The 115,343-nt window shown below is 55.2% G+C and carries 89 protein-coding genes (2 of these 89 cut by a window edge); 46 read left to right on the top strand and 43 right to left on the bottom strand.

Annotated features, from left to right (window positions below; genetic code table 11):
* Together Pla22_RS15855 and Pla22_RS15850 are read right to left on the bottom strand one after the other, a co-directional pair.
* Positions 1-839: the 5' portion of a sulfatase family protein gene (locus Pla22_RS15855; protein WP_146515809.1), read on the bottom strand. 544 nt of this gene lie to the left of the window's left edge; the window shows 839 of its 1,383 coding nt (coding positions 1-839); the start codon lies at positions 837-839; the stop codon falls past the left edge of the window.
* Between the two features lie 522 nt (positions 840-1,361).
* Entirely contained in the window at positions 1,362-2,651 is a 1,290-nt protein-coding gene (locus Pla22_RS15850; RefSeq protein WP_165440705.1) for an outer membrane protein assembly factor BamB family protein, read from the bottom strand.
* Positions 2,652-2,913: 262 nt separating this feature from the next.
* Here Pla22_RS15850 and Pla22_RS15845 point away from each other — a divergent pair, with 262 nt between their 5' ends.
* Entirely contained in the window at positions 2,914-4,128 is a 1,215-nt protein-coding gene (locus Pla22_RS15845) for a GNAT family N-acetyltransferase (protein WP_146515807.1), read from the top strand.
* Between the two features lie 263 nt (positions 4,129-4,391).
* On the opposite strand, the gene Pla22_RS15840 is transcribed toward Pla22_RS15845, so the two are convergent.
* The gene (locus Pla22_RS15840) at positions 4,392-5,963 is read right to left on the bottom strand and encodes a hypothetical protein (protein ID WP_146515806.1); all 1,572 of its coding nucleotides are present in this window, start codon (positions 5,961-5,963) and stop codon (positions 4,392-4,394) included.
* 247 nt (positions 5,964-6,210) lie between these two features.
* Here Pla22_RS15840 and Pla22_RS15835 point away from each other — a divergent pair, with 247 nt between their 5' ends.
* Complete coding sequence (locus Pla22_RS15835; RefSeq protein WP_242632091.1) at positions 6,211-7,239, top strand: sugar phosphate isomerase/epimerase family protein; 1,029 nt, start codon at positions 6,211-6,213, stop codon at positions 7,237-7,239.
* The gene (gene rsmH, locus Pla22_RS15830; RefSeq protein ID WP_146515805.1) at positions 7,214-8,116 is read left to right on the top strand and encodes a 16S rRNA (cytosine(1402)-N(4))-methyltransferase RsmH; all 903 of its coding nucleotides are present in this window, start codon (positions 7,214-7,216) and stop codon (positions 8,114-8,116) included. Before Pla22_RS15835 ends, rsmH begins: the two co-directional genes overlap by 26 nt.
* A gap of 280 nt (positions 8,117-8,396) precedes the next feature.
* Here the strand turns inward: rsmH and Pla22_RS15825 are convergent, their stop codons facing one another.
* A complete protein-coding gene (locus Pla22_RS15825; RefSeq protein ID WP_146515804.1) occupies positions 8,397-11,219 on the bottom strand; it encodes a hypothetical protein in 2,823 nt (940 codons plus the stop codon).
* 393 nt (positions 11,220-11,612) lie between these two features.
* Between Pla22_RS15825 and Pla22_RS15820 the strand changes: the two genes are divergently transcribed.
* Together Pla22_RS15820 and gmd are read left to right on the top strand one after the other, a co-directional pair.
* Entirely contained in the window at positions 11,613-12,566 is a 954-nt protein-coding gene (locus Pla22_RS15820; RefSeq protein WP_146515803.1) for a GDP-L-fucose synthase family protein, read from the top strand.
* Positions 12,567-12,609: 43 nt separating this feature from the next.
* A complete protein-coding gene (gene gmd / locus Pla22_RS15815) occupies positions 12,610-13,626 on the top strand; it encodes a GDP-mannose 4,6-dehydratase (protein ID WP_146515802.1) in 1,017 nt (338 codons plus the stop codon).
* A gap of 201 nt (positions 13,627-13,827) precedes the next feature.
* Here gmd and Pla22_RS15810 read toward each other — a convergent pair whose 3' ends face one another.
* The 3 genes from Pla22_RS15810 to lexA form a co-directional block, all read right to left on the bottom strand.
* The gene (locus Pla22_RS15810) at positions 13,828-16,584 is read right to left on the bottom strand and encodes a VWA domain-containing protein (protein WP_146515801.1); all 2,757 of its coding nucleotides are present in this window, start codon (positions 16,582-16,584) and stop codon (positions 13,828-13,830) included.
* The gene (locus tag Pla22_RS15805; RefSeq protein WP_146515800.1) at positions 16,581-19,103 is read right to left on the bottom strand and encodes a BatA domain-containing protein; all 2,523 of its coding nucleotides are present in this window, start codon (positions 19,101-19,103) and stop codon (positions 16,581-16,583) included. The genes Pla22_RS15810 and Pla22_RS15805 overlap by 4 nt, the downstream gene beginning before the upstream one ends.
* A gap of 521 nt (positions 19,104-19,624) precedes the next feature.
* On the bottom strand, positions 19,625-20,224 hold the full coding sequence (lexA, locus tag Pla22_RS15800; RefSeq protein WP_146515799.1) for a transcriptional repressor LexA: 600 nt from the start codon (positions 20,222-20,224) through the stop codon (positions 19,625-19,627).
* Between the two features lie 435 nt (positions 20,225-20,659).
* On the opposite strand from lexA, the gene Pla22_RS15795 reads away from it, so the two are divergent.
* From Pla22_RS15795 to Pla22_RS15780, 4 genes are all read left to right on the top strand, one after another.
* A complete protein-coding gene (locus Pla22_RS15795) occupies positions 20,660-21,499 on the top strand; it encodes an amidohydrolase family protein (protein WP_146515798.1) in 840 nt (279 codons plus the stop codon).
* Positions 21,500-21,636: 137 nt separating this feature from the next.
* Positions 21,637-22,662 carry a zinc-binding alcohol dehydrogenase family protein gene (locus tag Pla22_RS15790; RefSeq protein WP_146515797.1) on the top strand — a complete coding sequence of 342 codons (1,026 nt, stop codon included), beginning with the start codon at positions 21,637-21,639 and terminating at the stop codon, positions 22,660-22,662.
* Positions 22,663-22,854: 192 nt separating this feature from the next.
* A complete protein-coding gene (locus tag Pla22_RS15785) occupies positions 22,855-24,123 on the top strand; it encodes a tagaturonate epimerase family protein (RefSeq protein WP_207310394.1) in 1,269 nt (422 codons plus the stop codon).
* A 393-nt stretch (positions 24,124-24,516) separates the two neighbouring features.
* A complete protein-coding gene (locus tag Pla22_RS15780; RefSeq protein WP_146515796.1) occupies positions 24,517-25,671 on the top strand; it encodes a GIY-YIG nuclease family protein in 1,155 nt (384 codons plus the stop codon).
* Between the two features lie 219 nt (positions 25,672-25,890).
* Here the strand turns inward: Pla22_RS15780 and Pla22_RS15775 are convergent, their stop codons facing one another.
* The 3 genes from Pla22_RS15775 to Pla22_RS15765 form a co-directional block, all read right to left on the bottom strand.
* Positions 25,891-26,889, bottom strand: coding sequence for a hypothetical protein (locus tag Pla22_RS15775; protein WP_242632090.1), 999 nt, complete (start codon positions 26,887-26,889; stop codon positions 25,891-25,893).
* Positions 26,890-27,234: 345 nt separating this feature from the next.
* Positions 27,235-27,534, bottom strand: a complete 300-nt coding sequence (locus Pla22_RS15770) for a hypothetical protein (protein WP_146515794.1) — start codon at positions 27,532-27,534, stop codon at positions 27,235-27,237.
* Between the two features lie 372 nt (positions 27,535-27,906).
* Positions 27,907-28,731 (bottom strand): sugar phosphate isomerase/epimerase family protein, encoded by an 825-nt coding sequence (locus tag Pla22_RS15765; RefSeq protein ID WP_146516547.1) that lies wholly within the window; start codon positions 28,729-28,731, stop codon positions 27,907-27,909.
* 282 nt (positions 28,732-29,013) lie between these two features.
* Between Pla22_RS15765 and Pla22_RS15760 the strand changes: the two genes are divergently transcribed.
* Together Pla22_RS15760 and Pla22_RS15755 are read left to right on the top strand one after the other, a co-directional pair.
* Entirely contained in the window at positions 29,014-31,554 is a 2,541-nt protein-coding gene (locus Pla22_RS15760; RefSeq protein WP_146515793.1) for a secretin N-terminal domain-containing protein, read from the top strand.
* Entirely contained in the window at positions 31,551-33,431 is a 1,881-nt protein-coding gene (locus tag Pla22_RS15755) for a proprotein convertase P-domain-containing protein (RefSeq protein ID WP_146515792.1), read from the top strand. The genes Pla22_RS15760 and Pla22_RS15755 overlap by 4 nt, the downstream gene beginning before the upstream one ends.
* Before the next feature lie 115 nt (positions 33,432-33,546).
* Here the strand turns inward: Pla22_RS15755 and Pla22_RS15750 are convergent, their stop codons facing one another.
* Entirely contained in the window at positions 33,547-34,473 is a 927-nt protein-coding gene (locus tag Pla22_RS15750; RefSeq protein ID WP_165440704.1) for an alpha/beta hydrolase, read from the bottom strand.
* Positions 34,474-34,656: 183 nt separating this feature from the next.
* On the opposite strand from Pla22_RS15750, the gene Pla22_RS15745 reads away from it, so the two are divergent.
* Positions 34,657-35,139 carry a hypothetical protein gene (locus Pla22_RS15745; RefSeq protein WP_146515790.1) on the top strand — a complete coding sequence of 161 codons (483 nt, stop codon included), beginning with the start codon at positions 34,657-34,659 and terminating at the stop codon, positions 35,137-35,139.
* Here Pla22_RS15745 and Pla22_RS15740 read toward each other — a convergent pair.
* Positions 35,122-35,442: a Rieske (2Fe-2S) protein gene (locus Pla22_RS15740; RefSeq protein WP_146515789.1), complete on the bottom strand. Its 321-nt coding sequence runs from the start codon at positions 35,440-35,442 to the stop codon at positions 35,122-35,124. The two genes, Pla22_RS15745 and Pla22_RS15740, sit on opposite strands and share 18 nt — an antisense overlap.
* 153 nt (positions 35,443-35,595) lie before the next feature.
* On the opposite strand from Pla22_RS15740, the gene Pla22_RS15735 reads away from it, so the two are divergent.
* The 5 genes from Pla22_RS15735 (at position 35,596) to Pla22_RS15715 (ending at position 41,386) form a co-directional block, all read left to right on the top strand.
* On the top strand, positions 35,596-38,493 hold the full coding sequence (locus Pla22_RS15735; protein WP_242632089.1) for a M16 family metallopeptidase: 2,898 nt from the start codon (positions 35,596-35,598) through the stop codon (positions 38,491-38,493).
* Positions 38,494-38,734: 241 nt separating this feature from the next.
* A complete protein-coding gene (locus tag Pla22_RS15730; RefSeq protein WP_146515787.1) occupies positions 38,735-39,274 on the top strand; it encodes a hypothetical protein in 540 nt (179 codons plus the stop codon).
* A 186-nt stretch (positions 39,275-39,460) separates the two neighbouring features.
* Positions 39,461-39,883: a hypothetical protein gene (locus tag Pla22_RS15725; RefSeq protein WP_146515786.1), complete on the top strand. Its 423-nt coding sequence runs from the start codon at positions 39,461-39,463 to the stop codon at positions 39,881-39,883.
* A 167-nt stretch (positions 39,884-40,050) separates the two neighbouring features.
* A complete protein-coding gene (locus tag Pla22_RS15720; RefSeq protein WP_146515785.1) occupies positions 40,051-40,500 on the top strand; it encodes a GNAT family N-acetyltransferase in 450 nt (149 codons plus the stop codon).
* Positions 40,501-40,699: 199 nt separating this feature from the next.
* Positions 40,700-41,386, top strand: a complete 687-nt coding sequence (locus tag Pla22_RS15715; protein WP_146515784.1) for an alpha/beta fold hydrolase — start codon at positions 40,700-40,702, stop codon at positions 41,384-41,386.
* Between the two features lie 189 nt (positions 41,387-41,575).
* On the opposite strand, the gene Pla22_RS15710 is transcribed toward Pla22_RS15715, so the two are convergent.
* On the bottom strand, positions 41,576-43,714 hold the full coding sequence (locus Pla22_RS15710) for an alpha/beta hydrolase family protein (protein WP_242632088.1): 2,139 nt from the start codon (positions 43,712-43,714) through the stop codon (positions 41,576-41,578).
* Positions 43,715-43,807: 93 nt separating this feature from the next.
* On the opposite strand from Pla22_RS15710, the gene Pla22_RS25720 reads away from it, so the two are divergent.
* Together Pla22_RS25720 and Pla22_RS15705 are read left to right on the top strand one after the other, a co-directional pair.
* The gene (locus Pla22_RS25720) at positions 43,808-44,110 is read left to right on the top strand and encodes a hypothetical protein (protein WP_242632087.1); all 303 of its coding nucleotides are present in this window, start codon (positions 43,808-43,810) and stop codon (positions 44,108-44,110) included.
* A 17-nt stretch (positions 44,111-44,127) separates the two neighbouring features.
* Positions 44,128-44,526 carry a tyrosine-type recombinase/integrase gene (locus tag Pla22_RS15705; protein WP_146515782.1) on the top strand — a complete coding sequence of 133 codons (399 nt, stop codon included), beginning with the start codon at positions 44,128-44,130 and terminating at the stop codon, positions 44,524-44,526.
* On the opposite strand, the gene Pla22_RS15700 is transcribed toward Pla22_RS15705, so the two are convergent.
* The 3 genes from Pla22_RS15700 to Pla22_RS25965 form a co-directional block, all read right to left on the bottom strand.
* A complete protein-coding gene (locus tag Pla22_RS15700) occupies positions 44,523-45,416 on the bottom strand; it encodes a hypothetical protein (protein ID WP_146515781.1) in 894 nt (297 codons plus the stop codon). The genes Pla22_RS15705 and Pla22_RS15700 overlap by 4 nt on opposite strands.
* A 545-nt stretch (positions 45,417-45,961) precedes the next feature.
* Positions 45,962-46,594 carry a hypothetical protein gene (locus Pla22_RS15695; protein WP_146515780.1) on the bottom strand — a complete coding sequence of 211 codons (633 nt, stop codon included), beginning with the start codon at positions 46,592-46,594 and terminating at the stop codon, positions 45,962-45,964.
* On the bottom strand, positions 46,545-46,859 hold the full coding sequence (locus tag Pla22_RS25965) for a hypothetical protein (RefSeq protein ID WP_390620292.1): 315 nt from the start codon (positions 46,857-46,859) through the stop codon (positions 46,545-46,547). Before Pla22_RS25965 ends, Pla22_RS15695 begins: the two co-directional genes overlap by 50 nt.
* On the opposite strand from Pla22_RS25965, the gene Pla22_RS25715 reads away from it, so the two are divergent.
* Together Pla22_RS25715 and Pla22_RS15685 are read left to right on the top strand one after the other, a co-directional pair.
* Positions 46,791-46,970 carry a hypothetical protein gene (locus tag Pla22_RS25715; protein WP_242632085.1) on the top strand — a complete coding sequence of 60 codons (180 nt, stop codon included), beginning with the start codon at positions 46,791-46,793 and terminating at the stop codon, positions 46,968-46,970. The two genes, Pla22_RS25965 and Pla22_RS25715, sit on opposite strands and share 69 nt — an antisense overlap.
* A gap of 605 nt (positions 46,971-47,575) precedes the next feature.
* Positions 47,576-49,624, top strand: a complete 2,049-nt coding sequence (locus Pla22_RS15685; protein ID WP_146515778.1) for an alpha/beta hydrolase domain-containing protein — start codon at positions 47,576-47,578, stop codon at positions 49,622-49,624.
* Positions 49,625-49,638: 14 nt separating this feature from the next.
* Here Pla22_RS15685 and Pla22_RS15680 read toward each other — a convergent pair whose 3' ends face one another.
* Positions 49,639-51,513 carry a phosphoenolpyruvate carboxykinase (GTP) gene (locus Pla22_RS15680; protein WP_146515777.1) on the bottom strand — a complete coding sequence of 625 codons (1,875 nt, stop codon included), beginning with the start codon at positions 51,511-51,513 and terminating at the stop codon, positions 49,639-49,641.
* A 212-nt stretch (positions 51,514-51,725) separates the two neighbouring features.
* Between Pla22_RS15680 and Pla22_RS15675 the strand changes: the two genes are divergently transcribed.
* From Pla22_RS15675 to Pla22_RS15665, 3 genes are all read left to right on the top strand, one after another.
* Positions 51,726-52,106, top strand: coding sequence for a hypothetical protein (locus Pla22_RS15675; RefSeq protein WP_146515776.1), 381 nt, complete (start codon positions 51,726-51,728; stop codon positions 52,104-52,106).
* Between the two features lie 239 nt (positions 52,107-52,345).
* The gene (locus Pla22_RS15670; RefSeq protein ID WP_146515775.1) at positions 52,346-52,828 is read left to right on the top strand and encodes a hypothetical protein; all 483 of its coding nucleotides are present in this window, start codon (positions 52,346-52,348) and stop codon (positions 52,826-52,828) included.
* Between the two features lie 220 nt (positions 52,829-53,048).
* A complete protein-coding gene (locus tag Pla22_RS15665) occupies positions 53,049-54,497 on the top strand; it encodes an L-serine ammonia-lyase (RefSeq protein ID WP_242632084.1) in 1,449 nt (482 codons plus the stop codon).
* Positions 54,498-54,581: 84 nt separating this feature from the next.
* Here the strand turns inward: Pla22_RS15665 and Pla22_RS15660 are convergent, their stop codons facing one another.
* The 7 genes from Pla22_RS15660 to Pla22_RS15630 form a co-directional block, all read right to left on the bottom strand.
* Complete coding sequence (locus tag Pla22_RS15660; RefSeq protein ID WP_146515774.1) at positions 54,582-54,962, bottom strand: response regulator; 381 nt, start codon at positions 54,960-54,962, stop codon at positions 54,582-54,584.
* Positions 54,963-54,995: 33 nt separating this feature from the next.
* Positions 54,996-56,297 (bottom strand): response regulator, encoded by a 1,302-nt coding sequence (locus Pla22_RS15655; protein WP_146515773.1) that lies wholly within the window; start codon positions 56,295-56,297, stop codon positions 54,996-54,998.
* Positions 56,294-57,502: a response regulator gene (locus Pla22_RS15650; protein ID WP_165440702.1), complete on the bottom strand. Its 1,209-nt coding sequence runs from the start codon at positions 57,500-57,502 to the stop codon at positions 56,294-56,296. The genes Pla22_RS15655 and Pla22_RS15650 overlap by 4 nt, the downstream gene beginning before the upstream one ends.
* Positions 57,503-57,613: 111 nt before the next feature.
* The gene (locus Pla22_RS15645; protein WP_165440701.1) at positions 57,614-58,951 is read right to left on the bottom strand and encodes a sensor histidine kinase; all 1,338 of its coding nucleotides are present in this window, start codon (positions 58,949-58,951) and stop codon (positions 57,614-57,616) included.
* Positions 58,932-60,272 carry a two-component system sensor histidine kinase NtrB gene (locus tag Pla22_RS15640; protein ID WP_146515770.1) on the bottom strand — a complete coding sequence of 447 codons (1,341 nt, stop codon included), beginning with the start codon at positions 60,270-60,272 and terminating at the stop codon, positions 58,932-58,934. The genes Pla22_RS15645 and Pla22_RS15640 overlap by 20 nt, the downstream gene beginning before the upstream one ends.
* Positions 60,272-60,916, bottom strand: a complete 645-nt coding sequence (locus Pla22_RS15635; protein WP_207310392.1) for a heme NO-binding domain-containing protein — start codon at positions 60,914-60,916, stop codon at positions 60,272-60,274. The genes Pla22_RS15640 and Pla22_RS15635 overlap by 1 nt, the downstream gene beginning before the upstream one ends.
* Positions 60,917-60,967: 51 nt before the next feature.
* Positions 60,968-61,453, bottom strand: a complete 486-nt coding sequence (locus Pla22_RS15630; RefSeq protein WP_207310391.1) for a BLUF domain-containing protein — start codon at positions 61,451-61,453, stop codon at positions 60,968-60,970.
* A gap of 311 nt (positions 61,454-61,764) precedes the next feature.
* Between Pla22_RS15630 and Pla22_RS15625 the strand changes: the two genes are divergently transcribed.
* From Pla22_RS15625 to Pla22_RS15615, 3 genes are all read left to right on the top strand, one after another.
* On the top strand, positions 61,765-63,384 hold the full coding sequence (locus Pla22_RS15625) for a S1 RNA-binding domain-containing protein (protein WP_146515769.1): 1,620 nt from the start codon (positions 61,765-61,767) through the stop codon (positions 63,382-63,384).
* A gap of 259 nt (positions 63,385-63,643) precedes the next feature.
* The gene (locus Pla22_RS15620; RefSeq protein WP_146515768.1) at positions 63,644-64,450 is read left to right on the top strand and encodes a polysaccharide deacetylase family protein; all 807 of its coding nucleotides are present in this window, start codon (positions 63,644-63,646) and stop codon (positions 64,448-64,450) included.
* A gap of 326 nt (positions 64,451-64,776) precedes the next feature.
* Positions 64,777-69,633, top strand: coding sequence for a dockerin type I domain-containing protein (locus Pla22_RS15615; protein ID WP_165440700.1), 4,857 nt, complete (start codon positions 64,777-64,779; stop codon positions 69,631-69,633).
* Between the two features lie 162 nt (positions 69,634-69,795).
* Here the strand turns inward: Pla22_RS15615 and Pla22_RS15610 are convergent, their stop codons facing one another.
* The 6 genes from Pla22_RS15610 to Pla22_RS15585 form a co-directional block, all read right to left on the bottom strand.
* Entirely contained in the window at positions 69,796-70,344 is a 549-nt protein-coding gene (locus Pla22_RS15610) for a hypothetical protein (protein WP_146515766.1), read from the bottom strand.
* Between the two features lie 65 nt (positions 70,345-70,409).
* On the bottom strand, positions 70,410-71,483 hold the full coding sequence (locus Pla22_RS15605) for a calcium/sodium antiporter (RefSeq protein ID WP_146515765.1): 1,074 nt from the start codon (positions 71,481-71,483) through the stop codon (positions 70,410-70,412).
* Between the two features lie 173 nt (positions 71,484-71,656).
* The gene (locus Pla22_RS15600; protein WP_146515764.1) at positions 71,657-72,538 is read right to left on the bottom strand and encodes an NAD(P)-dependent oxidoreductase; all 882 of its coding nucleotides are present in this window, start codon (positions 72,536-72,538) and stop codon (positions 71,657-71,659) included.
* Positions 72,539-72,625: 87 nt separating this feature from the next.
* Complete coding sequence (locus Pla22_RS15595) at positions 72,626-73,000, bottom strand: hypothetical protein (RefSeq protein WP_146515763.1); 375 nt, start codon at positions 72,998-73,000, stop codon at positions 72,626-72,628.
* 101 nt (positions 73,001-73,101) lie between these two features.
* Positions 73,102-74,856: an ExeA family protein gene (locus Pla22_RS15590; protein ID WP_146515762.1), complete on the bottom strand. Its 1,755-nt coding sequence runs from the start codon at positions 74,854-74,856 to the stop codon at positions 73,102-73,104.
* A 147-nt stretch (positions 74,857-75,003) separates the two neighbouring features.
* Positions 75,004-75,753: a hypothetical protein gene (locus tag Pla22_RS15585; RefSeq protein WP_165440699.1), complete on the bottom strand. Its 750-nt coding sequence runs from the start codon at positions 75,751-75,753 to the stop codon at positions 75,004-75,006.
* Between the two features lie 48 nt (positions 75,754-75,801).
* Here Pla22_RS15585 and Pla22_RS15580 point away from each other — a divergent pair, with 48 nt between their 5' ends.
* Positions 75,802-76,458: a phosphoribosylanthranilate isomerase gene (locus Pla22_RS15580; protein ID WP_146515760.1), complete on the top strand. Its 657-nt coding sequence runs from the start codon at positions 75,802-75,804 to the stop codon at positions 76,456-76,458.
* 73 nt (positions 76,459-76,531) lie between these two features.
* Here the strand turns inward: Pla22_RS15580 and hemP are convergent, their stop codons facing one another.
* A complete protein-coding gene (gene hemP / locus Pla22_RS15575; protein WP_242632083.1) occupies positions 76,532-76,729 on the bottom strand; it encodes a hemin uptake protein HemP in 198 nt (65 codons plus the stop codon).
* A gap of 328 nt (positions 76,730-77,057) precedes the next feature.
* Between hemP and ahcY the strand changes: the two genes are divergently transcribed.
* The 12 genes from ahcY (at position 77,058) to Pla22_RS15520 (ending at position 94,287) form a co-directional block, all read left to right on the top strand.
* Positions 77,058-78,404 (top strand): adenosylhomocysteinase, encoded by a 1,347-nt coding sequence (ahcY, locus tag Pla22_RS15570; RefSeq protein WP_146515759.1) that lies wholly within the window; start codon positions 77,058-77,060, stop codon positions 78,402-78,404.
* 60 nt (positions 78,405-78,464) lie between these two features.
* The gene (locus Pla22_RS25270; protein ID WP_165440698.1) at positions 78,465-78,632 is read left to right on the top strand and encodes a hypothetical protein; all 168 of its coding nucleotides are present in this window, start codon (positions 78,465-78,467) and stop codon (positions 78,630-78,632) included.
* 143 nt (positions 78,633-78,775) lie between these two features.
* Positions 78,776-80,110, top strand: coding sequence for a DUF1015 domain-containing protein (locus tag Pla22_RS15565; protein ID WP_146515758.1), 1,335 nt, complete (start codon positions 78,776-78,778; stop codon positions 80,108-80,110).
* Between the two features lie 739 nt (positions 80,111-80,849).
* Positions 80,850-81,596, top strand: a complete 747-nt coding sequence (locus tag Pla22_RS15560; protein ID WP_146515757.1) for a ParA family protein — start codon at positions 80,850-80,852, stop codon at positions 81,594-81,596.
* Positions 81,589-82,563, top strand: a complete 975-nt coding sequence (locus tag Pla22_RS15555; RefSeq protein ID WP_146515756.1) for a ParB/RepB/Spo0J family partition protein — start codon at positions 81,589-81,591, stop codon at positions 82,561-82,563. Before Pla22_RS15560 ends, Pla22_RS15555 begins: the two co-directional genes overlap by 8 nt.
* A 94-nt stretch (positions 82,564-82,657) precedes the next feature.
* Positions 82,658-83,143, top strand: a complete 486-nt coding sequence (locus Pla22_RS15550) for a hypothetical protein (RefSeq protein WP_146515755.1) — start codon at positions 82,658-82,660, stop codon at positions 83,141-83,143.
* A gap of 865 nt (positions 83,144-84,008) precedes the next feature.
* A complete protein-coding gene (rimI, locus tag Pla22_RS15545; RefSeq protein WP_146516542.1) occupies positions 84,009-84,485 on the top strand; it encodes a ribosomal protein S18-alanine N-acetyltransferase in 477 nt (158 codons plus the stop codon).
* A 518-nt stretch (positions 84,486-85,003) separates the two neighbouring features.
* A complete protein-coding gene (locus Pla22_RS15540; RefSeq protein WP_146515754.1) occupies positions 85,004-85,771 on the top strand; it encodes an ABC transporter ATP-binding protein in 768 nt (255 codons plus the stop codon).
* 118 nt (positions 85,772-85,889) lie between these two features.
* Positions 85,890-88,835: a Gldg family protein gene (locus Pla22_RS15535; protein ID WP_146515753.1), complete on the top strand. Its 2,946-nt coding sequence runs from the start codon at positions 85,890-85,892 to the stop codon at positions 88,833-88,835.
* Between the two features lie 169 nt (positions 88,836-89,004).
* Positions 89,005-91,026: a DUF4340 domain-containing protein gene (locus Pla22_RS15530; RefSeq protein WP_146515752.1), complete on the top strand. Its 2,022-nt coding sequence runs from the start codon at positions 89,005-89,007 to the stop codon at positions 91,024-91,026.
* 191 nt (positions 91,027-91,217) lie between these two features.
* A complete protein-coding gene (locus Pla22_RS15525) occupies positions 91,218-92,756 on the top strand; it encodes a sulfatase family protein (protein WP_146515751.1) in 1,539 nt (512 codons plus the stop codon).
* A gap of 325 nt (positions 92,757-93,081) precedes the next feature.
* The gene (locus Pla22_RS15520; protein WP_146515750.1) at positions 93,082-94,287 is read left to right on the top strand and encodes a GNAT family N-acetyltransferase; all 1,206 of its coding nucleotides are present in this window, start codon (positions 93,082-93,084) and stop codon (positions 94,285-94,287) included.
* A 190-nt stretch (positions 94,288-94,477) separates the two neighbouring features.
* On the opposite strand, the gene Pla22_RS15515 is transcribed toward Pla22_RS15520, so the two are convergent.
* The 12 genes from Pla22_RS15515 to Pla22_RS15460 all read right to left on the bottom strand — a co-directional run bounded on the left by Pla22_RS15515 (position 94,478) and on the right by Pla22_RS15460 (position 106,819).
* Positions 94,478-95,566: a Gfo/Idh/MocA family oxidoreductase gene (locus tag Pla22_RS15515; protein WP_146515749.1), complete on the bottom strand. Its 1,089-nt coding sequence runs from the start codon at positions 95,564-95,566 to the stop codon at positions 94,478-94,480.
* Complete coding sequence (gene lpxA / locus Pla22_RS15510) at positions 95,563-96,372, bottom strand: acyl-ACP--UDP-N-acetylglucosamine O-acyltransferase (protein WP_146515748.1); 810 nt, start codon at positions 96,370-96,372, stop codon at positions 95,563-95,565. Before lpxA ends, Pla22_RS15515 begins: the two co-directional genes overlap by 4 nt.
* Before the next feature lie 59 nt (positions 96,373-96,431).
* Positions 96,432-97,331 carry a UDP-3-O-acyl-N-acetylglucosamine deacetylase gene (gene lpxC / locus Pla22_RS15505; protein ID WP_146515747.1) on the bottom strand — a complete coding sequence of 300 codons (900 nt, stop codon included), beginning with the start codon at positions 97,329-97,331 and terminating at the stop codon, positions 96,432-96,434.
* Positions 97,332-97,547: 216 nt separating this feature from the next.
* Positions 97,548-98,171, bottom strand: a complete 624-nt coding sequence (locus Pla22_RS15500; protein ID WP_242632081.1) for an OmpH family outer membrane protein — start codon at positions 98,169-98,171, stop codon at positions 97,548-97,550.
* Positions 98,172-98,372: 201 nt separating this feature from the next.
* Positions 98,373-100,403, bottom strand: a complete 2,031-nt coding sequence (locus tag Pla22_RS15495) for a M28 family peptidase (protein ID WP_146515746.1) — start codon at positions 100,401-100,403, stop codon at positions 98,373-98,375.
* Between the two features lie 367 nt (positions 100,404-100,770).
* Entirely contained in the window at positions 100,771-101,265 is a 495-nt protein-coding gene (locus Pla22_RS15490) for a hypothetical protein (protein ID WP_146515745.1), read from the bottom strand.
* Positions 101,265-101,615 carry a rod-binding protein gene (locus tag Pla22_RS15485; protein WP_146515744.1) on the bottom strand — a complete coding sequence of 117 codons (351 nt, stop codon included), beginning with the start codon at positions 101,613-101,615 and terminating at the stop codon, positions 101,265-101,267. The genes Pla22_RS15490 and Pla22_RS15485 overlap by 1 nt, the downstream gene beginning before the upstream one ends.
* Before the next feature lie 118 nt (positions 101,616-101,733).
* Positions 101,734-102,831, bottom strand: coding sequence for a flagellar basal body P-ring protein FlgI (locus tag Pla22_RS15480; protein ID WP_315854219.1), 1,098 nt, complete (start codon positions 102,829-102,831; stop codon positions 101,734-101,736).
* Positions 102,832-102,974: 143 nt separating this feature from the next.
* Entirely contained in the window at positions 102,975-103,820 is an 846-nt protein-coding gene (locus Pla22_RS15475) for a flagellar basal body L-ring protein FlgH (protein ID WP_390620270.1), read from the bottom strand.
* 9 nt (positions 103,821-103,829) lie between these two features.
* The gene (flgA, locus tag Pla22_RS15470) at positions 103,830-105,047 is read right to left on the bottom strand and encodes a flagellar basal body P-ring formation chaperone FlgA (RefSeq protein ID WP_165440697.1); all 1,218 of its coding nucleotides are present in this window, start codon (positions 105,045-105,047) and stop codon (positions 103,830-103,832) included.
* 80 nt (positions 105,048-105,127) lie between these two features.
* Entirely contained in the window at positions 105,128-105,934 is an 807-nt protein-coding gene (flgG, locus tag Pla22_RS15465) for a flagellar basal-body rod protein FlgG (RefSeq protein ID WP_146515740.1), read from the bottom strand.
* 132 nt (positions 105,935-106,066) lie between these two features.
* On the bottom strand, positions 106,067-106,819 hold the full coding sequence (locus Pla22_RS15460) for a flagellar hook-basal body protein (protein ID WP_146515739.1): 753 nt from the start codon (positions 106,817-106,819) through the stop codon (positions 106,067-106,069).
* Positions 106,820-107,198: 379 nt separating this feature from the next.
* On the opposite strand from Pla22_RS15460, the gene Pla22_RS15455 reads away from it, so the two are divergent.
* The 6 genes from Pla22_RS15455 to Pla22_RS15430 form a co-directional block, all read left to right on the top strand.
* Positions 107,199-107,762, top strand: coding sequence for a DJ-1/PfpI family protein (locus tag Pla22_RS15455; RefSeq protein WP_146515738.1), 564 nt, complete (start codon positions 107,199-107,201; stop codon positions 107,760-107,762).
* A gap of 246 nt (positions 107,763-108,008) precedes the next feature.
* A complete protein-coding gene (locus Pla22_RS15450; RefSeq protein WP_146516540.1) occupies positions 108,009-109,772 on the top strand; it encodes a GspE/PulE family protein in 1,764 nt (587 codons plus the stop codon).
* 367 nt (positions 109,773-110,139) lie between these two features.
* On the top strand, positions 110,140-111,249 hold the full coding sequence (locus tag Pla22_RS15445) for a type IV pilus twitching motility protein PilT (protein WP_146515737.1): 1,110 nt from the start codon (positions 110,140-110,142) through the stop codon (positions 111,247-111,249).
* Positions 111,250-111,367: 118 nt separating this feature from the next.
* Positions 111,368-113,086, top strand: coding sequence for a GspE/PulE family protein (locus Pla22_RS15440; protein WP_146515736.1), 1,719 nt, complete (start codon positions 111,368-111,370; stop codon positions 113,084-113,086).
* A 174-nt stretch (positions 113,087-113,260) separates the two neighbouring features.
* Entirely contained in the window at positions 113,261-114,700 is a 1,440-nt protein-coding gene (locus tag Pla22_RS15435) for a type II secretion system F family protein (RefSeq protein ID WP_146515735.1), read from the top strand.
* A 194-nt stretch (positions 114,701-114,894) separates the two neighbouring features.
* A protein-coding gene (locus Pla22_RS15430; RefSeq protein WP_146515734.1) for a type II secretion system protein crosses the window boundary here: on the top strand, positions 114,895-115,343 show its start. The gene runs 868 nt beyond the window's last position; the window shows 449 of its 1,317 coding nt (coding positions 1-449); its start codon is at positions 114,895-114,897; its stop codon lies off the right edge, out of view.

Here is a 115,343-nt window from a genome sequence, read left to right as displayed (position 1 = left end):
CTCACCATCGCATCGGTTCGCGATCCAGCCTTGACCTCGCCCGCGCGGGCCACGATCAACGGCACTCGAATCCCCTCGTCATACAGCGTCCATTTCCCAAACGGAAATTGAGCTCCATGATCGCTCGAAAAGACGAACACCTGATCTTTTGAAAGGTACTTGTCCGTCAACTCGCGAAGTTCACTCAAGTAAGCGTCCAGGTCTTTGACCTCCTGCAGGTAACGTGAACGCTGGACTCGGGTACGTGGTGTGTCGAGCAATTGAGGCGGCATGGACATCGTTTCCGGATCCACGGTCGACTCGCGAGGCCACGGAACATGAGGGTTCGAGACACCGACGAACAACGCCAGCGGTCGCGGGTCGTTACGCTTTTCAAGAAACCTCTTCACGCGGATCTGCACATCAGGAATGTCCTGCTTCAAATCAGTCACGTCGAACTTATATCCCGACGCGCAACTTCGGTGAGCAACTTTGCCAAATGCTGCAGTTTGATAACCGAGCTCGCTCAAGACGTATGGCAACCGCAGAACGTCTTCCCGCGGGCAACTGTGGTTTTCTTCAGCGCCGTTTCGAGCTGGCATCAACCCGGTAAGCAACGCCGCCCGGCTAACCGCGCAAGACGGGCTCGCAACGAACGCTCGATCGAACGTCAATCCATCCGCCGCCAGACGATCGATCGCCGGAGTCTCAATCCTCGTTCCGCCATAGATCGAAAGGTCCGCCGCCGACAAATCGTCCGCCAGATAAACAATCACATCCGGCCGTCGCGGTACCTCACCAGCCGCCGACGTGACAACCAGAAAGACACTGCAAAACGCAGCAACCAGGAAACGATTCATAGGATTTCAACGCATGAAAGAAAGCGGCCCCCAACAACGACTCACCCAACCGCAAGCCGCCCGCCCATCCTAAAGCAAATCCCGCAACCGCGTGCTGCTTGTTGGTCCCAAACGAGGAATGTCTTAACCCAGCGATTCGACCTCGCTGGCCGCGGTAATGGCAGCGCAATCCCCGTGCAGCGTCATCGGCCTGAACGCCTTAAGCTTGAACCTCACCGAGCTTTGGGGTAGTGGACAAGGCAACAAGGCCGTCAGCGTTGGCGGAGACAAGGGACTCGTAGCCTCGTCCACGACACCCGGCTGAGATTGAACTGCAAACAGAAAATGAAGCAGTGCTTCGAACCAGATTCGGCTGCCCCTGCCTTGCCGTCATCGGTAGCTACGAACGAATGCTGCGGACAACTATAAGAACGTCGCGGAGCAGCGGTTCGAGTGTATCCGAGTGTTGGTTAGTCACGAGGCAAATGTGTAGCTAGTACGCAACGAATCGGCTGGAGAAACGGGATGAATTTGGCTTATGCCTTACCAGCAATAGAGTTCTTGGCCGGATCGGATGAGGAGGTTGCCTTGGGTGTAGGCGGGGGTGGCGGCGATGGGGGCGTCGAGGCTGTGTTGACCTAGTAACTCGAATCGCTCGCTGGCGGATATCAGGCTGATCGTGCCGTCCAGACTCGTCGTGATCATGGTGTCGCCAACGACGATCGGCGAAGCGCTGTAGTTGCCACCGATCCGCTGTTTCCAAAATACTTCACCGTCACTGGCGCTGACGCATGACGCGATGCCCTTGTCGTCGATCATGAATAACCGTCCTTCCTTCAACACCGGGGTGGGCACATAAGGAGCATTGCGGTCGATTCGGTAGATCTGCTGCGGCGATTCGCCTTCTTGCTTGGGAATCCGAACGGCTACCAACGCATTCCCGCCACCGCCGCTGCCGGTCGTGGCGATTGCGATGTCACCAAACACGATGGGTGTGCTGCAACATCGCTTGTCGAACACTTTCTTATTCCACAGCATCTTGCCGTTAGCCGAGTCGATTCCGAAAATCCCGTCTCCTGTATTGGATCCAATGAGTTGCTGGGTTTGCCCATCGTGAAACGTCGCGGGGGTGCCGTAGCATGATCGCGTGGCGGTGAGCTTGGTGTTCCAGATCGTTTCGCCGCTCGTCGACGACACTGCGACTAAGTTGCTGGTTCCTGGAGTTTGACCGGGATCCATTTCAGCGGCTTGTTGCGACAGCAGGATGACCACTGCCGACGTTCCGTCCGCCTGGGTGATCAAACGGGGTGAGGTGCCGAAGCCGTGCGAGGACACCCAACTGCCGAAATCTCGTTTCCATACCTCATTGCCATCGTGGTCCACGCAGATCAACCAGGTATGTTCGACCGATGCGTAAGCGAAGTAGACGTGTTGATCGTCCACGGCCGGGGTACAGGATCCCAGTGTGTTTCGAGAATGAGTTCGCGAAGGCATTTGGTCGTGCCGAGTGATCCAATTTTGCTGGCCGGTCGCCAGGTCGCGAGATTGCAGCGAAATCGTTTTGGCGGCCGAGTCCGTGCTGAGCAAGTAAACCGAATGCCCGTACACGACGGGCGATCCGACATCGGTGCTGCCTAAGTCGACTCGCCATTTTGGCTTACCGCTGGGAAAGGCCTCGGGCAACGATTCACCGGCGACATAGCCCAAGCCTTCGGGACCATGAAAGCGTGTCCAGGACGAATCGTCAGCATCGACCTTCGACACCATTACCGCCGAAACGGTGGCGACAAGGATGACGATTGAACATCGAAAAGTAACGGGGAAACGCGTCATCGGGATCTCGGGGAAGGCGGCATGAGCGGCCCTTGATTCGCCTCTCACCCGACCGCCAAGCACTTCAGGGGTGCTGCGGGGGCGAACAGACGTCGGGGGCTGCTTCAGGTTGGTGGGAGCGTGAGGGTTGTGCGGGCGATGGGCAGCACGGGGGGCTCGCATTATAGCGGGAAATGAAAGATGACGCGTTACCGTTCTTAGGGCCAAAGTAGGTTTCAGGATGAAGTTCGCTTCCCCGATCGTGTCCCCCTGAAAACACAACATGTTCCAAATTTCGATCACCGATGATCTTGCCGCCCTGCTCGCTGATAAGGTGACCTGGGATCGACTCGCTGGCGGAGTACCGTTTCGGCAGGCTGCTTGGTTGGGTGCTTGGTGGGACACGTTTGGCGAAGATTTGCAAGCCAATGTCGTGGTCGCCCATGATGAAAAGGGCGAACTTCAAGGCATTTTGCCACTCTATCGCACCCCGGATTCCGGAACGGGCACGCTTTCGATGATCGGCGATGGCGAAGCCTGCAGCGACCATGTTTCGGTGTTGGCGTCGGGCCCGCACTGCGAAGCGATCGCCTACCAAATGGGTCTTGAGCTTGCATCGCGAGCGACATGTCCCCAGTTCGGTTGGAGCGTTCTGGATATCGACGGGGTGGTCGAAGGCGACGCGGTCATGTCCGCCTTTGCGAGCGGCTTGAAAGACGGCGGTTCGGCTTTGCACGCAAGTTCACGCATGAGCATCTGGTACAAACCAGCCGATGCATCGTGGGATGAACATCTGAAACATTACGGGAAGACTCAGCGACGAAAGATGCGTCGCTCGATCGAGCTACTTCAACAGAACGACGAGTACGAAAAGCGAGTGGCTTCGAATCCGGCCGAGGTCGAAGTGTTCTTGAATCACGTGATCCGCATGCATCAGCGTCGTTGGAACGAAGCGGGTCAGCCCGGCAGCTTTGCGAACTTGAAGTTTCAAACGTTCATCCACGAAGCGGCTCAAAAGTTTTTTGCCGATGGCCAATTGTACGTTGCCAACCTACGGTACCAGGACACGGTGATCGGTGGTGAACTGAACATCGTTGGCACCAACCGCATCATGTACAGCTACAGCGCTGGTTTCGACACCGACTATGAGGCACAGGAACCAGGCCGGTTGTTGTGTATCGATGCTCTGCACGAGCTTTATCGCCGGGATCTCGTGGGCTTGGATTACCTTCGCGGCGATGAGAAGTACAAGGAACGTTTTGCGACCGAGCAGCGTCGACTGTTCCGCGTGCGTGCCATCGCACCGACCATGTTCCCGCGTTTGAAGCATGCGGTATGGTCGACGGGGTTTGAAGTCAAACAATGGATGCGTCGACGCACTGGCCGGGTCGAGATTGCGGTCCAAGACCCGACTTCTCTCGGGCAAGCCCCTACTCTTGGGCAAGCACCGCCGCTTGAACAAGCACCGCCGCTAGAGCAAGCGAAGACGCCTGGTTGATCGAAGACGACTGGTTGCCTGTATACGCCGGGGTGACTGTATACGCCTGGGTGACTGTAGACGCCTGGGTGATCAGAGACGAATGAGTAATCGCAGACGAATGAGCAGGAGAAGACGCCTGGGCATGCGACGGCGAGAAGTCGATCTTCACTCGCGCTGATGAACGGGCCCCCTGCTTCACGCGCCGATGAACGGGCACCTTGCTTCACGATCAGGCTTCTAACGACATAGCGTGAACGCAAACGCGGTGTTGGCGAATGCGATTAGCGAATGCTCTTTGTCGCTGGCGCGGTTGCGATCTCAACGGTGGGTCCCACGAAAACGACTGGTTGATCGGCTTGCCATGCTTTGGCGATGTCCACGATCTCGGTGAAGTCGAATGGGTTGGCGACGGGATTCGAAAGGGCGTTGATTGGATCGGCGGCCGCTTCCACTGCTTCGGCTCGGGCGAGCAGTTTTTCACCTGCCGATGCGATCTTCTCTTTCTTCGCTTCGACTGGCAGAGATTCGGCGATCGAGATCGCAGCTTGTCCGATCACGGTTTGGCCTTGGTTAACGATCTCAGCCAACCCGCTACCGAGGACGCTCAGGTCCATCGCCGGTGGAACTCGGTTTGCCCAGCGGCTGATCGTTTCAAACGCGAGGGCGATCTTTGCGTCTTCGAGTTGTTGCTCGCTGGTCTTGGGCTCGACAAACGCCTTCGCGTTCACGGGTTGTTGCGGTTCGACGAAGGCTAGGGCATCGACCGGTTCCGCGCCGTTGGGGGCAACGGGCGTTGCGACGTCTTGGCCTTGGTCGCTGAAGACTTCCTTACCAGTCCAAGCGATGTACTGGGACATTGAATCCGCGATGGGCGATTCAACCAGTCGTGATTGTCGATTACAGAAAGGACGCCGCGTGCTGGCAAAGTAGCTCCATAGTTTGCGATCCTGTTGAGTCAGATCGTAGGGCAGATAGTCGTCAGCGATGGTTGCGATCACTGGACCGCCACCCACACGCGGATCAATTCGCACGACCTCAATGCCGACTTCGCCGTCTGCCGGTTGGGATGCGGCGGGCTTGCTCGGTTCGGATGAGGGCGTAACCACGTCAGCGTTTGTCATGACGACGCTGCTTTCTGTCATGACGACGCTGGGTTCTGTCATGACGACGCTGGGCCCGAAGCTGGCTTCAAAGTGGTCGCTCGAACCCACCGGCATTGCCTCGCTGACTTCAACCTCACCACGGTCGACCAAATCCGCAGCAATCGGTTCCACATCGAGTGGTTCCATTGTCGCGATCTGCTTTAATCGCTCGTCGATCGAGCTGACCCATTGGTCGACCAACGGAGTGGACTGCGGTTTCGGCGCCAAGTGCCGCTGCCACCACGACAGGAAACCATCCACGCGAGCGAGCTGAGTCGTGGCGGCGTCCAGGCTGACCTGGGGTTCAATCATCGCGAACGGCTCGACGATCTGTTGCACTCGGATGCCGACTGTGCCCAGCACTGCACTGGCAAACGCCGAGGTCGAGTGATTGGAAATTCGTTCGGCGGCCATCGTTGGCAGCGGACACGAATCATGAGTTCCCCAGCTACACGTATCCCGGAAACTAGGATTGTCGTCGAGACTTACGTCGTTGCTTGGCTGGTCGCGATCGGTGATGCGATCCACGATGCGATCCACGATGTCGTGGCCGTTAAGCATTGGAAAGTCGATGACGGGCGTCATCACTGTGGCAGCGGTCTCTAGACCAGAGACGTCGGCGGCTGAGACAACAGCGTTCAACGGCACGAGTGATAGAACGAGACTGGCAATCTTTGCAGACCAATGCTGGCGAAGCGTGAAACGAGTCATTCGTGATCAATCCTTTGACTCAGTAGCAAGCGACGGCATGTGCGTTGAGCGGTCGCGGTTGCAACTGTGGCAGGTCGGTGTTTTGGCGGGGGTCCCGATCGGCCGTACTCGAACGAGCTTCGTGCTGTTCGAGCGAATGAGTGCGAAACGTTGCCGGTCAGGCAAGTGAAGTCGGCCAGGGGACATAGTTGGCTATCGGCGACAGTTGCGTTTGAGCTTACCTAAGGGCTTAGGAAAGGGCTCGCGAATGACCACGACGGTTGCGATTGTTGCGGTATTGTCGATGATCCCTGCACGCGATTGCGGTGGCGTGTTAAACTGGTTCGGGATCACCTCCATTCCTTCCTTCTACGCTGATGGCACCATGCAAAGTCGACGCTCCTTCCTTCAAGCCGCTGCGATTGGCACTGGTCTTGCCTTTACGCGATCGCACGCGTTTGCCGATCGCACGGAAACACCGTGGTTACGACGCACCCTCAAGATCGGCATGATCGGCGGAAAAGGTAGCCTTGAAGAAAAGTTCACGATCGCACTCGAAGCCGGCTTCGAAGGTGTCGAGATGAACGTTCCGGGCACGGATGTTGAGTCAGCCAATGCGGCGGCGGAAAAGACTGGTCTTATCATTGACGGCACCGTCGGCGGATATCACTGGGAAGTACGACACACCGATCCGGACGACGCGGTTCGCGCTGATGCGCTCACGAAACTTAAAGCCGGTATCCGGGAGACTCGTGCGATGGGTGCTGACACGATGCTGTTGGTTCCCGGTCATGGCAAAGACGGTACCGCCGAAGAAGTCTATTCACGCGCGGTCGCCGCCGTCGAAGCTGCTCTTCCGGTTGCCGAAGAGAACAAAGTAGCGATCCTGATCGAGAACGTTTGGAATCACTTCCTGTACGATCACGATGGCGGTAGCGACCAAACTGCGGAGGATCTTGCCAAGTTCATTGACCACTTTGATTCGCCACTGGTGGGCGTTCAATTCGACATCGGCAACCACTGGAAGTACGGCGATCCGGCCGCGTGGATTCGCACATTGGGCTCACGCATTCAAAAACTCGACATCAAAGGATTCTCGCGAGGAAGCGGTCAGTTCACCAAGATCGGCGAAGGAGACATCGATTGGGCATCCGTCGAAACCGCGCTGCATGACATCCAGTTTCAAGGCTGGTTGGCGGCGGAGGTTCAGGGTGGAGACCTGCAACGTTTGAAGGAAGTGGTGAACAACATGAACGCGGCGTTGCACTGCGATGAGGTTATCGCCAGTGCCCGTTAGTGACTCTGTTCATGTTTCGGTCATGCCAGATGAGATCGTGCACTGGGTCAGCGAGATTGATCCCAAGACGATCGTCGATGGCACTTATGGTGGTGGCGGGCACTCCGACTTACTGCTGAAGAAGTTGCCTGATGACGACGTGCGCATCTTTGGGCTTGACCGTGACCCCGAAGTGAGCGAACGCGTTGATTCGCAACCGCACGATAAGCGATTGACTGTTTTCCTAGGCAGCTACGAAGCAACGCCGAAAGCCATGGCGGCGATGGACGCCGATTCGATCGACGCGATGGTGTTGGACCTGGGACTTTCGAGCGACCAATTGGCGGACCGTTCGCGAGGGTTCAGCTACACCGAGGATGGACCGCTTGATTTGCGTTTCGACCCGGAAAACGGGCATCCCGCGTATGATTGGTTGGCATGGAAGAAAGAAGAAGAGATTGCCAACGCGATCTATCAATTTGGTGAGGAACGCTACAGCCGCCGAATCGCTCGAGAGATCATCGCGCGACGTCGTAAGGAAGATCCAGTCAAGACCGTCGATCAACTTGTTGATGTTTGTCGACGGTGTGTGCCACGAAGCAAGAACCACGACATCCATCCGGCGACTCGAACGTTTCAAGCGCTACGTATCGTGGTCAACGATGAACTCGGAATCCTGACGCGTACGCTTGCGGCGGCGCCGGATTGGCTTCGCCCCGGCGGTCGCATGGTCGTGATCAGCTTTCATTCGCTCGAAGATCGGATCGTCAAGAACGCGTTTCGTGACGACGAACGCTGGAACATTTTGACGAAGAAACCGCTGCGTCCAACCGATGCAGAGGTCGCAGCGAACCCGCGAGCCAGAAGCGCCAAACTGCGAGTCGCCGAGCGAGTTTAACTGCCGGCCAGTCTTCGTCATCAGAACGAAGACCGGCGGCGAAAACTGATGGCGAAGGGCTGACGGTGAATGGTTGGACGCTGACTTCCTGGCCGCCGTTGGCCAACGCTTAGCTTCACCAACATTGCTTCTAGCACTTAGCTGCTAGAACTTAACGGCGATCACTTAGCGTCTAGAACTCAACGTCGATCACTCAGCGTCGATAACTTAGTGTCGACAACCTAGTATCAATGGCATAGCTTCCCATACCAAGCGTCGTTGACCTCGCACGTAGCGTCGGTCACTTGGTCGAGACATCTCGCACCGTGTTCCATGCTACCTTCGGCTCGTTATGCTCGCTGACCGCGATGGCGATCCAACCGTCGCGAAGTTCCATCTGGCTGATCGCGAGACCTTCCATTGACGGATGCTGAACCAGTGCGGGCAGCGTTAACGGTAGCGGTCGGTCAGCCGAAAGCACCTTATTGAAGATTGCTCGCACGGGAAGTCGTTCTCGCATCGACATGTTGGGACCGCTAATTCGCAGATGTCCATCGCGGACCAGCGACGCTTGCAATCCGTTCGCCTCGGGACGATACAGGGCTCGCACGATGAAGTTGGTCAAACGAAGGCTCTCACCTCGCTTCAGCTTGGTCACTCGAAGCGTGATCCACATTTTTCCATCTTCTACTTCGACGGTGATCGGACGAGTCCGAGCGAACTGGATCACCACATCATCGGGGACATCAGCAGGTATCTCAATGGATTGTCCGAACATGTCGGCCGCATGAACCGCCACATCGCTGATCGACATCGGTTCTTCACGAGGAACAAGCTGTTCAAGCGTGTTATTGATGGCGGATTGATGAGCCTGGACACTCATCAAACTAGTACGTGGAGCGCGAGGCCGCGGAGTGAACGCTGCGAGTTGCCAATCTCCGGCAAGGCGATAGCGTGCGACCAATCGCTGCTCGGTCGTTTGCATGTCGATGACTTGGGGATCAAGCTTCATACGACCCAACGGTCCGAGGACCATCTTGCTAAGCTTCTCGCTAGCGATGTCCACCTGTTCGTCCAACTTGGTGTCAACTTCGCTTGCAACTTGGCTACGAATTTGATTGCTAACGATCCGGCTGGATGCGGGTTTCATAGAATCGAACTTGTTGTTCGCATAGCTGCGAACCAATGCACCCACGAGCGGCCAACCATCGTACTGCGAACGAATTCCTCGCAGCTTGGTGCGACCTCGAACATCGACGGCAACATTGCCCAGGGTAACTCCTTCACGAGTCACCAAAATGGGTGCGTTGGCGACAAAGTCACTCGACCCACTGGTTCGAATGGCTACCGGACCGCTCTTTCCCGTCGTCAACGAACTGACGTTGCCCAACGTTTGCAGATTGAGCGACCAGTGTTGGGCTGTTGGATTGAGCGAAACTTGCAGGTCACTTTTGATTTGTGAAATCCCACGTACTTGGCTGCCCAGAACTTGGGTGCGAACCGGAACGGTCTTTGGTTCAACGCTTGGCAATAAGCGATTGAGCATTGCTTCACTCATCGCCAGCCGAACGTTCGCGTTGCGATAGTGCGTGTTGAGTGAACCGGCGACATTGCGAGCGTGGTCGCGATCGGCAAATCGAAGCGTTTGCACACTTCCAGCGATGTCGATGGCGGCCAGGTCGATGGCGTCGGATTCCTGACGTTCGATTTGTCGCAGCAACTCGGCGTAGTCGATCGCTTGCGCAGTCCACGGCCGAATCGCATCGGCGAGACGTTGCACGGACGGACGGCTGAGCCAGAGCAATTGGTCGCTATCAAGGGCGTGCCAATCGAGTCGCGAAAGCACTCGCTGGGCAACCACCGAACGGTCCATCGTGGCATTCAATGCGGCACGGTCGAGGTCTTCCAACAGCAGGTAATCCGCCCACGTTTGACGATCCTCGCTAGCAGCCACGTCGCGACGCACTGCGGCGATCGCTGCGTGAACCGACGATGGGGACGCTTCGCTGCTTTTCCAAACGATACCGTGCCGGTTCGAATCGCTCGCTTGATTAAGTTCGCTAATCGGTTTCCATACGGAAACGCGACGATTCAGGGCGTGTGCGACTCGCAGCATGTTCATCTGCGTGTCGCGATCCTTCACCAATTCCGCAGAACGAAGTCCGTCGAGAGCATAAGTTTCGAGCTGTTCAATCAGTTCAGCCGCGGCAGGATCTCCGAGACGTGTTAGCAACTGCAATGACTCAACCGACGTAACGATGCGATCCGTCCAGCGAGCGATCGCACTGACATCGTCGCCAGCGGTGTACTGAACCGTTTGGCGCAACGTGTCGATCTGTTCCATCAAGCGAGGCGTCTGCGGCCAACCGGCGGGTGAGGTCGCCGTTGGTGTTTCCGATGGGGCGGGTTTGGCGAGCACTTGCACGGACTTGGGCAACATCGACCTACGCGGCGTTGTCGTTTCCAACACCGATTTTTGGTTCCTCACGTTTTGCGGCAACAGCTCAATCACACCTTCAGGAATCTCGGTGTTTAGCGACGCCAGCGTTGCAGGCTCGACGACTAGCGTTGGTTCTCGACGGCGAAGGTGCGCCAAGGCACGAGTGCCAATCGCATTGCTGTTGACCGAAACCTTGCCGGCGCCGACGTTGTCCGAGTGCGATCCGGTCAGATCCAAGAATCCTGCGTGTTGACGCATGGGTGAACCGAACGTGGTTTCACCAATCACTCCGCCGGCCCATTCTTGACCAAGCAAGTTGATCAACAGACGATCGATGGTGGACGCGGACTCGTCATTGACTTGCGTCAACGTGTTCGACGCGAGCGGAGCGTTGACCATTCCGGCGAGTTCGTAGTTCTCGTTCCGTATTGGCGCTAGGATACGATGGTCCGCCCCAATGAAGGTGTCATCATGAGAGCAGGTCTTGTTGGCCGCCCATGCGTTGACCAGCGGTTGGTCGCCCAGCAGATCGCTGCGACGCTGAGCGAGCCATGCCGACAATCCGCTGGTGCCCGCAAACGCACCGATTCGCGGTGTATGGATCTGGATAAAACTGATCGCGGTGATCGAAGCAGACGCTATCAACGGCCAGACCAACAACTTGCGTTTGATTTCCTTACGCATCCTACAACTTCTTCCATGAATATGAGAGGGAATTTGTGCATCCCGAAACAAACGTTCGCCCCCGGAGTGAAGAGGCGTTTGCCCACCGTTCGACGCGGAGAGAGCCAAGGAAAACCGTTCCTGAGCGATGACCACGCGGGTTGCTTTCATAGTGATCGGTCGAACAGCCATCAGTATCGAATGCAGACGATTAGCTTCCCCCGACCGCCAGAAGTTCTTTGATCGCGCGAAGTTCTCTGACCGTTATTACCCGTGCAGCCCGGCGGGGGGCCCGGACCCTTTGGCGTATCCAAGCCGTCACAGATCGCTTGATCGCGTTATTCGCAACAGAACGCTGGTAAAATTGCCAACGCTAGTCTCCCTGAAATCCGTCTGAGTAACTATTCTTCCCCCATGAACTCAGCATTATCAGGAAAGATTTTCGTCGCCGGCCATCGTGGAATGGTTGGATCGGCGCTGTGCCGGCGTCTTGAAGGAATCGACGGCGAAATCGTAACGGCGACCCGAAATGAGCTGGACCTGACGGATCCGGCGGCCACCAGTGCGTTCTTTGCCGATCACAAGTTCGACGCCGTCATTTTCGCCGCAGCCAAAGTTGGCGGAATCGTGGCTAACAACACCTTTCCGGTTGAGTTTTTGGCTGACAACGTGCTGATGTCGGTTTCGGCCATCCGAGCCGCCCACGAAACCGGCGTGAAGCGGTTCTTGTTTCTAGGTAGCACGTGCATCTATCCGCGCGATTGCGCTCAACCAATCGTTGAAGAATCGCTACTGACCGGTCCACTTGAATCCACCAACGAGGCCTACGCGCTGGCGAAAATCTCGGGGCTGAAATTGTGCGAGTACTATCGACGCCAATATGGAGTGTTGTTCCATAGTGCGATGCCGACCAACTTGTACGGTCCCGGTGACAATTATCACCCCGAACACTCACACGTATTACCCGCGTTGATTCGTCGCTTTCATGAAGCCAAGATCAACGGTGACCCCAGCGTGACGATTTGGGGAACCGGATCGCCGCGTCGCGAGTTTTTGTACGTTGACGATTTGGCCGATGCGCTGGTTCACCTTGCATCACTCGATAATCCGCCCAACTGGGTCAACGTCGGCACGGGCGTTGACGTGACAATTCTTGAGGTAGCAAAATTGGTCGCCAAGACGGTTGGCTACGATGGCGCTATCGAGACCGACCCTTCGCGTCCAGACGGTACACCCGTCAAATGCACCGATGCGACGAAACTCCATGCCACCGGGTGGAAACACCAAGTCGCTTTGGAAGAAGGCTTACGTCGGACCTATCAATGTTTCTTGGCTGAAACTCAAGCCGGCGAACTGCGTTCTGTTTAGCGTTGTTCATTTCTTTTCATCTTGCTCCTAAAATCCCAACGACATGTCTAAATCCGCACTCATCACTGGCATCACCGGCCAAGACGGAAGTTACCTCGCCGAGTTACTGCTTTCCAAGGGATACCTTGTCCACGGACTCGTCCGACGTAGCAGCACCTTTGCGACTGAGCGAATCGAGCATATCTACCAAGACGTGCACGAGAAGGGAAACATGATGTTGCACTACGGTGACCTGACTGATGGCCAGGCGCTAAGCAACTTGGTGTTGGACATCGAACCCGATGAAATCTACAACCTCGGTGCCCAAAGCCACGTCCGCGTTTCGTACGACCAACCGGTTTACACTTTGCAAACGGTTGGAGTAGGTGCGTTGAATGTGCTCGAAGCCGCACGCCTGCTGAACAAGAAAAAGCAAACGAAGGTTTACCAGGCCAGTAGTAGTGAGATGTACGGCGACGTTCTTGAAACGCCTCAAAAAGAAACCACGCCGTTCAACCCTCAATCGCCCTACGCGTGTGCCAAGGTTTACGCATTCCACCAAACCGTGAACTACCGACGCGGTTACGACATGTTCGCCAGCAACGGTATTCTGTTCAATCATGAATCAGAGCGTCGTGGTGAAACTTTCGTCACACGAAAAATCACTCGCGCCGCAGGCCGCATCAAGGTCGGCATGCAAAAGAAGCTGTATCTTGGAAATCTTGATGCCAAACGCGATTGGGGTTACGCCAAGGATTACGTCGAAGGCATGTGGCGCATCCTGCAACACAGCGAACCAGACGACTTTGTGCTAGCGACCGGACGCACCGAATCGGTCCGAGATTTTTGTCGGCTCGTGTTCGAACAACTCGATCTTGACTATCAAGACTTTGTCGAAATTGACCCACGATACTTCCGTCCGGCCGAAGTGGATTTGTTGCTCGGCGATGCTTCCAAGGCTAAAGAAAAACTGGGATGGACACCGGCGACCGACCTGGAAGAACTCGCTCGCATCATGACCCAGCACGACCTGGAACTAGCCCAACGCGAAGCTCACGCCAAGAGTTTTGTCCCAAGCTGACCGAAGGCTTGTCTATCGCGCAACGACCGAGCGTTGCATTGGAACGCCAAGCGTAAGGCACCGGTGCAGTGTGCCTAGAATCCCAGCAATGCGTTACTGCAATGCGTTCCAGCAATGCTTCGTCGCCAAGCGTTTCCGCATCGCTTTTTGCAAAGACAACTAGCGCTCGTGATAGTGAGTTGGAAACTCACTTGATCGCTATCACGCCAGTCGGTGCAACCGGCGAGTCACCCATTCCATCGTCAACACCGTGGCGATCAACCACAACAACGCAGCGTTTCGCCGGGTGTTGAAATCCAAGTCCGGAGTGCCGGGCAGGATGGTCGTTTGCGGTTGAGGCCGCAACCAATTGCTGAGTTGCCCAGTCAGCGATTCGTCGGTCACGTCATCGTTAACCGGCAAGTACTCGCCACCAGTGACGTTGGCAAACTGCTGCAACTCGATGTCGTTTCGTCGTGGGCGTTCCAATTCGATGGTCGGCAATCGCACCTGAACGCTTTGCCGCAACACCTGTTCGTCCAAGGCGTCGCCAAGCGTCAAGCGAATTTCGTAGCTGCCAGCCTCGCGTACCAAGAAGCGACCACCATAGGTGCCAGCACGCGGTTCCCCCTTAAGCGGCGTCAGCATCACATCGTCGATTCGACCGCCGGGGCCCAGCACTTTGGCTTGGACTTCTGGCACATCCAACGGCTCAAATTGCTCGTCGGTGAGCACCGCGCGAACCGTAATCGTGTCGCCAACCATCGCTCGCGAGGAGTCGACCAACAACACACCTCGGTTGCTGTCGCGAAGCAAACGCCCCTCACTGACCCACCGAACCAGCTTCGTGTAGTACGAATCGAAGTACGCGTCGCTAACGCCGCGTAGTCGCCACATTTCGCCACTGCCTTGAAAATAAACGCGTCCAGCACCATAGAACTGAGACGCCATATAGATCGGTAGCGACCCGTTGAGTTCGGTGGTCGGATCCGAGAAATAACCGTAGACCTTCGCGCCGGGCTTAGGTGACTTAGCATCGACGAAGTCAAAGACACCGCTGAAATCTTCCCAGACCTCGAAGCTTTCTTCGGGTGAAGGAGCGATCCATAAAAATTCGGCTCTCTGAGATTCCGGCGTTAACTTTATCGGCCACGCATTCTCGCCGCCTTGCCGTCCACCGGAAAGCAGCGGAGATTGAGTCGACAAGCTGACGGGAAAAAAACTTGCGATCTTGGCGACTCGCGGATCGGTTCGTTTGCGAATCCATTGAGGGTGGTACACCGGGCCCGCGACCAAGATTAAACCGCCGGCCTGTTGAGCCAACCAACGTTCAAGCAGATCGAGTTCTTCGATCTTCAAGGCTGACCAATCCGGATCGAACATCGCGATCACGTCGTACTCAAATAGTTCTTCCGCCGTCGCTGGAAACTCAGCAACCAAGGCATCAGCATCCTGACTCATTCCGGGTTGGCCAGTTTGCAGCCACGCACTCAGCTCAATGGATGGATCCCGGTACAACAAGTTTCGAACGAAACGGTACTCTCGAGTGGGTCCACCCGCGATCGCCAAAACACGCAGCTTTCGGGAAACCACTTCATAGCGTGCGCTGCGCTGGTCATCGCGTTGGTTGCGGTCTTCTGCTGGCGCAACCACTCGTATCGACAAACGACGACGGCCAACGGATTCGGGTTCAATCTCGAACCTGACCCCCGACAACGTTCCATCATTGCTAATGGTCACTCGTTGCGAATCGACGACCTTTCCCGATTCGGCATCGTCATTTTCGTCACCCGTGCCCGAATCCAAACCGTCGATCAATTGCACTTCGACATCCAGAGGCTTCGCCCCACTAGCTTGTAACACTCCGGTTACGGCAAATCGGTCGCCCGGGTAAACGCGTCGCGGAGCGTCGAGGTCGACAACCCGAACATTGGTTGGTGCGTCGCTGCTTCCCAATCCGACCGTGTAGATCGCTACCTCACTTCGACGGGCCGCTGCAACCGCCGCCGCTGCATCGCTGCCACCATTGGCCTGGCCATCACTCAGCAATACGATCCCCGCCAAGGTCGCCGGATCGTGATCAGTTAAAATCCCGCGAATGGCGTCACCGATGCGGCTCTGTGGATCCGTAGCCGCGATTGCGTCGGACCAATCATCAACCTGGATCGTTTCCGGCAAAGTCGCGTCGAGGTCTTCTTCGTCCGGTTCGTCCGTCGAGGCGAGCGATGCACCGCCGAAGATTTCGGCTAAGGATTGTTGTGAACGGACCGAGGCTACGCCGCCAAGAATGGTGATTCCGATGATCAGGCAAACGGCTGACCCGAGAATCCACCAACCCAACGTCGAAGCGGCCGGCTGTGAACTCGAACTCGAATTCGAACTTGAACTCTTTGAGACCGCGCCGATTAGCAACGACAAGACGGCCAGGATCACCCCTAAGGCAATTAACGAGGCCGCGAAAATGGCGAGCGAGGATCCTTCGGGCACCGATTCTTCCGTCTGGTCCTGGTCCGTTGTTTGCGAGCCGCCGATAGACTCGATGATGGTCGGTTCCGCTTCACCGCCAAAGGTGTAGATCGACACGCGATGCTGTTCCTTAAGCGTATCGAGCCAATCGGTTTGTGCGAGGATCGTTTCAGCTCGCTCGGCTCGACTCTGGCTGGTCAAGTTGCTTGACGACGGCAGCGACATACTTTGGCTCGTGTCGACCAAAACCGCGACCTCGCTCGGCCGCGTGATCAGTCGTTGGGTGCGTCGCTGCAATTCAAAGAAGAAGAACACCAAAGCCACGATCGTCGTCAAACGCAGCAACAACAATGCTGCGCGAACGGGACGCGACAACTCGCTGACGTCGCGACGATAATAACGCACGCAAACAAACAACAGCGCCGCGAGCGAGCCGACCAACGTTGCCCACAACCACCAACCTTCCAAGGTTGCCGCTCGAGCAAATTCATAAACCACTTGTCGTTCGCTCATAGTGCGGATCCTCGTGTGGAAACCGTAGGTGACGACGCGACAGCAGGCTTGCTGTGATAACTTGCCCAGTACGCCAACGCTTGCTCAGCGGCCAACATTAGGCCTAGCAACCCCAGCAAGAACAGCATTAACGTTGACGATCCGGCGACCTGATTTTCGTCGCTCCAAGCATCACTGCTCACGAACTTGACCTCCGTGGGCAAAAGGCTTTGTGATATCTCAGCGGAACTAGCACGTTTTAAATCGCTTTCGCCAATGCGGATGACACCGACCGTCGGCGATACCTCCGTCGACCCATCGCTGCGGATCAATGACCATTCCGAAATGCCCGGACGCAGCCAGTCGTCGACGTTCGATTCGCCTTCGATGACCATTTCCTCGGGGGCAATTTCAAATCGCAGCGTCGGTTCGGATGCTCCTTCGGACTGCGTTTCAACCGCGTTGATGTCGATCGAAACGCGAGGCGGTTCGTCGGTGGGTGGCACATAGGCAGCGTCGCCGGTGTACTGACGCACCGAAACGACTCTCGTGAGCGGCTCGTCAACGTAGCGGCCTGTCGGAGGTGACGCGCCGCTCCACAACATCGCATTGGTCTGAAGCAGGAAAACAACAAAGGTGGGATCGCCGGGCCAGTTTGTCCATTGTCCATCGAGTCCCGCCAACACCGTGACCACGCGTCCGCGTCCAACGTCGTGTTGAATGACAAACGGCAGCCCGTCGGCACGATCGAGTACTCTACGAATCGGTCCTTTGTTACCTGAGTTACTTGTTCCGCGAGTCCCCGCACTTGCCGAGACGTTCGATTCTTCGTCCGCCGTTGCTTCAGCCGAGTTTTCGAGATTAGTTCCAGCATTCGGGTCGGCATCTAGCTCGGCTTCAAGATCCAAGTCCCACGATTGAGTCAGTCCAACCAACGCGAATGCTGCTTCGCCCGCAGATTGCAACGGTGACAAAAGCGTTTGCGAAGCTTCGCCCAGTTGAAGGTCGGCCTTATTTTTCACCGCCCCGTCATTACCGACAGGAACGATCTCGGTGAGTAAGCCTGGCAACAATGTCCGCTGATCGCCCAGCAATGATTCATTGTACGACGTCGCGCTGACCTCGCTTCCCAAGAACATCGCCAAGCCACCGCCGCGTTGGACGTACCGCTGTAACGCTTCGGCTGTGTTTCGATTGATCTCAGGTAAATCCACTAAGTAGATCGCGCGATAGGCAGCCAACGTTTCCCAGGTGGCGGATCGTAAAAAGGAGGGCGGCTTGACGTCAGGAACGGCGCCGATGCGAACTTGCGACCCAGGATTTAGAACACTGGCAACGTGATAGGCACTACGTCCTTGTAAGTCCCCGCCGGATTCGTTGCTGACGATCAGCACCTTCTCGGCATCGGTGAGCGGCAGGGTACATGAACGCGTATTGTCGATCTTCAACGAATCTTCCGGCAACGATACTTCCACCGCATGCGTGCCGGTTTGCGTAATGAAAACTTGGAAGCTCTTGGTGACTTGACCGCCCGGCGGCAATGATTCGATCATCATCGTCGGCAACGACTCCACCGTGCCGCTGTACTTGCGAGTCGCATCGACGCCGATGACGTCATCACCGTATCGAATCACTCGAGTTTGCAGCGGGACGTTCTTCGCTGGTGACGCCGAAAAGTTCTTGACCGTCGCGTTCACCACCACGGGAACACCGGCCACCCAAACGTCCTGAACTGGCGTAAGGTCGGTGACTGCTAAATTTGCCGATGGGGTCGCAGCACAGTCGATCATTCGTATCGCAACCCCAGCAGGCATTTTTCGCAGCGATGCGGCGAGACGTTCGGCAGATCCCCAATCACGCTCGCGAAAATCGCTGGCGATGTAAAGGTAAGTGGTATCGGCCGGTGTCGACGAAATCAGTTCGCTTGCCAAGTCTAGCGCCGCGCCGATGTCAGTGCGAATCGGCGATACGCTCGTCGACATCACTCGGTTGATCAACTTGCCATCGCCGGAAATGGTCTGGGCTGATAAGTCGGCTGCGGTATCACCCGATTCGCTTCCGGCGCGGACCGTCATCGCCGCCCGACTCGCCCGCATCACCGTCAATTGATGATTGCCTTCGTCTGCCACCAATCGCCGTGTTAGGTCTTGCAAGGCACCCAGCGAACGACCGTAAGCAGTCGCAGCTAAGCCAGTGTTGTCGACCATCGGAGTCGACGCGAAACTTGAATCGCCCATCGAGTAGCTGTCATCGAGAATCACAACGTGATGCGTCGTGGTGCCTCCGAGCATTTGCAGCGCTCGCCCACCACCGGTCCAACCGCACAACATCGCCACCAGGAGGGCCGCAACAGCGATGCGAGACAACAGGAGCAACAGTTGACGCAGACGGATCCATTTTTTTTGCTTGCGATAGCTTTGCAGCAAAAAATCCATCGCCGCCCATTGTCGACGTCGGTGTCGAAGCATGTTGATCAGGTGAACCAACAGCGGCACGGCGACGAACAGGAAGCCGATGGTGAGAGCGGGATAAAGAAACAACGAAGGCCAGCGCGATTTCGAGGACCGATAAGCAGAATGCTACCGCAGTTTATCACCGTCCGCGTGCTGTGTCATAGGCGACTTAGCTGCGCCGCCTCATTCGTTGTCATTGCGACCAACTTCTCGTTGCGAACGAGGTCATTGAGGAACAGTGGGCGAGTCATCGCGGCAAGAGTTGCGACGAGTGATGACCCAGCGGCACAAGAGGATGCCTCGAAACGACGGTTGCTGAAACAATGGTTACTGAAACAACGGTTACTGACACAATGGTTGCTGACACAGTGGTAGATGCGATCCCGTCGCAACGTACACACGTCAGTCGTAGGTTCCCCGGCCCCGATCGGGTGAAGGTCTTGGGTCGAGTCAATGCACTGAATCGGCTACCGGCACTGAATCGGCTAACAGCACTGTGTGACCGACCCGTCGACTATAGGACCGCCCCAACGTGATACCGCGGCGATCGCCCCCGGTAGCAGCCGACGGCTCTCGTTCAGAATACCGCCAGCTCGTTTGCCGCCAGCTCAGATTCCTGAGCGGACGACTCCAACGGCAACGCCGATCACGTGAGCGTTGCGAACGAAGATCGGTTCCATCGTCGAATTAGCCGGTTGCAGGCGAATGTATTCACCTTCGGGGTACCAAAACTTCAACGTCGCTTCACCCTCGTCCGTCTGGGCGACCACCATTTGGCCAACCTCGGCGTGATCTTGCTTTTGAATCACGACATAATCACCGTCGGTGATGTGCGCATCGATCATCGAATCGCCAGAGACTTGCAAGATAAACCGGTCATCCTTGAACAACATTTCACTGAAATCCATCAGTTCATTTTGTTCAAGCGCCAACGTGGTTGGGCCGGCAGCGACGACACCTGCCATTGGCAACGAATGTCCGTTGCGGTCCGCAGCGTGCGTCAACTCAATCGCGCGTGACTTGTTAGGACTGCGGGTAATCAGTCCCTTGCGCTCTAATGCTCGCAAGTGACACATCACACCATTAGGACTTTTAATGCCGAAGTGCTCTCCGATCTCTCGAACGGTAGGTCCATAACCGCGCTTGACGATCAAGCCCCTAATCATGTCGTACACGTTTTGCTGTCGGTCGGTCAGTTGGCTGGACATAGGTTCGTTCCTACGAGTGGGGGGCGGCCATCACCGGTTCGGTGCCGTCGATTGTACCACACGCTAAACACACGTCCATACCCAATTGAGTAGTTTCGTGTATGCAAAGACAGGTGATGTCTCAAAATCCGCACATTCGCAGACAAACTGTTACACAGAAACGTGACATCGCGGCACATAGGTAACAATCATATACAAGTGGATCTAGATAGTACAGTTATGACAGCAAATGTTAACATTCCTGTCATGCACTTTATTAACCTTGGCCGCTGACCGGCGAACGCCTGTCCGAAATAGCTTTTGTTTAGCATCTTGCCTCGTAAAGTCTCCATCGCTAGGCTGTTGAGCCTTCAAATGCATCTGGGAGCTGACGGTATTTAACCCAACGCGTGCCCAAGATGTCCTACATGATGACCTTAACCGGGTAAGCGCTGAATGCTGATTGATTCCCATCACCACCTATGGAAGTACTCCGTCGAAGAATACGGCTGGATTGGCCCGGGCATGGAAGTGCTGCAAAAAGATTTTTTGGCAGCAGAGCTCCGCGAGGTATCAGCCGCCAATGGCGTGACCGGATTTGTTTCGGTTCAAGCTCGCCAAGTCATCGAAGAAACGACCGCACTGATTGAAATCGCAGCCAACGAGCCGTTGATTAAAGGTGTTGTCGGATGGGTTCCGCTTGCCGAAGCAAACGTTGGCGAGGTGCTGGACCGTTTCGCGGATTCGAAGTCGAAGATTCTTAAAGGGGTGCGTCATGTGATCCAAGGCGAACCTGTTGAAGCCCAGTTGCTGAACAAGGACTTCAATCGCGGTGTTGCCCAGTTGGCAGACCGAGGTTTGGTGTACGACGTCTTGATCTTTGCCAACCAACTTCCCGCCACGATCGAGTTTGTTCGCCATCACGCAGGCATTCCCATGGTCCTTGACCATATCGGCAAGCCAACCATTAAGAGCGGCAAGCTCGATACCGAGTGGGAACAAGGCTTTCGCGAGCTCGCCAAGGAACAGCACCTGATGTGCAAGTTCTCGGGTGTGGCAACGGAAGTCAAAGATGCAACCTGGTCGATCGAAACCATCAAACCTTACTTCGCCATCGCGCTTGATGCTTTTGGCATCGATCGCCTCATGTTTGGCAGCGATTGGCCGGTGTGTTTGTTGAAGACCGGCTACGACCGTTGGCTCGCGACCGTCCGCGAGCTTGCGGCGGATCTTTCCGCCGACGAACAACAGAAACTGTTCGCTGGCAACGCCACTCGGGCTTACAACTTAGCTTAAGCTGTATTTGCATTTGACCGCCGGCCAGGGTTTTCGCGCTGGCCCGAGCGTCTGATTTTCCAATCGTCGTTTGCCAACGATTGGCTCGGACTGTCCCTCCTGATTCATCTCACACCTTCAACCTTTAAACGTAACTCATGCGTGCCATCCAAATCTCGGACGTCAAAACTCTCCGGTCCATCGAAATAGACGAGCCCAGTGCTCCCGGCGCTGGCCAGGCGCTAGTGCGAACGCACCGCATGGGCGTGTGCGGAACCGACGTCAGTTGTTACCTCGGCAAGTTCCCGTTCTTTGATTTCCCGCGGATTCCAGGACACGAACTCGGTGTCGAAGTGATTGCCGTGGGCGATGGCGTAACGAATGTGAAAGCCGGCGATAAGTGCAGCGTCGAACCCTACATGAACTGCGGGACGTGTTATGCGTGTCGACGAGGCGCCATCAACTGCTGCCAGAACCTTAAGGTGATCGGTGTGATGACCGATGGTGGTTTGTGCGAGTCGTTTCTGGTCCGTGCAGACAAATTGCATACCTCGACGAAGCTTAACTACGACCAACTCGCTCTCGTCGAGACATTGGCGATCGGATGCCACGCCAACGACCGAGGCAACCCAACCACGGGTGACCACGCGATGATCATCGGAACCGGGCCGATCGGTTTGGCGACATTAGAATTTGCACGTTTGACCGGTGCGTCCATCAGCGTCATGGACATGAATCCCGATCGTTTAGCATTCGTCGAAAAGAACTATGGCATCACCAACACGGTGTTGTTCAAGGGCGACGGCAGCGAAGTCGAGCGGATGAAAGAAATTACCGACGGCGACATGTACCAAGTCATTACAGACGCGACCGGCAACAAACATTCGATGTCGGGAGCCCTCGCCTATCTCGCGCCAACCGGATCACTGGTTTATGTCGGGATCACGACCGAAGAATTGTCGTTCAAGCATCCAGTGATGCACCGTCCAGAAGCTTCGATCTTGGCGTCGCGCAATGCCATGCCGGGTGACTTCACTCGCATCATTGGGCTGATCGAAGACGGCACGATCAACACGGATACCTGGATCACGCATCGCACGAGCTTCACGGATGTGTTGAAGGACTTCGAATCCTTTACCAAACCAGAAACCGGCGTCATCAAGGCCATCATCGAAGTCAGCTAACGGCGCTAACGACGGAATGATCGCCCGCTGGTGGCTGTCCACTGGTGACCATCCACTGGTAACAATCCGCTGCCGCCGACTCGATATTGACCTATCCCTTGCGAACGCGATGCGGTTCCTGCCTCGCTTCATTCGCTTCTTTATCTCGCTTTCACCCTCCCACTCTCCTCTCAGACAAAGAAACCTCTCCTTATGACTAAGAAATGCGTAGCACTGGGAATGCAACCCAGCTTTGGATTCGGCGACCGCACTGGACTGGCAACCCCCGGCCACGTGGCTTCGATGAAGCGTTGTGGCGAAGGCATTGCCGCGATCTATCCTCAACAATCTATCCGCGAGATGACTCGCACCCAGCGCACGCCGACTGAGGTCATGGACGACGCTATGAACGCGGCGGAAGCGGCCGGTTGGACTGGTCCCATCGGCGCCGATGCCGATCACTTGAAGGTCCCCAACGATGTGGACGTTACCGCAGCGGTAGGATTCACCTTTTTCACGATTGACCCGTCCGACGACGTTGACCAAAAGGCGGACGATTACGACGAAGCCACGCTTCGAGAGAAGTTTGCGTCGTCCAAGAGCGATGCCAGTTGGTACGACAAGTACTTGGGCAAGTCGATCAAGCTGGACACCGGCACGGTCATCGACATCAACGAAGAAGCCTGCATGAGAGCGGCCGTGAAGTATGGCAAAGCGATCTCGCGAGCTCTTGAACTGGGCGACTACATCAAGCAAGTGAACGAGAAGGCTGGCAACGATTATGAAATCGAATTGTCGGTCGACGAAACCGATCAGCCCACCACCTTGGCGGAACACTACATCATCGCCGATCAAGTTCTTAGTGGCGGCATGAAGCTGGTTTCGCTGGCGCCTCGTTTCATTGGACACTTCGAAAAGGGTGTCGATTTCAAGGGCGACCTCAACGCACTCGAAGCATCGTTGAACGATCACGCTGCGATCGCAAAGTCGCTCGGACCCTACAAGATCAGCCTGCACAGTGGCAGCGACAAGGTTTCGATGTACGGTTTGTTGGCCAAGGCCACCGGCGGTTGTTTCCACGTCAAGACAGCGGGCACCAGCTACCTTGAAGCCCTTCGAGTGGTGGCTCGCCACGACAGTGCCGCGTTCCGCGAGATCATTGATTTCTCGCGAGAACGTTACGACACCGACAAGGCCACGTACCACGTTTCAGCCACCCTGGCGGACGCTCCGACCACAGACCAAGCCGACGATAAGACGCTTGAATCAGAGTACCTTGAAATGTGGGCTGACGTTCCCGTTGGCAAAGGCTTCACCAAACCCGGTCGTCAGATCTTGCACTGCACGTTCGGTTCCGTCCTGACCCACGACAAGTACGGCAAGATCGTTCACGACTGCTTGAAGGCTCATCCGGATACTTACATCGAAGTTCTGGACGATCACTTCGGCCGCCACCTCGACGCACTCCGCAGCGGAATGTAGCCAGCGGAATGTAGTCAGCGGGCTTCGAACCGGTGGGTTTGGGACCAGTGGGCTTTGGACAAGTGGGCTTCGGACAAGTGGGCTTCGGACAAGTGGGTTCGAATTGAGGAGACACTGGATTGGTGCATGACTGAGAAGTTCGACGCGTAAGACGCATTGCTATCGCCGCGTCGAATGCTCTTTTCTTGCACCGAACACCCCTATTTCGGCACCAACTAGACCGCCGACAAAACCTCCCGTTCGACCCACCTTACCCAGCTCGCCATTGATCACCTTTGATGGCGATGCTTTCACTGGCTCGCTTTTCAAAACGGCGAGTTCTGCAGTTGGGATTTCGCTCACGATCGCGCATATTGGTTGGCTTTCCGTTGACCAATTCAGGGATGGTACAGCATGGACGCGATTCTGCGCGGCGAGCCGATGATCGGCTTCGGCCGAGATCCGCTCAACCCGTATTCGCCCCGGCCTCTCGAAGCCGTGGGAGCGAAGTCGACGCGTCGTTTGAAGGACCGTGTGACCGAATCCTGTCCGCGGGTGCCGGGTGTCTACGGGATGCTCGATCGCAAGGGCGAATTGATCTACGTTGGCAAAAGCAAGTCGCTACGATCGCGATTGCTCAGCTACTTTGCCGAATCCAACAAGAAGGAAAAGGGCGGCCGGATCATCAGCGCCGCTCGCGCGATCCAGTGGGAAACGCAACCCAGCGAGTTCGCATCGTTGTTACGCGAGATGCAATTGATTCGCCAGTTCTCGCCGCGTTGGAACGTGCAGGGTGTGCCTAAACGCCAACGCCCCGTCTATTTATGCTTGGGCCGTTCGCCAGCAACATTCTTCCTGGCACCGTTACCACCGGAAGGCTGCATCGCCGCCGAAGGGCCGTTCTTTGGCGTCGGTCGGATGAAGGTCGCCGTCGATTCGTTGAACAACGTTTTCAAGCTACGTGATTGTGGACAAAAGCAAGTGTTTCGCTTTGCCGAGCAATTGCAGTTGTTCGAACTCGATCATCGCCCGGGTTGTTTGCGAGTCGAGGTGGGAACGTGCTTGGGTCCGTGCGCTGCAGCTTGCACTCACCGCGAATACGACGTTGCCGTAAGCGCCGCCGAAAGCTTCATGGATGGCTTTAACAACGAACCCCTTACGACCTTGCGAGATCAGTTCGACAAAGCGATGAAGAACCGGCAATACGAACTGGCCGGTCGCAATCATACGATGATCGAATCTCTGGAGTACGTCGAACGCAAGCTCACGATGCTCAACAGCGCTCGCCGAAAGTACTCGTTCGTTTATCCGGTCGCCGGTTACGACGGGTGTGGAATCTGGTACTTGATTCACAGCGGCGAGGTGGCGGACGTGATCGCGGCACCTCGCAACGAAGCCGATCGACGCTCGCTGAGACCCACGATGAAACGCTGGGAGAAACTCATGCAGACTCAACTGACTCGCGGCCATGGCCCCTTTGCGCACACCTTACCAGTGGTGGCGTCATGGTTCCGCAAGAACAAGTCCGAGCTAAAAGAAAAAGCCGTCTCACCCGCGAAGGCTTCTTGAAATCGAACCTTCTCAATTCACTGGCATCGGGAACCGAGCGAATCTTGGCGAACGCAGAAAACCGAACGATCGCGAGGGCGGCGGCTTTGGTGTATATCACGCTGAGCTTAATCACGCTGAGCCCAAGTAATGCTGGGCCTCAAGTAACGCCGAGCCTCAATCGCGTTAGACCTCAATCGCGTTGGGGCTCAATCACATCCAGCCAGGTTCAGCGAACCACTATCGCTTGCGAGTCTGACGCGTTGCGACTTTCTGGTTGATAGGCTTCACGACGAACACTTTGGGATCATCGACGATGAACTCGGTGCTCCAGCGGCGACCATCATCCGCACTGCACACGTTGTAGAAGAACGTTCGGAATCGTTCACAGCGATAGTCGTAGGGAAATTGGCTGGTGATGTAATCGTCCTCGGTCAAATCATCCACGCCGGGCGATGCGTAGTAGTGAACCATTCCATCAGGCGTGACACTCATGCCCAACGTCCACCATCCGGTCGTCGTGATTTGAGGGCCACGGAAATCGCCGCCGCGTTGGTTGCTGCGAATTCGCAAGTAGGCGTAGTCAGCATCTTTCTTGGTTTGGCTCTTGCTTTCGAACTCGACGAACATGCCGGGCCAGTAAACTTCGTTGCCCATTTCGCGTTTGGTGCGTTTGAAGATCCCGACGCCAACTTCCTTGTCGACCATTGCAGTGGTTTCAAGTGCAAGTCGGAAACCAAAGTGAGGTCCGCTGCGGTTTTCCCAGGTCTCCACAGGTGGGAAGAAAACGCGAGTCGTCACGCTAGGAACTTCGCTGACGTTGATCGTTCGCTTCAAGCGATATTGAACGTTGGCAACAAAGTCATCCTGTTGCATCTTGTTGCTGATTCGACCGGGTATGCCGGTGTTGAGCGTCTTAAGCAACAGAGCGCCTTCGCTGCCTTCGAGTCCGCCCTTGGGAGTGGGGACGCGTTTAACAACATCGGGGTGACCGCGTTTGATCCCTTCGTACCAGCGACCATTGGTGCTGCGACCAAGCGGGCTACGCTGATTCTCGTCGATCTCTTCGCTGCTCTTGGGGTCGCGAGGGACGTAGGCCCAATTGGGATCCTCGAAGTCATCCGCAACGCCGACAATTTCGGATCCAGTACCGGGCACGACCGGGCGCTGCGCGGATGCGTTCTGGGCTACGGTGGCGGCAATGGTGAGACTGCCTACAACGACGAATATGCTTTTCAACGACCTGCGCATGTTTATCCAATTCCTGTCCAATGAATGTTCAGGAGATCGCAGCGCTGATTCCACCGAGCGCACGCGTCCTCCGCCCTCCAGACGGAATAATCGGCACATTCGCCATCGGCCTTGAGCCGTTCGTGAAAGCGAACGAATTGCGTTGCCGGCTGAGGCTATTTCGGCCTGTACCGGCGACATGCGTTGGGTCGGGAAAAAAGCACCGCTTGGATCATCAAGGCACCCGAGCCACCGGGCCGTTGTGATCGCTTTTCGAGCCAGCTCAGTGAATTCGGGCGATGCCGCAGATACGAATCTATATCGAGATCCGACGCTCTACCGTGATTTCCCTGGCTATGCCGCTGGAGTCATCATCGAGTTGGGGCGAAATGACGTCGGCATGCTTTCGCGGCGAATTCCGTCGCTGCCGTAGAAGATGACCTGCTTTTTATGGAAGTCGCAGATCGCGGTTAGTTTCACGCTTCGAGGTCCATGGACGCAAAAGTAGACTCCCGCAACCTTGCCAGCTCGGATCACTTCTCGCTGAGTCATCGGAAACTGCCCAGAGATCAAAGATCCAATCTCGCACAAACGTTCTTCGATTTGAACGCATAGGGTGGCGAAGTCCATCGACTTTGGCGTCAGACCAATCATAGGTACCGTCAACTGTATGGTTTGTTATGCGACCCAGGACGACTCGCGTTAAGAAAGACCATGAGGGGGGACGTTCCGGTGAGTCCAGCAGGTTGGACTGTGGCAAAAGTGACGTGTGGTTTGTCGCTCGAACCGGTGATGGATCCCTCAGGCTGCTACGGTATCGGCCCGGTCCCACGCCAAAATTAGCACCTGAAAAAAGTCTCAAGCTGCTCTGAACCAATTCGCGGTAAGCCGTACCGTTTGTGCGGCTTGGTCCACGCGAATGGTTTTTGTTCGTCCGCGCAAGGTTTCACATCGACCGATCATGACGATGACGCCGTTGGCAAGGGCGTTACGCCAGCGACTTTGACCAGATCATTTTGACAATTGTCAGCTAATTGCCTTAAGCACCACCGCTTTGGATTTATTCAATCCTTCGGTGGCGACTTCCAACGCGTCGCGTTTCCAATACTCGGGATTGAACAGCTCCAACGAGAACACGCCTTGAAAGCCGTTGTTGACCAATCGCTGGATAATGTTGGGCAAGTCACAAACGCCATCGCCGGGAAACACCCGGTCTTTATCGGCGATCGTATCGAGTCCCGGTTCCGCTGGATAATCGTTGATGTGAAAGCAATGCATCTTGGACGCTTCGATCATGCCTAACGATTCAAAATCGTTTCCGCCTTTGTAGATGTGATAGAAGTCGGGCAGCACACAAGCTTTCGCGTGGGCCGCCGCAGTTGAAACGTAAGCAAGTTCACCCAACGTGTGCAGTGTTGGTGAAAAGCCCCAAAGTTCCAATTGCGGATACACAGCCATCTCGTCGCCCACTTCGCACAAGGCGCGATACCGCTGGGCGATCACCGGCAGCGATGGTTGAGGCAGACCTGGTTGATGGGCGCCGATCGGTGGAGCCGCGATATGGTTCCCCCCAAGCTCTCGCACCAATTGCATATCGCGACGAGCCTCGTCGAGTCCCGCTGCGCGAGCCTTGTCGTCATCCACAATCCAATTCGCAAACCCTATCGCGCTAACCACCTTCAATTTGCGATCATCGAGTTGCTTCTTCAAATCTGAAACCTTGCCACCACCTTCGACGAATCCGCGGACATCACGAATCCACGGTTCGATTCCGTCGTAACCTGCGTCCGCAGCAACATCGATCTGCTCAGGCACCGAAAGTTGCTGGCCACGTAGAGTGCTTGTGTTCAGGGCAAACGTTACAGGGAAAGGCCGCGACGAATCGGCTTCAGCGGTATCGTTCGATAGCAAGGTGGCCGCCGTGGCGGATGCAGCGGTTGCCGTGAAGAAGTTTCGTCGGTTCAACATCGATAGCTTTGTGGGTATGAGAAAACGGAAGGTTTTGCGTCTGGGAAGGTGACAATTTGTAACAAAACAGCTCTGCACACGACTGGCTAATCGATCATACTGTCTGAGCGGTCGTTCGAGGCCGCCCCCGCCATAAATCCCTCCTTCGAATTGGTTCTCGCCGGCATGTCCCTTGGAACCCCCTCGCGATTTCGTCATTTCACGACGCTAACCGCCCTCGCGTTATTCGCTTCACTCGTGTTTTGTTCACCCGCTCGCGCCGACGAACCCGAGATTCGGTTCTCGTTTCAAGGCACCGCTTGGCGAGACGTGATTGAATGGTTGGCTGAACAATCCGGTTCGGCGCTGCACATCAGCGATCTTCCTACTGGCAGCTTCACCTATCAAGACTCGAACGCGTTCACTCCGCAAACCGCGATCGACCGAGTGAACCTGTTTCTCTTGCCCCAAGGCTTCACCATCGTTCGGTCGGGCAAGCTGATGTCGGTTGTGAATCTGGCAGACCCGCGAAGCATGCAACAGCTCGACGCACTCGCCAAGCTGGTTGAACCAGATGAACTCGATTCGCAACCCGATCATGACGTCGTCAAGTGCATTTTCCCGTTGGGAGAACTGAAGCCCGAAGACGCGATCGCTGAACTGACGGCATTGCAATTGATGACGACGCCGGCAGTTTTTGAAAAGACCAAACGCATTCTCATCACTGATTCGGTGGGCAAGCTGAAGAATGTCCGCGCGATCATAGGCGCCTTCCAACCCGATGCGATGGACAACGGAACGATCGTTGCCAGCTTTACGCTCGAGCACGTCGACGCCGAAGACGTCCTTGTCGTCGCGCGTCCGCACCTGGGGCTGGCAACGGGCGAAATGATTGGGATCGACGTCAGCATTTCGGCGGATCCTTTGGGCAAGAACATCTTTGTCACGGGAGTCGAAGACAAGGTAAAGGTCATCGAGCGACTGATCGAAGCGGTTGATACACCGAAAGAAAGTCTTTCCCCCACCGACAGCGACAACATCCTGAAGTCGTACGTTATCGAATCAGGAAACGTCGAAACGGTCTACGGAGTCTTGCAAACGCTAATGGCCGATCGCGTCGTGCGTTTGTCGATGGATGATAAAACCAACGCAATCGTCGCATTGGCGAATGCCCAGGTGCAAGCCGAGATCTCGGAAACGATTTCAAAACTCAAGGCGGATGACGCTGACTTCGAGGTCATCACGCTCACTTGGGTCGATCCTTACTATGCCGTGACATTGATCGAGCAGATGCTTGACTTGCCCGGCCCAATGGATGATGTCGACGAAGACGATTTTGACTTCCTTCCCCCTAAGATCGATGCCGATCCCGAGCGACGACGGTTGTTTGTTCGCGGCAAACGGCACCAGATCGATCAGATCAAGAAGATTGTCGAAGGACTCGACGTCAGCACCAACACCGAAGTGAATTCCGAAATCCGCATGGTGCCACTTCGAGGCGACTTAGCAAAACGTGTGCTTCGCACGGCCGCGAAGTTCTGGTCCGAAGACAACCCCATCGTTTTGTACGAGCCGCTTGTTCCACCAAGCTCTAGCTACCAAGAACGTGTGGTTGGTGAAGATCAATCGATCGGCGACAGCGATTCGCGAACATCCGATGGCGAATTGATGCTCGCGGCAACTTCGACGCTGGCCGGCGATACCGATCAAGTCGTTTGGCTTGCTGGGAATAGCAAGTCACCCTCCGCAACCATTCGTTGCCAATTGACCACGCGAGGATTGTTGTTTCAAAGCTCTGATACAACGGCTCTTGATTCGTTTGAACAACACTTGCAGATGATCGCGGGACCCACGGACACCGCGTCCGCACCGCCAACGGTGTTTTACTTGAAGTACACCAAGGCGCACGACGGGATGCGAATGTTGGCGGAATTGCTCGACGGTGGCGAAACCGCTTCTCGAAGCGACTCGGGCGGTCTGGTCAATGGTTTCGTGTCCTACAGCAGTAATTTTCTTGGCAGCATTCTGATGGCTCGCGATGGGACGATGACGATGACCAACGATTCGCTAACGGTCGTTGCGGATTCGAGGCTCAATCGCTTGATCGCGCAGGGGTCCGCTTCAGACATCCAGCGGATCGAGAACTATCTGAAAATCATCGACCGCGATAGCAGCATCACGTCGGTGGAAACGTATGGCGCGTCGCGAGTGATCGAGCTACAACACACCCGAGCCACCGAGGTTGCCGCCGCGATCACCAGCGCGTTTGCGAATTACATTGGTAAGCCCGAGGATGGCACCGGCGGTCAGTCCAACGACCGGCGACGCGATCGCGGCGATGATGATCGCGACAACGATTCGGATTCTCGAAGCCGTCGTGACCGAGACGACGACCAGGACGAGGATCGGAACGAACCACGCGTGGCTGCGGCCGGTAAAGTACGCGACCTTGAACCACGCTTGATTGTTTCGGTTCACGAACCCAGCAATGCGTTAATCGTCACGGCCCCACCGGCCCTGTTCGAGAAGGTTGAAGCACTTGCTCGCAAGATAGATTCCCAGGCTCAGCAGACGGTGCAGATGATCAGTCCCGTCAATGGTGAGGCAATGGAGGCGTTGTTGAAGCAAATGTTACTGGGCGACCCCAGCGCAACTTCTCGTCCCAATCAAAGTCGCCCGTCGACTCCCGCGCGATCGACCACAAATCGCACCGGAGCGAGACGATGATTCGCGTTTGCTACCGTCATCCCGGCACGACCTCGGGCGACTCATCGGATCGTTGGTTGACGAGGGTGCCCCGGATTGCAATCGTCGCTGCGATCTTTGCGACTGTCGTGTTGTTGAACGTCTCGGCCAACGCTCAATCGGGTCTGCGTCAGTCTCTTGAACGCCTCGACACCGATGAAGATGGCAAGGTATCACCTGAAGAGATCACGCCGTTGGCGAGGCCGTACCTTGAACGTATCACCAAAGCACGACGAATGCGGTTGGATCGTCCCAACGACATCGACAAACTGCAGGAAGCCGCACGAATCTACTACGCTCTGCAAAATGGTGTATCCGGGGAAGATGTCGAACCAAATCTTGATGGTCATGTCGCGTCGCTGATGCCCGATGACGATGACAAACTGATTCCCGCGTTTGGCCTGCGCGAAGTGAAGTACCCGTACACGCAATCCGATTTAGACGAAGCCGCCCGAACACTGCGACGGTACGATCGCAATCGGGATGGTTACATCGATCGTCGCGAGGCCGATCGAGCACGTTGGACGCATCGCGATCCATTCAACGCGGATATGGACAAGGACAACCGGCTTAGCAAGATCGAGTTGTCGCAGCGTTACGCTCGCCGACGAATGATCGCTGATGAGTCCGATGAATTGGTACAACGCGCCAAACGTGTTGGAAACGGCATCGAATCGTCGGATCCCGAACGCGAAGAACGGCGCAATCCGAATGAGTGGTGGCAACGAGGTGGAAAAAGCACTTGGTTAACCGCGACCTTGATGGGCCGATTCGATCGCAATCGAAACGGGCGACTCGAATCGAACGAGACGATCGCGATGGGGTTGCCGATCTCGCAAATGGATCTCGACCGCAATGGCGAGCTGTCCCGCGAAGAACTGCACGCTCACGTTTCGACGATGCAGGATGAACTAGGTGACGAATCGAAGGGGTTGCCGAGTTGGTTCTTTGAGCGAGACCTTAACGGTGATGGACAAGTTTCGATGACGGAGTTCACCGAGGAATGGTCCGACGAAATCATGGCCCAGTTTCTGTCTTGGGACACCAATGAAGACGGGTTGCTGACCGAGACCGAAATGATTGCTTCCAAGGCGATCGTGGGCGGAACCTATTCGAACCGAACTGCCGAAGCACTGCCGCCCGGTCGAACGATCATTTCCGAGATTGAAGTTGCCGAGGACTTTCCGATCGGTGACTTGAATCTTCAACTTTCCTTGTCTCATTCCAACGTCTCGCATCTTGACGCTTACCTGACCGGACCCGATGGCGAACGAATCGAATTGTTCACGGAAGTCGGTGGCGGTGATGACAATTTCCAAGACACGGTCTTTGACGATCAGGCCGAACGTCCAATCGAAAAAGGAAAGCCTCCGTTTGAAGGGTCGTATCGCCCTGAAGGCGCGTCGCGCGGACAAGCTGGACTGAGTGCATTCACGGGTAAAAGCATCAAAGGTGTCTGGCAGCTCGTGATCCGTGGAACTCGCAACGAACGGTTCGGGATGCTTCATCATTGGAGTCTGTTGGTTCGCCCGCAAGAGTTGACCGACAATGGCGACGCGTTGTCGACCGGCAATGCCGCGATGGGAACCGTGTTCGCCAGCGAAGCGAATGAGATGGCAAATTTCAATCGATTCCAACGCGATGGATCTCAGCGTGATTGGCGAGAACGTGGTGACTCCGAGGGAGGCGATTCGCGAAGCCGTGACCGCGATGAACAAAACCGCCGTCGGTTCTACGAACATATGAACCGTGAAATCGAGAGCCAAGTCGCCGCAGGCAAATTGACTCGCGAACAGGCCAACCGCAAATGGGGCGAGATCAAAGCCGCGGAAGAACGCCAACGTCGCGAACGACGTTAAAGCTGGTTCATTCGCACCTTGAAACAGCAGCGTTCTAATTGAGTCCGCGTTGGGCCCCCGTTGATGCCCAGCGTTTGCTTGAACCCACTACAGGGTGCAAACTACAGGGTGCAAACTACTGTGTGCGAGTGGATTGATTGACCCACTGTGCGGCTTGCTTGAGAACCGTCGGACTCAGTGGTTCGTTGTGACCTAGTCCCGGCACCTCGACGAACTCCTTGATGTCGGTTCTCGCAGCAGCGTAGAGCGATCTGGCACGTTCCAACGGTACGATCTTGTCTTGGGTACCATGGATTTGCAGCAACGGCCCTTCGTAAACCGTCAACCTCGCTGCGGAATCGTAGCGGTTCTTCATCAATGACTTGACGGGTAAGAACGGGTACTTCTTTGCGCCCACCGCGTAAAGACTGTCAAAGGTACGTTCGAGGACCAACGCTTTAGCACCGTCGCGACAGGCCAACGCCGCGGCACAGCCTCCTCCGAGCGATTGCCCGTAGACAATGATGTCCGTTGGCTCGATACCGTAGCGATCGCATAAAAAGTTGCGAGCGGCAAAGCAATCCTCGATGACACCTCGCTCGGTTGGCCTGATGTCGTCTTCAAAGCCTCGATACTCGGCGGTCAGCACGTTGGCTCGAAAAGTATCAGACAGCGTTTTGGTCCATTGGTCCAACCAAGCCGCTTTGACTCCGTTTCCATGCAGAAACAAAACCACGTCGCTGGCGTCATCACGTTCGATCAAGCGTGAATGAATCGTGACCTCGCCTGGTGCGATGTACGTCACCGTTTCAATACCCGGCACGGGCGTTACGGATCGGCCGGCCGAGTTCATGTACGCGCCGGGGTACACGATCCGCTCTTCCATCAACACCATTGCGATCAACAAGCCCACGTAAAACATCAATGCCAATTTGGCCATCCCCAGAACAATCCGAACCGGAAGGCTTCGTACGGGCCTGTACTTCTTGCGTTTGACTGACCTCGAAGGTGCCTTGGGCTTCTGGTCGATCGTCATCTGCGGGGACGGCTTAGCGTTAGACATGCTCGTCATCTTAGCGAACCGCTATGCGTCTTGGGGCATCGGTGTTCCAGATCGACGTCAATTGCCCGTCCCATCGACTGCGTCATTGCCTACGACCGGAACAACCCAAACAATTTCAAGCCGCAGCGAAGCCAAAACGCGGCGCCCCACCAATCGGAACGCCGCCGCGTGGTATCTTTGAACATGTTTACCCTCGATCACACCACCGACATCATTGCCGACGCCGACAAGTTACGTCGTTGGCGAAACGGTCGCATTGTGATGGAACACGGCAAGCTCGTCCGCGTTGAAAAACGCCTGATGTGTGGCAATGTCTCGATGGCTCAAGTTTGGTGGCAGGCTCATTACGGACGCACCGACGACGCAATTTGCTGGCTCGACTATCACCAACCTCGCGGATTGCCAGGGTTTCTTACCCTTGATTATGTTCGCAGTGGCTCACAAGCCGGTTACCGTTCGTTCAGCGGTGCCGTTCATGTCTTGCACGAGATCGCCAAGATACGCGGCGCTCAAGCCATCGTTGCTCATGTTTCCAATGGCAAGATTTCCGATCGCTTCCTCGAGCGAATGGGATGGCAACGTCACCTGGAAGATTGGAAAGGTCGACATTGGATTCGACGCTTCTACGATGGTTATCCCGAATCGAATTTAGCTCGGTTCAGCTAGCACTTCGATCATGCCATCACGTTCGCGGACCTCGTAAACTCGCTGCAACGGTTGGCGATTGATGGTCTGGATACCGCTAGCAAGTTCGTATTGCCAGCCGTGCCACGGACAAGTCACGCATCCATGCGCCACCGTACCCTCGGCAATCGGTCCGCCTTGATGAGCACACATGCCATCGAGCGCATACAGGACACCGTCGCTTCGGAAGACCGCGATAATTTGCTGGCCGACCACCACTTCGATCGCGGCGTCATCGCAGACCGCATTGGATTGAGCGACGGGGATCCAGTTTTCATGCGACATTGAACGGTTCGTCCGAAAGCGGTTTGAAGGGAAGGGCGTGAGGTGATAACGAGCTTGCGGGAGCGTTGCGACACCTATCCCACGTCGACACGTCCGGTACAATTCTTGGCAGTGTAACCGACAATTTTCGTGCCACCAACGATGGAGTTTGCTGTGGCTGCTACGCCAATTTTCTCTTGCGATTCTCGACTCGCATTCATTCCCCGCATTCTAGCCTTAGGACTGATCGCCGCTTGGTTGCCGATCATCGCCTTCGCCGACGAACCCACTAAGGAAGACTCCGTGACTGAATCTGCTGCTTCACTTCCAGAGAAGATCACCGAGATCGAGGGAATTTCGGAATACAAGCTCGAGAATGGCGTGCGAGTGTTGTTGTTCCCCGACCCCAGCAAAGAAGTCGTCACGGTCAACATGACTGTGTTTGTCGGTTCTCGTCACGAAGGCTATGGCGAAGCCGGCATGGCTCACCTGCTCGAACACATGTTGTTCAAAGGTACGCCTAGTCACCCCGATATTCCTAAGGTCTTAAAGGATCGCGGTGCTGGTAATTCAATGAATGGCACCACGTGGATGGACCGCACCAACTACTACGAGACCTTGCCGGCTAGCGGCGACAATCTTGAGTTCGCGATCCGCCTGGAAGCTGACCGGTTGGTCAACAGCTTCATCAAGGGCGAAGACCTCGAGAGCGAAATGACCGTGGTTCGCAACGAGTTCGAGAGCGGTGAAAATTCGCCGATCCGTGTCCTGATGCAGCGGATGCAGTCCGCGGCTTTCGATTGGCACAACTACGGCCGTTCGACGATTGGCAACCGCAGCGACATCGAACGCGTGCCTGTGGTTCGGTTGCGTAAGTTCTACAAGAAGTTTTACCGCCCGGATAACGTCATGGTCGTTGTCGCCGGTAAGTTCGAACCGTCCGAAGCACTCAAGCACGTCGAACAATACTTCGGTTCGCTCAAGAAACCCGACACCCCGATCGACGACACTTACACGACCGAACCGGCGCAAGACGGTGAGCGAACCGTGGTGCTGCGACGCGTCGGTGAAGTCCAGTTTGCTGGAACGGCGTACCACATTCCCGCCAGCAGCCACCCTGACTTCGCCGCCGCCAAAGCGCTGATGTACATCATGGGTGACGAACCGAGCGGCCGGCTTTACAAGAACATGGTTGAAACCAAATTGGCATCGAATGTTTACGCGATCGCGTACGCGTTCACCGAACCGGGTTTATTCATGACGATTGCGGAAATCCCAATGGAAAACTCGCTCGAACAGGGACGCCAAACCCTGATCGACATCATGGAACATGGGTTTGAAGAAAACCCGATCACCGAAAAAGAGCTCAACCGTGCCGTGCAACAAATGCTCAAGAGTCGCGAACTCGAATCGGCCGACCCAGGTCGTCTGGCGATCTCGTTAAGCGATTGGGCCGCCCAAGGTGATTGGCGTTTGTACTTCCTGTTTCGCGATGCAATCGAGGCTTTGACAGTCGATGACGTTCAACGGGTTGCCGACCGATACTTTACGCAAAACAACCGAACGGTTGGCCTGTTCATTCCCAGTGAGAAGTCTGATCGAGCGATCATTCCCGAATCACCTGACTTGCAGCAAGTGTTGAAGGACTACAAAGGCCGCGAAGCGATGGCGGCTGGCGAAGTATTTGACCCAACGCCGCTCGCCATCGAAGAACGTACCGAGCGAGGCACGTTGGTAGGCGGGATCGAGTACGCACTGATGCCAAAGAAGACTCGAGGCGAAACGGTCAACCTTCTAATGACGTTGCGATTCGGTACCCCGGAAACTCTGGCGGACAAAGTGGGCCCGATGGAATTGATGGGACTGCTAATGTCCAAGGGCACCGAGAAATTGGACAATACCGAATTGCAAGACGAATTGACGCGGCTGCGTACCGAGTTGTCCATCAACTCCACCACCGGTGTGCTGCAGATGTCAGTGAAAACGAAGCGAGAGTTCTTGCCCGAAGTGATCGAATTGATCGCCGACATTGCACGAAATCCAAAACTTGATGCGGCGGAACTCGATGTGATCAAACGCCAAGTCGTCACGGGCTTGCAGAAGAGCACGGTCGAACCCCAAGCACTTGCACCGCGTGCGGTACGCCGAGCGCTTTCGCCGTACCCCAAGGGCGACGTGCGATACGTGCAAACGTTCGACGAAGAAATCGCAATGTACGAATCCGTTACCGTCGATGAAATCAGATCACTGCACGAGGATTTCCTGAGCAACCAGCAGGGCGAGCTCGCGGTGGTGGGCGACTTCGAAGCCGATCAAGTAAAGTCGCTGCTGAAAGATCGGTTTGCGGATTGGAAGTCTGACATCGAGTTCGTACGTGCGGACCGTGAGGCTCATCCCGAGATCGCTGGCGAAACAATCGCAATCGAGACTCCAGACAAAGCAAATGCGTTGCTCTACAGCAGCCAACAATATTCGCTGTCCGATACCGATCCAGAATACGCGTCGCTAGTTCTGGGCAACTATATCCTTGGCGGTGGATCGCTAAGCAGTAGGCTGGGAAACCGCGTTCGCCAGCAAGAAGGTTTGTCCTACGGTGTCCGTAGCGGTTTGTCATCCAAAGAGCGTGACAAGCGAGTCGACTTTACGCTCTACGCGATCACCAATCCGGGTAACAAAGATCGGTTGCTCGAAGTGATCATGGAAGAGCTCGATCTGATACGTGATCAGGGCGTGACGGAGGAGGAGCTTGCCCAAGCCAAAGTCGCCTATCTGCAAGCGGCCAAGGTTCGTCGAACCAACGATGGGGCGGTGGCGGGCGACCTGCTAAGCACGTTGTTTGATGGCCGGACGATGGCTGCCGCGGCTGAGCACGAATCGCAGATTGAGGCTGCCACGGTGGAGAGCGTTAACAGCGCGATCAAGAAGTACATCGTCCCCGAGAAGCTTGTGATTGCCGTCGCGGGCGACTTTGCAGCGGCCGCGAAGGAAGCCAGCGAGAAGGCAGCCAACGCGAAGGACGACGGTACGAGTGAGTCGTCGGAACAGAAAGCGGCCGCCGCATCGGCCAACTAGGTCAAGCGAATTTCTCGATCTGATCGTCACGCGAGCACCTGAGACTTAAGCACCTGAGACTCGAGCACCTGAGACTTAAGTGCAATGAGTTCGGGTGCTAGCGAGGACATCGGATGCCCGCAGCAACGCTTTTGCAAGCGCTCAGGGAACGAGCTAAGCTAAGTATTCCAGGCAAACACGTTCCCCCACCACCAGTGGGCGTGTCGCCCAAAGTGTGTGTTGGCAGACATAGGCGTTCACGATGACAGCGTCGCAACCGACACCGATTGCATTGCCGCCCGCGGAGAAGCACGCATTCCCGTTTCATATCGCCAACCTGCGGTACGATCTCGGTCTCGCCAAATCGCTCCTTGGCGATCCACCCTACCGCGACTGGGTGGATGGACTCGGCGACGCGGATTACTGGGCATTCGCTTATCCTTGCGGACTCCGCGTCCTGTACGAATTCATCGAACCACTTGGTGCTGGCATGACTGGCATCGCTAACGTGTTCGCCGACTTGCCAGAAATCGAACACGCAATCCGCCATCTGCCTTTTCCGAAAACCATCCAGACTGCGTCCACCCTCGACGCAAACTCACGCGAGATCGAGGCGTTTTCCACGATGGAACCGTGGGCGCATCCGCTTGGGGCGCTAACGTCTTTTCAAGTGTGGCGTCAGGGAGATGATGGCAATGCAATGCCTGTTGGGCACCCGACAACCGAGCGGGACGCGAAATGCTGGGTTGCCGAACTCGAGTCGCACGGCCACAAACAAATATACTGGCACGATCACTCGTAGTTCAATGTCTGCCAACATGGTTTTTACGCTAGGCCCTTCGGGCACACCTTGGCTCTTTGGCAACGGGCCAAAGCCTTGATACAATATCCGGCAGTTCAGGCGTCCCCCGCTTCGTTCAGGGCGGTGTCGTAAAAACCTTCCGTTGTGTGACGCAGGTTCATCGGTATGCAGGCATTTCGATACCCGATGTCGTCATTCAACTTCGTGTTCAGCGACCTCACGAGTGCGACGCACCTTCGCTTTTCCATCCCCGATTCAACGCTTAACTGGCTCTCCACGCTTTCCGGTGACGCGAAACAACACGCAACCACTGGGTTCACGCGCGAAGAAGGACTCCTGCACAAACAAGACCACCGCCGATTGTTCTTCATGCTCTTGCGCATCCTTATGCCGGAGGATGCTCAATCGGTTATTGATGCTGCGGAGCGTTTCGATCGACTCAAATGGAATCACGTTGACAAGTATGGATATGAAGACGCCGCCAGATGCAAGCGTCAACACGACTTGGCGTTTGCGTCACTTGCAAACTTTGTGAATGGTGATTCAACCGTCCTTCCAGATCATCTCCAGCAACTCTTCAAATTGCTTGCAGCCGAATCGGTAGCGTAGCGTCACGCCACCTGGTTAGTGCGCGAGTGCCTTCGGTCCCCAGACGCAGCGCCAAGCCTTTCCCGATTGGCGACGGGCGTGGTGTTGGTAAAATGTTTCGTAGTTCAAGATCGTTCTCTTCGATGGAGAACGGCGACGAGAATATCTTTCCTTAGGTGCACCAGTGAATGATGAGCGTCACTCTCTTTCCTATTCAGGTTGACGGTTCGGCTGAAGACTTTACCGGTGCATTGCCCGGACTGGCAGTCTCGATCACGGAATACACGTCAGCGATGTATGCCAAGTCGGGGTTTGTACGACCATGGATCGGATACTTGGCTGCGCGCAGTTCGACCATCGTCGGCACTTGTGGCTTTAAGTCTCCGCCGGACAATAATTCGGTAGAAATTGCATACTTCACTTTCCCGGGGCATGAAGGTGACGGCGTTGCAACTGCGATGGCGCGGGAACTGGTTCAAATCGCAGCATCTGAAGCTCCTGGTATCCTGATTACTGCTCAAACCTTAGTGCAACGTAATGCATCTCACCGAATTCTTGAGAAACTGGGATTCGTTGCCCACTCCACCACGGATCACCCGGAAGACGGAACCGTTTTGGTTTGGCACCGGAATACCTAGAATCCATTTAGCGTTAGTCACTCCACGCTTAACTTCGCCTGTTTGCGTTCGCGATGATTTCGGTTCACCTACTTCAAGTCACATGTCCGTCGTCACATGTCCGTCGTCACATGTCCGTCGTCACATGTTCGTCGTCACATGTTCGTCGTCACATGTTCGTTTGGGGCGGTGAAGAGATTCTTCCGTTTAGTCGGTCTCGATGAATAGTGTTTCCAGCCCATCCGACGTTCCTCTGATCCTGTTTTCAGGCATGGGTGCCGACGCGTCCGTCTTCCTTCCACAAACCGTCGCATTTCCGAATTTGATTGTTCCCGAGTGGGTGGTCCCCAACGATGGTGATGACTTGCGGTCGTATTGCGTGCGGATTGCTGACGCTCTCGCGGTTGACCGGCCCTGCATCGTCGGTGGAGCATCCTTCGGTGGCATCGTGGCGCTCGAGATGACGCGACATATCAATGCGATGGCTTGCATCCTGATCGGTAGCATTCGCGGGCCGCATCAGCTCCCTCAACGCATTCGAATCCTTCGGCCATTCTCCGCCGCGCTCAATATCACACCACTGACGTTACTGCAGAAATCCGCGGCATTATCTGCAGTTGCTGCCCGCAGTGCTGGTGCAAAACACCTTGCGGGTATTACCCGTCAATTCTCGCGTGCCGATGCTGATGTCCTCCGCTGGTCCGCACGGCAAATTCTTTCATGGGATTCATCCTACGAAGATGTTGACGTGCGCCACATTCACGGTGATCGCGACAACGTTTTTCCCATTTCCTGCGTTGAACCCGACGAAGTGGTTGCCGGTGGTGGGCACGTTATCTCGATGACACACGGATCGCAGGTAAACGAATTTCTCCGCAAACACATCTCGCAAATCACCGGTACCTAGCATGGCTTTTACGCTGGGTCTTTGACACACCTTCGTTGGTGGGCGACGCTTACCGGCATTGGTTCCAGTGGCAGGATTGTCACGTTCCATGAAACCATCGCGTATATTTCTTTGGTGTATTGTTGTCCGTCGTCCTGGTGTCAAATCAGCAATCGACCACACACACGTTTCGCAGATCGATCACTATTTCTATTCGTCGCCGAGGAAGTGCTGAAAGAAAGAGTAGATCACTTCGTTTGAATCTTCGTTGGGTGCGTGGTCGGGTCGATTGGTCATGGCGACTCGATTGCGATGACCTAAGACTCGGTTGACTTCGATGGAAAGATTCAGCGCTTGCCAACGACTTGGCGGATCCACTGCGCCGCCGGAAACCAAGAAGGGCCGAGGGGCCATGAGAACATGCAGTTCATGCAAGTCTCGACCGGCGGCTATTAGTTCGGGATACAGCCCACGTGCTGGATTGTCATTAGTAATCAGCCCGCGTTTGCGCCAGGGTCGGGGATGAGAGCCCAGGTACCACGGTTCCCAATAGTTGACGTCTTCTTGATCTTCGTCAAATACGATGCCCGCGTCCGACCAAGCGGCACACGCATAGTTGGGAAACAGGCAGGCGGCAAACATGGCCCACTTGCCACCATAGGAATGCCCTACGATGCCGATCCGCTTCGAATCCACCTCGGGACGACTCGCCAAAACGTACCAGGCGTTCGCCGCGGCGTAACCGAGCATCGAAAGCGGTTCCACCTGCACGTCATCCAAATCTGGATAATGAATCGAGTAGGTTCTTGCCTGGGTAGACTGCGTCGTACCGATGGATAGCGTCACAAAACCTCGCCGCACCAATTGCAGTGCGAAATCGCGATCAGCTTTCCCCATCCCGATTGCGGTTTCCGGTTCGTAGTACACGGTCACGACGCCTGGATGAGGTCCGGGGCCATCGGGAATCAATAGATAACCCTTGGTAGTTTGGTTAGGCGTCCAGCGAAATTGAATGTGGTGTTGAGTGAAGCTTTCTCGATGACTCGTTTCTAGAAGCGTTACCTCCGGTTGTTTGATCAGAGGAGGCCACTTCCCCATCAAGCCTTCCCACTGGTCAACGATCTCCGCCCGGCGGCGTCGCCAATCGTCTGGCGTGGTCACGCGAGAACCATCCGCGAATTGAAGCGGTGACGTATAAGGACCGGTTTCGCCTTGCCAACGCCGCGGCGGCGTAAAGTAAGGCCCAATGGTGGTGGCGGGAGTTGAATCCACGGCAATATCGTTGGGTCGATTCCACTTCAATTTTGCGATGAACACGCTGTTGTCACTACCGTGCTTTTCGACTCCGTCAGGTTGCATCCACTCGGCAACGGTCACCCATGTTTCATCGGGTGACACGTCAGTGACCCCAAAGTTACCCAGCCTGGCACCGCGTTGAGGAACCAGGATCTTTTCGGTAGAGCGAATGACGTGCAGTTCGTCGGGGTCGACGCGAGCGATATACAAAGGAGCGCGATGTCGAAAGACGTGGCTGTTGTCCTTCGACCGCCTGGTGTAGACCAAGTACAGCCCATCCCGATGCGTTACCCAGTGTTGCTGGGTGTTGTAGTTGCCCAGGTCACTTCCATCATCGAATGTCCAGCGTTGTTGCTTTGCAAAGTGAAGACCATCGTCGCTGACGCTCACGTAGCCGTGATCGTCGTTTCGCATCGTCAAGAAGTAGCGTCCCTGAAAGAACGTCAACGAGGGTTCGTAAAGGCCGCGTTTAATGGGAATGGTCAATTCGTTGCCATGTTCAACATAGTCAAGCGTTCGGCCATCAAATCGGCATCGGCAGACTGTCACGGCGTATTGGTTTTGCGTCGGTTCCTTCATAGAGATCGGAATCAGCACGTCACCGCCCGGCAGATCCACGCGTTGACCGCTCCCTGATCCGGCACACTCGAACTTAGGTTCCATGGGAAGGTCCACGGTGTCCCATGCTGACCACCGTTTACCCAAGGTGTCATACACCGCATACGCGATTCCACGCGGACGCACGGGAAGGACATGGTCGTTGCGATACCAAACCGTATGCCCCAAGCCGAGCAATCGCTGGCTGGCCGCGTGCCAAGCGGGAGTAAAGTCACAGACAGTTGTTTCGTCACCCGCGTGAAGCAGTTCCGGCGCCATCGCGGCACCCGTGGGCAAGCGATCTGAACCCGCGACGACTCTTTGTCTGGCAAAAGAGTCTTGTAACGATGGATCAGTCCATGTTTCTCCCCGGTCGTAAGAATTGGTTTGATGCAATGCGTCGAACAAGTCTGCCCCTAAGTCCGCCCCATGAAGCATCAACGGTTGCATCGTCATGACCACAAGCGGTTGCTGGGACTTATTTCCCGGTTGACCGGCCGGGATCACTCCCGCGCGAGCGTGCACCCAACACCGGGTTCCATCAAACCCATGATGCGCAATCGAGCGTTCAACCGTGAACGCAAGGTCATCCTGGGCGACAGCAACAAGCGGTGTCAGCATCGCAAACGCGAAATAGATCCAGCAGAGGTTCCTCATCGGCAGCCCATCGTTGGTGTTGTTTCGAAGACTTGGTCTCATCGCGATCAAATTGAAAGCGACTGCGGGGGAAAGCTGCTATTGTATGCCGCAGTCGTGCGAAGCGTGGACGCTGGCGGACAGCCATCCGAGGCGGATGCGTTCGAAGCGGAACGTGGCGGCGGAGCACAAACTGGATTGACCTACTTTGGGTGAGCCAGTGTCTTGTTTGAGTGAATTGGTGTCCTGGTGGCGTAATCCCACCCATTCCTGCGTCGGCCGTAAACGCTTGGATTGCACTAGCGGGTCTCGAAGGCAAGCGCAAAGAACCACTGTTTCGACCCACACTTACGCCACGCGGCCAGGGTCGCGACGGCTTTACCGAAGATCGGATGACGGTTCGTTCAATCCAACGCCTCGTTAAGAAGTACTGCGCACAAGTCGGGATAGATGAGGAAGTCAGCGTTCACTCACTTCGCGTGACCGCTGCAACCGAAGCGGACAAAGCGGGCATTCCGTTGATAGACATTCAGCATTGGCTCGGTCACAAGGACCCACGAACCACACTACGTTACATTCGCGGGACGGAGAATTTGGATCGCAGCCCTGCCTATACGATCCGCTATGGCTAGTGTGGTCCTTCTTCAATGAAGTTAGACACATCGCTTGGAGATCGAAGTTCTGGTATCTTGTTGCTTCCTGCTCGCCGAACACGCAACCATTTCAAGTTAAGTGTCTTGACTGCGTCTCCCCGCTCATACGTACCGCCTTTTGCTTCAGGTCGGACCGCTAGTCCCTCAACTGATATGTGACTCGGTACGTCGTGCCCGTCTTTCTCTCCCCACGTGATCGACTGGGTAAAGTACTTTACGAGAGGATAGTCTCCAATCGCTCTCGAAACACTGTATTTAATGGGGACAGCCTTTTCTTTACTGAAGACCCATTCGCGCAAGTCGAATCCACCATTGCTGGCATCCACTCGCACAGAGTAACGCACGTCGCTCCCTTCCGATTCGCGTTTCACGGTAGACGTCTTGGAAAGAATGGCGGAACTCAGAACTGCGAGTTCTTTCTTACCGTCGTCGTAGTAGGGAAATCTTATAACAGGGAAAAAATCCGGTAGCAGTGCGCCAGACTCCAACAATGCTTCCTCAAAGTCCAGAATAGCACCGCCACGGTTCTCAGGAACTATCGGAAACTTCTTTATCTTCTTTTCGGCAATCACAAGGGCATTGATCATGAACCTTCCATGGTCATGACGTTCTGCCGCGTATATAGCAGTCTCACGCTCACGATCGAGTTGAAGCCGAAATTTCATAGCCACGTCGCCATCAGCGCCAGCTTCAAAGACGCGGATGTCTGAAAGTTCACCGACAACATCAAAGGGCGACAGCGATCGCATCAGAGCGACAGATGTTTCAAGTGAGTCGACTAAGTCTGCTGCCGCCCCAGCATCACTTTCGACATGGGGACCAGGATCGGCATTCGCGACAAGCGAACCAAGAACAGCGACTAGCGTCAATTTTACAAATCTAAAGCAAACACCCATTTATGACGCCTTTAATGCTTTTTTATAGACTGGAACTCTCGGTTTCGACTACTGACCTTCCGGCGGGTCCGGTGGACACTCGGGATTCATAATCTTTACATCGAAGCGTTTGCTCGCAAAGTCATCGACCCAAAACGTTCCTCCACATTTCGATTGAGCGTCAGCGCACACTTCATTCGTGTTGCAGAATTGTAATTCTTCGCAGTACTTGAATGAAGCGTCCGTGGTAACGGTTTCACCTCCTGGCCCCTCTGCATGGATCTCGTCCCAAGGCGTAGCAGCCTTAGTTGTTCTACCAGTGCCTCTGAGTCCACTGGTTGCCGTGCATACATAGATTGGAACCGGACCTTGCCCCGGGCCTCCACCGCCTATCAGCGTTACGGTACAGCCCTTAGTCGAACAAGATTCATTAAACTACGGGCATGGTAGATCATAATACATCCAACACTCCTGGGCGATTGCGTACGCCGGAGTAGCAAGACCGACAATGCCCAATAGAAACAGCCGATAGATCGTTTTCATCGCTCAAACTCCTTAAACGTTGCAGAAATATCTCGCGTCAGTGTTTCTTTACCGCACACGACGCGAATGGAAAGGTTTACCGGTGAACCACGATCAGAGTTGCTCTCAAAAAGTGTTTTTTGTTTTTCCTCGGAAATGGAAAAATGTGTTTGCCAAATTCCGCCTGATAAGGATTTGGAATCCACCTTGAATTCGCAGGATTCGCCACTGAGCGTTATGAACGCAGATTTCGGCGACTCACTAGATCCGTCGTCATCACTTTCAACGCGGACAAATGCTCGTGCTTTGTAGTCGCCTCCATCTTCGTCCTGGCTAAATGTCAATAAGCCGGGCATGATACGAATCGCTTGGCTTGGCTGGACGATCAAGTCCGTCGAAGCGAGGTGTCCGGTCTGATCAGAAAACATTGAGATCTTGCCGAATTGACGCTGTGTTTTAAGTGGCTCTTTGAGATCTACGCTCGCATGAACAACGGATGCGTCCGCATCCATTTCAAATGTACCCTGCGCGCCATCGAGACCCTCAAGCGTAAATTCGAAGCTGCCTGGATCAAGGCGCTCTCCAAGAGCAATCGGAACGTCAAACTTGAGTTGCTTGCCCATTTCCTCGCGGTAGGGCACTACAGTCACAGATTCGAGAAAATCGTAGTACGTAGTACGCAGAGTAGTTACACGAAAAGCGAGCACTGACCACTTCACGTCCCTGTTTGATGAATCGTAGGAAGCCAAGCATTTTCGTCTCACGCGGACGGTCAACGCCGTTCAGCTTCAGCGTGAAAGTAAGCTTGCCTCCAACAGGAATAACACCGTTCTTGGGCTCAATCTGTTGGCAAGTACAAGAGGTCCCTACGTCGTCAAAGACAATTTTTTCCGACAGGTTGTTGAAGAGGGTTATCTCGACCTCAATCGCTTTTCCGGTAAGAACTTCACCGACGTCGAAAACAACCTGGGGTACTGGACGGCCGAGCTGCGGATGGATCGAGGCTTGGACGTGCAGCCGCTCTGAGGCGTCACCCGTTCCCTCCGATTCTGCAAACAGCATTTGCGGAAGCGAGATGGCAATCAAAATTGCAATCAGAAAAATGCGTCGATACAGCATTATGCCCCTGCCCCTTGGTTTCGACTAGTTCGACAATCGACCCATCGGGTTTGATTCTTACGGTGCAGCGGCATGTGGTCCAGTGAATTCCCTTTTTGTTTTCCAGCTTTAATATTGTCAACCGTTCCACAACGCCACCACGCTATGCTTCAAACTGGAGATGTTTGATCGCGTTCATTTAGGGCCCTGAGCAAAACAAAGTGTCCTGCGCACAAATGGCTTCGCGAATGAGAGACAAATGCCTTCGAGTGGGATCATCCCGTGCAATCGCACTACCGTTGATAACCAGTCGGGGCTCCAGGGTCCTTCGCTTGCAGCACCTCAACGCGGTTGTAGGCACGCGTGCAAAGCTCGGCTTTGGGTGAACCAGTGTCGTGTCTAAGACGACGGCTACCTGCGAGAGCTTCGTTGCAAGAACGACAGTGCAAGTCGGTGGTATCTTACGCGACCGTTGCGATACTTGTCCTGTACCACGGCTTATTCAACCTGCCGATTATCAACTGGAACCCGTTATGAAGTTGTGTGTATGTGTTGCCACCATCGGCTTGGCATTAGCGAGCTTGCCATCGGCTTACGCCGAGGTCACACGTGTGGAGGTTTCGCAGCGGGTTCCTTTCGCCAACGGACACGTGTTTGGCCGGACGGGTGCTTACGAGTCCGTGTCGGGGCGTCTGTTCTTCGATGTGGATCCTAACGCAGACGCCAACGATCGCGTGTGTGACCTGAAGCTTGCCCCCAAGAATCAGCACGGTCGTGTCGAGTTCTGGGCTGACTTTTTCTTGCTTCGGCCAGCCAATCCCGAAAAGGGCAACGGATGCCTTCTATACGATGTCCATAACCGCGGCAGCAAGCTCGCACTAATGACATTCAACGACGCCGAGATCTCGGTAAACCCGACCTCGCTGGACGACGCGGGCAACGGCTTTCTGATGCGTGAAGGCTATTCCATTCTTTGGACAGGATGGAATGGCGACGTCGTCGATGATGGAACCGGACGCTTGTTAGCAGGGCTTCCGATCGCGAAGAATTCGGATGGATCGCCTATCACGGGTCCCAACTATGTCGAGATCTTGGTGGATGAGCCAACCGACAGCCAAGCGTTTTACTTTAGTCCTTGGGGCACGTCGGCGGGCTATCCAACGGTCGATGCTAACGACGCTTCCGCTAAGTTGACGATGCGATCGAGTCGGTCTGCTGATCCAATCGTGATTCCGCGAAACGAATGGGCGTTTGCAGATTACGTCGATGGCAAGCTGATTGAAAACCCAGCGGCCCTGTATGTCCAAGGGGGGATGAAGCCGGGCTGGATCTACGAGCTCGTCTACACCGCTCGCGATCCTCGAGTTTCAGGCTTGGGATTGGCGGGATTGCGCGATGCAGTTTCTTTTTTCCGCTACCACGAGAACACCAACGATCAAAACCTCTCTAACCCTCTGGCCGGCGCGTGTGATCGCGCAATCGTGTTTGGGATATCTCAATCGGGCCGACTGATTCATCACTTCATGTACGAGGGGTTCAATGTTGACGAACGCGCCCGCACCGTTTTCGACGGCGCAGTGATTCATGTTGCGGGGGCAGGCAAGGGACTCTTTAACAGCCGGTTTGCGATGGCGACGGTCTACGGGACTCAGCTTCGCAACAACCTATCCCCCGCGGACTTCTTTCCCTTCGCAACCTCGCCGCAGGTCGATCCACTAACCGGTGAAAGCGGCGATTCGCTTGCGCGACTGCGTGGCAAGAACGATCTGCCCAAATTGTTTTTCGTGCAAACGTCGACGGAGTATTGGTCGCGAGCGGCATCGCTGCTGCACACGGATGTTGAAGGTACGCGAGACTTGGAACTGGATCCGAACACGCGGATCTATTTGATTGCGGGAGCTCAGCATCTGGGAGCAAGTCCCACCGACCGCGGCATTTGCCGCTACCTACGGAACCCTCTCAAACACCGTGGTCCGGTGCTGCGAGCAATGTTGACGTCCATGGACGACTGGGTTGCCCGCGATACGCTACCGCCGGCGAGTGCTTACCCGAGAATCGATGAGGGCACATTGGTAAGCCTCGACGAATTTCGAGACCAGTTTCCGAGCATCCCGGGAGTGGACGTGCCGACGGTGTGCCACCAACCATTGCGATTGGACTTGGGCCCGCGATGGGCGGATCAGGGCATCGCGGATCACGTGCCACCGAAAATCGGCAAAGCGTATCGAACGCTCGTCCCGACAGTCGACCAAGACGGGAATGAGCGAGCGGGAATAAGATTGCCCGACGTTGCCGCTGCAACCGCCACGTACACCGGCTGGAACCTTCGCGACGAATCGCTTGGCGGTGCCGGTGCCCTGGCTGACTTGCATGGCGGTTACCATCCGTTTCCCGTGGTTGCAACCGAGGGCGATTCTCGAGTACCGCTCAAAGAACGCTACCCAAGCCGATCCGATTACCTGGCCGCCTTTGCCGATTCAGTAGCGTTGCTCCATGGACAACGCTTCTTACTTGCCGAAGACGCATTGATGATGCTGGACATGGCCCGCGGCCGAGACGTACCGACGGACTCACCAAAGTAAGCTTCCCTGAACGATCACAAGCGACAAATCAGCAACTCGCGTTCGTAGACCGTTTCTGGTGGTAGCCGATCGTGCAGGTCGATGAACAGTTTCTCGTGACCAAGGACTTCGTCACGCCACGCGGTGCGATCGACCGTTTGCAGCAGCTCGAATTGCTCGGGTGAAAACTCGAGACCTTTCCAGTGGATGTCCTCGTATAGCGGCACCCAGCCGATCGGTGTTTCCTTGCCGAGCGCTCGTCCGTGGGTACGGTCAACGATCCATTTCAGCACGCGTAAGTTTTCGCTAAATCCGGGCCACAGGAAATTGCCCTCGTCGTCTTTGCGAAACCAGTTGACGTGAAAGATTCGTGGCGTTTCGGAAAGCTCTCGCTGCATCCGAATCCAGTGGCGAAAGTAGTCGCCCATGTGATAGCCGCAAAATGGCAACATCGCCATCGGATCTCTCCTGACCTGACCGATCACGCCCGCCGCCGCGGCCGTCATTTCCGAACCTACGGTGGCACCCATGTAGACGCCGGCGCTCCAATTGAACGCTTGATAAACCAACGGCATCGTTGTGGCTCGGCGGCCGCCGAAGATAATGGCACCGATCGGAACACCGTCAGGATCTTCCCAGGCCGAGTCGATCGTCGGGCATTGCGAGGCGGGAGCGGTGAATCGCGAGTTGGGGTGTGCCGCCTTAGCCCCGGTTTCTTTCGCGATCTCGGGCGACCAAGCGTTCCCCTGCCAATCAATGCACTCGGCGGGCGGCTCGTCCGTCATTCCTTCCCACCAAACCCCACCCTCGGGCGTCAAGGCAACGTTGGTGAAAATCGTGTTCCGAGAGAGCGTCGCCATCGCGTTAGGATTGGTCTTCACGGAGGTACCTGGCGCAACACCGAAGAAGCCGGCCTCGGGATTGATCGCTCTGAGTCGACCTTCATCATCGGGTTTGATCCAAGCAATATCGTCACCCACCGTCCAAACCTTCCATCCCTCGAAGCCCGCGGGTGGTATCAGCATCGCGAAGTTCGTTTTGCCGCAAGCCGATGGGAACGCTGCGGTGACGTAGGTCTTTTCGCCGGCCGGATCTTCGACGCCAAGGATCAACATGTGTTCCGCCATCCAACCTTCGTCGCGCGCGATGTTCGACGCGATTCGCAGGGCGAAACATTTCTTACCCAACAACGCATTACCGCCATAGCCTGAACCGTACGACCAAATTTGGCGTGTTTCAGGAAAGTGGACGATGTACTTGTCGGGATTGCACGGCCAAGGAACATCCTGTTGGCCAGGTTCAAGGGGCGCGCCAACGGTGTGCATGCACGGCACGACCCGTTTTTCGTCTTTTTCGATCTCGGCAATCACCGGCAAGCCGATGCGAGCCATGATTCGCATGTTGGTGACGACATAGGGTGAATCGGTGAGTTGCACACCTAACTGAGACATTGGCGAACCTACCGGGCCCATGCTGAACGGCAAGACGTACATGGTTCGCCCCCGCATCGAACCACTGAATAACCCTTTCAGCTTACGCCGCATCTTGAACGGATCTTCCCAGTTATTGGTTGGTCCCGCTGCTTCCTTGGAAAGCGAACAAATGAACGTGCGGTCTTCCACGCGAGCCACGTCGGTGGGATTGGAACGAGCGAGGTAGCATCCCGGCCAAAGATCTTCGTTAAGCTTTACGAACGTGCCCGATTCCACCATTTGGCCACAAATCGTGTCGTACTCGTCCTGAGTTCCATCGACCCAATGGATCGCATCAGGCTGGGTGAGCCGAGCCATCTTTTCGATCCATCGCAACAAGTGAGCATTCTGGCTCAGCGGCACGGACGGATCTCGGCCTCCCCAAAGACTTGCATTGTTTGCGGCGGTGCTGGAAGCATCAGCAGGCATATTAGCCATGATCTTATCGATTCACAAAAGAGGAACGAGGGGAATCGGCACTCCAACCACGATCACTGTGGGTGACGCAACAAACATACGACAACCAAACGAACCGGAGCCATGCCCGTTAAAAACAACCCGCCTTGAGCCACGATGCAACTGATTCCGCCATCACAGCACGGATGCTTGATCGTTCTTAGAATCGCAGCCTCGACCGTAAGACTATCGCATTGGCAATCGACGAAGCAACCTGCATCACATCGAAATCACTGTTTGCGTTGGGACGCACGTTACGACACGTGCGTCAGTGCACAACGGAGAGAGCGGAACGCACATTTAGCGTTGGCATCTTTAGCGGTGACATCCAGCTCGCCGAATTGGCGAAGGATCGACGCAGTAACAAACACCGGCGAACGTCTGGACAATCCGTCGTCGTGTCGAGCTTCGGTATCAAATGGACTAGTCGCGAGAGTGTCGGTTTCCCTGCCTTCCTAGTCTCGCAAGGGTGCCCAGACGAAACGATCATCACGGATTCGCAAATCAGTCGGACGGACGCAAAGCCACTAACAAAGCCACTGATGTCGAGTGAAATCACCGCAGCAATGGGTTGAGTAGCGGTGCTTGAGTAGCGGTGTGTTAAGTAGCAATTAGTTGAGTAGCGTTGGGCCTAACCTAGGTTGTCTGGGCTACGGATGTTCATGGGACAAAAACTTCCACTTCCTACTTCCCACTTCTCTGCTTGCATGAGGTACGCTGTGCACATCGCAGTGATGCCTTGCCTTTGACGTGTGAACGACCTGAGGTTGTGACACACTTTTGTTCCCCAACGTTTTTGTTTACGAGATCGCCAATGTCCACTACTCCTTCTAAACCTTCCGGCGGCAACGGCGGAAACACTCTTCGGATTGTCCTGTTCGCCGTGCTGGGTTTGCTGCTGATTGGGTTAGCCTATGACTACCTCGTTGCTAGACCAGGCGTGGATGCGGCCTATGACAAAATCGCCGCTCGCAGCGTTGAGCTGAACAAACTGCCTGACACCTACTTCACCAATTCGGACGTCCAGGAATTGCTTGGGAAGCAACCATCGCGAACCTTCGAGGACTCCAATGGCGAACTGGTCGAAGTGTTCAGTTGGCGAAGTGGATTACCGATCAAGACGCATGACCTGTTCGCTGTTTACAAACCAAGCGATGGCAAGATGCTTTTCAATCGTCATGCCAAGTTCGCTTACGAATCGAGCAACGACGTGAGCATTTACGCGGGCGAGACCATAGTCTTGACTGATGAAGGCCCGACCACTCCGCCCGGCATGGGTGGCGGTGGGTCGCGTTAGACGGTATCTCGGAAGCGACACCTCGGTATCGACACCTCGGTATCGACATCTCGGTATTAGAGTCCCGGTAACAGAGTCCCGGCACTGAAGTCATAGCATCGTTGGTTCAGTGTCGACGATGCACCAATCGACGATTCCGCTAGACAACATTTCATTCGCGATTGTTCGCGATCATTCGGGTCGCCCTCGTGGAAGTGAACATTCTTTATGAGTTGCCAACGTGCCAGCGCTTAGTGTCTTCGACATGTTCAAGATCGGGGTTGGCCCGTCGAGCTCGCATACGATGGGGCCATGGAAGGCGGCCCAACGGTTCCTGGCCGAATTGCCCGCCTCGGACTTATCAGAGCTTTCGCGAGTGAAAGTCGAGCTATTTGGTTCGCTGGCCAAAACGGGCAAGGGTCACGGCACGGACATCGCAATCCAAATGGGGCTTTGCGGTCATGATCCTCGCACGGTGGACGTTGACCGAATACCGACCTTGGTGAAACAGATCGCTAAAGGCAAGCGAATCAAATTGCTAGGCCAGCACGAGATTAACTTTGATCCGCCATTGGACATCGTTTTTCATTCCGATCAACAGTTACCCGAGCACCCCAACGGGATTCGCTTCACGGCGTTTGCGAACGAGAAAGAAACCGATCAAGCGGATTTCTATTCGATTGGTGGCGGGTTCATCATCAAGGCCGGCGAAACACCAGGTCCCGTTGCCACTGAGATGCCCTGGAGCATCGAGAATGCCGAAGACCTTCTGCGCCATTGCGATCGCGAAGGGCTGCCGATCAGCAAAGTGGTACTGCACAACGAGCGGTCTCTTCGTAGCGACTCAGAGATTCTATCTGAGATGTCTGCAATCAAAGATGCGATGCTGGCGAGCATTCACCGCGGCTGTCGGACTCAAGGGATCCTTCCCGGTGGGTTGAACGTTCAACGTCGCGCCGCGCACACCTCTACATCGTTGCTCGGTAGTTCAGTTCCCGCCGAGTTCGATGAATTCATGCAGTTGGTCACTCGGCAAACTCATGACTTTTCGCGCGTGCTCGATTGGGTAAGTTGCTTTGCGTTGGCTGTTAACGAAGAGAATGCTGCGTTCGGCCGCGTCGTCACCGCGCCAACCAATGGTGCCGCCGGCGTCATACCGGCTGTGCTGATGTACTACCTGTGTTTTTGTGAAACCAGTGAGCAGGCAGAAACTGGTAATCGTACCGGGCCCGCCGATGTCGCTTGGATGGATTTTCTGGCGAACGCATCGGAGATCGGATGCATCTTTAAAAAGGGCGCCACCATTTCCGCGGCGATGGGCGGTTGCCAAGCCGAGATCGGCGTGTCGTCGGCGATGGCCGCTGCGGCGTTGTGTGAATGCCTCGGTGGTTCACCTCGCCAAGCAACCGAGGCGGCTGAGATTGCGATGGAACATCACCTGGGGATGACCTGTGATCCGGTCGGAGGCTTAGTCCAAATCCCCTGCATCGAACGCAATGCGATGGGAGCGATCAAAGCAATTACCGCGGCGCAAATGTCGCTGCACCGTGACCCCACCGAAGCTCGCGTATCCCTGGACGCGGTCGTTCGAACCATGTGGGAAACAGCGCAGGACATGAACACCAAGTACAAGGAAACGTCCGAAGGCGGCCTCGCCGTCCAAATCACGGTCAATATTAGCGAGTGCTAACGATTGACCGAAAATTCCACGGCGTTTGCTGAACTAGCGGACCTAACCCAGACGGAAATTTGATTCGATCAGTGCATCCGAAGACTAAACCGCACTGGCGAGCTTTGATTCCAGTCCTTCCAAAATCGCCAACGCAATGTCAACGCTATGGCTGGGCTTCGTGAGGAACCGAAACACTTTTCCATTGTTGATCGCGTCCATCATCATGTTCACATCAGCGTGACCGGTGAGCATTAAACGCACCGTGTCAGGAAACTCCTGAGCGATCCACGCGATCAATTCCGCTCCGCTAAGCCCGCTCATCTTTTGATCCACAAGGACCAGATCGAAGGCTTTGCGATGGAACATGTCGATCGCCATCTCTGCCGAATTCGCGGTAAACAAATCGTAGGGCTGGTCGTGCAACGCGCGACGCAATCCGCTCAGCAAATTCACATCGTCATCAACAATCAAAATCGAAAGCATGGATTTTCTCCGGTTGCAAAACTTGGGTTTACGTCACGCACTAGCTAAAAGTGTTTTGGTGGTCGGTGCTGAGCCCGATGAATCATCAGACGGCTCGCGTTTGGAGTTAACTGCTTTGGTGTCGGCAACCGTGGCCACGCCAGCTTTAGCCTGACCAGGATCGACTTGTTCAGCACCGGATTCCGCATGATCGGGCGATTGGGTGCTGACAACGACTCGGACGCGAATCGGTTCGCGAACACCGGCGGCAGAGCGTTTCAGCAACGCGAGCTTTTGAATCATGGCGTCATGGACTTCCGCACCGGTCGCGATCAGAACTCGTCCCATGACATCTTCAACGTTGGATTCAAGGATCATGCCTTCCTTGAGGCCGAAGATCTCGACATCACGGATCTCACAACTGTCCGAGATGATTTCGGCTAACGCATCGACGACGCGAGAGTCGTATCGCGTTGAACCAGCCAATCGTTGCAGTGCGGCAAAGGGCGACGAGGCAGCTTGAAAGCGTTGGTAGTCACCAATGACCTTTAGAATCCTTGCCACGATCGGAGTCTCGTCGACGGCAGGATCATTTTGGGCACGAATGAGCTCGGCAACTGGTTGCAGTCTTGGGATCGCCGAAACGAGGTTGTAACCTAGCTGAGGCGTTTCTTTGACCAATTTAGCCTCATCAGCCGAGAGAGCTTGGTCGGTCAAATACTTGCGAAGCACGTCCGTGGGTAACGATACACAACCGACCCTCATCAACATCGACGCCATTTCGACTTGCCACATGGGACCTATCTCAACAGCCGCCAAGTCAACGCAGCCCACCTGGGACATTCGTTCGGCGACCGCTCGAGCGAGCCGACGAGATTCCTGGGTCATCCCGAACGCTTCCGGCATCGCCAGCGACAACACCTGGGTCAACATCCGAACGCTTCCGGCCAGGGTCTTGTTTAACAGTTCCGCTTCCGCGGTGACCAAACGATAGTGATCCAGGCCAGCATCAATCGCTTGGGCGAGTTTCTCGGGCGAACAAGGTTTGTTTAAGAATCGAAAGATGTTGCCTTCGTTGACCGCGTCCACTGCCGTCTTTTGATCCGCGTTCCCCGTCAACATAATGCGAACGGTGTGTTCATTGATGTCGCGAACCTTACTGAGCAGTTCAACGCCGGACATTTCGGGCATCTGCATGTCGGACACGACGACGGCGAACGGGCCTTGAGTCCGGATGGCTTCGATCGCTTCGTCACCGCCAACGGCAAGCTCGATGTCGTGGCTTTTTCGAAGGTGACGTTGGTAGCCCTTCAACACGTTGGGCTCATCGTCAACGAGTAAGACTTTGGAACTCATGAGAGGACTCCCGAGTCCACCATGATGGACCAACCGTCCAGTTGCCCGGTGGCGTGTATCGCGTTGAGGTAATCGAGGTCCCAGGTGAGACTCGCGGGCGAATCATCGTTGGGATAGTTCGAATCTTGCAGCACATCCGCGACGTGCACAGCGGTAAGCGGAGTGAAGCATGTCGTTTCGGCATCACTGGGTCGATGATGAAACGCAACCGCTTCAATGATCGGATTTGGCAGTCCCCAAAGGCCGAGCAAATGAGCGCCCACTTCCGCGTGCGTGGTTCCAAAGACGTCAAGCTCCGCCTGCCAAAGAGGAACATTTTCGACATTCGCTAAACGCGACGCCTCGCTGTACTTCTCGGGAAGATTCACCGCTAGGATGAGTTTCCCGACATCGTGAAGCATCCCCGCAATGAACGCGTCGTCCACCAAGTGGTTCTGCTGACTTACGCTCTCGGCGATCGATCGGGCGGAGGTTGCGACCGCTAAGCTGTGTTGAATTGACGTTTCAAGCGAAAACCCCTCGACACCAGGATCCTCGTACTGCGAGAACGCGTTCGCGGTCAGCACCAATGGTCGGATGATGTTCAGCCCCAGCATCGAAACCGCGTGGGTGGGGCAAGTCACGTGAGTCGGCAATCCGAAGAAGGACGAGTTCACCAGTTGCAAAACTTTGGCCGTCATCGCGAGGTCGCTACCGATCATCCGTCCAATGCGATCCATCGACGCATCGTTCGATTCAAGTTCGGACACCAATTCGCGATAGATCGTCGGCAAGCTTGGAAGCGTCGTGATTTGCGAAGCGACGTTCTTAAGCGATTCGTCGGACAATTGACTTTGCAGTCCGCAAGCTCGATCGATCGTGCTGATCAAAACATCGGGGTCACAAGGCTTGGACATGAATTGGTGAGCCGGACCGATGGCTCGAAAGATCTTTTCATGTTCGGATTGGCCGCTAAGCACCAGACGTACGGTGTTCGGGTAGAGCTCTGATACTCGCGAAAGGAGTTCGGCACCGTCGATGCCTGGCATTCGCATGTCGCTTACGATCACGTCCACGGGATCCTTGGCAAGTTCTTGCAACGCGTCTTCACCGCCGTTTGCGAATCGCATGTCCCACACCTTTCGCTGTGAACGAAGCATGCGACGCAGGCCCGCGAGTACGTTGGCTTCGTCGTCGACAAACATGACTTTTGTTTTGATTTCCATGGTCCGCTCTATTCTTGTTTTCATTCAGTTCGTGACGACTCGGATGCGAGTCGTAACCCCAGTGCTTGCCCGGCAAGCTAGTGAGGCTGCCAAGCTAGTGAGGCTGCCAAGCTAATGAGGCTGCGAGATGGGGATCGGGATCGTCCCCGCGGCTCGCGAGAGCGCCACCGGCGGTACGCCTGACGTGCCGGCGCTAGCTTGCTTGGCTGGCTGGTTATGCGTGGCTGGCTCGTTAGACCTGGCTGGCTCGTTTTGCAAAGGAATCCGAATCACGAACGTGGTTCCTTGGCCGCGTTCGCTTTCCACATCGATGGATCCACCGTGCTTTTCGACGATGACTGACTGAGCGATCGCCAAGCCTTGTCCCGTTCCCTTGCCAGCACCTTTGGTGGTGAAAAACGGAGTGAAGATGCGTTCCAAGTGGTCTTCTGGAATACCGCTGCCCGTGTCCGTGATGCGGATTTCGGCATGGTGCGGTTGAGACTTGGTGCTAATGGTGATCGTGCCCTTCGCATCCGGTGTTTCGCCAAGGGTATCGCCGATCGCGTGGGCCGCGTTGACGATCATATTGAGCAACACTTGATTGAGTTCACCTGGCAAGCAAGGAACCAGCGGCATGTTGGGGTCGAAATCGGTTACCAGTTCCGCGACATACTTCCACTCGTTTCGAGCCACCATGACCGTGTTGCCGATCGCGTGTGCTAGATCCGTCAGCGTCATTTCGGAAACGCCCGGATGAGCGAACTCTTTCATCGCACGCACAATGTTTGCGACTCGGTCAACGCCTTCGAGCGTTTGCGAGATCGCCGATGGGATTTCCTCGATCAAGTAATCGATGTCCGCATCGCCCATCGCGCTGCGCAGCTTGTCCGTTGCCTCGTCAACGTTGATTCCGGTGTCAACGGCGACGAGTAACGATTGGCAGGTTTTCAACACAGCTTCCAGGTCACCACAGGCTTCCTGGACAAATCGGGTGTTGTCGCCAACATATTGAATGGGAGTATTGATTTCGTGAGCGATTCCGGCGGCAAGTTCGCCGATGGATTCGAGCTTTTGAGCCTGGGCCAAACGTTGATTGAGTTTTTCGAGATCGCTGGCGTTCTTGATTCGCTTCGCCAATTCGACATCATCGCAATCATCCATAACGCAGTCGTCGTAGCCGAGCGTGAACGCGTGCCCTCGTTCGATGGCATTCTCGACCGCGTCGATCACATAGCCAGCGCGAGAACGCAGTTCGTCGACGGCGTGACCGAGGGCTTCATTATTCGCACTGCGATCCGAACCGGAAACTTGGATGACAAGACCGAAGTGAGACGAAGCGACAATTGCCCCGGCCTCGGATGGTGACGATGCTGTGGTCAGCGAATCGTCAAACGGTTGCAGTCTTTGTCGCCATCGCTCGTACCGTTGAGGTCGATTGGGGTCGGAATCAATGAGCAGAATTCGCATGAGCCCTCCCCTTCGTTTCGGCGTAGTTGTGAGCGGGAAGGGAGACAACAAATGTGGTCCCGCCGTTGGGAGGCGATTGCGCGTGGATGGTCCCGTCATGCATGTCGACAATCACGCCATACACAAACGAAAGTCCTTGGCCGGTGCCCTTGCCCACGGGCTTGGTGGTAAAGAACGGATCGAAGATACGGTTGGTGATTTCCGCTGGGATGCCGGGGCCATTGTCTTCGACGCGAATTTCGACTGCATCCTTGTCGGCGCGAGTGCTGATTTTGATTCTTCCGGCACCTGGTTCGCAGTGATCAGCAATCGCCTCGACCGCATTGGTGAGTAGATTGAGAAAGCACTGGTTCATTTGGCCGGCGAGGCAAAGAACCGGTGGCAGCGACGGATCGAGTTCCGTTTGTATCGTTGCAATCTCGCTGGCTTGATTCGCTGCGACCGCCAAGGTGTTTTCGATGGCTCGATTGATATCGATCGCGGACTTGCTTTGGGTCGCTGGCAACGAGAATTCTTTCATTGCTCGCACGATCGTGGCGACGCGTTCGATTCCTTCGAGGGATTGAGCAATCGCGCTGGGAAACTCGTCTTGCAGGAACGGAAGATCGGCGATCTCGCACTGCTGCTTGACTTGCGACAGGACCTCTTGCGTGGGTTGATTCCCATCGACCGCTTCCACCAACTGGTCATACAGCGCCAGCAGATCAGAAATGTCCTCAAACGCTCCTTGTAAGAACTTGATGTTGTCGCCAACGAACTGGATGGGCGTATTGATCTCGTGCGCGATCCCAGCGGCTAGCTGACCCACGGATTCCATCTTTTGAGCTTGCCCCAACCGCACCTCTAATTCTTTGCGTTTGGACAGGTCGCGAATGAGCGACGTGTAGACCAACGATTCGTTCAGTTCGACGCGACTGGTCGAAACTTCGGCTGGGAACGCTTGTCCGCTGGCACGCACTCCGACAAATTCAAGTGGTTCGTTGTTCGCGTTCGATTCCCGGAAGTCATCGGCCAAAAAAAGCACGCTGCACAACGTGTCGCTGCATTGAAACAAATCGCGGACGTTTAACCCTATTCCGGATTCACGTTGAAAGATCCTCGCCGCCGAACGATTGAACGAACGAATGACACCATCTTGTCCGTACGTCACAATGCCGTCGGCAGCGGTTTCGACAATTGCTTCGGTGTGTTCGGCAAGTTCGCTAAGTTTGAGGTTCGCTTGATAGACCTCAAGTGACTTTTGTTCCAGCAGAGACTCAGCCGCCTTTCGGGCCGCTCTCTCTCGCTCGAATCGTCGCTTCAGCAGTTCGATGTCAGACATTAGACCGCCACTTCTTCCGCTGGCACATCCGAAGTAGGACGCAGCAGGAAGCAGGCTTGCGTTCCGTCTTGTGCGCCAAGGTCCTTGCGAGTCATGTCGATGGGATCGCCAAAGTGAGTAATGCAAGCCGCGATCAAACCTTCGGCCAAGTCCGCAAACGGACGCTTGGATTGGTAGGTCATGCTCAACATTTCGCCGCTCGTTTCGCACTGGAACGACGGAAGTTCGGCGTCGGGATAGAGCTTTCGAACTTCGACGTGAATGTAGGCTTCCACCATCGGAAGAAAGTCGATTGCCGAATCGATGCCCGCAAAGAATTGGGGGTAAAGTTCATGGAAGCGTGCGAACAAGTGCTTGCCGAACGCTTGAACCAAATCGGGTACCGGGATGCCCGTTTCAGCCGACAGCGAAATCACGAGCTGGATAAGTTCTGCGTGGTCGTAGGTTCCTACGGATGTGTACGAGCCATCATTCGAAGTCTTTGCGCCGCTGATCATTCGGTCGGCGATCTCGATTCCAAGATCCTCTTCCACCATTTCAATCAGCTCAGTAAATACGATCCCTTTCATGACACCTTCCTCGACTATGAGTTCCACTTTGTGTTGGCTCTTCACGTGAGCCGTGACTGAACGATCAGTCATCATCTGGCGACGGCGCTTGCATTGGGTACGCCGTCCATCAATCAATCAACGTCGTCAACAAATTCCATCGGCCACTTGCCGACGCCAACGACCTCGGCGGAAGCCGTCGAGGGTCTGTTCCACGCGGCGTGAGTCACCGGCGAGGTCTAGGAATGTGCGACCGCTGAAGAAATCTACGAAGCCCGGTAGTTCGTTGATCACACGTTGATCGCGAACGAACCCCATGCTCCAGTCACCAAAGTTGCGTTCTTCGATCGAACGCTTGGTCAGAACCAACACTTTGCCGTGCCGTTGGTCCAACGCGATCTTGTCGTAAAGATCTTGGACGACGTCGGAGTATCCTTCGAGAACTTGAAAGAACGTTCCTTCTCGCAGCAGCAGCACACCCGTAACATCGAGGGCGGCGTTGTTGTGACGAGCGACCTCCAACAGATGATCGAGTTGATCATCGCTGAACGCGACGGTGGCTGCGCTGACGTAGACAAGTTGGACCAAATCGGATGAGTCCAAGACGTCAGATGACATTTTTCCCTGGGACATACCAAAGCCTTTATTGCTTGAGTTCTAGTCCCCCGCTGTGCGGATCACGTGTACGAATGCGTGACTCCAATGGAAAGGTGTGTCACAAACCGCCGTGGAGCCAGCCAGATGCAGCGAAATCCAGTTCGTATCCGCGAATGATCGCTGTCGGTGACGACTGTGCCGATTCGCCGGATCAACCGGGCTGTAAGGGAACTTTCGCGGGAAATCAGTCATCGCTTTGCCAAGAAAGCACCATTGGACGCGTTACGTGTAGCGCTTAAACTACGAGGCCCTGGAATCCCTTCTGAACTCCTAATGAATGATCACTGATGAGTAACGGCGACACCCCTGAAACCAACAGCGCCGAGTCTGTCACTGCCGAACCCGCGGCGGCGACTACGCCAGAAACACCGCCCACAGTGGGGAATGAGCCGGAAACACAGGCTTCCAGTGAGCCCGCTGCGGCATCCAAACCGGCCCCGCTTGCCGGTGCCGCACGCAGCGGCGGAGGCCCGTTGGCAGCCCGCGGACTCGGAGTCGCCAAGCCGGCGTCTCCGTCAGTCAGCACCGAGCAGCTAGAAAAGCAGAACTCCAAAGCCGGCAAAAAGCCATCGAAGCCCAAAAAGGCGCCTCGCCCCCGCGTCATTGGTGATGCTCCCGAATCCGCCGAACGTCGCGCCAAGCCTGCTTTGCCCGGAAAGGTTGCAGTACCTTCCATGCGAGGCGGCCTCGACGACGACCTGCAGGCCGAACTTGATGCTGAACTAGCCGCAGCGGATGTCGAAGGCATGCTCGGCGGCGATGCTGGAATGCCAGACCGCAAAGAACCATTGTCCGAAGGTCAACGCCTATTTGCCACGGTCTTGAAGATCCATGACGATAGCGTGTTCGTCGCCTTGGGTGGTCCCGACGAAGGCGTTGTTCCGTTTGAAATGTTTACCGAAGAACCTGCCATCGGAGCTTCCATCGAAGTCGTCGTTCGCAGTTTTAGCAAGGCGGACGGATTGTTCTCGCTTGGACTTCCCGGCGCGGCAGTAGAAGCGTCGGACTGGGAAGACATCGACGAAGGCAGTGTCGTTGATGCAGTCGTTACCGGACACAATTCCGGTGGCTTAGAAGTCAAAGTCGGCAACATGAAAGGCTTCATTCCGATCAGTCAAATTGCTGACTATCGCGTGGAAGACACATCCGAATTTGTTGACCAGAAGTTTCTTTGCGTGGTGACCGAATCTAACGAGCGTCGCGGGAACCTGGTTCTATCGCGTCGAGCGATCTTGGACCGTGAGCGTGAAGAGAAGAAGAAAGAGCAACTCGAAAAACTTGATGTTGGCTACGAAGGCGAAGGCGTCGTGCGCAGCATCAAGGACTTCGGTGCTTTCGTCGACCTCGGTGGGCTCGATGGCCTGATCCACATCAGCAAACTGAGCTGGGATCGAGTGAAGCACCCCAGCGATGTCTTGGAAGTCGGCCAAAAGGTAATGGTCCGCATCGACAAGATGGACAAAGAAACCGGAAAGATTTCGCTTTCGTACCGCGATTTGCTCGAAAATCCCTGGGACGCCGCAGAAGCGGAATTCCCAGTCGGCAGCGTTCATAAAGGCGCCGTCACTCGAGTTGCCCCGTTTGGAGCCTTCGTCCGACTTGGCACCGGAGTCGAAGGCTTGGTGCACATCAGCGAATTGGCGCACCATCGTGTTTCCAAAGTGGACGCCTTTGTGAACGAAGGTGACGAAGTGGAAGTGAAAGTGGTGTCCTTCGATCGAGACGCGCAAAAGGTCGGCTTGTCAATCAAGCAGGCACAATCGATCGGTGCCCCCGAAACGTCCAAGCCAGAAGAAGAGGAAGACGAGCCACAACGCGAAGTCGCCGTCAAAGCTTCCCACTCTGGGCCACTTAAAGGTGGCAACAACCGCGAATCCGGTGGCGAGAAGTTCGGCCTGCGTTGGTAGACCGAACGGGCCTTGACCACAGGCATCCGCTACATCGTGCTTCATTCACAGTCCTTGCCAACGACAGGCAGAGGACTGTGCATCGCCAAATGCCAGAAGTCAGACCCGGGAAATTACGCCATAGAAGTCAGACCCGTTAGCGGGTAATTAGTTGACGTCCTTGCCAGCGCTTCGGGTTATCATGAGTACTCGTTTTGCAAAGCGGCGTCATTCCCGCTTCGTGCATTGCCATTGGTCTATCTCCCAAGAGCTTAACGCTATGAGTGTCATTTCTAAGTCAACATGGATCGCATTTGTCGCGTTGCTGATCGCGGCCCCGTCAATGGCGGCTGCCGAAGATGGGTTTTGGCCAGAGGGCAAGACTTATTGCGTGACACTCACGTATGACGACGGGATCCGAAGTCAAATCGATCATGCACTGCCGCAACTCAAGGCTGCGAAACTGAAGGGCACTTTCTTTTGCACCGGGGGTGCCACCTACCTTTGGTCCCAAGAAGAAGTAGATCGGATTCGCGAAGAGGGGCACGAGTTAGCGGGACACACGATCCTCCATCCGTGCGCCCGGAAGTACGATTGGGTGAAGCCCGGCAACGCGGCCGAGGACTACGATGATGCTCGGATGGCGAAAGAGCTTGATGAGAACCTTGCCAACTTGGTCAGCAATGGCGTCAAGCGCGAGACAGCCACGTTCGCCTACCCTTGCGGCGGCACGACGATCGGCGAAGACAATCACAGCTATATCCCGATGGTCAAAGAACGATTCTTCGCGGCACGAACGACCAGAAACGGATTCCACGTTCCCGAAGAAGGCAAGATTGACCTGTACGAGGTAAAGACGGTTGCGGGCGACCAGCGAGACTTGGCGTATCAACTAAGCCAAGTGACCGCAGCACGCGAAAAGAACGGTTGGGTGGTCTTCATGTTCCACGGGGTGGGTGGCGATCACTTGGCGATCAGCGCTGAAGACCACAAAGAACTGCTTCGCTTCCTGCAAAACGACGACAACGTCTGGGTCGCAACCTTCCAAGAAGCTGCTGCCTGGGTAAAGTCCAAGCAAGAAGGCTAACACCGCAAAACAGTCAGCAACGTCGCCAAACAAAGTCGCCAAACAAAGTCGCCAAACAACGGCATAGCTCAGAGGCGAATCGGCATTGGCGGACAAGTCGAATACGATGAGTTGAGTTGGCTCTCTGGCGAGCCACGACGACCGTTCTCGATTGACTGCGTGATCGCTGGATGATTCTACATCCACGTTCATTGGTAATGCTTGATGCATGCGGAAACCAAGCCCCCCCATAACGCTGGGGATCGACTATGATCATGGTGTGGGTCCGGCACGTTCCATCGTGTCACTCGCGAACGCCCCATCATGACTCGCATCTATGTCGTCTTATGTCCCAATTACCGACACCAACACGTCCGCTATCGCGACGTGATTGCCAGATCCAACGTCCCAATCGATGCCGTATGCTTTCGCTGGAAACGCTAGAACAGCGAAGATTGTTGACGGCAACGCTGGTTCAAGAAACACCGTACAACGACTCTCGTGCACAAGCGCAAGACATTGGTATTGTCGGTGAGCAAATCATCGAAGGTAACCTTGGGTACTTTGCAGGTGACCCGGACGATACGCGGTACATCGACCCCGACAACTTTAGTTTCGATGTTGAGTCGGCTCAGCACGTCGCATTTCGGCTGCAACAGTTTGCGGTATTCGACGATCACCAAATTGTGGTCTTGTTGTACGATTCAGATTCTTCAAGTAGCGCACTGGAAACGATCTACAACGATCGCGAATCAACGGAACTCGTTCACAACTTTGGTTTGCTAGAACCGGGGACGTATTTTGTAACGTTGCTACCAGCACACATTGCTGATCACGGTTACACAGAAATTCGGATGGTCGATTATCAGTTCAGTGTAGAGCTGGGCGACGATACAGGATCTGGTAGCGGAGGCAACAATGGCGGTGGAACTGGGACTGGAACTGGTGAACCGGTTGAAAATGATTCGATTGAACCGAACGACACGCTGGGGACTGCATCACGTATCAGTTCGGTGATTCCACGAGTTCTAGCCGTCGATGCGGTGATAGCCCAAGGAGACGTCGACTACTTCTCATTCGACAACGAAGTCCCTGGCGACTTGGTCATTGATATTGATGCTCGTGACGGTGAACGATCCGAACTTAATTCAGCCATCGAACTATATCGCTTGGCTACCGGCGAGCTATTGGCCAGCAACCTCGACGGCGTCGATCCCGACACAGGCGACGACTCGGGCGATTCACTGTTGCGATACCGTGATCGTGTCGGTGGGGCAGTCGCGGTACGCGTGAGCGGCGAAGACGATTCAGTGGGGGCTTACCGCTTGAGCTTTACCTCATCGCCTCGGATTCCTTTTGGCGCCTACGAATTCAACGACACGTTTGAAACAGCCACCCCAGTTTCGATCTTGCCGAATGTGCCGTTGGAAATTCGTGGAGCAGAGGTGCGTCCGGATGACGACCTCGATCACTATCAATTTGAACTCACCAGCCGCGGATGGCTAACACTCGACATTGATGCGCAAGAAATTGGAATGTCGACCCTGGACGGGCGTTTAACCTTGATGAACGCTTCCGCGGATGTTCTTGAAGTCAGCGAGAGTGGCGTCGATCCTGACACGGAATACCGAGGCCTTGATCCCGTCATCCGAAGGCTGCTCGAACCCGGAACTTACGTCGTACGCGTCGATGGGTCGACGACTGAAGTAGATAATTTCTATGTACTCACAGCTCTGTTTGAGAAAGCAGATGGTCTGACCAGCGACTCAATCGGCGACACATTTACCGCGGCCGCTAATATGGGGCTGCTCGTTCCCTACGAAACGTCCCAACGAAATTCGGCAATCGATGATATCAATGATATCGACATGTTTCGTTTGGACTTCAGCGATATGGAACGCCCCACTTTGTTGAAGGTCGACATTGACGCCAGTCCCTATGGATCTTCGCTAGACTCTTACGTGCGGCTGTTTGATTCGGACGGAAACGAGTTAGCCAGCAACGACGACGCGTTTGATCCCGTCACCGGAAATAGCAGCGATTCGTGGCTAGAACGCGTGTTGGTAACACCCGGCATCTACTATGTTGGCGTTTCCAGCTTTGGCAACCAGAACTATGTATCCAGCGGTGCATCCGTCACGGCAGCCGATGGCGGTACCACGACCGGTGAGTACATCGTCCGCTTCGATACCAAAGTCAGCACTAATGCGAGAAGCAATCGCATCCAAACAGTGTATCTGGATTTTGAAGGAGGTAGGTTTACTGACCACAACCAGTACTCTTTTCATTTACCCGCCTTCGACCCGGCGGATGTCGGTCGCCCGGCTTCCGAACGCGATGCCATCATTGAGCGAGTGTATGAGCACGTGCTTGACGACTTTATCGTTAGCGGCTCATTCGAGGATCCTGATACTCCGTTAAATCTCCCGATCGATTTCGTCTTGGAACGCCCATCGGACGACTTGGAATATTCCACCATTATGATCGGAGGAAGTTACCCGCTCCAGCGTGTTCTGGGACTGGCGCAAAAGGTGGACATTGGCAATCGAGATATCGAGGACAATGCTGCAGTCTTCACACAAGCGTTCCGCACCGAACCAACCGTCTATGGCAAAGATCTCGATACAGTCTCTCTAGCAATTGCGAGTACTCTCAGTCACGAGGTTGGTCATCTGCTTGGGTTGTCACATCAGGTAGAGGACGGACTTTTGATGCAGACGGGTAAGCTTGACACGGACCGGAGCGACGACGAACGGTTTGGTCGCGGGCAGCTTTTTCTTGGACTGAAGTTGCCACCTGGAGAGTTCGAGGACAGTGTTGAGCGACTCCGCCAAGCGCTTCAGATTCCACCCGCGTTCGTTGGCCCGGACCCCGGCGACCCCAGCTTCACAGGTGTAGGGCAAGTCAGCACGTTCATTTACCAAGCCTTCGGCGGTGCAGAAGTAGCAGAGATTAACGTCGAAGCGGGCGAAAACGAAGTACTTTTCATCGACGTGGACGCTCAATCACTCGGATCAAAGCTGGACTTGCAAATGGAAGTCTATGACCAAAGTGGCGCACTAAAGTCGACGGTCTATGATTCAATTGATCCGATCACCAACGCTGTCTCACTTGATCCTCACCTGCGCTATCAGGTTCCATCTGCCGGTATTTACACAATCCGGTTAAAAGGATCCGAACGCAGTTCAGATCAGTTCAATAGTGCCCAAACGGTTTCCGTCAATGTGCGTCGCTCTACCGAAGAAATTGAACAACGATTGATCGTATCATCAATCAACATCGGACGTGTACCGAAGTCGATTTCGGTGGATGAGAACGAGCTTACTGAGATTATCGATGACTCAGGAAACCGTATTGTCGTGGAAATTTCGGGTGGCGGAACACTGGATGTGGAAACCAGCTCCGCAACCGCAAATCAAGGTGATATTGAAAGAATCGTCGTTCGCGATGCCACCAACCAGACACGTGTTTCCGTTCGTGCAAGTCAGCAGGGCGCACGCATTGGCGAGATTCTTTTCAATAGTGAAACCGCCGTTGGACTTCAAGTTGGGACCGAGTCTATTCCCGTCGACGTTAACGATGTCATCTCAGTAGCATCACTCGGACAGGTCGACCTTCATGGGAAGTTGCACGGCCGCATTTCGGTGGGTGGCAGCTTGCAATCGTTGCGGATCAATAGCACTGCCGAAAATGCCGTCATTCAGGTTGCCGATTCACTTGATGAGGCCACCTTTGAGTCGTCCACCGCGGCGGCGATGAGTATTGGGCAACGATTGACGCAAATGACAATTCATGGAAGTTGGAATGGCCGACTGAGTGCCGCCAGTTTGGGAGACATCGACGTACTGGGCGATTTTGGCAGTGCGAATTTGCCTGATTCAAGTACCGAGGAAGTGGGTGCGTTGGATTCGGATGATGTGGCCGCCACACAAGCATCCATTGTGGCAGATCACGATATCGAGTCCGTCAACGTGCTGGGATCATTCTACGGTGCTATTCGGTCGGGCGGTTCGGTGGAACAAATTGCATCGCAGGGTCTGTCGATGGGAACAATCGTGGCATCAACCGTCCAAGCGTCACGATTTACTGCAGGCACTATGCTTCTGCAAACCTCTGGTACCGGCGAAATGGACGTAGTGCTACACCAAGTGGGTAGTGCGTTGGACGGTGTCTTTGCCACCGGGCAAGAGTCCTTCCTCGATCTACGCTTGGCAGACTCGACAGGACAGATTGTTCGCGATAGCCAATCCGGAAGCCTTGATTTCGATGGGCAACCCGCAGGTTTCTATCGCTTGATATGGGATGCCGGTTCGATGGACCAATCCGTCGCTATTCGGCTTCCAACGGGAACAAACGGGCTTCAACTAGATGCGGAACAGGTCGACGTCGCAATTTTGGATTTAGACGATGGACAGATTACCGTACCGGCATCAAGTCAGTATCGGACTCTCGTGTTTTCGATCGGGCAAGAATCTGACTTGTCCCTAACTACGTCAGGCCTGTCGCCAACCAGTCTGGCGATGCCACGAATTATCTCATCTGATCGCGAGATACTTGGATCACTAGTCGATCCGTCGCACGAAACGTCCCTGCAAACAATATCGCTTTCTCCTCAAACGTATGTTTTGTTGGTGCCGCCCTTAGATCACGAGATCACCGTCGAACTGGACTTCGAGCATGTAGGTAGTCGGACGGAGGCATTAACAAACGTCCTCTATCCGAGTGACGTCAACCTGGACGGACAGACATCAGCACTCGACGCGTTGTTGATCGTTAATCTCCTAGCTCGAGTCGAAGGAAACTTACGAACTGCAGGCCTATTGCCGGACGTATCGGGTGACGGTGACGTGACCGCTTTGGATGCGTTGCAGGTGATCAACCGTATGACGCGGACTTCGCTATCAGCTAGTTCTGATGGTGAGATGGTTTCGTTTGTCAAAGTCATCCGTAGCGACGATACAGTTATGCCTATTGAGACACCAGTCGATAGCCTGGACCGCAGTATCGAGGAAATGCGAAGTTGGTTCGGACCGTTGCTTGCAACGCTACCTGCACCACTTCGATCCCAACCTGAAAGTCACAGAGGTAGTCTATATGTGGAACCCCAGAAGGGCGAAAGATCAGACATCAAACGTAGTTCAAATCCGAATGCCTCAGTAGCGGATCATGAACTCGGCTCAATAATATCGACAGACATGCGATGAACTCGGCATTACCTACTGGCAATTAGATCGTCGCGATTTTTGTGACATCCACTGTAATTGAATCTAGGCTAACACGTCGGTGATTGGCATCGCGTCGGGCGGTGGAATTGAAGGGTCGACGATGGAATTGAAATATTGACGGCGGACCCGTTTGCGGGTCGGCTAGGGTCTCTGCGAGAGCTTTTCGCGGAGCGTCTTGAAGGCTTCGTCGGGTGAATGGTTGTTCTTGGGGATGAAGATCGCCAAGAGAGGTTCGGGAGAGATCAGCATGCCGCTGTGCGTTCGAAGTTGTTTGACTTGATCGCTTGGCCATTGGTGCTGGCCGTTGGATGTCACGGCGATCAATGCGCCATCTTTGACCTGGACACTGACGATGGAGTTTTCCATCAGACCAAAATCCGCTTGTTTGCGCCGGACCGCTTTCTTGGCCTGATGAGCCATCGCTAAATAGATTGCTGCAGAGATCACAAGCGAACTAACTCCGACGGTCATCGACGCTAACATCCCGTATTTTGCCGATGCAAAGATGGCCCAGCCACTTAAGCCAATCAAAGCCAACGAGCCCAGCGCAAGCCGCTTGGGAATGTAATGCAGCAAGTAATGATCGGTGGTATGGCGTAGCACGCCGCGCGATAGCCGAAACGAAACTTCGCTGGCAGCGTCGTCCAAAGGATCGCCGGTGGTCGTCGTCGGTCGATAAGGATTGGCCATGGTGCTTCAGCGGAGTTGCATCCGAGTCTCTGACACAAGCAATCAGCGAACCGGGGGAGGCGGCTTCACGTTGCAGTTGGCTTGCGATTGAGCACGAACGACAACATCAATGCCAGCAGCATCAACGGGACAACGCCGTAAATCACGAATTCGCGATAGTGCTGCGATAGCTCGGGCTGCTTCGCGACGACCAGGATGACGATCGTGTAGAGTGCATAAAACGCTAGAAACAAGGCTCCTTCCCAGCGACGGATCAGGAAGCCAGTGAAGAAGATTGGTAGACACACAAATGCCACTGCCATCATCACGGGAAAATCGAACGAGATTGCATCGGCTGGCACTTCCACGCCCACTGGGGAAACCGCTGCGGTTAATCCAAGAACGCAAAGGATGTTAAAGAGGTTGCTTCCCACCACGTTGCCGACCGCGATGTCGCGCTGACCTCGGTAGCTGGCCACAATCGACGTCACCACTTCCGGAAGCGACGTGCCGATAGCGACCACCGTCAATCCGATCACGAGTTGCGAAACGCCGAGCGATTCAGCGATCGACGTCGCACCGGCGACTAGCTGGTTCGCACCGATACCCAACATCACTAAGCCAGCGATCAAGAACCCGATCTGGATGAAGTAGTCTTTGGCGCTTAATAGCGTTTCAGCGTACTCTTCAATCTCGGCTGCCTGAGCCTTCGTTGCTTTGCGACTACCGGTGATCGACTGCCAAAGGTAGACCAGCAGGGTCACGAACATCGCGATGCCTTCCCAACGTGAGACATTGCCATCGGACGCCATCCACCAGAAAACTGCCGTGGCGGCAATCATAACGGGCAAATCCTTGCGAATGAGGTCGCTGCTGACGATCAAGGGAGCGACCACTGCCGCAGCACCAAGCACGAACAGGATGTTAATGATGTTCGAGCCAACGACGTTCCCCACAGCGATTGATGCATCACCGGCCAACGCAGCTTGCAAGCTAACGCCAAGTTCGGGAGCACTGGTGCCAAAGGCGACGACGGTCAATCCAATGACCAAGGGCGATATTTGCATGGCCGCCGCCAACGACGCTGCTCCTCGGACCAGGAGTTCACCACCGATGACCAGAAGCACAAGACCAAGCAGGATTTGAAAGGTTTCTAACATGGGCAGAGCGTAACAGGTCGCGAAAATGCAGCATAGATGTGACTGCCATCATAAGGCTGATTCTCCGCTCGCGATGTTCGCAAGATTCGCTAGTCCTATTCGCCAGTCCTATTCGCTAGCCGGGTCGTTTCCGACGAAGTTTCCAGCGTCGTTGTGTCGATAGGATCTCGATCCTACCAATCCACGCGATTCATTTCGGCAAGAGCCAAAATCAACGCCTGACTGCCGTCACGTGCATGACCTTGGGCAGCGACGGCCAGGTACAATTGATGAGCGAGAGCGAGTCCAGGAAGGCACAAATTCATGCGACGAGCCTCTTCCAACGCGATTCCCATGTCCTTCAAGAAGTGTTCCACGAAGAACCCGGGCGCGTAATCACCCTTCAATACTCGTGGCCCCAAATTCGTCAACGACCAACTACCCGCTGCACCTGAGGAAACGCTTTCGAGCACCTTGGTCAAATCCAAACCGGCGCGGCTTGCGTACAACAATCCTTCACACACGGCGATCATCCCCGAGGCAATCAACGTTTGGTTGACCACCTTGGTATGCTGGCCGGCCCCGGGCGGGCCATGGTGAACGAGTGTCTTTCCCATGATCTCAAACAGCGGCCATACCGTTTGAACTGGCTCGACATCGCCGCCAATCATGATGGACAACGCCGCGTTCTTAGCGCCCGTGTCTCCGCCACTCACCGGTGCGTCGATGGAATGCACGCCCTTCTGTGATGCGACCTCGGCGATACGCTCCGCCAACGATGGCTGACTCGTTGTCATGTCGACAATGATGTGGCCGGGCTCAGCCCCCGAAAGGACTCCGTTCTCGCCCAAAATCACGGACTCAACGTCCGACGGGAACCCAACGATCGTGAACGTCACCTCGCTTGCCGCGGCAACTTCCGCAGGCGATTGGGCAAGCTTCGCCCCCTTTTCGACAAGCGAGCGAGTCTTTTCGGGCGAACGATTGAAGACGGTCAACTGATAACCCGCATCAATCAGGTGCCCGCACATGCTGCGGCCCATCACGCCGGTGCCGATGAATCCAATGTTCTTCATGGTAAACGCTTCCGATAGTGGCACGGTGCTGTTGACCGTGGACTCGTTGTGTTGGCCGGGGTGTACTAATCGGGACCAACCGAGACGCTATCGTATCAACTCGATCTTTGCGGCCCAAGGCGGTAGTGCCGTGCCGCAGTCACAGCAACCGACGACAAGCGTCTTGGATTGTGGCCGACGCAACATTGCGGCGCAGTCGACGCGAACCCCTGATGCGTTGATCATACGCGTCGCCTTGGTCGCGACGCGTTTGAGTTGCCAATGCCCTAACCATTCCAATGGCGTGCCAGGTTCACGAACCAGATCAATGTCGATCGGGTTTTTCACTCGCGACTTTAATTGCCGAGCGAGTTCCGCAAAGAATGCTGGCTTGAACGTGAATTCGGCTGGCGTGACCAAAACAGGTGTCTGATCCCCAGACATCGCTAGTCGAACGATCGAGTCGGCAAGAGAATCGAGCAAAATGCAAACGACGTCGTGAGAAGTTTGAGGAAGTAACCCATGAGCAAAGGGCACCGCTCGCTGGAACGTTACCCTTCGCCTTTCAAATTCCAATCATTCGATCAGCTACCGGTTCGCATGCGGGAAAGCATGGCCTGGAAGTCGACGGTCACTGGTCGGTCGTGATCCGGTTGATCGTCGTACGAAGCATCGGTAATGCCCGCTTCTTCGACTTCGAATTCCAAGTCGTCTTCGATCACAAGCAAGTCGCGATCATCACGAACGTGGTGTTGAGCAAGAGTGATGTCGTCGCCGGGACGGTCGATGGCAATATCGACGTAGCGGAAGTTCGGGCGCGTCACAGGACGCTCGTCGTCTTCGGGCAACGCTCGCAGTTCCGGTTCTTCGGATTCGTTGAGCGATGCAAACGAAATGTGTGAACCAAAGGGTCCGTCGTCAGCCGACAAGTGTGCCGTATCGTCGTTGGTTCGCATCCCGATGATTTCTTGATGCAACGAATCTTCCAGCGAATTGAGCGATCCACACGACTGCGAAGCTGCACGGTTTGCAGGTTCCGGGGTCGGTTGCGTCGATGTCACGGCGTAAGCCGATTCTTGGTTTGCAACAACGGCAGTGGGACGAGCGACTGAGGCGCCGACCGCGACCTCTTCTTCTTCGTCGAACATTCCAAACAGAGACGACGCAGCAGGAGTCTTGACCACAGGAGTCTCAGCCTTGGCTGGCTCGCGAATCGTTGGCTCGTCGAAGCTGGAACCTTCGATCGTCAAATGGTCGAACTCAGGTTCATCCGCGAGTGTCAACTCTTCGTCATCCACCCAAGAAGCGGAAGGAGTTTCGATCGAGATCTCAGGTCGCAGGGACGGCAGGTCGTCTGATTCCAACATCTCCGGTTCAACAGCCATAGGCTCCGACGCTTTGGCAATCGCCGATGAGGTTGAAGACAGGTCCGACAACTCGCCAAACTCGATCGCACAATCACCCGAGTTGCGAGATGAAGCGCCAGCAATCTTGGGTTCATCCACCATAGGAGACGGCAACTGCTGCAAGATAGCCCATGCTGAATCGACGATTGCTTCGCTGATGATGACTTGGTCACTTTCCGCAGCGACATCAATCGCCTGCGTCATCAATTGATTGATCAGTCGCGGCACACCGTTGCAACCATGGTGGATCGCCGAGATTGCATCTTCGGTGATGGTGGTTCCCGGGTCGGCTCCGCATTGGCCAATGATGCTGTGGATGTACGACCGTGTTTCGTCGAGCGACATGGGGTGCAAGTAGCATCGCGTGGCAACACGTTGGTTGAACGCTTCCATGCTCGCGCTGGTCAGTGTCTCATCAAGCTTGACTCCTCCACAGATCACCGCGCTGACCACGCGAATCCCGTCTTTCATGATGTTGGTCACCATGCGAATCGCTTCGAGAACGTCCGGGTCAAGCGATTGAGCTTCGTCGACAACGATCAACAGGCCTTCTTTCTTAGACGGCGATTTGCAAATGCGATCAACCAGTGCCAAGTGAAGGTCATTGGCGGGACCGGCAACGTGATCAATGCCAAGGTGGTGCAACAGGTGACGTAGCAGAGCCGTGCGATCGTCGATGGAAGTGTCGTTAAGCACGACGACATCATGAGACTGCATGAAGCGGGCAGCAACAGTCAAAGCGATCAATGACTTTCCAACACCAGGAGGCCCGATTACCAGAGCGATGGCTTCTCGGGCGGTGATGCTGCGACCGAGCCGTTCTAGGGTGTCGGCGACGCTACCAATGTCAACAAAGCGAGTGACACTGGGAAAGGGCGGAAACGGAGGAACGCTTAGATTGTTGTCGATGGATTGCATCGTGTTGGCCGTCATAATGGAGGAAACGGTCGAAGTGGTCGGACGGAGTATTCCGCACAATCAGAATGATCGGCACATTTTTACATCGGCTTGAGTTTCTTCACTCAGCTTGGGTCTCTTTACTTAGCCGGATGTTAATTCACGCCAACGAGGCATCTCGCGTCATACAAACGAAAGCGCTATCGCCGCGGTCACAAGTAATGCCATGACGGCGCGACGAACGTGAACGCCCATCGTCTGTTTCACGCTGACCCATTGTTGAGGCAGCTCGATCGCGATGATTTCGTCCACACCCGATTCCTGACCATCCAGGCCCTGATCATCCAGGCCCTGATCATTTAGGCCCTGAACATCCAGGATTGGAATTTCGCGTTTCACGTGCGCCCATTCTCGCGACGGAACCATCATTTGCCAGATCGCGAACACGGCGATGCACCCGAGCGACAATGCAATCGCGAGCGTCAGAATGTCTGCCGAAATCGGAGCCGTGGCTAGTTCGCCGAGCTGAACGGGGGCGGGGCCGAGGCTCGCGTAGTGCTGGGTGATCTGGTGCGTGCGGACGTTGGCTAGTTGGTCAGATTCCTCCGCCACTCTTTGCCAAACCTGAGGGCCGTTGGGCTGAGCAGCGTAGAATCGACTCGCTTCGCTGATCCAGTGATACGCTTCGGTGCGACCGTCCACCGGTGGGACCGACCAGTTTTGCAGCTTGCGTTGCAGCCGCGTGCTGTCCGACAGGGTCGCGACGTAAGATTGAGGGCTTGAGCCGTGAACATGCACGACCTGGACCGGTGTCTTGTCGCGAAGAAAGCTCAACGCAAGTACAAAGGTGGCTAGGAACACCAGCAACGCGTCTCGGTTGGCGATTCTTCTTCGCTTGACCATCATGTCACTAAGTATCGGAACATCGACCACTGCGGGTGCAGCGGAAAGGTTCCAATTGTTCCGGTTGTAAGGTTACGAATGCTGTTTCACGCGAAAATCTGTGGGGTTCGATTCAAGTCGGACATCGAAGCGGTCGGCCAAGCGGGTGGCGACGCTATTGGTCTGAACTTCTTTCCGCCCAGCATTCGGTACGTTCGCCCCGATGAAGCGAGTGCATTGTCCGAGGTCGCGCGGCGACTTGAGATCAAATGCGTCGGTGTCTTCGTGAACGAGTCCGCTGAATCCATTGCTCAAATATCGCAACAGGTCGGCCTCGACGTGATTCAATTGCATGGCGACGAGACGCTCGATGACTTGAAATTAATCCGCGAGGCCACAAGGTTGCCGGTGCTGCGTGCGATCAAATTGCCGACTGGCCCCCTCGACGCTGAAACAATCGAATCCAAAACTCAACCTTGGATTTCGGCCGGATGCGATGTGTTACTCGATGCCGACGCGGGCGCCGCGCACGGTGGAAGCGGAAAAACGCTCGATTGGGATAGTGTCCGTCAGTGGGCCGAACGGAGCCCCGAGGTGAACTGGACCCTCGCCGGTGGATTGACGCCCGAGAATGTTGCCGTTGCGATGCAGGTGAGCGGAGCCAAGAGTGTCGACACGGCAAGCGGAGCCGAGCAACCCAAGGGAACAAAGTCGCGCGAACGTATCGCAGAGTTCTTGAACGCGGCGCTGAAGTAGCCTGGCTCAAATCACGCTAGCTCAAATCACGCTGGACAACGTCAACCTAGCTAATGTCACCTTGGCTAAGCGATCACTTGGTCAGGATCAGCTTGCCCTGTTTGGTTTTTTGCAGCCGGTAGAGTTGCCCTTCGTGCTCGATCCATAGCTCGCCACCGCATCGGGCCAGGTCCGCAAATCGGACGATCTTTGGCATCATCGGCGATGATCCTTCGGCCATTGGGACGCTAAGCGTCATTTCTTCGGTCGTGTCACGCGGGGGTTGAGACATGCGTCAAGTTTGTCTGATCCCGTGGATCGACACAAGCTCTAATTGAGAACCGTTGTCAATAAGACCAGCTTTACCGTTTGACGTGATTTGCGGGGCCGGATTCCGCTATTGGAGGCGGCAAACTGGTTTACCCCTGCCAAAATCCGCTGGCCCGTTTATCATGACTCGCTTCAGTGTTGGGTGGCTCGCTTCGCTAAGCGACCATTTGTCACCCATATTCTGCCATCGATGAAGACCCGACGACCCAGCGGGAGTCCCTGTGTTCGGTCCGTTTTCACTTCGTTTGACGGCGTTTTCCCCGACGTTTATTGAAAGAGAGAACTCACACGTGTCACAAGTTGCAACGGACCGAGTGCCTTACAAAGTAAAAGACATTTCCCTGGCCGAGTTTGGCCGCAAAGAAATCAACCTAGCCGAGAACGAAATGCCGGGCTTGATGGCCCTGCGTGAGAAGTACGGCAAAAGTAAGCCTTTGGCGGGTGCACGCATCGCTGGTTGCTTGCACATGACGATTCAAACCGCCGTGCTGATCGAAACCCTCGTCGAACTCGGCGCCGACGTGACCTGGTCGAGCTGCAATATCTACAGCACCCAAGATCACGCTGCCGCAGCGATCGCGAAGGCGGGCATCCCAGTTTACGCTTGGAAGGGCATGTCCAACGAAGAATTCGATTGGTGCATCGAGCAAACGTTGTACATGAAGGACGGCCAACCGCTGAACATGATCCTGGACGACGGTGGTGACTTGACCGCCATGTGCCACGATCGTTTCCCTGAACTTCTCGACAACATTTTCGGCATCAGCGAAGAAACCACCGCTGGTATCCACCGCCTTGAAGTCCTTAACAAGTCCAAGAAGCTTCGCGTACCTGCGATCAACGTGAACGACTCGGCGACGAAGTCGAAGTTCGACAACCTCTACGGTTGCCGCGAATCGTTGGCTGATGGTGTCAAGCGTGCGACCGACGTCATGTTGGCCGGTAAGTGTGCTGTTGTTTGCGGTTACGGCGATGTTGGCAAGGGATGTGCACAATCGCTTCGCAGCTATGGTTGCCGCGTTATTGTTACCGAAATCGACCCGATCAACGCTCTGCAAGCTGCGATGGAAGGTTTCGAAGTCACCACGATGGAAAACGCAGCCAAAGAAGGCCGCTTGTTCGTTACCACCACCGGTAACAAGGACATCATCATGGGCGACCACATGAAGAACATGCCCAACGATGCAATCCTTTGCAACATTGGCCACTTCGATACCGAAATTGACATCGCTTGGCTTGAAGCACAAGTGGAAGCCGGCAAGGCGACCAAGGACGAAATCAAGGCAGCCGACATTGGTGCCGTGGACCGCTACACGTTCACCGACAGCGGCAACTCGATCATCATTCTTGCCAAGGGCCGTTTGGTGAATCTGGGCTGTGCTACCGGTCACCCATCGTTCGTGATGAGCACGAGCTTCACCAACCAAGTCTTAGCTCAAATGGAACTTTGGACTAACCGCGACAACGACACCTACGACGTCGGCGTCGTGATGTTGCCTAAGCGTCTTGACGAGGAAGTTGCTCGCCTTCACCTCGAAAAGCTCGGCGTCAAGCTAACTACCTTGACTCAAGAGCAAGCGGATTACCTGGGCGTTCCTGTGGAAGGTCCTTACAAGCCAGATCACTACCGCTACTAAGTCGCGAGTAAGTCTGAACCACTGAGGCTCGGTGATGGAAACATTGCCGAGCCTTTTTTTATGCTCAGGCGACTTCTTCTATTTCTATGCGCTAGCGATTTTTACGTGCTTGTGGTTTTATCCGCTGGTGATTTCCGTGCGCTCGCAACGGCCCAAAATGCGCTGGTCGCCTTGTTTGATGGGATGCTTGGATTGATGGAATACCAGTCGGAATTGGTTGCCAGTTGAAATCGGCTGGCCCGCTCTAACACACCCCCCATAGGAGCCACAAAACAAATTGGGCCGGACCCTTGGGTTCGATGCGACTTTCCCGTATCGTTTGCGGCCATCTGTCCAGTTTTCTTGAACAAAAAATCTGCAAGTCCGCAAAAATGCCACAAACTGCTCCTTTCGCTGCCCTTCGCTACAACCTTGACCACGTTGGTGCCTTATCGGATGTCATCGCACCGCCATACGACGTGATCGATCCCGAACTGCAAGACCAGCTTTACAAGCAGCACCCTGCCAACGTTATTCGCATCATCCTGAACCGTGCCGAGCCTGGTGACAAAGGCGATGAGAAGTACGAGCGAGCGGCAAAATTTGTCGAGCAGTGGAAGAGCGAAGGCGTGCTGATGACGGAAGCCGCACCCGCGTATTACGTCTACCACCAAACGTTCGAAGTCGACGGGCAAACCGTCGTCCGCCGTGGTTTCCAAGGTCGCGTGCGAACCACGCCATTTGGCGAAGGCAACATCTATCCTCACGAAGAAACGCACCCCAAGGCGAAGGTCGATCGACTCAAGCTGACCACGGCAACCAAGCAGAACAACAGTCAAATCTTCGGCCTCTACCCGGACCCAAGCAACGAGGTCATCGAACTGCTCGATGCCGCCACCGCTGGCATCACTCCGCTAGAAGCGACCGACCACCTGGGAGTCAAGCACACGATTTGGCCAGTGACCGACGAAGCGGTTTGCGCGAAGGTCAGCCAGTTGATGGAAGACCGCCCGATGTTCGTGGCTGATGGTCACCACCGCTACGAGACATCCTGCAATTACAAAGCTCAATTGGCCGCCGAGCACGGTGGATCGCTTCCTGAAGATCACCCCGCCAACTATGTGATGACGATGCTGGTGGGGATGAGCGACCCAGGAATGATCGTTCTTCCAACTCACCGCCTGCTTCGCGGGACGCCAACGTTCTCTTCGACCGAGATCATCGCTAAGCTGGCCGGCAAATTTGACTGCGAAGTGCTCGAGGGCGGCCTCAACGCGGCTCACGCAGCATGGGGCAATATGGAAACCGCCGACGACCAGGGCTTGATCGCTTTGTACGCCGTCGGCGACGACACCTGGGTAATGGCGAAAGCCAACGAAGGTGCTGCCGCGGAGATGACTCAATTGGCCGCTGCCCAAAGCGAAGATTGGCGGAAGCTTGGCGTGAGCCTGCTGCACCGCTTGGTATTCGACAACCTGCTCGGTTTGGCCGGACATTCCAAACCAACTTACGTGCACGAAGTCGACGAAGTGGTGAATGGGATCAATGGCGAAGGCAGCCAAGCGGAAAGCGATTCCGATGAACCGTACACCCTGGCCGCTCTCGTGATGCCCGCAAAGGTATCCGACGTCGAAGCGATCAGCCTGCACAAAGAACGCATGCCAGCGAAGAGCACGTACTTCTATCCCAAGTTGCTCTCGGGCCTGACGTTCAATCCATTGGCGTAATGCGGAAAGCCGGATTCTACCCGGTAAAAGACGGATCAAATGAAGATCAAGCGACAAGGGCCAGCGAGAGCTGGCCCTTGATGCTTTGAGCCGAGCCGTTGATCCACCCGGCGTCGTCGCGCTGTGATTGCTGGATGGGCTTTGCTGCCCTGTCATTGCGGCACTGTCTTTACTGCACTGTGATTACTGAGTGGGCTTTACTGCACTGTGATTACTGAGTGGGCTTTGCTGAACCGCAAGCCCGTTGCGCTGGGGTCTGGTGGCTAAAACCGACGTACTTCGCCCCGGACATTCTCGCATCACCTTCTCGCTGGACCTTCGGGCATGATTCATTCTGCTTGAACCTTTCCCATGTCGCCTATCCGCTGCTTGCGTGCGGCGGATCTTCTGGCGGACCCGCGGCCAAATCGGCAAGCCCGGTATCAGACCTGATGCAGCGGGCAACGAGATTCGCCCTGCTTCGCACTAACGTTGGGAAGGCTGCCCATTAACGCTGGTCAGCCTGGGCATTTTCCGCTGGGCCGACTTTCAAAGGTTCGTGCCGCGAATCGGCAACCGGCAAACCTTACCCAGCATCGCCCACTTTGCCGTTTCGCCCAAAAGCGCCTAGTTTCTTGTGAAACCAGTCTTGTTTCACCAGACGTTTTTTTCGTACTGTCCGCCCATCGAAGGAAAGGGCCGGTGAACGTAGAAACCGGCTCAGGCGAACGTGCTTCAATAACTTGGAAGCAGACCAAACGTGGGAAGGATACTTTGCGTGGTTAATCAGAAGGGAGGCGTTGGCAAAACTACCACCGCCGTCAATCTCTCTGCCGCTCTCGCAATGTCGGGACAACGCACTCTGCTGGTCGACATGGACCCTCAGTGCAACGCTACCACGTCGCTTGGGATCGCTCCCACGGACGGACACCCTTTGGTTCAATCCAACCCACTCGATGAATTTATCGTCGACACGCGGGTCGAGAACCTAACGATTGTTCCCGGAAGTCGAACTTTTCATGACGTCGACAAGCTGGCGACCGCCGGCGACGCCGAAACCAAGATCGTTCGCAACCACCTCGACAGTGTTATCGAACAATACGACTTCGTGATGATCGACTGTCCGCCCAGCATCGGAACGCTGACGCAGACCGCATTGACCGCGAGCACCGAAGTCCTGATGCCGATCCAGTGCGAGTACTTCGCCATGGAAGGTCTCACCCAGCTCATTCAAACCATCAAGAAAGTCATCGTCGCCACCGACGGTCGACTTACTTTCGGCGGCATCCTTTTAACGATGTACGATCCGACTCTCGAACTCACAGGCGAAGTTGACGAAGAAGTCCGCGATTTCTTTGGCGATATCGTCTTTGACTCTGTCGTGCCCAGGGACGTTTCGCTTTGCGAAGCCCCTAGCCACGGCAAAACCGTGTTCCAGTACGCGCCGCGATCACGTGGTGCGTTCGCTTATACCCAGCTGTGCATGGAGGTGCTCCAGCGTGACTAGTACTACCGCAACCCCTAAGAACTCCGCCGCAGGCAACAAGGATCGTCGCCTCGGCAAAGGACTCGCCGCACTCTTGGGCACCGACTTCGATGAAGACGGCAACCCAGTGGATGGCGAACGCCACGGGATCGAATCGTTGGAACTGAAAACCAACGAGATCGAGAACAATCCGTTCCAACCCCGGCGTGAGTTCAACCAAGACGAAATCGCTTCGCTCGCCGAATCGATCAAGAACCACCAGCAATTGCAACCAATTCTGGTTCGCATCGTCAACGGTAAGTACCAACTCATCAGCGGCGAACGCCGTTTGCGAGCGACTATCCACGCTGGTTTACCCACCATCCGTGCGGAAGTTCGCGAAGCCGACGACCGCTTGGTGGCCGAACTCGCGATCATCGAGAACCTGCAACGCAAGGACCTTTCGCCCATCGAAAAGGCCCTGTCGTTCAAACGCTACATTCAAGAACACAAGTGCAAGCAGGATGACCTGGCTCGTCGACTATCCATCGACCGCAGCACGATCGCTAACCTGATGCGACTGCTTGAGCTTCCTCAAGCGATCCTCGACTTGTTGTCAGCCGGTGAAGTGACCGCTGGTCACGCTCGTGCCCTGCTTCCAATTGGTGATGAGGACGTACAGATCAACATCGCTAAGAAGATCATGGAAGACAGTTGGAGCGTGCGTGCGACCGAGACTCACGTCGCTGAGCTGTTGAAGAAGGAAGAGGACAGCGAGACCGGCAAAAAGATCGTGAACGTCTCACGTCAAAAACGTCGCTCGATTTCACCGGAAGTCGAATCGATGCAGCAAGAGATGCGTCACATCTTCGGCACCAAAGTCGAGATCAAGTGCTCCGCTCGCGGCAAAGGCAAGTTCACGATCCACTTCAGCGATCCCGACGAGTTCGATCGTCTTCGCGAGATCTTGGTCGACGCCACTCGGCCTCAGTTGAAAATCGCCGGCTAGGGCCAGCCACAAGCAGCGAGACCGAGCTCTCAACCGCCGGTCTCTGCTTGGCAAGCTGAAGCCCTCAAGCACCTCTAAAATCAAAACAACCCGCGTGAACCACAAGGTTTCACGCGGGTTGTTTCACGTCAGGCCTCAACGCCGATCAAGTAGCACAATCACAATCGACGGTGACGCTGACCGGCTCGCACTTTCCGGTGCGGCCGTTTGGGGCACTTCCATTGTGTCAATCCACAACGGGTATGTGCAGCGATCTTCGTCAACTTCTTTTGAACAATCGCTTGCTACGATAGATGTCGCTTTGCCCCACGATTGGTCGTTCCTGCGATTTCCCGACGCCAGGGCCTGCGAGAATGATGTGAAGCGTTGGAAGTCCATCATTGCATCGCTTCAAACGTTAGCCACCGTGTCAGACGAGAGTGACCATCTTCGCTTGACGGTTCGCAATGGAACCAGCGAAGATCTATTTAATGTTCACACCTGGACGTTCAATCGCCCGGAACTGAGCTGCGCCGGCTGGACGTTTGACCGAGCGTTTGATGGCCGTCCCCGGCGATACTACAGTCAAGACTCGCTTTAGCTTGATCGCGGCGATGGCGTCATGTTACCGATTCAGATTCCAAGCGACACGGGTTACGGCCGCTTCGTCAACAACCAACTCCGACCGGGCGGAAAGGAGCAGATTGACACTGAACTGGCGTGGATCTCGTCGGGCGATTTCGGATGAAAGCCGACGAAGGCTGAACCTGCTGTCACGACCGAGCTGAGTGTGAAGAACATCCTTGAGACTTTAGAGCAAGGAATGGAATTAGCCATGACTTGCATTCGCTCACGTCTGATCGTCAAGGCAAAGCAATTCCGTCTTCGGAACTTCCTGTCACGAATCACGTCACTAATCGACATCACTAGACCGCTTCACTAGACCACGCACTCGACCGCTTCACTAGACCACGCACTCGACCGCTTCACTAAGCGGCGTCACTAAGTGGGGACCAGTGGCTATCTCAGCGCGCAAAACGACGATCGAAAGTTTGCCGCAGTAACTTTTCGCACGTCCCGGTCGGCAGGTCGTGAAACAGCTCGCGGAACGATGCCAAGGGTGATCGTACCAGCAAAACACTGAGAGAAAAAAGCAACTTTTCTCGTTCGGTAGGTGCGATGGATAAGTGCAGCAACGTCGAACTATTTTGCTATGACACTTCTCGACACTACCGCGTTTTCCCCCTGAAAACGTTGCGTTTCCGAAGTTTGCGTTTCCCTGTTTTCAACCTTGGAGCGGTTTCATGGTTCTGCTAATCTTCGCCGCATGAGGCCGAGGGGATCGGTTTTGTGCTAGCCGCGGAGGCTGGGGCGGGTTTCAAAGGATTGAAACTCGGGTGCGTTTCGCTGGAAAGGAGTCCGACGTGGAAAGTAACCAAACAAAGACGTGCGTTCATATTCGATGGATGATTCGTCGCGACATGCCAGCCGTGCTGGCAATTGAAAATAAGAGTTTCGAGTTCTCATGGACCGAAGAGGACTTCATTCGATGCTTGCGTCAACGCAACTGCATCGGCATGGTCGCTGAAGAGAACGACCAAGTGGTTGGATTCATGATTTATGAACTCCACAAGAATCGACTGCACATTCTCAACTTCGCTGTCTCACCCGATCATCGTCGTGGTGGCGTTGGCTTGGCCATGACAAGCAAGTTGCTCGGTAAGCTGTCCAACGAACGACGCAATCGCATCATGTTGGAAGTTCGCGAAACGAACCTGGAAGCCCAATTGTTTTTCAAGAAGATCGGCTTCAAGGCCGTCAGCGTTTTGCGTGACTTCTACGAAGACACCGACGAAGACGCCTACCTAATGCAGTACCGCTACCAAGCGACTGCCGAAGAATTGGCTTCACCCCACAACCGCATCAGCAAGCTGGCCGGCTAACAAGTCGCCACGCACTCCTGACCAACCAAGCCTCCGCAAACCACTTGCGGAGGTTTTTTTGTGGTCCGACAAAGTCACCGCTCGACGCATCAAGACGAATCTCCGGCGGGTTAGCCGTGATCGGGAGGCGGTTGATTGTGAACCTGCTTTAGGATCGCCAGGCCGCGCCCTTAGCGTAACGGAGACCGCGGCCACACGATTCGGACACCGCTCGTGCCAGCGTGATCATCGGTTCCAGGAATTGCCCATTCCGTCGTTTGATACAGATCGACCGCTTAAACTGACCACGATCAGCATTGCGAATCGCGCAAGTTGCTTCTGACAAACGAGAAACAGCTTGCCGCGAACGAGCGCGACGTGATGGCCTAAACCGCGGTCGAGGCAGACAGATTCGAGAATTTTTGCCGCTCCACCGAACCGCCGTTTTTCCTGTGCCGTACCCAAGTTCAAGAACCGGGTGGGCGTGCTATATTGCCGGCCCTCTTCTCCCTTCCCATTGAAACTGCAACAGGATACGCATGTCAGATACTCCAAATCAGGCTTCCGGCAACGAGAACCGGCGGCCAATGATCGAGGCGGTGGGGCTAAGCAAGTTTTACGGTCCCTTTGCCGCTGCTCGAGACGTTTCGTTTTCGGTCGCTGAAGGTGAATTGGTCGCGTTTCTTGGTCCCAACGGTGCCGGAAAGAGCACGACCATGAAGATGTTGACCGGCTATATCGCTCCGAGCGAAGGTTTTGGTCGCATTGCCGGTCACAACATGATGGAAGACCGCATCGAAGGCAGTCGTCACCTCGGCTATTTGCCCGAAAACGGACCTCTTTACCCTGAAATGACGCCCTGGTCGATGCTGGACTTCTTCGCCGACGCTCGCGGCATGTCGGCAACACAAAAGAAGGACGCGATTGAGAAGGTCATCGACATTTGTGACCTATCGAGCGTGATGTACAAACCGACCAGCAAACTTTCCAAGGGTTTCAAGCAACGGGTCGGCATGAGCCAGGCGCTGCTGCACGAACCTGATGTGCTGATCCTCGACGAACCCACCGCCGGTTTGGACCCGAACCAAATTCGCGGCGTTCGCAAAACGATGAAGCGATTGAGCGAAACGAAAACGATTTTGCTTTCGACGCACATCCTGCAAGAGGTCGAAGCGATGGCTGATCGTGTTGTCATGATCAACGAAGGCCGCGTGGTTTACGACGGCGGAGTCGACGAACTTCGCACGATCGGCGGCGGAGACCTCGACGAAGCGTTCCACAAACTGACCGCCGGCGCTGCGGTTTAAGAACAAGCTTTGACAAGTGGCACCGGCATTCCGCCTGCGATCGGCATCAACGCTGCCCCATCGCCGACGCCACGATCAGTACCAATTCATTCCCTTTTAACCCACCTGTAAGACAATCATGGCGACAAGCAACGTCACCACAGCCCTACTCACTTTGTTGGTCTACGACCTCGTCTTCCTGCTGATCCTGTTTACGATCGTTGCCCTGCTTTCAGGCACGAAGAAGGCTGCTTACGCGGTCATGAAACGGAATTTCGTGGGCTACTTCTCGAATCCCACGGGCTATGTGTTCCTGTGTATTTTCGTGTTCTTGACTTCGGTCGCAGCGTTCTGGCCCTACGAGTTCTTTACCCAGAACTTAGCGACGCTTAACCAGCTCAATTACTGGTTTCCGTTGATCATGCTGGTCTTTATCCCGGCGATCACGATGAGCATTTGGGCGGAAGAAAAACGGCAAGGCACCGACGAACTGCTGCTGACTTTGCCGGCTGATGACTTTGATATCGTGATCGGCAAGTACATGGCTGCGTCGGCGATCTTCACGGCCTCGTTGTTGTTCTCGCAAATCAGCACGTTTTTGACGCTGGCGATTTTGACGGAAGGCCAAGTCGACATTGGTCTGATCTTCACTTCCTACCTCGGTTACTACTTCGTCGGTTTGACGATGATCGCGATCGGAATGGTCGCGTCGTTCCTGACGGGCAACCTAACCGTTGGCTTTGTGCTCGGTGCGCTGTTTAACGCTCCGCTGGCATTTGCTTCGATCATCAAAGGCGTTTCACCAAGCCAACGACTCGCAACGCTTATCGGCGAATCTGGTATCGCTCGCCCGTTCGACGATTTCGGTCGCGGCGTGATCAGCACCTCGTCAGTCGTGTACTTTGTGCTCGTTGCCGCGATAGGCTTGTACATGTGCATGGTGTTGATCGGGCGGCGTCACTGGACGGGTGGCAAAGACGGCAACACGATGGCGTGGCACTACATCGCTCGTGTTTTGGCGCTGGTCTTGATCGCGGGTGGAGCGACGGTGTTCTTTCGCAACAAGGACATCTTTCGCCAGGACATGACCGAAGGCAAAGTTTCATCGCTTTCGCCGGCCACCAAGAAGCTGATCCGTGAACTCGACAGCGACCGAAAGGTCGTGATCGACGCGTTCATCAGCAAGGATGTCCCCGAAGTTTACGCGAAAACTCGCTACGAGTTGGTCAACCTGTTGAAGGAATTCCGCAGCGAAGCGGCGTCCCGTGGTCGCGAACTCGAAGTCAACTTGTACGACAATATCGAATTGTTCAGCGACGAAGCAGCGCTCGCGGAAGAACGTTTCGGAATCGAACCCGTCACTCGAATGGTTCGCGAGAAAGGCTCGACTCAAACCAAGCAACTGATTCTTGGCGCTGCGTTCAAGTCAGGCCTGCAGAACGTCACAGTGCCGATCTTCGAATACGGCATTCCGGTTGAATATGAATTGGTTCGATCGATTGATACCGTCGCATCTGGAGCGAAGAAACGCATCGGGATCGTCGCCACCGACGCTCGATTGATGGGCGGCGCGGTGATGTCCGGAATGTCGATGCAGCAGGTCAATCGCCATCCGCTGATCGATGAACTGAGTAAGCAATACGAAGTGGAAGCCGTCGATTTGAACGGTCCGGTATCGAAGGACATGTACGCGGCACTCCTAGCCGTTCAGCCTTCATCACTCGCTCCCCCGCAATTTGAGCGTTTACTCGAGGCCGTTCGTTCGGGTGTTCCGGTTGCTGTTTTTGAAGATCCTGCCCCCGTGGGCATGCGATACATCACTCCCACTGGAGCTCCCAAACAGGCACCAGGCGGTATGTTTGGCGGCGGCGGCGGGGCATCACCCAAGGGTGACATCCGCCAATTATGGGACCTGCTGGAACTCGATGTACCGGGCAAGCTGAACGCCCAAAACATGTACACGCCCGATTTGGCTTGGCAGTTGTACAACCCTTACCCAGCCTTGGCCGACAGCGCCAATGGGATGTGGTTGTTCATCGACAATGATGCACCGGGAGCCGTTGAAGGGGAAACGCTTTCGAGCGAAAGCCCGATCACTTCAGGCATGAACGAAGTGCTGGCGATTGTCGCCGGAGTCGTCGAACCGCGGCCGGAAAGTAAGTTCAAGCACACCACGCTGCTGCGCACCGGCAGTCAATCGGGAATGATCCCGTTTGATAAAATGTCCGAGATCATGTCGGGTCAGACGACGATCGAGCGTGAAGTGGACTCCATTCGTCCCCAGGTTCCCATTGCAATCACGATCGAAGGCGAAGCTGAAGGTAAGGCCAAAGCATCCGACGACGTTGCCAAAGCAGACGACGACTCGAACGAAGACAGCTCAGACGATAGCGAGGAGACGGTCGTTGAAGAATCGCCGACCACTAGCCCGGTCCGCGTCGTCTATGTCGCCGACACCGACTTGATGCTGCCTGAATTCTTGATGATTCGAGCTGACCCGGACACGATTGCCGAGGCGAAGTTCCAGTTCCAAAACGTGACCTTTGTTCTCAACTGCATCGACTGGTTAACCGGCGAGGACGAGTTCGTTGAAATTCGCAAGCACGAGCCGACGTTCGCGAGCTTGCGTATGATCGATTCGGTCCGCGACGTCGCGCAACAAGAAGTTCGTAAGCGAAGTAAGGAATTCCAGGACCAGTACGACAAAGCGATTCGTGATGCTCAGGAATCCGTCGACATTCGCATGAAGGACTTGAAAGAAGACATCGCCAAGTTGCAAGAAAAGAACAGCGATGGGCAAGTGTCCCGAGTCGAACTGCAAGCGAAGTTGCAGCGTTTCCAAACGCAACAGGAACTCGAACAACGCAAGCTTGACGTTCAACAAACCAAACTTAAGCGTGACCAGGAATTGAAGGTTCGCGATATCCAGCGAACCGCTGACGACCAGGTCACGAAGATTCAAAACCAGGTCAAAGCTGCTGCGGTGGCTTTGCCTTGCATTCCACCGTTGGTCGTTGGCGTGATCGTGTTCGCGGCCCGCCGATTGCGAGAACGCGAAAACATCAGCAAATCAAGGCTGAAGTAGGAACGGGACCGGTGATAGGAACGACGCGTCCAGCAACAGCCAAACCAAAAGATTGCTTGCCGCTCGAAGCCGATCACTGGAACCCGACGACTCACGATTTGCCCATTTGCTGAACCCTGTTCGCTGAACCTCTCCCTGACACCTGTTACCTGAAACCTAATACCTAACTATGTCTGAAGCTACTAAGACTGTCTCCTTCTGGGGCATTGCTCTGGTCACCATCGCGATGGCTACCTTTGTCGCTTGGCCTCGCGCAACCGACACGGGAAGCGAAGAGTTAGCTGGATCGATGTTGTTCCAGGAATTCAAAGACCCGCTAGCCGCATCGAGCATGAAGATCGTCACGTTCGACGAAGAACAAGGGCAACTGGGTACGTTCGAGATCCGCAAGGATCGTGAAACCGGCCTGTGGACAATCCCGTCCAAGGATGGCTATCCGGCCGACGCGTTGGAACAAATGAAGGTTGCCGCGAACTCGCTGGTCGGCGTGAAGATCCTAGACGTCCAGACGGAAAATGCAGAAGACCACGACGACCTGGGTGTGATCGAACCCAAGCTCGAAACTTTGGAAGTCGGCGACGAAGGGGTTGGCCGTCTGGTCACGTTCAAGAACGACAAGCAAGAAACGCTTGCGTCATTGATCATCGGGGACCCAGTCAAAGACGACGAAACCAAACGGTACGTTCGCATTCCCAACCAAGACCCGGTCTACGTTGTGAAGTTTGACGACGGACCTTTAACGACGAAGTTTACTGACTGGATCGAAGACGACTTGTTGCAAATGAGCAGCATCGACATCGAACAAATCGAAATCAAAGACTACACCGCAGAACTGGGTGCCGGCGGCATCGCGTTGGTTCGCAACTACACGGCGTTGGTTGACCAAGAGGGCACGAAGTGGTCGCTGAATAAGTTGATGGAGTTCAATCCTAAGAACCCCATGGCTCCGCCGAAGGAAGTTCAGGTCGCCGCTGACAAGGAACTTAACGACACCAAACTGAACGAACTGAAGAACGCACTGGATGATTTGAAAATCGTCGGCGTGTTCCGCAAGCCGGAAGGCGTCAGTTCGACGTTGAAAGCCAGCGAAGATTTGACGAGCAATCAAGATGCCGTGACGTCGCTGGCTCAACGTGGCTTTTACCCGGTCAGCATGGGCACCGATGGCGAAGCGGAAATCCTGTCGGCCAATGGTGAACTGAGCGTTTCAATCAACAATGGCGTGAAGTACGTTTTGCGTTTCGGCAATGTCGCGGGTATTGGTGATGATGGTGATTCGGCAGACGAAGACGAAGCCGGTGGAGTGAACCGGTACTTGTTTGTCACCACCGTCGTTGATGAAGACAAGTTCCCCGCCCCTGATTTGCAGGCCGTTCCGCAAACGCTGGAAGAACTCGATGCCTTACTGAATCCACCTGAGGTCGAAGCGGCCGCTGCGGACGAAATGGAAGAGGAAGAGCCGCTGACGGGATTCGAAGATTCGGAAGAATCGGCGACTGAGCAGGAAATGGAACAACAGCCCGCAACGGACAACTCCGACATGACCGAGGAGGAGCCCGCCGCAGACGCATCCGCAGAGGGCGACGCATCCGCCGAGGAACCGATGACAGAAGACGCCAGTACCGAGGAAGCCAGTACTGAGGACGCCAGTACCGAAGACACCATCGTTGAAGAAGGCGAAACGGAAGTCGAAGGCAGCGGCGAGGCAGTCGGTTCAGGTCAGGCTCAAGATGAAACCGCTGAGGAGTCGGAAGAAACCGGCGATGAGTCCACCGAAGACAACGAGTCCACCGAAGAAGCGGACGCGCCTGCGGCAGACGCCAGCGAACCTGCCGAAAGCGGTGACGCCGCGGCTGAAATGACTGAGGATGAAACTGCTGCGGACGACACTCAAATGACGGACGAGGAAAAGCAAGAACGCTTGGAGGCCGAGCAAGAGAAGATCACGAAATCAAACCAGCGTTTGCTTGACGAGCGTAAGGACCGTCTCAAGGAAGCGGCGAATCGCGTCGCGGAACTGAACGCCCGTTTCGCAGACTGGTATTACGTGATTCCCGAAACGACCTACACGCAGCTTCGCATCCAACGCAACGACCTGTTCAAGAGCGAAGAGAGCGCCGATGCGGGAACTCCACCCCAAGGTGCTTTGCAAGGTGGACCGCAATTCAATTTCGGTGCGCCCGGTAACTGATACTGGAATCTGATACCGCAACCAGGAATCCCAATCAGGAATCCCAATCAGGAATCCCAATCAGGAATCCTAATCAGGAATCGCAGCCCTGAAGCCGCCCATCAGTGGTTTTCGGGGTCGGCAACTAAGTCCCCTGGGTCGTTTTCGGTTATCATGGGCGTTTCTATTTCGCCCCCTGAATTTGGAATGCCATGCGTTTGCCGCTCTTTGCACTGCTTGCCTGTTGTTTTGTTTCCGTTGCCGATGCGCAAGAGTTGCCTGACGCTCCCAAACGCGATGGCGTCAAGCCGCGAAACGTTGTCTTTATCTTGACCGATGATCATCGTTATGACGCGATGGGATTCATGGGGCATCCGTTTCTTGAAACGCCGCACATGGATTCGATCGCCAAGAACGGCGTGCACTTGAAGAACGCATTCGTGACCACGTCGCTGTGTTCGCCTTCGCGAGCATCGATCCTGACGGGACTCTATACCCACAAGCATCGCGTCATTGATAACAATCGCAATGTTCCCGAGGGCACTTTGTTTTTCCCGCAGTTCTTGCAACGCGCTGGCTACTCGACTGGTTTCATTGGCAAGTGGCACATGGGCGGTCACCACGATGACCCAAGACCAGGCTTTGACCATTGGATCAGCTTCAAAGGTCAAGGAAACTACTTGCCACCAGGCCCCAAGTACACGCTAAACGTGAACGGCAAACGGGTGAAGCAGAAGGGATACATCACCGACGAATTGACCGACTACGCCGTCGATTGGTTGGACGAACAAAAGTCTTCCGAGAAGCCATTCTTCCTTTACCTTTCGCACAAAGCGGTTCACTCGAATTTCACACCGGCTGAGCGTCACGAAGGCAAGTACGAGAACGAGGATCTAAGCTTCCTGCCACGCGGCGACGAGCTTTCCGCTGAAAACAACACGCCTCGCTGGGTTCGCGATCAACGCAATTCGTGGCACGGCATCGACTTCAGCTACCACAGCGACAAGGGACTTGATTGGCTTTACCGCCGCTATTGCGAATCAGCACTCGCGGTGGACGACAGTGTTGGTCGCGTCTTAGACAAGCTCAAAGAAATGGGCATTCACGACGAAACGCTAGTGATCTACATGGGCGACAATGGTTTCATGTGGGGCGAGCATGGCCTGATCGACAAGCGAGTGTCGTACGAAGAGTCGATGCGAGTACCAATGATCATGCAGTGTCCGGATCTGTTCGAGGGCGGCACCGTCGTCGAGAAAGTGATCGGAAACATCGACGTCGGTCCTACCGTCTTGCATGCGGCTGGCTTGGAAACACCGGACTACATGGACGGTGAAAGCTTCTTGGAACTGCCCAACAATCCCGAGATGGAATGGCGCAAGAACTTTTTGTACGTCTACTACTGGGAGAAGAACTTTCCTCAATCACCGACTCAGTTTGCCTTGCGTGGCGACCGCTTTAAGTACATCACGTACTACGGTTTGTGGGACGCTGACGAGCTGTACGACCTGACCACGGATCCTGGCGAGACCAAGAACTTGCTGTACGACCCTGATTACAAGTCCGTGGCGAAGGAAATGGAAGACGAGCTCTATCGGATGCTCGGTGACGCCGGTGGGATGGACATTCCGATGAACCAACCCAAAGGTGGGTTCAACAACAAGCGATGGGAACGTGTTGGCGGCGAAAAAGCGGCCGACTTCCCCGAGGCGATGGTGGTGGAAGAACCCATCAACCGCAATGCGAACTAGCGACCCGAAGGCGGAATCGACAAGCTAAAATGAGCTACTCAATCGGCCATGGTTGTCGCGATGACAGCCATGGCGTGATTCGCCAAAGCATTTCAGCTCGACTTTCCAAACTTCATTCCCTCGCGAAATTCCTGGTACAACCGGCACATCCGGCTGATATTGACGGCTTTTGCCAATCGTGACTCCCACCAGACTCGATCTGCAAAGGGGTTGAATTAGCATCAATGTTCCTGGCCGCAGGTTCCGATTGGGAACCGCAGTTTCCGGACTGGACTCGCTTCGGTATCGGAATCCGGTCCTTCGCACGCCTACCCGTTTGCTCGCCGTGAGTACTTTACTCGGTCCTGAAGACCTGACCACCGACACGATGACGCATGAGGCCGATCGCTTGCGATCCGTTGCTCAACAGATCAACCGTCAACCAGCGGAATACGACACCATCACGAGTGCCGAAATGATCGGTTGGCATCATTTGGACGCTTCGGCTCGTCAGCGCTGGAAAGAGCTCCGCGCGACTCAGCCGGAATTCAGTACTCCGTTCTTCTCGCTTGAATTCATCGATGCCGTTCATGCCGCTCGCGGCGACGTCAACGTAATCTTGATGCTCGAGCGCAATCGGCTGCTTGGCATGCTGCCGATTCACCAAGTGGGACGAACGGCCGTTCCCGCAGGTCGCTTTTTTAACGACGCCCACAATGTTGTGATGGCTCCCGACACCGAACTGGATTGGTTGTGGATGCTTGATCGCTGCGGTCTGCGTTCGTTCGACTTCCATGCATTGGTGGGCCAGACCGCTGACTTGAGTTCGGATTGGGTTGACGGTTCCACTCAATCGTTCAGCGCCTCACTTGGTTCGGATTCCATCGCGTTTCTATCGTCGCTCGAACGAGAGCACAAAACGATTCGCAAGCAGGATCAAAAGACACGTAAAATGGAACGCGAACTCGGTGACGTTCGACTGGAAATGGATTGCCGCGACCCCGAACTGCTAGCGCAAGCGATCGAGTGGAAGCGCAATCAGTACCGCCGAACCAACATCCTTGACCTGTTCACACCGGATTGGACACGAGAGATGGCGCGTCTGTTGCACGCCAAACCTAACGATCAACCGATTGCGAACTGTACCATGCGAGGCATGCTTTCGGTCCTGCGAGCGGGCGATGAAGTGGTCGCAATGCACTACGGGATGATCGAAGCGGGTTTGCTGCACTATTGGTTCCCCGTCTACAACCCAGCGTTCTCGATCTACTCGCCCGGAACGGCTCTCTTCAAAGCCATTGTCCGTGAATCCACCGCATTGGGGATCCAGTGCATCGACATGGGTTACGGCGAACAACCGTACAAGCGAAAGCAAACCGATACCATCACCACCGTGTCGCATGGAAACGTTTGCGGATCGAGTCTTCATCGCACGTTTCGTCGAGCCAAGCAATCCATCATCAATACGCTCAAACGGGCACCGTTGAAGAATCAGCTCAAGAGCGTACTGCGAACGATCCAGCCCAATGCTGGAATCGGAAAAATCAAATAGCTCCGCGACCATTGGCGAGCATGCGAGCCCTGATCGTGCATCCAAACACACCCGCTTTCAACGAAAGCCGGTGAGATGTGCGGAAAACGCTGCAATCTGAAAACAGCTCAACTCCAAACACTGCGTCCCGCACGCGAAACGAGTTGAATCGCGGCGAATCGTGGCGAATCGTGACGCTTAGCTTCTTAGACTAGGCAGCTCGGCGGATTCGACGCGTCGCCTGTTCAATGCTTTCACGAACTCGAGCGTGAGGTCCGCACTCGGCAGGACTCGCGTCGGCGTACCAAACTCGCTCTTCCACGGCTTGCAAGACTTGCTGAGCCACGGTGACGGCCCGAGCCCCCGCTACTCCGTCCACCATCGGCGGAACGCCAGTTTGGATGCTGATCACGAAATCATGCAACTCGTCCAAGATCGCGTTACGTGGTTCAAGTTCCAACGTTTCACACTTCAACCGAGTGCTAAACAACTGGGCTCCGTATCCCAGCGGGCTTTCCACTTCAGCCGAAAGATTGAACGAACGATTGACGACGCTGTCGCACGGACGAACGATCGACAACGATGGAGCACCAAAATCAATCTCGGCAAACCCTCGCGGTCCATACACTTGCATGGAACGAGCCGGCGTGGGACTGATTCGTGAGGCCTTCAAATTGGCGACCAAGCCACACGCGAACTCGATTCTTGCTTCGACGGCATCTTCGTGATCGCTGATCACGGACATGCCGGATGCGCGAACGCTCGTGACCGCCGCCGTTGTCATCGACAAGACCAAATCCAAGTCATGGATCATCAAGTCCATCACGACACCTACATCAAGGCATCGACCAGGGAACGAAGACGCACGGACGGCCTCGACATACTTCACATCCGACGCGAGTGATTCAAGCGCGGTGAAGGCTGGATTGAATCGTTCGACATGGCCCACTTGCAACGTCAACCGCTTCTTGGCGGCGATCATCGCTAGGCGGTCCGCGTCGGAACCTTCGATGGTGATTGGTTTTTCAACGAAGACGTGCTTGCCAGCCTTCAAGAACGATTCAGCGACCTCAGCGTGAGTCCCGGTGGGGGACGCAATGATCACAGCATCGCAGCCTTCGATCGCATCGCGATAGTCGGCATGAGTCACGACCCCAAACTGCTCACTCGCCATCTTGCGAGCGGCCTCGAAGGGATCGCTGACAGCGACCAACTCGGCTCCATCTACTTGCGAGATCAACTTGGCATGGATGCGACCGAGGTGACCGGCGCCGACGACGGCAGTACGTAGCTTACTCACGCAGCTTTCTTTCGATGTTGACGACTGCGTCCATGCTTGCCCAACCCGGCACGCTCGACGCAATCAAAAAGTTCTTTTAACGCTGGACGCAAAGGTCCGTATGACAAAATCTCTTCTCGTGCCGCTTCCAATCCAACGCAAGAGCGATAGAGCAATCGGTAGGACTTCGAAAGCAGACGAATGTCTTCTTCAGGGAAATCATGACGCTTGAGTCCGACACTGTTCACCGCACGTGGACGAGCAGGCTGGCCGTCAACGATCATGTAGGGGGGAACATCGTGCAGCACGCGGCTCATTGCCGACACAAAGCTCATTTGACCGATGGATGCGAAGTGATTCACACCAACACCGCCGGCGATGGTGACATCGTTACCAACGTGGACGTGACCGCCAAGCATTCCGTTGTTCGCGATCACAATGCGATCACCGATCTTGCAATCGTGGGCAATATGGGTGTTGGTCATGAAGTAGTTGTTGTCACCGACGCGAGTGACGCCGTCTTCCTTTTCGGTCGCTCGGTTGACCGTACAGAACTCGCGGAAGATGTTTCCGTGTCCCACTTCGACGCAGGTTGCGGTTTCGCGATAGGTCGTGTCTTGCGGATGAGTTCCGATGACACAGTTGGAAAAGAAATGGTTATCTTCGCCAATCCGCGTGATGCCGGATAAGACGACGTTGTTTTCCAGCCGCGTGTCGTCACCGATCGTCACATCAGGGCCAATGATACAAAAATGGCCAATCTTGACGTTCGTGCCCAGCTTTGCTCGGGGATCAACGACGGCGGTTTGAGCGATATCGGTGCTCATGGTTGCGAGGCTCTTTTGAAGAAATGCAATGCTGTGAGGAAATGATCTGCTGGATGACGCTAAGCGACTTTTCGAATGTCCTGCGCCGCATCCAAGGAGCGTGCCGATTGCTTGGCGGATAAGTCAGCCAACAAGCTCGCCATCTTTCCGTTGAGCTTGTGGCCACCACGAAACGATGTGAATCGACCAGCAACGTCGATGCCAGAGAGCGCGAGATCGCCGATCAAGTCGAGCGTCTTGTGCCGAGCGCATTCGTTGCGAAAACGAAATTCATTGTCGACCGGACCGCTACTTCCGATCACGACGATATCTTGATTGGTCACGTGAGAAGCCAATCCAGCCGCACGAATCTGATCAGCCTGGTCGGCGGTCACAAAGGTTCGAGCGGACGCGACTTCACGAAGAAAGCCATTGGGCGTCAGTTCAATCGAAAACGCTTGCGGTTCGATCGGCGTGTCGTCGTCAAAGCTAAGGTGGTACTCGAAGTACGTTTCTTGTCGCTTTGAAGGCGTGGCTTCAATCCATCCGTCACCACTGCTAACGCGGTACCGTTGATCCAAAACCAAACGCCGCCGCGGTGCTGCCTGAATGATCAATCCAGCACGAGCAAGAGCATGAGCGAAGCCGAGTGAACTGCCATCAAGGCCAGGAAGCTCTTCACCGTTGATCTCGACATTGCAATTGTCGATTTCAAGCGCCGACAAAGCAGCCATCAGATGCTCAACCATCTGAAACTTCGCTTCGCCTTCGACCAAATTGGTTCGCAGCGATGCGTCCTGCCGCGTGCTTGCGTTGGCAAGGCACGACGGGCGACCGGGAAGGTCGGTTCGAATGAAGCGGATGCCTGAAGAAACCGGCGCGGGATGGACCGCCACGGTGACTTCTTCGCCACTCCAGTAGCCTCGTCCGTGGATTTCGCACGACGAAGCAATCGTATGTTCATTCCGAAAGCGTTGCACGCGATCGTCCCTCCCTGAACCTTCAAATTGCAACGAGCACATCCATGCACTCGTTTGTGATCTTCTACGTCTTCTTCGCAGCAAAGGTCATCCAGGGCTTCGGCTTCTAGCCTTCGCCGAAAGCCTTGCGACTTTCGACACGTGAGCCCTAGCTACTTCACCACGCCCCGCCGAAAGCCAAATTGACTTCCGTTGCGGGAGCAATCATCCACCAGCTTACTGACGTGCTGCGCCGGTTCCGCTGTTGGCAACTTGAACCTTGTCCAAGTAATCCATCACGCCCTTGGTCATGTCGAGCGAGTCGTCGTGATAAACGATGTTCTTCATCACGCCACGGATGACGGATTCACCCTTTTCAAGGTCCATGTTTTCGCTGTTGTAGCGAAGCACGATGTTGACCTTGTTGTGCTTGGCGATCAGCTCAACGGTCTTAGCGATACGTTGGTAGTTTTGGAAGTAGATCTGTGCTTCGGCGTCAGCAAGTTCTTTACGTTTGCGAGCCATGTCCAAGCGAAGCTTCGATTCAAGCGAAGCAACCTTTTCTTCTTGAGCCGAGTACTCAGGCGAACCCACTTTGAAAGTCTTCAGACCTTCAGCAGCCGCCTTCAATTCGTCTCGCTTGCCGTTCAGGGTTGCTTCATAACCCTTTAAATCGCTCTCGACGGCAGCCACTTGGCTCTTGATGCCGGGGTGATTCTTGAAGATGAAGGCCACATCGATCACCGCGACGCGGTGACCGTTGGAGTCTTGGGCTTTGGCGGCCGTGGGTGCCACCGCACCGAGCACCATGAAACCAAGAGTCAAAGCCAGTTTCGTAGCCGTTTTTGCGTTCAATCGCACGTCCGCTCTCCTTGCGTAATTTTGTTGCGTCCATTCGCCGAAGTGATTCGCTTGGTTTCATACCTCGCTCAATCACTTCTATCCGTATCGCCTCGGATTGTGTCACCACAAGTTAGCCGCGGCAAGACGAATTTTTCTTGTTCTAAGCGAATTCCAATTCGATCAGTTCCCGAAAGGGCACGTTTTGGAAAAAGCTTGAGTCTACGGTTGGTTTTCCGCCAACGTCACCGGAACCACCAACGTGCTGCCACGCCGATCGAGGGTAATGTTGAGCTTTTGACCAGGTCGTTTACCACGCATCGCGGAAAACACGTCCGCCCGTTTCACGAGCTTTGTATTTCCGATTTGCAGCAACCAATCCCCGGCCTGGATACTTGCCTTCTCGGCCGGCGAACCGGGCACGATCGCTTCAATGATGGCTCTGTCTTCGCGGTTTCGTAGTCGAACCCCCAAAAACGCTGTCTTTTGCCAACGAATTTGGACGTTGTTCTCCGTTTCCGCGTACTCAGGCCGTTTCGAGCGTACCGCGAGTTGGAAAGTTGATCCGGAAACTATATCGGTTATCCGGGTCATGCCCTTCATGTCGATTTTTCCGAAATCATCAGTTGGTCGGTGATAGTCGTTGTGCAGCCCCGTGAAGAAAAACAGCACCGGTACCCCCGCAGTGTAGAACGATTGATGGTCACTCGGACCATAGCCCGACTTTACCTTGTCGAGCCGAAACCCGACTGAGCGGTTAGCCGATTCCACGATCTCGTCCATTTCGATCGCGGATCCTGTCCCGTACACCGTCAGTTCGTTCTCTCGCAGTCGCCCTACCATGTCCAGGTTGATCATTGCGACCGTTGAACGCAGCGCGAACCGAGGATTACGCACGTAGTGCTTGCTACCCAACAACCCGCGTTCTTCGCCCGTGAACGCGATAAAGACAACGCGACGGTGGGATCCGATACCGGCGAGCTGGGACACCATTCGTTCGGCAGTAGCCAACATCACCGAGGTGCCCGACGCATTGTCGTCCGCTCCGTTGTGAACCGCGATGGTCCCAGGAGCCAGCGAACCGATTCCGCCCATTCCCACGTGGTCATAGTGAGCTCCCACAACCACGGTTTCTTCGGCGAGCGAGCCGCGACCGGGAATCACGCCCACAACGTTGTTGCTCACGCGGCTCGACGGCGTTACCTGATTCTTATATTCGACCACCACATTTGATAGCAAACGCGACTGAGGCTTCAGCTTCTGGTCGATTTCGGATTCAATACTCGCCAACGTCTTACCGCTCGAAGCAACCAACAGTTGGTCAAGTGTGGTGCGGGACATTGAGACAATCGGCAACGTATTCGCGGCACTGCGATCTCGCGAACCAGCTTCATTGACCGACATCACGCCTTTTTCGATAGCCCGTAACTCTTGTTTCATCGCGTCGACCAGTTTGTCGATCTGAGCGATTCGCTCGGCGACGTTTTGGCGGTTGTTGATTGCCTCGGCCGGCAGGGCTGCGATTTGTTCTTCCATGGTCTTGCGACGCTTGAGCTCCGCAGCGATCCGGTTCTCTTGCTGCTTGACCGCCGCAGCGACACTCCCCACGTCGTTCACGAAGATGATTGCCTTGGCGTTGTTCTCGATCGCGTTCTGGATTTTGGTGGCAAAGAACGCGTGCCGTGTATTGCGAGCACCTTCAAAAACCGAATCGGGATCAGCGGCCTGCGGTTCTTTGCGTAAGATCACGACCACATGCCCAGCCACATCCACGCCTTGGTAGTCGTCGTAGCCAAGCTTCGGTGCTGTGATTCCATAACCGACAAACGCGAGCGGCGCTGTTAGATTTGCCTTGTCCGCCCCGGCAGCCAATGGGTTCATATCAGCATCAAGCTCTGCAACGATCTCGACTTGCTGCCCCGATTGATCGGAAACGCGAAAGGCCAACCGGTTTGCGTCCGCCGCCCCAGCACTGGCTTCCAGTTCAATCGAAACCGGCTGGAACGGTTCGCCGTTAAAAGCATTTGTGTCTAAGCCGATGTCCGACATCCGTTGAGCAATGTAGTTGGCCGCGACATCGATCGAGTCATCGGCAACACTGCGTCCCCTGAGTTCATCAGAGGCGAGGAATTCGATGTCTTGCACAATCGACGGCAAAACGACGGGCGAGGGCAGGACGACGGGTGCCTCAGCACGAGATACGCTCGCTAGCCCAAGCGATAGAACGACGGCGCAAGTCCAATTCCAATTCAACGAAAACCCCTAGCAATTTCAAAACCACCGAGCCAAATGCAAGGCCAGCAGCCGTTGCAATTCCACAACCGCCATCCTAGCAGGGCCCGTGGTCAGCGCCATCGGCGTATCGCTACTCCGTTTCACGCTTCCGTTTCGCCACTTTGTTTCGCCACCTGACGTTTCGTCACAGGATGTTTCGTCACAGGTTCCGTGTGGCGAGGGCAAGAAGAAGCACGCCGCGGTTAGCGATAGCAGAGAACGGCAACCCAGCGATAATCAAGATCAGCTCAGCAAGGGCTCAGCAATAGCTTAACAACAGCGCATCGTGAATCGACGTGACGCTTCGGCTGATGCAAATATCGTCGAAACATGCAAACGTGCTGCGTTACGCGGCTTCGTCAAGAAATCCGCCACCGCCCTGGTACCCTTGGTTGGCCTGGGTGCTTCCGTCGCGTTGGTAGGTCGGCTTAGCCGTGACACCTGATAAAATTCGCACCATATCGGTGGTCAGATCCGACAAGTGAAATTGGCAAACGAACAGCGACAATGCTCGTTGGTGAGTCAACTCGATCTGATGCGAAACTTCCTCGCACTTCTTCGCCAACCGAGCGTCTTCGATGTTGAACGTCGACCGCAGTTTCTCGATCAGCGTCGTGCCGGCCGTCGGTGCTTCAGGATCTTTCAGCAACGTCTCACGCTTACCGATCATCTCTTCGAGCTCTTCAAGAGCGTGCTGCAACTGAGCGGTTGATTCGTTCACCTCTTTCGACTTGACGCCCACGGTGTGTACCCGTGTCTCATCAAGGATAAGGTCGATGGTCTCAGCAATTTCAGCGACCTCAGCCGCGTAGGCAGCGACGCGATCGTTCCAGGTATCCATTACGATCTTCTTTGCATGTTGAATAGTTCGAACATCGGATCGGCCAAGGTGTCAGCCGAGGCGTCCGTTAAGTCTTGGACGAGGTATTGATCCATCTGCTGCTGAAACACTTCTTCGGTTCGTCCGCCGTGCATGTATGCCGGCGTACCAACGGTCTTTCGCATTGATGTCAGCATGCTTCCAAAAAGGGTCTGGCCGACGAAATCCGTGAATGCTTCTCGCAATTCTTCACTGCCGCCGGCCGCATCCAGTTTCGGCGGTACCGCCCCTGGTGATTGGGACAACTGCGATTGGGACAACTGCGTCTGGGAAAGCGGCGGCAACTTCGATGAAGATGAGAGGGGGTTCATAAGATTCAACCTTCACTAACCGTCACTTGCTCGCTTGCTAACCAGTCGAGATGGCAACCGCTTTACGACAAGCAAAACGGCTGCAACATCCGTTCACATCGTGAACAGATCGCTATGCTTACTGAAAAACAACCTCGCCATACAAGTCACCTTTTCGCTTGAGCGTTTTGATAATGGCGATCAAGTCATCCGTGGGCACATCCAATGCGTTCAACGCGTCGGCCAAACTTTTTAACTTGGCATTGGATGGAACGTCTGATTTATCAGAAACCTGAGTAAAACCACCGCCCCCGCCCGCGTCGATCCGCAGGTTTCGGTGCGTCACCAGCACGGGCGCGATCTCGACGTCTCGGCCGATCACGACCACTCCGTCTTTTTCATTGATGACCACGCGGTTGGAATGACTGTTGATTTGAATAGTCGTGCCCAACAAGAATGAAATGAACTTGATCGGATTGTCTCGGTAAACCTCGGGAATGCCGACTTCAATGTGAAGTTGGTCAATCGCCTTGGCCCACGTTCGAGACGACTTCACGCCGCCAATCGAGTTTCCACTGCTGCGAGCCAGCGAATCGCTTAGCGTCAACGACGACAGGTTGTTGATCTCATCCTCCACTCGTTGAGCGGTGTCGAAGCTTGCAAAATCTCGCTCCAAAACGAGCGTAAGCTTGCCGTCCTTTTGAAAGACAGCGGGCACCGACGCTTCCATTTTGGCACCACCTTGGATGGATGCGGTCGTCGCAGGCCCGTCGCGTGAAACAGCCAAACGGCCTTGAGCCATCGCGTACACCGTCGGGTTGTCGCTGCGAGGTCCCAATAGCGGCGTCAGCATTAACGTTCCGCCGTCGAGACTCTTGGCACTGATAGCGTTCACCGTCACATCGAGCATGTCGCCCGATTGCGCACCCGCCGGCGGGATCCGAGCGTTAACGAACACCATGGCAACATTCTTGGCATCCGCGACATCGCTTAAGTCCAAGTTGCCCATTCGATCGGTCGCCATCGGGCCGCCCATCAACTGCATCATGCGAGCCAACGCACGCGAGGTGGGCAATGCATCCGAATCGCCAGTTCCTCGAAGACCGACGACCAAACCCAACCCTTGCAGGGTGTTAGATTCTTGGCCTTTGACGCGGCAGAGGTCTCCCAGCTTCAATCCTTCGGCGAAAACCGTTTGATTGAACACCAGCACGCCGATGACAACGACGGCGACCATGTGTCCGAAGATCTGAGTGAGTGGATGTTTCATCAAATGACTTTCGCGTCGAACGGTATTGCTGCCTTGTTGCTCGAGAGGTTGATTGACGATCCGACTGCACAAAACAGGTCGTCGCCCTCCACATCACTCAAGCACGCAGACTAAAACGGCTGCACTCGATCCCAGATCCTTTGAAACCAGCCTCGCTTGTAACCGTCGCGCAAGTGCCCGCGGTCTTCTTTCTGAATCTCTAGATCGATCAAGTCCTTGCTCAGTACCACATTGTCGGGCGCGATGTCCACTGCACGACACATTCCCGTCAGCGATGTTTCCCACAAATTGTCGTTGACGCGAATTTGCTTGCGGGCTTCAAGAACAAGGTTTCCATTGGGCCGAATGTCGACCACGGTCGCGGCGATGTTAAACGTCAACGACTCGCGAGACTGAACCGTCGACTGAGCTCGAAAGTTGTTGTTGGATTCCGTCCCGATCGTCGGATCACCGTTGCCCTGCGGGTCAGGTCGCAAGCGGAAATCAGTCAGCTTGATCCAATCACTCAGCACCGCTTCGTAGAGCGTCGTTTTGCGAATTTGGGCGGATCCGTCGGCCTGCACGCGAGTGATCTCGTCGACGCGGATGGTGACCACATCGTTTTTCTGGAACGTTCGAATTGGCGGTGCCGGTTGGTAGGTCCAACTGACTCCGTTTAGCAGCACCGGCGGGCGATCGGCGTTGGAATCGCCCGCTTGAACGACCATACCGGGTTTGTACGGGGCAACTTGTCCATCACTAGGTTGCGGCAATGCTTGTTCAGCCACGCGTTGCTCGGGACGCGGATTCGCCAGCGGACCGGCGTTCATCGGATTGTCGAACTGCGGCCCGCTAAGACTCACTCGCGGCATCGGCGCATGCAACAGCGAACTGTTCTGGGCGATCGCGGGACGCGACGCCACACAAAGCAGTGCACCAAACAGAATGCCAACAAGTAGGTTGGGCGATTTCATCATCAATCCTGGTTACCTAACAATCGGTGCACGTGTGACAATTTCCGCGACGCCAATAGTGGACACTCGCGCGACCATTCGCTTGCGTGGAGCCATGGTCTCCACTTCAATCAATTCTCCATGGGCACCGCTGTCGACCGCCTTCGCATTGGTCGACACGCTCACACCGCCACCGAGAACTCGCAGTTCGATCAAGTCGCCTCGGTGAATCAAAATCGGCTCTCCAATTTCACCATGACCGATGGGCTGGCCGATTCGCAGCGTACCGCGAACCTCTTTGCCAATCAGCAAATCCATGTCCACAATCACATCGCCGCTCAACTGTTCGGCGGGGATCGGCTGTAACTCTAAGTCGTTGGCCGAAATCCGATGTCCTCGCCCCAGCGTTCGAGCAGGAACCACGACGGTGGGATGAGCGGAAAGCCGAACGCTGATGTCGGAACGCACTGTGCCGTCAGCCGACCTGGCTTCAATCGCGAACACGCAAACGCCTTCGTGCGGTTCACTGACGGGCGCACAATCTGTCACGCCGCCAATCAATCGAAGCGCCGCGAGTCCTGGTTGATCAGCCTCGACTTCGACTTCGTAGGATTCATGAATGCTGGGCTGAAACCGCTCGATCGCTAGCTCAATCCAATGCACCACGCGGCGACTTTCCGATGCGGTTAATCGCTCGACTGATCCGACCTGGGAATCTTGCCCTGATTCGCCCGCTTTATAGGAACCAGCTTCATAGGAACCCGTTGCATAAGAACCGGCATTAGTCACTGCCCCAGCAACCGTACCTTGCGTGTACGCAACTTGCGCGACCGACGAATGCGACTGAGGCTTGTAGTTCTTGTCATAGACGACGCGAATGGTGTCCTGACCGACCCAGTCGATGATTCGTGGCGTTGCCTCGGCGGCCAAGATGATGGGGCTAAGACGATCGCGTTCGATGGTCATCGTCTGGCCCCCGACGGGAACCAAACCGATTGGCGACCGGGCGATTCGTTTCCAACCAGCCATGTTGGGATCAGTTGGCTCGACCACGTCTTCTAAACGGACGATCGGTGAATTGACTCGGACGTTCGACTTGGTTTTGAGAACCCAACGTGTGTGAGCATTGATGACCGCGGAATCCTGCGCACAAACCAACGACGCCATCACGAGCACCAGAAGCAGGGTGAGTGGCATCTTGCCTGTGAACATCATCTTCAATTTCCATCCGTGGAATTTCAAACCAAACAAGGCGTTTGGGGATAACAGTGTTTGGGGATAACCAAAGTCGCCAAGACTTTCGGCAATCCGACAAACTGCTTTACTGAATCTTAGAAGCGACGCAGGTTCGAAATGTTCTGCATGATCTGGTCGCCGGCCTGAACGGCTTGACTGTTGAGCTCGAAGGCTCGCTGGGTGGTGATCAGGTCGATCAACTCTTGAACCGGCTCGACGTTGGACGCTTCCAGGTTCCCTTGACGAATCTCGCCAATCCCTTGATCGCCAGGCGTGCCGACTTGCTCCGGTCCCGAAGCATCGGTTTGCAGGTACATGTTCTCGCCGGTTTTCTGCAGACCGTCCGGGTTCACAAACTGAGCCATTTGGATTTGGCCCTGAAGCGCGAGTTCGGTTTGACCAGGAACCCGCACCATCACTTCGCCATTGCCGCTAATTGAGATCGCCGTGGCATCGTTGGGAATCTGGATTGGTGGATCGATCAACCGTCCCACGCTTGCCGAACCGATCACCAATTGCCCGTCGGCGTTGATGTCGAGGTTCCCGGCGCGAGTGTACATCGTTTGCTGGCTCGATGGATCGAGCACTCGCAGGTAACCCTTGCCTTGGATCGCGACGTCAAGTTCGCGGCCGGTTTGCTGAAGAGTCCCCTGCCGTTGATCTGTTTGCGTGCTGGTGACGCGAACCCCGAGACCGACCTGAGTCCCCACGGCGGTGGGCGTTTGATTGGCGTCTTTCACGCCCGGATGCACTTCGGTGCGATACAGCAAGTCCTCGAAGTTAGCGCGATCCTTCTTGAAGCCCGTCGTGTTGATGTTGGCCAGGTTATTGGCGATCACGTCGAGCTTCGTTTCCATCGCCTCCATTCCGGTGGCGGCGGTGTATAGGGTTTGAACACTCATGAGTAGGCTTCAGGCGTAAGGGATTGGGTTCTAGGCAGAAGAGTTCAGTGTTTTGTTGAGCCGGGACGTTGCTTCGTTAGGAGTCGCGTCGCTTGCGATTCGCCTAGGTAGGCATCGCCGACTCAGTCGCGTTTAGTTTTGAAGCACGCGACTGATTAGCGTCCCCATCACGGAGTCTTGGTTTTGAATCATTCGCACGTTGGCTTCGTAGACGCGTGAGGTCTCGATCAACTCCATCATCGCACTCGTCGGACTGACGGCGGAATGTTCCAACATACCTCCTACTACCTGGCGATCTCCGCGAGCGACAAGATCAAACGGTGCGAGAGGCTTGAATTGATTGCCACCCAAGTGTGTCAGATCCCCCATGCTCTTGGGCTTTGCCAACATCAATTCGTGAGTGGTGCCGCCTTGTTGAATGCGACCCTGGGCGCCCACTTGGTAAGGCTTGTTCGGTTCGATTTGGATGGGTTGCCCGTTGCTTCCCATCACCGCGTCACCGTTTTGGTTGATCAACCGGCCTTGCGAATCAAACAGAAAGTCACCCGCTCGGGTGAGTCGCTGTTCGCCGGCGTGGTTGACCACAAAGAAAGATGTTTCGTCGTTGATCGCGAAGTCAGTTTCGCGTCCCGTTGACTTCACGGCACCCTGGGAAAACTGGGTTTGCGATGGCTGAATCGTGACTCCGCCGCCAATGTCATCAGCTCCGCCTAAACCTGAACTGACTTGTCCTTGTTCGATCATCTCGGCGAACCGAGCCTGCAGGATCGTTTCCTGCGGTTTGAAGCCGGGTGTATCGACGTTGGCAAGGTTGTTGCTGAGTTGTTGCATACGATGACTTTGTGCATGAGCACCAGCCGCCGACATGTAGAGGCCATATGGCATCGCAAAACTCCCTAGAAATTCAAATTTTCGCTCAAGTACCCTTGGGGAGTAACAAGTCTGGCCCGGTGCAAGCAAGGCCAAAGGCAATCCCAGATCACTAAGGTGATATCGTTAAGGTGATCTGGAACGCTAAGGCGACTCGGCGTTGTTCAAACTCGCGTATTAGAAATCAGCGTCCTAGAAATCAGCGTCCTAGAAACCAACGTTCTAGACACTGGCGATGTGAAACTGGCGAGCTAGAACTTGTGGCTCGAAAGTTTGCGTCTTGGCTCCTAGCGTTCTCCTTAGCCGCCTTACTTGTAGACATTTGGCAAAGATCGCCATAAGGTTCGCTTTTTCAACCGCATCCCTTTCACCTTTTCACTTGAAGGCCCATTCCGTGAAAAAAATCCTGATGATCGTTGGCGACTTTGTGGAAGACTACGAAGCCATGGTGCCGTACCAGATATTGCTTTGCGCCGGACATCACGTCGACACCGTTTGTCCCGACAAGATGGCGGGCGAATCCGTCGCCACAGCGATCCACGATTTTGAAGGGCACCAAACGTACAGCGAAAAGCCGGGACATCGTTTCGCCATCACCGCGGATTTTGAGTCCCTGCGGCCGGCCGACTACGACGCACTGGTGATTCCCGGCGGCCGAGCACCGGAATACTTGCGACTCAATCAAGACGTTCTCAACGCCGTCCGACATTTCGCGACCACCAAAAAGCCGATCGCCGCAATTTGCCACGGACCACAGATCCTGGTGGCCGCCGGCGTGCTCTCGGGCCGTACGTGTAGTTGCTACCCAGCCGTCAAACCCGAAGTGGAAGCTGCCGGTGGCACCTACAGCCCCCCGGCTCCCACGATGGACAGCGCCCATGTCGACGGCAACCTGGTCACCGCTCCCGCTTGGCCCGCACACCCCGCGTGGATGCGTGAGTTCATGAAACTTCTCTAAACGCGGACCCTGCTGGCTGGGGCGCGACCTCCCGTCCTGAAACGACCTCGGGAAGCTGGCGGGATATCACTGCCTGCTGATCGTCAAACGCTCAGGCCAATCACACTGTCTGTGAGACCTGAGCGTCCGTGGATCGACTGTCCGCGTGGAATTCTAAACTACGGGTTGCAGTGCTGGACTCAGATTCGAGTACCATAAAGGGGCCACGACGACCTTTTCTCTCTCATCTTGAACCAGGAAATACTGATGAGCCAAGCGATGCATGACTTCACCGACCTTCTCTTGAAGTCCGGAGTCATTTCCCTGGACCAGCTTAGCGAAGCCGAAGAAGTCGCTAAAAACACAGGCGCCGATGTCGGCGCCGTGCTCGTTCAGATGGAATACGCTACGCCCGAGGAGGTCGCCGAGGCTCTCGCCAAGCATCACAAAATCCCTTACGTCGATCTCCGAACGGTCAATATTCCCGAAGAAGTCATCGAATTGGTGCCCGAATCGGTCGCTCGCGAAAACAATGTCTTGCCCTACCTGGAAGAAGACGGAGCCCTCACGGTCTTGATTTCAGACCCCTTCGACCTCGAAACCATCGAAAAACTGCGGTTCATCCTCAACCGAAAGATCGAATCCGTCCTGGCCCCCAAAACCGCCATCCTCGGTGCGATCAATAAGTACTACGGCCAGGTGGAAGGTGAATCCGCTGACTCGATGCTGCAGGAATTCACCGATACCGCGATCGACTTCACCGAAACGGACGAAGGCGGCGATGGCGGGGCAATGGAGGATGACGACGACAACAGCGCCGCTCCCGTGATCCGATTGGTCAACCTGATGATCGCCGAAGCCGTCCAATTACGAGCTTCCGACATCCACGTTGAACCCTTCGAAGATCGAGTGCGAATCCGCTACCGCATCGACGGCGTCTGCGTGGAACGCGAGAACGCACCTAAGCGGATGCTCTCGGCCATCATCGCCCGGATCAAGATCCTTGCCAAAATTGACATTTCAGAGAAGAGACGCCCCACCGACGGGCGGATCAAAATCACCGTCGGCGACAAGCAGCTCGACCTTCGGGTGTCCATCATCCCCACCAATCACGGGTCGTCCTGCGTCATGCGGTTGCTCGACAAGGACAACATCAAGGTGGGCGTTCGTCAGCTCGGATTGTCCGAACGCGACTTCCGAAACTTCAACTCGTTGATTCGCCGGCCCAACGGAATCATTTTGGTGACAGGCCCCACGGGGTCGGGTAAGACGACGACCTTGTACGCCGCGCTGAACGCGCTGAACCGCCCGGACCGGAAAGTGATCACCGCCGAGGACCCGGTGGAGTACTACCTTCCGGGCATCAACCAGGTGCAAGTTCAGCACGGTATCGGGCTCGACTTCGCCCTGATCATTCGAGCGATGCTGCGGCAAGCTCCCAACATCATCCTGGTCGGCGAAATGCGTGACCACGAGACCGCGTCGATGGGAATCCAGGCTTCATTAACTGGACACCTGGTTTTCAGTACGCTACACACGAACGACGCGCCCAGTGCTATATCACGCATGGTGGACATCGGTGTACCATCCTACATGGTGGCAAGCTCCGTCATCGCGGTCTTGGCTCAGCGATTGGTGCGGACCATTTGCCCCCGCTGCAAGGTGCGGTTCCAACCGTCCGAAAGCGTGCTAGCCGAAACGGGCCTTCCCCCCGAGCTGATCAAGCGTGCGGAGTTCTCTCGCGGCAAGGGTTGCACGTACTGCGGACGCTCGGGCTACCGGGGTCGAATCGGTATCTACGAACTGATGCTGATCAACAGCAAGATGCGCGAGTTGATGTTTAAGGGAGCGGGCACTCAAGAAATCCGCATCAACGCCATAAAGAACGGTATGTCAACGCTTTACACCGACGGGATGCTCAAGGCGATCCGCGGAATCACGTCATTTGAAGAGGTCTATCGTGTGGCGAAAAAGACCGAACAAGAGGACCTGGCGTTCAGCAATATGATGCAGGACCTGGACTCGCTGTAAGCCGTATTTGCGGTTCCCCGCAGACGCTGAAACGGGCATCTCCCACCGCGATTTTGGCACGTGTTTCGCCTAAAACGGCGCCTTGCCAAACCATGGCCAATTACCCCGCTCGGCTAGTCAGCGTCCCGCCCTGATTTCGAGCCGAAATTGGCCGTGAATGCCCTGGGGGTGCGTTTCACGATCGCTGCTGCTGCGGCGTCCATCGCAAAGCTTTAAGGCGAATTTACTGGCCTTTGCCAGTTTCATGGGAATAATAGCAACGTGAGCCGGAATTGCTTTCGGCTGACTATGCTCCTCTTCTTCCCAACTTATCTAACTTCGTCGATCGGAAAGAGTTCCGGTCTTCGGCCTCGAGGGAACCTAATTTATGGCAACGGTGCTGATCGACAAGCTGCTTCAAGCAGCCATCAAGCAAGGCGTCAGCGATATCCACATTGTGGTCGGCCAACCCCCCGTATTTCGCCTGCACGGTCGAATGCGAAAACTCGAGACCAAGACGCTCGAGCAGGAGGACGCCGTGGCGTTGATGAAGTCGATCACGCCTGAACGTTGCCAGCGGGAACTGCAAGAAACCGGCTCGTGTGACTTTGGCTTTGCGTTCGGCGACCAAGCTCGGTTCCGGGTTTCGGTGTTCAAGCAACGGGGCTTCATCTCGATGGTGCTTCGCCAGATCCCCAACGACAAGTTGACCCCCGAACAACTCGGCCTGCCCGAAGCCGTAGTGAAGATGGTTCACCGGCCTCGTGGTCTGTTCTTGGTCACCGGCCCGACGGGCTCGGGCAAGTCGACCACGTTGGCATCGCTGATTCACCTGCTGAACTCGACCGTCGACCACCACATTATCACGATCGAGGATCCGATCGAGTTCTATCACGATCACATCGAGTCGACAATCAACCAACGCGAAGTGGGCGTTGACGTCCCGAGCTTCTCTGAGGCGATTCGCCGTGCTCTCCGGCAAGACCCTGACGTGATTTTGGTCGGCGAGCTTCGTGACTTGGAAACCATTGAAGCGGCCATTAGTGCTGCGGAAACCGGTCACGTCGTATTCGGCACTCTTCACACCAACAGTGCTCAAGGCACGGTCAACCGGATCATTGACGCGTTCCCCGGTAACCTGCAGGACCAAATCCGCACCCAACTGGCGTCCACTTTGATCGGCGTGGTCGCACAAACACTGCTGCCAAAAATCGGCGGTGGTCGGGTTGCCGCCTACGAAGTCTTGGTCGTGACCCCCGGCATCGCCAACCTGATCCGAGAAAACAAAACGTTCCGAATCAACTCGTCAATGCAAACCGGTGCAAAGTTCGGGATGCAGTTGATGGACGACACGTTATTCACTCTATGGAAGGACGAAAAGATATCCGTCGAAGACGCGCTCGGAAAAGCTCACCGTCCCGACGACTTGGCCAAACGAATCGTTGCCTCACGCAAGGGCGAAGGTGACGAGGCCATTCCCATTCCCGATGAAAAGTAGGTCGTTTGGCTTCGCAGAAGTCGCTGTCGACTTCTAACCCACTTCGACACCACCGAACTTCCTAACAAGTTTCGCTACCCCGTTCACCCCTCCCTCTTCAACCTTCGAACTTCTCCTCATGGCAACTCGACGCATCGGACAGATCCTCGTTGACCTCGGCTTCTTGTCGGATGATCAGCTTGCAATTGTGCTTGAAGAACAAGAGCAACAGCCGGGCATGCTGCTTGGCCGCATCGCCGAAGACATGCAGTTGATCACGGACGAGCAGTTGATCCAGGCGCTTGCCGAGCAAATGGGGATGCAAACGGTGTCGCTCGAGGACGCCAAGCTTGACGAGAAGGTCATGGCGATGATCAACGAAACGATGGCGCAGCTTTATCGCGTCATTCCGTTGGCCTTCGATGAAGATCGCAACGTGCTGACGATCGCGACCTGCGACCCGCAAAACCTGAACGTGCAAGACGAATTGCGGACGTTCTTGGGCCATGAGATCGAGATCATCATCGCGACCGAACGCGACGTGATGCAAACGATCGAGCGTCACTATGACAGCGAATCGGAAAGCGTTGAAAAGCTTGTCGAAGAACTCAACAACGACGAAGAATTGAAAGCCGCGATTTCGGCTTTGGAAGATGAGAAGTTCAACATCACCGATGCGGAAGCACTTGCCGACTCGGCGCCCGTCCGCAAGCTGTTGAACATGGTTTTGTTGCTGGCGATCAAGGATCACGCTTCGGACATTCACTTTGAACCCTTCGAGGACGAATTCCGCATTCGCATCAAGGCCGAAGGTGTGCTCTATGAAATGGTTCCGCCTCCACGTCACTTGGCGTTCGCGATCACGACGCGGATCAAGGTCATGGCGAACCTGGACATTGCTGAACGACGGATGCCGCAGGACGGTCGGATCGAATTGATGGTCGGGGGTCACCCGGTTGACCTTCGCGTTTCGGTGTTGCCAACGATCTTTGGTGAATCAACGGTCATGCGGGTGCTCGACCGCTCGGTGGTGGACTTGTCGCTCGGAAACGTAGGCATGGATGAAGCCACCATCGCCAACTTCCGCAAAGCGATCGATCGCCCCAACGGAATTGTCTTGGTAACAGGTCCGACGGGATCCGGCAAAACGACCACGCTGTATTCGTCGCTATCGGAGTTGAACAAACCCGAAGACAAGCTGATCACGACCGAAGACCCGGTTGAATACGACATCGACGGCATCATTCAAATCCCGATCGACACTGATGTGGGCGTGACGTTCGCGTCGTGCTTGCGAGCGATCTTGCGTCAGGACCCTGACACGATCCTGGTCGGTGAGATCCGTGACCTGGAGACTGCCGAAATCGCCATTCAAGCCGCACTGACGGGTCACTTGGTGTTTAGCACGTTGCACACGAACAGTGCCGCCGCAACGGTAACGCGATTGAAGGACATGGGCATTCAACCGTTCATGATTTGCGCGACGGTCGAGGCGATTTTGGCACAACGATTGGTTCGTCGGATTTGCACCAAGTGCCGCGAGGAAACCAAGATCAGCACCGCAATGTTGTTTGATTTGCAACTCGAAAAGTCAGACATCAAAGGCAAGAAGTTCTTCAAAGGAACCGGCTGCGATAACTGCAATAACACTGGCTACAAAGGCCGCATCGCGTTGTTTGAATTGATGACGATGAACGACACCATTCGCGACATGATTTTGGGCAACGCGTCCACGGATGACCTTCGTGACGAAGCGATGAAGAACGGCATGATCTGCCTTCGCGATTTCGGCATGGGCATCGCCGAAGCCGGCATCACGACCATCGACGAAATCATTCGCGAAACCGTCCAAGACTAAACCTGTCCAAGACTAAACGATGTTTGCGGGTTGGCGAGCGAAGTTTAAAACTTCCTTGACTCCTTCAAACAAGACAAATAACCGCTACAGCGCCAACAACGTCTTTGTAGATCACGGTTCAGTACCTCACGCATCTCTTTTTCACTTCCACCTTTAAACTTCACCCTTTCCATCATGCCTATCTATCAATTCGAAGCGATGGACGCGACCGGACAAGAGATCCGGGACGAGATCGATGCCGCCAATGAAGAAGAGGCGCAAACCACGATTCGTCAGATGGGATACTTCGTTACGAAGATCTCCGTCAAGAAACAGGCCGCTGCGGGGAAAACCAAAGGTGGCAAGAAGAAGCGTGCCTTTGCGATCGGTGGTGCGAAGACCAAACACATTTGCGCGTTCACTCGTCAGTTATCGATCTTGCAGGACGCGGGTCTGCCGATTCTGCGCTCACTGAAGATCCTCGAAAACAATCAAAAGCCTGGCAAGCTGAAGAACGCGTTGATGGACGTCTGCGATGAAATCGAAGGCGGTGCGACGTTGTCCGAGGCGATGAGCAAGTGCCCCAAAGTGTTCTCGCGTTTGTACGTCAACATGATCAAGGCCGGTGAGGCCGGTGGTGCGTTGGAAACGATCCTGCAACGTTTGGCTGACTTCCTCGAGAGTGCAGAATCGCTCAAACGAAAAGTCAAAGGTGCGTTGATCTATCCGGTGATTGTGGTCACGGTGGCGATCGCGATTTTGACATTCATCATGTTGTTCATTGTTCCAACCTTCGAAGAAATGTTCGAAGAGTTCGGCCTGAAATTGCCAGCCCCGACGTTGTTGTTGATCGCGATCTCGAACTACTTGGCCGGCTATTGGTGGTTGCTCATCATGATGCCGATCTGCTTGCTGATCTTCGTCAAGTTGATTCGCAAGTTCCGTCACGGCCGGATGGGTTTCGACATGTTCATCATCAAGGTGCCGATCTTTGGCGGCTTGATCGAAAAGAACATCCTGGCTCGAACCACGCGAACGCTCGGAACGCTGGTCAGCTCGGGTGTACCGATTTTGGAAGCGATCAACATCACCCGAGAAACCTCGGGCAACGGGATGTTCGAACGTTTATTCACTAAGGTCAACGAACAAATTCGCGAAGGTGAAATCATCAGCAAGCCGCTTCGGGAACACTCGGTGATGGGTTTCCATCCGATGGCGTGTTTCTTTTGGGCTCTGTTCGGTGCTTTCCCTGGCGCAGTGTTGTTGTCGGTCGCTTTGACCAGCTCGGGTACCAAGCTCGATGACGGCGTGATGGTTCAACAGCTCACGATGATGGGCACTCAAATGACTCTCGGCGGCGCCATTTTGGCGGGGCTGTTTGGTTACACCAAAGCCCGTTCACGCGTGGTCGATGACTTGGTCGTCAACATGGTCGACGTCGGTGAGGAAACCGGCGAACTCGACACGATGCTTTACAAGGTCGCGGACACGTACGACGAAGAAGTGCGCGTCATGACGGACGGTCTGACCGCATTGATGGAGCCTCTGATGATTGTGTTCTTGGGGCTGGCCGTCGGTTTCATTGTGATCAGTTTGTTCATGCCACTCGTCTCACTCATTTCCGGATTGACCTAAGAAGCAAGGCAACAGCCAACAAGAAGCAGGCGGTACCGAACAAGTAGCACCGAACAGGCTCAGGCAAATAGCCTGCATGATCGGACCGCTTGAAACGAAATCCCTGCGGCCTGAAATGTCTGCCGCCTGAAACCTGTCTTCAACTTTCAGTCACCCTCATCTACTTCCTATTCCTTGTCACCCATTCAACAGCCATGATCGCAACGCCCCCCCGTCATCGCCGTCGCCGCCACCGCGGCTTCACCCTCGTCGAGATTTTAGTCGTGATCGTGATCATCGGCATCCTGATGGGGATTGCGATCCCCTCGATCGGCAGTGCGTTGAGAACGGCACGAGAGTCAGCGATACGTCTCGAGATTGACGTGATGAGCCAAGCACTCGAATCGTACAAACTCGATCATGGATCGTACCCGCCCGATTTCAGTGACTGGGACGCTGTCGAACGTCACTTTCGTAAAGCGTTTCCGGATATCGACGACAACGAACTTCGAATCTTGTCGCAGTTTACACACTTGAACACTTCGTTTCAGAGAACAGGGGATGTTTCGGGTGCGCCCGATGACCCTCGTGGGTCGTCTGTGTTTGTTCATCATCCGCACGCGATCGACCGCGCTGAGTCTTTGGTCTTTTTCCTTGGTGGGTT

The sequence above is a fragment of the Rubripirellula amarantea genome (assembly GCF_007859865.1).
In the GTDB taxonomy this organism is placed as follows: Bacteria; Planctomycetota; Planctomycetia; order Pirellulales; family Pirellulaceae; genus Rubripirellula; species Rubripirellula amarantea.
Note: the sequence above shows the minus strand (reverse complement) of the source record. Positions and strands in the feature narration are given on the sequence as shown.

Coding starts and splice junctions, on each gene's coding strand:
- Pla22_RS15850 (WP_165440705.1), bottom strand. CDS start 2,651: ATGACGCGTTTCCCCGTTACTTTTCGATGTTCAATCGTCATCCTTGTC.
- Pla22_RS15845 (WP_146515807.1), top strand. CDS start 2,914: ATGTTCCAAATTTCGATCACCGATGATCTTGCCGCCCTGCTCGCTGAT.
- Pla22_RS15840 (WP_146515806.1), bottom strand. CDS start 5,963: ATGACTCGTTTCACGCTTCGCCAGCATTGGTCTGCAAAGATTGCCAGT.
- Pla22_RS15835 (WP_242632091.1), top strand. CDS start 6,211: ATGACCACGACGGTTGCGATTGTTGCGGTATTGTCGATGATCCCTGCA.
- rsmH (WP_146515805.1), top strand. CDS start 7,214: ATGAGGTTATCGCCAGTGCCCGTTAGTGACTCTGTTCATGTTTCGGTC.
- Pla22_RS15825 (WP_146515804.1), bottom strand. CDS start 11,219: ATGCGTAAGGAAATCAAACGCAAGTTGTTGGTCTGGCCGTTGATAGCG.
- Pla22_RS15820 (WP_146515803.1), top strand. CDS start 11,613: ATGAACTCAGCATTATCAGGAAAGATTTTCGTCGCCGGCCATCGTGGA.
- gmd (WP_146515802.1), top strand. CDS start 12,610: ATGTCTAAATCCGCACTCATCACTGGCATCACCGGCCAAGACGGAAGT.
- Pla22_RS15810 (WP_146515801.1), bottom strand. CDS start 16,584: ATGAGCGAACGACAAGTGGTTTATGAATTTGCTCGAGCGGCAACCTTG.
- lexA (WP_146515799.1), bottom strand. CDS start 20,224: ATGTCCAGCCAACTGACCGACCGACAGCAAAACGTGTACGACATGATT.
- Pla22_RS15795 (WP_146515798.1), top strand. CDS start 20,660: ATGCTGATTGATTCCCATCACCACCTATGGAAGTACTCCGTCGAAGAA.
- Pla22_RS15790 (WP_146515797.1), top strand. CDS start 21,637: ATGCGTGCCATCCAAATCTCGGACGTCAAAACTCTCCGGTCCATCGAA.
- Pla22_RS15785 (WP_207310394.1), top strand. CDS start 22,855: ATGACTAAGAAATGCGTAGCACTGGGAATGCAACCCAGCTTTGGATTC.
- Pla22_RS15780 (WP_146515796.1), top strand. CDS start 24,517: ATGGACGCGATTCTGCGCGGCGAGCCGATGATCGGCTTCGGCCGAGAT.
- Pla22_RS15770 (WP_146515794.1), bottom strand. CDS start 27,534: ATGATTGGTCTGACGCCAAAGTCGATGGACTTCGCCACCCTATGCGTT.
- Pla22_RS15760 (WP_146515793.1), top strand. CDS start 29,014: ATGTCCCTTGGAACCCCCTCGCGATTTCGTCATTTCACGACGCTAACC.
- Pla22_RS15755 (WP_146515792.1), top strand. CDS start 31,551: ATGATTCGCGTTTGCTACCGTCATCCCGGCACGACCTCGGGCGACTCA.
- Pla22_RS15750 (WP_165440704.1), bottom strand. CDS start 34,473: ATGTCTAACGCTAAGCCGTCCCCGCAGATGACGATCGACCAGAAGCCC.
- Pla22_RS15745 (WP_146515790.1), top strand. CDS start 34,657: ATGTTTACCCTCGATCACACCACCGACATCATTGCCGACGCCGACAAG.
- Pla22_RS15740 (WP_146515789.1), bottom strand. CDS start 35,442: ATGTCGCATGAAAACTGGATCCCCGTCGCTCAATCCAATGCGGTCTGC.
- Pla22_RS15730 (WP_146515787.1), top strand. CDS start 38,735: ATGACAGCGTCGCAACCGACACCGATTGCATTGCCGCCCGCGGAGAAG.
- Pla22_RS15725 (WP_146515786.1), top strand. CDS start 39,461: ATGTCGTCATTCAACTTCGTGTTCAGCGACCTCACGAGTGCGACGCAC.
- Pla22_RS15720 (WP_146515785.1), top strand. CDS start 40,051: ATGATGAGCGTCACTCTCTTTCCTATTCAGGTTGACGGTTCGGCTGAA.
- Pla22_RS15715 (WP_146515784.1), top strand. CDS start 40,700: ATGAATAGTGTTTCCAGCCCATCCGACGTTCCTCTGATCCTGTTTTCA.
- Pla22_RS15710 (WP_242632088.1), bottom strand. CDS start 43,714: ATGACGATGCAACCGTTGATGCTTCATGGGGCGGACTTAGGGGCAGAC.
- Pla22_RS25720 (WP_242632087.1), top strand. CDS start 43,808: ATGATGCGCAATCGAGCGTTCAACCGTGAACGCAAGGTCATCCTGGGC.
- Pla22_RS15685 (WP_146515778.1), top strand. CDS start 47,576: ATGAAGTTGTGTGTATGTGTTGCCACCATCGGCTTGGCATTAGCGAGC.
- Pla22_RS15680 (WP_146515777.1), bottom strand. CDS start 51,513: ATGGCTAATATGCCTGCTGATGCTTCCAGCACCGCCGCAAACAATGCA.
- Pla22_RS15670 (WP_146515775.1), top strand. CDS start 52,346: ATGTCCACTACTCCTTCTAAACCTTCCGGCGGCAACGGCGGAAACACT.
- Pla22_RS15660 (WP_146515774.1), bottom strand. CDS start 54,962: ATGCTTTCGATTTTGATTGTTGATGACGATGTGAATTTGCTGAGCGGA.
- Pla22_RS15655 (WP_146515773.1), bottom strand. CDS start 56,297: ATGAGTTCCAAAGTCTTACTCGTTGACGATGAGCCCAACGTGTTGAAG.
- Pla22_RS15650 (WP_165440702.1), bottom strand. CDS start 57,502: ATGGAAATCAAAACAAAAGTCATGTTTGTCGACGACGAAGCCAACGTA.
- Pla22_RS15645 (WP_165440701.1), bottom strand. CDS start 58,951: ATGCGAATTCTGCTCATTGATTCCGACCCCAATCGACCTCAACGGTAC.
- Pla22_RS15640 (WP_146515770.1), bottom strand. CDS start 60,272: ATGTCTGACATCGAACTGCTGAAGCGACGATTCGAGCGAGAGAGAGCG.
- Pla22_RS15635 (WP_207310392.1), bottom strand. CDS start 60,916: ATGATGACTGATCGTTCAGTCACGGCTCACGTGAAGAGCCAACACAAA.
- Pla22_RS15630 (WP_207310391.1), bottom strand. CDS start 61,453: ATGTCCCAGGGAAAAATGTCATCTGACGTCTTGGACTCATCCGATTTG.
- Pla22_RS15625 (WP_146515769.1), top strand. CDS start 61,765: ATGAGTAACGGCGACACCCCTGAAACCAACAGCGCCGAGTCTGTCACT.
- Pla22_RS15620 (WP_146515768.1), top strand. CDS start 63,644: ATGAGTGTCATTTCTAAGTCAACATGGATCGCATTTGTCGCGTTGCTG.
- Pla22_RS15615 (WP_165440700.1), top strand. CDS start 64,777: ATGTCCCAATTACCGACACCAACACGTCCGCTATCGCGACGTGATTGC.
- Pla22_RS15610 (WP_146515766.1), bottom strand. CDS start 70,344: ATGGCCAATCCTTATCGACCGACGACGACCACCGGCGATCCTTTGGAC.
- Pla22_RS15605 (WP_146515765.1), bottom strand. CDS start 71,483: ATGTTAGAAACCTTTCAAATCCTGCTTGGTCTTGTGCTTCTGGTCATC.
- Pla22_RS15600 (WP_146515764.1), bottom strand. CDS start 72,538: ATGAAGAACATTGGATTCATCGGCACCGGCGTGATGGGCCGCAGCATG.
- Pla22_RS15590 (WP_146515762.1), bottom strand. CDS start 74,856: ATGACGGCCAACACGATGCAATCCATCGACAACAATCTAAGCGTTCCT.
- Pla22_RS15580 (WP_146515760.1), top strand. CDS start 75,802: ATGCTGTTTCACGCGAAAATCTGTGGGGTTCGATTCAAGTCGGACATC.
- hemP (WP_242632083.1), bottom strand. CDS start 76,729: ATGTCTCAACCCCCGCGTGACACGACCGAAGAAATGACGCTTAGCGTC.
- Pla22_RS25270 (WP_165440698.1), top strand. CDS start 78,465: ATGCTCAGGCGACTTCTTCTATTTCTATGCGCTAGCGATTTTTACGTG.
- Pla22_RS15565 (WP_146515758.1), top strand. CDS start 78,776: ATGCCACAAACTGCTCCTTTCGCTGCCCTTCGCTACAACCTTGACCAC.
- rimI (WP_146516542.1), top strand. CDS start 84,009: ATGATTCGTCGCGACATGCCAGCCGTGCTGGCAATTGAAAATAAGAGT.
- Pla22_RS15540 (WP_146515754.1), top strand. CDS start 85,004: ATGTCAGATACTCCAAATCAGGCTTCCGGCAACGAGAACCGGCGGCCA.
- Pla22_RS15535 (WP_146515753.1), top strand. CDS start 85,890: ATGGCGACAAGCAACGTCACCACAGCCCTACTCACTTTGTTGGTCTAC.
- Pla22_RS15530 (WP_146515752.1), top strand. CDS start 89,005: ATGTCTGAAGCTACTAAGACTGTCTCCTTCTGGGGCATTGCTCTGGTC.
- Pla22_RS15525 (WP_146515751.1), top strand. CDS start 91,218: ATGCGTTTGCCGCTCTTTGCACTGCTTGCCTGTTGTTTTGTTTCCGTT.
- lpxA (WP_146515748.1), bottom strand. CDS start 96,372: ATGAGCACCGATATCGCTCAAACCGCCGTCGTTGATCCCCGAGCAAAG.
- Pla22_RS15490 (WP_146515745.1), bottom strand. CDS start 101,265: ATGGATACCTGGAACGATCGCGTCGCTGCCTACGCGGCTGAGGTCGCT.
- Pla22_RS15485 (WP_146515744.1), bottom strand. CDS start 101,615: ATGAACCCCCTCTCATCTTCATCGAAGTTGCCGCCGCTTTCCCAGACG.
- Pla22_RS15480 (WP_315854219.1), bottom strand. CDS start 102,831: ATGGTCGCCGTCGTTGTCATCGGCGTGCTGGTGTTCAATCAAACGGTT.
- Pla22_RS15475 (WP_390620270.1), bottom strand. CDS start 103,820: ATGATGAAATCGCCCAACCTACTTGTTGGCATTCTGTTTGGTGCACTG.
- flgG (WP_146515740.1), bottom strand. CDS start 105,934: ATGAGTGTTCAAACCCTATACACCGCCGCCACCGGAATGGAGGCGATG.
- Pla22_RS15460 (WP_146515739.1), bottom strand. CDS start 106,819: ATGCCATATGGCCTCTACATGTCGGCGGCTGGTGCTCATGCACAAAGT.
- Pla22_RS15450 (WP_146516540.1), top strand. CDS start 108,009: ATGAGCCAAGCGATGCATGACTTCACCGACCTTCTCTTGAAGTCCGGA.
- Pla22_RS15445 (WP_146515737.1), top strand. CDS start 110,140: ATGGCAACGGTGCTGATCGACAAGCTGCTTCAAGCAGCCATCAAGCAA.
- Pla22_RS15440 (WP_146515736.1), top strand. CDS start 111,368: ATGGCAACTCGACGCATCGGACAGATCCTCGTTGACCTCGGCTTCTTG.
- Pla22_RS15435 (WP_146515735.1), top strand. CDS start 113,261: ATGCCTATCTATCAATTCGAAGCGATGGACGCGACCGGACAAGAGATC.